This window comes from Mesorhizobium tianshanense, from assembly GCF_007830515.1.
GTDB classification, from domain to species: domain Bacteria; phylum Pseudomonadota; class Alphaproteobacteria; order Rhizobiales; family Rhizobiaceae; genus Mesorhizobium; species Mesorhizobium tianshanense.
The window spans coordinates 1-100707 of the sequence record NZ_VLKT01000029.1; the positions used below are offsets into that span (position 1 = coordinate 1).

General features: G+C 62.8%; 101 protein-coding genes, 2 tRNA genes and 5 pseudogenes. 64 read left to right on the top strand and 44 right to left on the bottom strand.

Annotation, left to right across the window (positions count from 1 at the left end):
- Window positions 1–253, bottom strand: a 253-nt coding sequence (locus IQ26_RS21970; protein ID WP_420846395.1) for a transposase family protein, incomplete at its 3' end; no start/stop codon positions are given.
- Between the two features lie 129 nt (window positions 254–382).
- Entirely contained in the window at window positions 383–2302 is a 1920-nt protein-coding gene (locus tag IQ26_RS21975; RefSeq protein ID WP_145720445.1) for an LTA synthase family protein, read from the bottom strand.
- 271 nt (window positions 2303–2573) lie between these two features.
- Between IQ26_RS21975 and fabD the strand changes: the two genes are divergently transcribed.
- The 7 genes from fabD to gmk all read left to right on the top strand — a co-directional run bounded on the left by fabD (window position 2574) and on the right by gmk (window position 9123).
- The gene (gene fabD / locus IQ26_RS21980) at window positions 2574–3527 is read left to right on the top strand and encodes an ACP S-malonyltransferase (protein ID WP_145720446.1); all 954 of its coding nucleotides are present in this window, start codon (window positions 2574–2576) and stop codon (window positions 3525–3527) included.
- Window positions 3528–3584: 57 nt separating this feature from the next.
- Window positions 3585–4322, top strand: a complete 738-nt coding sequence (gene fabG / locus IQ26_RS21985) for a 3-oxoacyl-[acyl-carrier-protein] reductase (RefSeq protein ID WP_145720447.1) — start codon at window positions 3585–3587, stop codon at window positions 4320–4322.
- A gap of 190 nt (window positions 4323–4512) precedes the next feature.
- Complete coding sequence (locus tag IQ26_RS21990) at window positions 4513–4749, top strand: acyl carrier protein (RefSeq protein ID WP_006203723.1); 237 nt, start codon at window positions 4513–4515, stop codon at window positions 4747–4749.
- Between the two features lie 34 nt (window positions 4750–4783).
- On the top strand, window positions 4784–6046 hold the full coding sequence (gene fabF / locus IQ26_RS21995) for a beta-ketoacyl-ACP synthase II (RefSeq protein ID WP_145720448.1): 1263 nt from the start codon (window positions 4784–4786) through the stop codon (window positions 6044–6046).
- Between the two features lie 102 nt (window positions 6047–6148).
- The gene (gene mltG, locus IQ26_RS22000) at window positions 6149–7378 is read left to right on the top strand and encodes an endolytic transglycosylase MltG (protein ID WP_145720449.1); all 1230 of its coding nucleotides are present in this window, start codon (window positions 6149–6151) and stop codon (window positions 7376–7378) included.
- A gap of 174 nt (window positions 7379–7552) precedes the next feature.
- On the top strand, window positions 7553–8443 hold the full coding sequence (locus tag IQ26_RS22005) for a YicC/YloC family endoribonuclease (protein WP_145720450.1): 891 nt from the start codon (window positions 7553–7555) through the stop codon (window positions 8441–8443).
- Between the two features lie 5 nt (window positions 8444–8448).
- A complete protein-coding gene (gene gmk, locus IQ26_RS22010; protein WP_162458038.1) occupies window positions 8449–9123 on the top strand; it encodes a guanylate kinase in 675 nt (224 codons plus the stop codon).
- 50 nt (window positions 9124–9173) lie between these two features.
- Here the strand turns inward: gmk and rsmA are convergent, their stop codons facing one another.
- From rsmA to IQ26_RS22045, 7 genes are all read right to left on the bottom strand, one after another.
- The gene (rsmA, locus tag IQ26_RS22015) at window positions 9174–10013 is read right to left on the bottom strand and encodes a 16S rRNA (adenine(1518)-N(6)/adenine(1519)-N(6))-dimethyltransferase RsmA (protein ID WP_145720451.1); all 840 of its coding nucleotides are present in this window, start codon (window positions 10011–10013) and stop codon (window positions 9174–9176) included.
- Window positions 10014–10032: 19 nt separating this feature from the next.
- On the bottom strand, window positions 10033–11067 hold the full coding sequence (gene pdxA, locus IQ26_RS22020) for a 4-hydroxythreonine-4-phosphate dehydrogenase PdxA (protein WP_162458042.1): 1035 nt from the start codon (window positions 11065–11067) through the stop codon (window positions 10033–10035).
- Window positions 11064–11999, bottom strand: a complete 936-nt coding sequence (locus tag IQ26_RS22025; RefSeq protein ID WP_162458039.1) for a peptidylprolyl isomerase — start codon at window positions 11997–11999, stop codon at window positions 11064–11066. Before IQ26_RS22025 ends, pdxA begins: the two co-directional genes overlap by 4 nt.
- A gap of 253 nt (window positions 12000–12252) precedes the next feature.
- Complete coding sequence (locus tag IQ26_RS22030) at window positions 12253–14679, bottom strand: LPS-assembly protein LptD (RefSeq protein WP_162458040.1); 2427 nt, start codon at window positions 14677–14679, stop codon at window positions 12253–12255.
- Window positions 14679–15761 carry an LPS export ABC transporter permease LptG gene (gene lptG, locus IQ26_RS22035; protein ID WP_145720454.1) on the bottom strand — a complete coding sequence of 361 codons (1083 nt, stop codon included), beginning with the start codon at window positions 15759–15761 and terminating at the stop codon, window positions 14679–14681. Before lptG ends, IQ26_RS22030 begins: the two co-directional genes overlap by 1 nt.
- Before the next feature lie 16 nt (window positions 15762–15777).
- Window positions 15778–16980 carry an LPS export ABC transporter permease LptF gene (gene lptF / locus IQ26_RS22040; protein ID WP_145720455.1) on the bottom strand — a complete coding sequence of 401 codons (1203 nt, stop codon included), beginning with the start codon at window positions 16978–16980 and terminating at the stop codon, window positions 15778–15780.
- Window positions 16967–17299: a hypothetical protein gene (locus IQ26_RS22045; RefSeq protein ID WP_145720456.1), complete on the bottom strand. Its 333-nt coding sequence runs from the start codon at window positions 17297–17299 to the stop codon at window positions 16967–16969. Before IQ26_RS22045 ends, lptF begins: the two co-directional genes overlap by 14 nt.
- An 84-nt stretch (window positions 17300–17383) precedes the next feature.
- On the opposite strand from IQ26_RS22045, the pseudogene IQ26_RS41535 reads away from it, so the two are divergent.
- From IQ26_RS41535 to IQ26_RS22065, 5 genes and pseudogenes are all read left to right on the top strand, one after another.
- Window positions 17384–17434 (top strand): annotated as a pseudogene (locus IQ26_RS41535) (hypothetical protein); the annotation flags it as partial.
- A 40-nt stretch (window positions 17435–17474) separates the two neighbouring features.
- The gene (locus tag IQ26_RS41540; RefSeq protein ID WP_407660260.1) at window positions 17475–17654 is read left to right on the top strand and encodes a hypothetical protein; all 180 of its coding nucleotides are present in this window, start codon (window positions 17475–17477) and stop codon (window positions 17652–17654) included.
- 171 nt (window positions 17655–17825) lie between these two features.
- Complete coding sequence (locus IQ26_RS22055) at window positions 17826–18203, top strand: VOC family protein (protein ID WP_407660259.1); 378 nt, start codon at window positions 17826–17828, stop codon at window positions 18201–18203.
- 177 nt (window positions 18204–18380) lie between these two features.
- Window positions 18381–19892 carry a leucyl aminopeptidase gene (locus IQ26_RS22060; RefSeq protein ID WP_145720457.1) on the top strand — a complete coding sequence of 504 codons (1512 nt, stop codon included), beginning with the start codon at window positions 18381–18383 and terminating at the stop codon, window positions 19890–19892.
- Window positions 19893–19911: 19 nt separating this feature from the next.
- Window positions 19912–20361, top strand: a complete 450-nt coding sequence (locus IQ26_RS22065) for a DNA polymerase III subunit chi (RefSeq protein WP_145720458.1) — start codon at window positions 19912–19914, stop codon at window positions 20359–20361.
- Window positions 20362–20473: 112 nt separating this feature from the next.
- Here the strand turns inward: IQ26_RS22065 and IQ26_RS22070 are convergent, their stop codons facing one another.
- Complete coding sequence (locus IQ26_RS22070) at window positions 20474–20779, bottom strand: hypothetical protein (protein ID WP_145720459.1); 306 nt, start codon at window positions 20777–20779, stop codon at window positions 20474–20476.
- A 255-nt stretch (window positions 20780–21034) separates the two neighbouring features.
- The gene (locus IQ26_RS22075) at window positions 21035–21289 is read right to left on the bottom strand and encodes an MAPEG family protein (RefSeq protein ID WP_208760196.1); all 255 of its coding nucleotides are present in this window, start codon (window positions 21287–21289) and stop codon (window positions 21035–21037) included.
- Between the two features lie 363 nt (window positions 21290–21652).
- Here IQ26_RS22075 and IQ26_RS22080 point away from each other — a divergent pair, with 363 nt between their 5' ends.
- The 10 genes and pseudogenes from IQ26_RS22080 (at window position 21653) to IQ26_RS22125 (ending at window position 32157) form a co-directional block, all read left to right on the top strand.
- Window positions 21653–22393: a FadR/GntR family transcriptional regulator gene (locus IQ26_RS22080; RefSeq protein WP_145720460.1), complete on the top strand. Its 741-nt coding sequence runs from the start codon at window positions 21653–21655 to the stop codon at window positions 22391–22393.
- Window positions 22390–23565, top strand: coding sequence for a PLP-dependent transferase (locus tag IQ26_RS22085; protein ID WP_145720461.1), 1176 nt, complete (start codon window positions 22390–22392; stop codon window positions 23563–23565). The genes IQ26_RS22080 and IQ26_RS22085 overlap by 4 nt, the downstream gene beginning before the upstream one ends.
- A gap of 27 nt (window positions 23566–23592) precedes the next feature.
- On the top strand, window positions 23593–24852 hold the full coding sequence (locus IQ26_RS22090) for an ABC transporter substrate-binding protein (RefSeq protein WP_145720462.1): 1260 nt from the start codon (window positions 23593–23595) through the stop codon (window positions 24850–24852).
- A gap of 163 nt (window positions 24853–25015) precedes the next feature.
- Window positions 25016–25876 (top strand): annotated as a pseudogene (locus IQ26_RS22095) (carbohydrate ABC transporter permease); the annotation flags it as partial.
- 19 nt (window positions 25877–25895) lie between these two features.
- Window positions 25896–26729, top strand: a complete 834-nt coding sequence (locus IQ26_RS22100) for a carbohydrate ABC transporter permease (protein WP_145720464.1) — start codon at window positions 25896–25898, stop codon at window positions 26727–26729.
- Between the two features lie 10 nt (window positions 26730–26739).
- The gene (locus tag IQ26_RS22105; RefSeq protein ID WP_145720465.1) at window positions 26740–27840 is read left to right on the top strand and encodes an ABC transporter ATP-binding protein; all 1101 of its coding nucleotides are present in this window, start codon (window positions 26740–26742) and stop codon (window positions 27838–27840) included.
- A gap of 237 nt (window positions 27841–28077) precedes the next feature.
- On the top strand, window positions 28078–28698 hold the full coding sequence (locus tag IQ26_RS22110) for a hypothetical protein (RefSeq protein WP_145720466.1): 621 nt from the start codon (window positions 28078–28080) through the stop codon (window positions 28696–28698).
- 3 nt (window positions 28699–28701) lie between these two features.
- The gene (locus IQ26_RS22115; RefSeq protein WP_145720467.1) at window positions 28702–29547 is read left to right on the top strand and encodes a 23S rRNA (adenine(2030)-N(6))-methyltransferase RlmJ; all 846 of its coding nucleotides are present in this window, start codon (window positions 28702–28704) and stop codon (window positions 29545–29547) included.
- A 130-nt stretch (window positions 29548–29677) separates the two neighbouring features.
- Window positions 29678–30130 (top strand): hypothetical protein, encoded by a 453-nt coding sequence (locus IQ26_RS22120; RefSeq protein ID WP_145720468.1) that lies wholly within the window; start codon window positions 29678–29680, stop codon window positions 30128–30130.
- 251 nt (window positions 30131–30381) lie between these two features.
- Entirely contained in the window at window positions 30382–32157 is a 1776-nt protein-coding gene (locus tag IQ26_RS22125) for an adenylate/guanylate cyclase domain-containing protein (RefSeq protein ID WP_145720469.1), read from the top strand.
- A gap of 217 nt (window positions 32158–32374) precedes the next feature.
- Here IQ26_RS22125 and IQ26_RS22130 read toward each other — a convergent pair whose 3' ends face one another.
- Entirely contained in the window at window positions 32375–33004 is a 630-nt protein-coding gene (locus IQ26_RS22130; protein WP_322791139.1) for a TetR/AcrR family transcriptional regulator, read from the bottom strand.
- Window positions 33005–33087: 83 nt separating this feature from the next.
- Between IQ26_RS22130 and IQ26_RS22135 the strand changes: the two genes are divergently transcribed.
- The 3 genes from IQ26_RS22135 (at window position 33088) to IQ26_RS22145 (ending at window position 35798) form a co-directional block, all read left to right on the top strand.
- Window positions 33088–33621 carry a DinB family protein gene (locus IQ26_RS22135; protein ID WP_145720470.1) on the top strand — a complete coding sequence of 178 codons (534 nt, stop codon included), beginning with the start codon at window positions 33088–33090 and terminating at the stop codon, window positions 33619–33621.
- 569 nt (window positions 33622–34190) lie between these two features.
- A complete protein-coding gene (locus IQ26_RS22140; protein WP_145720471.1) occupies window positions 34191–34760 on the top strand; it encodes a histone in 570 nt (189 codons plus the stop codon).
- A gap of 441 nt (window positions 34761–35201) precedes the next feature.
- Complete coding sequence (locus tag IQ26_RS22145) at window positions 35202–35798, top strand: glutathione S-transferase family protein (protein ID WP_145720472.1); 597 nt, start codon at window positions 35202–35204, stop codon at window positions 35796–35798.
- 87 nt (window positions 35799–35885) lie between these two features.
- On the opposite strand, the gene IQ26_RS22150 is transcribed toward IQ26_RS22145, so the two are convergent.
- Entirely contained in the window at window positions 35886–36542 is a 657-nt protein-coding gene (locus IQ26_RS22150) for an outer membrane protein (protein WP_145720473.1), read from the bottom strand.
- A 410-nt stretch (window positions 36543–36952) separates the two neighbouring features.
- Here IQ26_RS22150 and IQ26_RS22155 point away from each other — a divergent pair, with 410 nt between their 5' ends.
- From IQ26_RS22155 to IQ26_RS22175, 5 genes are all read left to right on the top strand, one after another.
- Window positions 36953–37729, top strand: a complete 777-nt coding sequence (locus tag IQ26_RS22155; RefSeq protein ID WP_145720474.1) for an SDR family oxidoreductase — start codon at window positions 36953–36955, stop codon at window positions 37727–37729.
- Entirely contained in the window at window positions 37726–39816 is a 2091-nt protein-coding gene (uvrC, locus tag IQ26_RS22160; protein ID WP_145720475.1) for an excinuclease ABC subunit UvrC, read from the top strand. The genes IQ26_RS22155 and uvrC overlap by 4 nt, the downstream gene beginning before the upstream one ends.
- A 99-nt stretch (window positions 39817–39915) precedes the next feature.
- On the top strand, window positions 39916–40512 hold the full coding sequence (pgsA, locus tag IQ26_RS22165) for a CDP-diacylglycerol--glycerol-3-phosphate 3-phosphatidyltransferase (protein WP_145720476.1): 597 nt from the start codon (window positions 39916–39918) through the stop codon (window positions 40510–40512).
- Between the two features lies 1 nt (window position 40513).
- The gene (moaD, locus tag IQ26_RS22170) at window positions 40514–40771 is read left to right on the top strand and encodes a molybdopterin converting factor subunit 1 (RefSeq protein WP_065008951.1); all 258 of its coding nucleotides are present in this window, start codon (window positions 40514–40516) and stop codon (window positions 40769–40771) included.
- Window position 40772: 1 nt separating this feature from the next.
- A complete protein-coding gene (locus IQ26_RS22175; protein ID WP_145720477.1) occupies window positions 40773–41261 on the top strand; it encodes a molybdenum cofactor biosynthesis protein MoaE in 489 nt (162 codons plus the stop codon).
- A gap of 80 nt (window positions 41262–41341) precedes the next feature.
- On the opposite strand, the gene IQ26_RS22180 is transcribed toward IQ26_RS22175, so the two are convergent.
- From IQ26_RS22180 to IQ26_RS22195, 4 genes are read right to left on the bottom strand one after another with little or no spacing between them, the layout of a single operon-like run.
- The gene (locus IQ26_RS22180) at window positions 41342–41839 is read right to left on the bottom strand and encodes a DoxX family protein (protein ID WP_145720478.1); all 498 of its coding nucleotides are present in this window, start codon (window positions 41837–41839) and stop codon (window positions 41342–41344) included.
- Window positions 41840–41841: 2 nt separating this feature from the next.
- Complete coding sequence (locus IQ26_RS22185; RefSeq protein WP_145720479.1) at window positions 41842–42642, bottom strand: HvfC/BufC N-terminal domain-containing protein; 801 nt, start codon at window positions 42640–42642, stop codon at window positions 41842–41844.
- Window positions 42629–43558 (bottom strand): MNIO family bufferin maturase, encoded by a 930-nt coding sequence (bufB, locus tag IQ26_RS22190; RefSeq protein ID WP_145720480.1) that lies wholly within the window; start codon window positions 43556–43558, stop codon window positions 42629–42631. Before bufB ends, IQ26_RS22185 begins: the two co-directional genes overlap by 14 nt.
- A gap of 44 nt (window positions 43559–43602) precedes the next feature.
- Complete coding sequence (locus IQ26_RS22195; RefSeq protein ID WP_162458041.1) at window positions 43603–43926, bottom strand: BufA1 family periplasmic bufferin-type metallophore; 324 nt, start codon at window positions 43924–43926, stop codon at window positions 43603–43605.
- Window positions 43927–44300: 374 nt separating this feature from the next.
- On the opposite strand from IQ26_RS22195, the gene IQ26_RS22200 reads away from it, so the two are divergent.
- On the top strand, window positions 44301–45068 hold the full coding sequence (locus tag IQ26_RS22200) for a YbaY family lipoprotein (RefSeq protein WP_145720481.1): 768 nt from the start codon (window positions 44301–44303) through the stop codon (window positions 45066–45068).
- A gap of 143 nt (window positions 45069–45211) precedes the next feature.
- On the opposite strand, the gene ndk is transcribed toward IQ26_RS22200, so the two are convergent.
- From ndk to IQ26_RS22215, 3 genes are all read right to left on the bottom strand, one after another.
- On the bottom strand, window positions 45212–45634 hold the full coding sequence (gene ndk / locus IQ26_RS22205; RefSeq protein ID WP_095496596.1) for a nucleoside-diphosphate kinase: 423 nt from the start codon (window positions 45632–45634) through the stop codon (window positions 45212–45214).
- Window positions 45635–45723: 89 nt separating this feature from the next.
- A complete protein-coding gene (bluB, locus tag IQ26_RS22210; RefSeq protein ID WP_145720482.1) occupies window positions 45724–46359 on the bottom strand; it encodes a 5,6-dimethylbenzimidazole synthase in 636 nt (211 codons plus the stop codon).
- A gap of 93 nt (window positions 46360–46452) precedes the next feature.
- Window positions 46453–47145: a glutathione S-transferase family protein gene (locus tag IQ26_RS22215; RefSeq protein ID WP_145720483.1), complete on the bottom strand. Its 693-nt coding sequence runs from the start codon at window positions 47143–47145 to the stop codon at window positions 46453–46455.
- A 189-nt stretch (window positions 47146–47334) separates the two neighbouring features.
- Here IQ26_RS22215 and IQ26_RS22220 point away from each other — a divergent pair, with 189 nt between their 5' ends.
- Window positions 47335–47847, top strand: a complete 513-nt coding sequence (locus IQ26_RS22220) for a DinB family protein (protein ID WP_145720484.1) — start codon at window positions 47335–47337, stop codon at window positions 47845–47847.
- Between the two features lie 104 nt (window positions 47848–47951).
- Here the strand turns inward: IQ26_RS22220 and IQ26_RS22225 are convergent, their stop codons facing one another.
- The 3 genes from IQ26_RS22225 to IQ26_RS39775 all read right to left on the bottom strand — a co-directional run bounded on the left by IQ26_RS22225 (window position 47952) and on the right by IQ26_RS39775 (window position 50764).
- Window positions 47952–48254, bottom strand: a complete 303-nt coding sequence (locus IQ26_RS22225) for a DUF982 domain-containing protein (RefSeq protein ID WP_145720485.1) — start codon at window positions 48252–48254, stop codon at window positions 47952–47954.
- A 156-nt stretch (window positions 48255–48410) separates the two neighbouring features.
- A complete protein-coding gene (locus IQ26_RS22230; protein WP_145720486.1) occupies window positions 48411–50492 on the bottom strand; it encodes an ATP-dependent helicase in 2082 nt (693 codons plus the stop codon).
- A 101-nt stretch (window positions 50493–50593) separates the two neighbouring features.
- Window positions 50594–50764: a hypothetical protein gene (locus tag IQ26_RS39775; RefSeq protein ID WP_167522704.1), complete on the bottom strand. Its 171-nt coding sequence runs from the start codon at window positions 50762–50764 to the stop codon at window positions 50594–50596.
- 647 nt (window positions 50765–51411) lie between these two features.
- Here IQ26_RS39775 and IQ26_RS22235 point away from each other — a divergent pair.
- The 5 genes from IQ26_RS22235 to IQ26_RS22255 all read left to right on the top strand — a co-directional run bounded on the left by IQ26_RS22235 (window position 51412) and on the right by IQ26_RS22255 (window position 59291).
- On the top strand, window positions 51412–53289 hold the full coding sequence (locus tag IQ26_RS22235; protein WP_145720487.1) for an ABC-F family ATP-binding cassette domain-containing protein: 1878 nt from the start codon (window positions 51412–51414) through the stop codon (window positions 53287–53289).
- Window positions 53290–53386: 97 nt separating this feature from the next.
- The gene (locus IQ26_RS22240; protein WP_145720488.1) at window positions 53387–55534 is read left to right on the top strand and encodes a molybdopterin-containing oxidoreductase family protein; all 2148 of its coding nucleotides are present in this window, start codon (window positions 53387–53389) and stop codon (window positions 55532–55534) included.
- Window positions 55534–56232, top strand: coding sequence for a DUF2270 domain-containing protein (locus IQ26_RS22245; protein ID WP_240547192.1), 699 nt, complete (start codon window positions 55534–55536; stop codon window positions 56230–56232). The genes IQ26_RS22240 and IQ26_RS22245 overlap by 1 nt, the downstream gene beginning before the upstream one ends.
- A gap of 156 nt (window positions 56233–56388) precedes the next feature.
- On the top strand, window positions 56389–58707 hold the full coding sequence (locus IQ26_RS22250; protein WP_407660258.1) for a cation:proton antiporter domain-containing protein: 2319 nt from the start codon (window positions 56389–56391) through the stop codon (window positions 58705–58707).
- Between the two features lie 311 nt (window positions 58708–59018).
- Entirely contained in the window at window positions 59019–59291 is a 273-nt protein-coding gene (locus IQ26_RS22255; protein ID WP_145720489.1) for a DUF680 domain-containing protein, read from the top strand.
- A gap of 73 nt (window positions 59292–59364) precedes the next feature.
- On the opposite strand, the gene IQ26_RS22260 is transcribed toward IQ26_RS22255, so the two are convergent.
- Genes IQ26_RS22260 through purM form a run of 3 tightly spaced genes read right to left on the bottom strand, consistent with a single transcriptional unit; the run spans window position 59365 to window position 61677 of the window.
- Window positions 59365–59889, bottom strand: a complete 525-nt coding sequence (locus IQ26_RS22260) for a SixA phosphatase family protein (RefSeq protein ID WP_145720490.1) — start codon at window positions 59887–59889, stop codon at window positions 59365–59367.
- 16 nt (window positions 59890–59905) lie between these two features.
- Entirely contained in the window at window positions 59906–60616 is a 711-nt protein-coding gene (purN, locus tag IQ26_RS22265) for a phosphoribosylglycinamide formyltransferase (protein ID WP_145720491.1), read from the bottom strand.
- Complete coding sequence (gene purM / locus IQ26_RS22270; RefSeq protein ID WP_145720492.1) at window positions 60613–61677, bottom strand: phosphoribosylformylglycinamidine cyclo-ligase; 1065 nt, start codon at window positions 61675–61677, stop codon at window positions 60613–60615. Before purM ends, purN begins: the two co-directional genes overlap by 4 nt.
- A gap of 640 nt (window positions 61678–62317) precedes the next feature.
- Here purM and IQ26_RS22275 point away from each other — a divergent pair.
- From IQ26_RS22275 to hdaA, 3 genes are read left to right on the top strand one after another with little or no spacing between them, the layout of a single operon-like run.
- On the top strand, window positions 62318–62875 hold the full coding sequence (locus tag IQ26_RS22275; RefSeq protein ID WP_145720493.1) for a CDP-alcohol phosphatidyltransferase family protein: 558 nt from the start codon (window positions 62318–62320) through the stop codon (window positions 62873–62875).
- Window positions 62847–64031: an AI-2E family transporter gene (locus IQ26_RS22280; protein ID WP_145720494.1), complete on the top strand. Its 1185-nt coding sequence runs from the start codon at window positions 62847–62849 to the stop codon at window positions 64029–64031. Before IQ26_RS22275 ends, IQ26_RS22280 begins: the two co-directional genes overlap by 29 nt.
- A 5-nt stretch (window positions 64032–64036) precedes the next feature.
- Window positions 64037–64741: a DnaA regulatory inactivator HdaA gene (gene hdaA, locus IQ26_RS22285; protein WP_145720495.1), complete on the top strand. Its 705-nt coding sequence runs from the start codon at window positions 64037–64039 to the stop codon at window positions 64739–64741.
- A gap of 308 nt (window positions 64742–65049) precedes the next feature.
- Here hdaA and IQ26_RS22290 read toward each other — a convergent pair whose 3' ends face one another.
- Entirely contained in the window at window positions 65050–66066 is a 1017-nt protein-coding gene (locus IQ26_RS22290; RefSeq protein ID WP_145720496.1) for a GlxA family transcriptional regulator, read from the bottom strand.
- A gap of 124 nt (window positions 66067–66190) precedes the next feature.
- On the opposite strand from IQ26_RS22290, the gene IQ26_RS22295 reads away from it, so the two are divergent.
- Window positions 66191–67018, top strand: a complete 828-nt coding sequence (locus IQ26_RS22295) for an alpha/beta fold hydrolase (RefSeq protein WP_145720497.1) — start codon at window positions 66191–66193, stop codon at window positions 67016–67018.
- A gap of 216 nt (window positions 67019–67234) precedes the next feature.
- On the opposite strand, the gene IQ26_RS22300 is transcribed toward IQ26_RS22295, so the two are convergent.
- The 3 genes from IQ26_RS22300 to IQ26_RS22310 form a co-directional block, all read right to left on the bottom strand.
- Window positions 67235–67311: transfer RNA gene (locus IQ26_RS22300), tRNA-Pro, on the bottom strand.
- A 127-nt stretch (window positions 67312–67438) separates the two neighbouring features.
- Window positions 67439–68626 (bottom strand): ZIP family metal transporter, encoded by a 1188-nt coding sequence (locus IQ26_RS22305; RefSeq protein WP_145720498.1) that lies wholly within the window; start codon window positions 68624–68626, stop codon window positions 67439–67441.
- Window positions 68623–69756, bottom strand: a complete 1134-nt coding sequence (locus tag IQ26_RS22310; RefSeq protein ID WP_145720499.1) for a multicopper oxidase domain-containing protein — start codon at window positions 69754–69756, stop codon at window positions 68623–68625. Before IQ26_RS22310 ends, IQ26_RS22305 begins: the two co-directional genes overlap by 4 nt.
- A 288-nt stretch (window positions 69757–70044) precedes the next feature.
- Here IQ26_RS22310 and IQ26_RS22315 point away from each other — a divergent pair, with 288 nt between their 5' ends.
- From IQ26_RS22315 to IQ26_RS22330, 4 genes and pseudogenes are all read left to right on the top strand, one after another.
- Window positions 70045–70395: a hypothetical protein gene (locus tag IQ26_RS22315; protein WP_145720500.1), complete on the top strand. Its 351-nt coding sequence runs from the start codon at window positions 70045–70047 to the stop codon at window positions 70393–70395.
- A gap of 151 nt (window positions 70396–70546) precedes the next feature.
- Entirely contained in the window at window positions 70547–70852 is a 306-nt protein-coding gene (locus IQ26_RS22320) for an ETC complex I subunit (RefSeq protein WP_145720501.1), read from the top strand.
- Between the two features lie 62 nt (window positions 70853–70914).
- Window positions 70915–70991, top strand: a tRNA-Arg gene (locus IQ26_RS22325).
- A gap of 223 nt (window positions 70992–71214) precedes the next feature.
- Window positions 71215–72450 (top strand): annotated as a pseudogene (locus tag IQ26_RS22330) (anion transporter).
- Between the two features lie 58 nt (window positions 72451–72508).
- On the opposite strand, the gene IQ26_RS22335 reads toward IQ26_RS22330, so the two are convergent.
- Entirely contained in the window at window positions 72509–72898 is a 390-nt protein-coding gene (locus tag IQ26_RS22335) for a YkvA family protein (protein ID WP_145720502.1), read from the bottom strand.
- A gap of 188 nt (window positions 72899–73086) precedes the next feature.
- Window positions 73087–74256: a cystathionine beta-lyase gene (locus IQ26_RS22340; protein WP_145720503.1), complete on the bottom strand. Its 1170-nt coding sequence runs from the start codon at window positions 74254–74256 to the stop codon at window positions 73087–73089.
- A 329-nt stretch (window positions 74257–74585) separates the two neighbouring features.
- On the opposite strand from IQ26_RS22340, the gene IQ26_RS22345 reads away from it, so the two are divergent.
- The 7 genes from IQ26_RS22345 (at window position 74586) to IQ26_RS22375 (ending at window position 81593) form a co-directional block, all read left to right on the top strand.
- Window positions 74586–75221 carry a DUF1326 domain-containing protein gene (locus IQ26_RS22345; RefSeq protein WP_145720504.1) on the top strand — a complete coding sequence of 212 codons (636 nt, stop codon included), beginning with the start codon at window positions 74586–74588 and terminating at the stop codon, window positions 75219–75221.
- A gap of 4 nt (window positions 75222–75225) precedes the next feature.
- Window positions 75226–76056 carry a DUF2182 domain-containing protein gene (locus tag IQ26_RS22350; protein WP_145720505.1) on the top strand — a complete coding sequence of 277 codons (831 nt, stop codon included), beginning with the start codon at window positions 75226–75228 and terminating at the stop codon, window positions 76054–76056.
- Window positions 76057–76546: 490 nt separating this feature from the next.
- Entirely contained in the window at window positions 76547–77575 is a 1029-nt protein-coding gene (locus tag IQ26_RS22355; RefSeq protein ID WP_145720506.1) for an amino acid ABC transporter substrate-binding protein, read from the top strand.
- Window positions 77576–77638: 63 nt separating this feature from the next.
- Window positions 77639–78826: an amino acid ABC transporter permease gene (locus IQ26_RS22360; protein WP_145720507.1), complete on the top strand. Its 1188-nt coding sequence runs from the start codon at window positions 77639–77641 to the stop codon at window positions 78824–78826.
- Window positions 78827–78829: 3 nt separating this feature from the next.
- On the top strand, window positions 78830–79987 hold the full coding sequence (locus IQ26_RS22365; protein WP_145720508.1) for an amino acid ABC transporter permease: 1158 nt from the start codon (window positions 78830–78832) through the stop codon (window positions 79985–79987).
- Window positions 79988–80061: 74 nt separating this feature from the next.
- On the top strand, window positions 80062–80811 hold the full coding sequence (locus tag IQ26_RS22370) for an amino acid ABC transporter ATP-binding protein (RefSeq protein ID WP_174654397.1): 750 nt from the start codon (window positions 80062–80064) through the stop codon (window positions 80809–80811).
- A gap of 113 nt (window positions 80812–80924) precedes the next feature.
- Window positions 80925–81593, top strand: coding sequence for a TIGR02117 family protein (locus IQ26_RS22375; protein ID WP_145720510.1), 669 nt, complete (start codon window positions 80925–80927; stop codon window positions 81591–81593).
- Here IQ26_RS22375 and IQ26_RS22380 read toward each other — a convergent pair.
- Both IQ26_RS22380 and IQ26_RS22385 read right to left on the bottom strand, forming a co-directional pair.
- The gene (locus tag IQ26_RS22380) at window positions 81584–82870 is read right to left on the bottom strand and encodes an FAD-dependent monooxygenase (protein WP_145720511.1); all 1287 of its coding nucleotides are present in this window, start codon (window positions 82868–82870) and stop codon (window positions 81584–81586) included. The genes IQ26_RS22375 and IQ26_RS22380 overlap by 10 nt on opposite strands.
- 9 nt (window positions 82871–82879) lie before the next feature.
- A complete protein-coding gene (locus IQ26_RS22385) occupies window positions 82880–83125 on the bottom strand; it encodes a zinc-finger domain-containing protein (protein WP_145720512.1) in 246 nt (81 codons plus the stop codon).
- Window positions 83126–83465: 340 nt separating this feature from the next.
- Between IQ26_RS22385 and IQ26_RS22390 the strand changes: the two genes are divergently transcribed.
- Together IQ26_RS22390 and ppx are read left to right on the top strand one after the other, a co-directional pair.
- Window positions 83466–85667, top strand: coding sequence for an RNA degradosome polyphosphate kinase (locus IQ26_RS22390; RefSeq protein WP_145720538.1), 2202 nt, complete (start codon window positions 83466–83468; stop codon window positions 85665–85667).
- A complete protein-coding gene (ppx, locus tag IQ26_RS22395; RefSeq protein ID WP_145720513.1) occupies window positions 85667–87199 on the top strand; it encodes an exopolyphosphatase in 1533 nt (510 codons plus the stop codon). The genes IQ26_RS22390 and ppx overlap by 1 nt, the downstream gene beginning before the upstream one ends.
- A 42-nt stretch (window positions 87200–87241) precedes the next feature.
- Here ppx and IQ26_RS22400 read toward each other — a convergent pair whose 3' ends face one another.
- The 5 genes and pseudogenes from IQ26_RS22400 to IQ26_RS22420 all read right to left on the bottom strand — a co-directional run.
- Window positions 87242–87664, bottom strand: a complete 423-nt coding sequence (locus IQ26_RS22400) for a DoxX family protein (RefSeq protein WP_145720514.1) — start codon at window positions 87662–87664, stop codon at window positions 87242–87244.
- Window positions 87665–87845: 181 nt separating this feature from the next.
- Complete coding sequence (locus tag IQ26_RS22405; protein WP_145720515.1) at window positions 87846–88268, bottom strand: DoxX family protein; 423 nt, start codon at window positions 88266–88268, stop codon at window positions 87846–87848.
- 124 nt (window positions 88269–88392) lie between these two features.
- Window positions 88393–89790 carry a class II fumarate hydratase gene (gene fumC / locus IQ26_RS22410; RefSeq protein ID WP_145720516.1) on the bottom strand — a complete coding sequence of 466 codons (1398 nt, stop codon included), beginning with the start codon at window positions 89788–89790 and terminating at the stop codon, window positions 88393–88395.
- A gap of 143 nt (window positions 89791–89933) precedes the next feature.
- Entirely contained in the window at window positions 89934–90920 is a 987-nt protein-coding gene (locus IQ26_RS22415; RefSeq protein ID WP_145720517.1) for a glycosyltransferase family 10 fucosyltransferase, read from the bottom strand.
- 34 nt (window positions 90921–90954) lie between these two features.
- Window positions 90955–91527, bottom strand: a pseudogene (locus IQ26_RS22420) (metallophosphoesterase); the annotation flags it as partial.
- Window positions 91528–91648: 121 nt separating this feature from the next.
- Here IQ26_RS22420 and IQ26_RS22425 point away from each other — a divergent pair.
- Window positions 91649–92236 (top strand): hypothetical protein, encoded by a 588-nt coding sequence (locus IQ26_RS22425; RefSeq protein ID WP_145720518.1) that lies wholly within the window; start codon window positions 91649–91651, stop codon window positions 92234–92236.
- A 34-nt stretch (window positions 92237–92270) separates the two neighbouring features.
- On the opposite strand, the gene IQ26_RS22430 is transcribed toward IQ26_RS22425, so the two are convergent.
- Complete coding sequence (locus tag IQ26_RS22430) at window positions 92271–92957, bottom strand: TetR/AcrR family transcriptional regulator (protein ID WP_145720519.1); 687 nt, start codon at window positions 92955–92957, stop codon at window positions 92271–92273.
- Between the two features lie 94 nt (window positions 92958–93051).
- On the opposite strand from IQ26_RS22430, the gene IQ26_RS22435 reads away from it, so the two are divergent.
- Window positions 93052–93822 (top strand): NIPSNAP family protein, encoded by a 771-nt coding sequence (locus tag IQ26_RS22435; RefSeq protein ID WP_145720520.1) that lies wholly within the window; start codon window positions 93052–93054, stop codon window positions 93820–93822.
- A 43-nt stretch (window positions 93823–93865) separates the two neighbouring features.
- Window positions 93866–94444 (top strand): annotated as a pseudogene (locus IQ26_RS22440) (metallophosphoesterase); the annotation flags it as partial.
- A gap of 39 nt (window positions 94445–94483) precedes the next feature.
- On the opposite strand, the gene IQ26_RS22445 reads toward IQ26_RS22440, so the two are convergent.
- A complete protein-coding gene (locus IQ26_RS22445; RefSeq protein WP_145720521.1) occupies window positions 94484–94897 on the bottom strand; it encodes a hypothetical protein in 414 nt (137 codons plus the stop codon).
- A 43-nt stretch (window positions 94898–94940) separates the two neighbouring features.
- On the opposite strand from IQ26_RS22445, the gene IQ26_RS22450 reads away from it, so the two are divergent.
- The 6 genes from IQ26_RS22450 (at window position 94941) to IQ26_RS22470 (ending at window position 97363) form a co-directional block, all read left to right on the top strand.
- Window positions 94941–95150 carry a cold-shock protein gene (locus IQ26_RS22450; protein WP_010915421.1) on the top strand — a complete coding sequence of 70 codons (210 nt, stop codon included), beginning with the start codon at window positions 94941–94943 and terminating at the stop codon, window positions 95148–95150.
- Window positions 95151–95481: 331 nt separating this feature from the next.
- Window positions 95482–95709, top strand: coding sequence for a hypothetical protein (locus IQ26_RS22455; RefSeq protein ID WP_145720522.1), 228 nt, complete (start codon window positions 95482–95484; stop codon window positions 95707–95709).
- Window positions 95709–96116 (top strand): hypothetical protein, encoded by a 408-nt coding sequence (locus IQ26_RS22460; RefSeq protein WP_145720523.1) that lies wholly within the window; start codon window positions 95709–95711, stop codon window positions 96114–96116. Before IQ26_RS22455 ends, IQ26_RS22460 begins: the two co-directional genes overlap by 1 nt.
- Window positions 96117–96284: a hypothetical protein gene (locus tag IQ26_RS39780; RefSeq protein ID WP_167522705.1), complete on the top strand. Its 168-nt coding sequence runs from the start codon at window positions 96117–96119 to the stop codon at window positions 96282–96284.
- A 4-nt stretch (window positions 96285–96288) separates the two neighbouring features.
- Window positions 96289–96672, top strand: coding sequence for a YkgJ family cysteine cluster protein (locus IQ26_RS22465; RefSeq protein WP_145720524.1), 384 nt, complete (start codon window positions 96289–96291; stop codon window positions 96670–96672).
- 79 nt (window positions 96673–96751) lie between these two features.
- Complete coding sequence (locus IQ26_RS22470) at window positions 96752–97363, top strand: LysE family translocator (protein WP_145720525.1); 612 nt, start codon at window positions 96752–96754, stop codon at window positions 97361–97363.
- A gap of 12 nt (window positions 97364–97375) precedes the next feature.
- On the opposite strand, the gene IQ26_RS22475 is transcribed toward IQ26_RS22470, so the two are convergent.
- Entirely contained in the window at window positions 97376–97738 is a 363-nt protein-coding gene (locus IQ26_RS22475) for a nuclear transport factor 2 family protein (RefSeq protein ID WP_145720526.1), read from the bottom strand.
- A gap of 48 nt (window positions 97739–97786) precedes the next feature.
- Entirely contained in the window at window positions 97787–98245 is a 459-nt protein-coding gene (locus IQ26_RS22480) for an OsmC family protein (RefSeq protein ID WP_145720527.1), read from the bottom strand.
- A 114-nt stretch (window positions 98246–98359) separates the two neighbouring features.
- On the opposite strand from IQ26_RS22480, the gene IQ26_RS22485 reads away from it, so the two are divergent.
- A complete protein-coding gene (locus tag IQ26_RS22485) occupies window positions 98360–98959 on the top strand; it encodes a TetR/AcrR family transcriptional regulator (protein ID WP_145720528.1) in 600 nt (199 codons plus the stop codon).
- 142 nt (window positions 98960–99101) lie between these two features.
- On the opposite strand, the gene groL is transcribed toward IQ26_RS22485, so the two are convergent.
- A complete protein-coding gene (gene groL, locus IQ26_RS22490; protein WP_145720529.1) occupies window positions 99102–100706 on the bottom strand; it encodes a chaperonin GroEL in 1605 nt (534 codons plus the stop codon).
- Window position 100707: the final 1 nt, after the last annotated feature.

Genomic DNA, 100707 nt, shown 5'->3' on the forward strand with positions numbered 1-100707 from the left:
GCCAGCGCCCGCCAGGCACGCGATGATGGTAGGGAAGGTAGCGGCGCAGGAAGTCGAGATGGGCCTTTCCCCAGTCGGCGATCAGATCGTAGTCGTCGCAATCGCAGATCGTGCCGCAGACGACCAGGAACAGCACTTCGCTCAGCGGATGGGCGACTCGCCACGGCTCGCGCGGGTCCTCTATGGCGGCAAAATGGTCCAGAAGCGCCTTCAGGCGCGGCTTCTCGAACCCCTCGAGGGCAGCAATGGTCATGGCGGGCGCTCCGAATCAATGAGCGCCCATGGAATCAGCCAATCGACAACAGCGAAAGCGCGTTAACCTGAGTTCGGAGCCCTGGGAAAACCCGCCGCTGCAAGGACGACATGTCGCGCCGCGGCAGGGTCAGCTTGTATGGGGGACGAGCTTGTTGACCGTTTCCGGGAAGAAATCGGGTGCTGCACGGCGCTTGCCGAACATCATGTCGTATTGCAGCAGACGGAAATCGCGGATGGCCGGATCGATCTTCTTCTGCCGCGCCCAGTCCGGTGTAGCCTCGCCCGCCGGCGTCAACAGCAGATTGCGGTCGACGACACGGTAATGCTCGCGCATCTGGCCGAGAAAGCCGGTGTAATAGGGGTGGCTGATCCCGGCCGTGGTCAGGATATGGTAGGGCAGGAAGGCCGGGCTCACCGCACCCATGTCCTCGGCCGGGCCGGTGCGGTTCGACCATACGATCAGCGGCGTCTGGTGATGCAGCAGCATCTGGTCGGGCGGCTCTTTGCGCGGCGCGACATTGTCCTTGAGAAAGCCGGTCTCGACATAGACCGGACCGAGCGGCGGCAGATGGTCGCCGAAGAAGGCGATGATCGTCGGCCGCTGGCGGTTCTTCGCCCATTCGACAAGGCGCCCGAGGCCCTTGTCGGCGTCAGACGCCCCCTCTGTGAAGCTCAGCAGCGAATCCTTCGCCCACTGGCTGGTCGGCGCTTGCACCTTATGGGTCGGATTGTAGTAGCGATACGGCTCATAGGGTCCGTGGTTCTGCAGGCTGACCGCGAAGAAGAAGAACGGATCGTCGGTGGCGTCGGCTTCGCGGATGATCTCGTCGGTCATCGCCGCATCCGAGGCCAGCGGTCCGCGCTTTTCGAGATATGGCATGTTTTCTTCCGACTTGAAGTCATCGAAGCCGAAATCCTTATAGACCGGCGTGCGGTTCCAGAACCAGTTCGTGCCCGGATGGATGGCGCGCGTCTCGTAGCCCTGGCTCTTCAGGAACGTCGCCATCGACGGCACCGGCGCGCGGACATATTGCTGGTAGGGGATGCTGCCGGCCGGCAGGAAGGCGTTGGAAAAGCCCGTCAGCGCCTCGAATTCGACATTGGCGGTCATGCCGCCGAATTCGGGCGAGAACATGTAGCCCGAACGCAGCGCCCGCACGTTGGGAATCGGGTCGGGCGTGATGGTGACGCCGGGCAGTTCGGTCGGATCCCAGAAGGATTCGCTCATAACGACGATGATGTCGGGCTTCTCGGCCGGTACCGAGGCTGTCACGTCAGGCCTGTCGATTGCCGCGATGGACTTGTCGGAATAGCCGGCAGGCGCCGAGACGTGGGCCATCGGCACGTTGAGCGCAAAGGCGAGCGCGAAGCCGTTGGAGGCGTAGTTTTCCTTCTGGTCCCACATGATCGGGATGATCTGCAACCGGTCGCGGGTCCATGAGAAGGTCGCGTAATCCATGATCGAGACGAAGAAGGCGAGCAACGGCACGGTCAACGTCAGCCGGGCAAGGCGGCCCTTGTGGCTGAGCGCCGGCACCCGGCGGCGCCACTGGCGCCAGCCATAGACGAGCAGCGACAGTCCGCCGACGACGCCGACCGCTATGGCGAGGGCAGTTCCCGGGCGATCGCGCACCAGAAGCGGCATCAGCGCCACGATCTGGCGTGAATACAAGAAATCGGTCGGATAGAGCGGATCACCTAGATAGAGCGATTTCTGATGGCCGATAAAGGCCAAAGCCAGCGTCAGCGGCGCAACGATCACCAGGCTCTGGTGGCTGCGGCCGAGCACGGCATCGAGGCCGATCAGGATCAGCGCGAAGATGATGATGGTGGTCCAGCCCGGCTTGAACGGCTGCAGGAAGAAGCTGACGGTGCCGGCAAAGCTGCCGCGCACGATCAGTTCGATCGCAAACACCAGAATGGCGGCGGCGAGCAGGCTGACGAGGCCGTAGCGGATAACAGGCCATTTCCGGCCCGGCAGATAGCCGGTGGCCGGATCGCCTTCCAGAAACTGTGGCGCGGCTCTGCCTGCGCCTTTCCTAGTCATTGCCACCTTACAATTCCCCGACCCATAAACAAAACGTCACTGAACTGTCATCAATCTGTCACGAAAAGCTAGCGTCTGTGGCTGAAATAAGAAGAGCCAGCAAACGAATCGTGAGCGATTTTCATCAGGAGTGATCGCTAAAAAGCCTTTTGGAACAGGCGCTCGGCCGGTGATGCCAGGCCGGAGCGGGCTGGAGTCGGTCAATGGCGGACTTGACTTGCCCGCCCGCCTTGCGTCACAGGCAGGAAAAATCAGCCGCTTGGGAGCACACATGGCCGTCGCATTCACCTTTCCGGGACAGGGCAGCCAGGCTGTCGGCATGGGCAAGGACCTTGCCGACGCCTTTCCGGAATCGCGGAAGATCTTCGAAGAGGTCGATGACGCGCTCGGCGAAAACCTGTCGAAGCTGATCTGGGAAGGGCCGGAAGAGGCGCTGACACTGACCGCCAACGCCCAGCCGGCGCTGATGGCCGTATCGCTTGCCGCGATCCGGGCGCTGGAATCGCGCGGCTTCTCGCTGAAGGACAAGATTGCCTATGTCGCCGGCCATTCGCTCGGCGAATATTCGGGACTTGCCGCCGCCGGTTTCGTTTCGGTCGCCGATGCTGCCCGGCTCTTACGTATCCGTGGCAATGCCATGCAGGCGGCAGTGCCGGCCGGCGAGGGCGCCATGGCGGCGATTATCGGGTTGGAGCAGGCCGATGTCGAAGCTGCCTGCGCTGAAGCTGCTAAAGGTTCGGCCAAAGGCTCGGTTTGCCAGATCGCCAACGACAATGGCGGTAGCCAGTTGGTGATCTCCGGCGCCAGGGCGGCGGTCGAGTTGGCGGCGAAGCTGTGCACGGAAAAGGGCGCCAAGCGGGCGCTGATGCTGCAGGTTTCGGCGCCTTTCCATTCGGCGCTGATGGCACCGGCGGCCGAGATCATGCGCGAGGCGCTGGCCGGGGTGACGAAGAACGCGCCGCTCGTGCCCGTGGTCTCCAACGTGTCGGTTACCCCGTCCAGTGATCCGGACGCAATCGCCCGCCGCTTGGTCGAACAGGTTACTGGCCGCGTGCGCTGGCGCGAAACGGTGGAATGGTTCGGCGCGAACGGCATTGCGACGCTTTACGAGGTGGGCGCCGGCAAGGTGCTGTCGGGACTGGCGAGGCGCATCAACCGCGACATCGCCACCAGCGCCGTCGACACGCCGGCCGATGTCGAGGCGGCGCTGGCGGCGCTCGCATAACAACCACGATTTGACCTCACCCGTGTGAAGGGTGTTCTCTGAGATCAGGAGACAAGAATGTTCGAATTGACCGGTCGCAAGGCGCTCGTCACAGGCGCATCAGGAGGCATCGGCGAGGCGATCGCCCGGGTGCTGCATGCGCAGGGCGCCATCGTCGGCCTGCACGGCACCCGCTTCGAAAAGCTGGAAACGCTAGCCGCCGAACTCGGCGACCGGGTCAAGCTGTTCCCGGCCAACCTTGCCAATCGCGACGAGGTCAAGGCGCTCGGCCAGAAGGCCGAGGCCGATCTCGACGGCGTCGACATTCTCGTCAACAATGCCGGCATCACCAAGGACGGGCTGTTCGTGCGCATGGCGGACGCCGACTGGGATACGGTGCTCGAGGTCAATCTGACCGCCGTGTTCCGGCTGACCCGCGAACTCACCCATCCGATGATGCGGCGCCGGCATGGCCGCATCATCAACATCACCTCTGTGGTTGGCGTCACCGGCAATCCCGGCCAGACCAACTACTGCGCCTCCAAGGCCGGCATGATCGGCTTTTCCAAGTCGCTGGCGCAGGAGATCGCCACCCGCAACATCACCGTCAACTGCGTCGCCCCAGGCTTCATCGAATCGGCGATGACCGACAAGCTCAACGACAAGCAGAAAGAGGCGATCATGGCGGCGATCCCGACACGGCGCATGGGCACCACCGCCGAAGTCGCTTCCGCCGTCGCCTACCTCGCTTCCAACGAAGCTGCCTATGTCACCGGCCAGACCATCCACGTGAATGGCGGCATGGCGATGATTTGACAGTTGCGGGAAAACGCCCCTTTTCGCCTTGGACCCAAGCGGATTTTCGTGTAATGCGGCCCGCAACCCGGCGGTTTCGGGCAAAAACCGGTCCGGTGCCGTTGCGTTTCCGGCAGGACCATCTTTCAGCTTGATTAGCGGCATTCTGCCCGCTAACGAAGACAGACAACCAAAAGACGAGGATGCCCAAATGAGTGACACCGCAGAGCGCGTCAAGAAGATCGTTATCGAGCACCTTGGCGTCGATGCCGACAAGGTGACGGAGCAGGCGAGCTTCATCGATGATCTGGGCGCGGACAGCCTCGACACGGTCGAACTCGTCATGGCGTTCGAAGAAGAGTTCGGCGTCGAGATTCCCGACGATGCGGCCGAAACCATCCTGACTGTTGGCGATGCAGTGAAGTACATCGACAAGGCTTCAGCCTGACGCTATTTGCAGTCATCACCGGGGAGGACCTGCGATGAGGCGTGTCGTCGTCACGGGCCTTGGGCTGCTTTCGCCGTTTGGCATGGGCTTCGAGCATAGCTGGAAGGAGCTTCTGACCGGCCGCAGCGCAGCCAAGCGCATCACCGAGTTCGAGGTGGAGGATCTTGCGTGCAAGGTCGCCCACGTCATTCCGCGCGGCAGCGGCGAGAACGCTACCTTCAATCCCGAGACCGTTCTCGAGCCGAAGGAATTGCGCAAGATTGGCGACTTCATCCTTTACGGGATCGCGGCCGCCGACGAAGCCCTGAAGGATTCGGGATGGGCGCCGAAGACGCATGAGGAGCAGTGCGTCACCGGCGTGCTGATCGGCTCGGGCATCGGCGGCATCGAAGGCATCGCCGAGAACGCGATGATCTTGAAGGAGCGCGGTCCGCGCCGCATCAGCCCGTTCTTCATCCCGGGCCAGATCATCAATCTCGTCTCCGGCCAGGTCTCGATCCGGCATGGGCTGAAAGGCCCCAACCACGCCGTCGTCACCGCTTGCTCCACCGGCGCGCACGCCATCGGCGATGCCGCCCGGCTGATCATGTGGGGCGATGCCGACGTGATGGTCGCGGGTGGCACCGAGGCCCCGGTGACGCGGCTGTCGATCGCCGGTTTCGCTGCCTGCCGGGCGCTGTCCACCGACCGTAACGACGCTCCGGAAACGGCCTCGCGTCCCTATGACCGCGACCGGGACGGCTTCGTCATGGGCGAGGGCGCCGGCGTCGTCATTCTGGAGGAGCTGGAACACGCCAAGGCGCGCGGCGCCAAGATTTATGCCGAGGTCACCGGTTACGGCCTGACCGGCGATGCCTACCACATCACCGCGCCGGCCGAGGATGGCGACGGCGCCTTCCGCTGCATGGCAGCGGCGCTGAATCGGGCCAAGCTGACGCCCGCAGACGTCGACTACATCAATGCGCACGGCACATCGACCATGGCCGACACGATCGAGCTCGGCGCTGTCGAGCGGCTGGTCGGCAACGCTGCGTCGAAAATATCGATGTCGTCGACCAAATCGTCGATAGGCCACCTTCTGGGCGCGGCGGGCGCTGCCGAGGCGATCTTTTCGATTCTCGCCATTCGCGACAACATCGCGCCGGCCACCATCAATCTCGACAACCCGGAGCGCGAAACGGCGATCGACCTGGTGCCGCACAAGCCGCGCGCCCGCCAGGTCGACGTGGCGCTGTCCAATTCCTTCGGCTTCGGCGGCACCAACGCCTCGCTGGTCTTCCAGCGCTACAATGGCTGACCGGTCCGCCGACCGGCACGGCTCGCGCGTGTCGTCAATTTTGCCATATTCGCCCCTACTCTGCCCAAGGGGATTCGTTGCGAGATCAAACGGTAGGGCGCCATGAACACAAATTCGGCGGACAAGGGGGAATTCGGGCAACGGTCCGCACCGCCGGGTCCGATCGTGCCGAAGACGGCCAGCGAAGCACTGCGGCCTGAAGCCGGCACGCCGCCGCCCAAACGCTCGCGCGCCTCGCGCAGCCAGTTCGTCGTGTTCATGAACTTCGTCATCTCCTTGGTGATGCTGATGGTTCTGGCGGCCGGCTTTGCATTGTATTTCGGCAAGCAGGAATTCAACGAGCCCGGCCCGTCGGCCAATGCCGACACCTTCCTGGTCAAGCCGAACACTGGCGTCCAGGAAATTGCGGAGCAGCTCGAGCGGCGCGGACTGATCAGCGACGCACGCATCTTCCGCCTTGGCGTGCGTGCCTTTGGCAATGATTCCGCACTGAAGGCAGGCGAATACGAGATCAAGCCGCAGGCCTCCATGCACGACATCATGGAGTTGCTGAAGAGCGGTAAGTCGGTGATGTATTCGCTGACCGTCCCCGAGGGACTGACCGTCGAGCAGGCGCTGCAGCGCATCGCCGATCAGGCAGCGCTCGACGGCGATATGCCGGCGACCATTCCACCCGAGGGCAGCCTTGCTACCGACACGCTGCGTTTCACCCGCGGCGCGACACGCCAGCAGATGGTCGACAAGCTTTTGGCGGATCAGAAGAAGCTGGTCGAGGATGTCTGGCAGCGGCGCGCCCCCGACCTGCCGCTGGCCAGTGTCGAGGACTTCGTCATTCTGGCTTCGATCGTCGAGAAGGAGACAGGCAAGGGCGATGAACGCTCGCGGGTCGCCGCCGTCTTCCTCAACCGGCTGGCCAAGGGCATGCGGCTGCAGTCCGATCCGACCATCATCTACGGCCTATTCGGCGGCAAGGGCAAACCCGCCGACCGCCCGATCTACCAGTCGGACATCCAGAAGCAGACGCCCTATAACACTTATCTGATCAACGGCCTGCCGCCGACGCCGATCGCCAATCCCGGCCGTGCGGCACTGGAAGCCGTCGCCAACCCATCGAAGACCGATGACCTTTATTTCGTCGCCGACGGCACCGGCGGTCACGTCTTTGCAGCGACGCTCGCCGAGCACAACGAGAACGTCGCCCGCTACCGGGCGATGCAGAAGAAGCTGGCCGATGAGGCCGCCAAGGCCGGTGCTGCCAAGGCCGAAGCCGCCAAGGTTGAAGGCCAGACCGATGCGCCGGTGGACGGCGGCGATGCGGGGGCGGCGCAGTAGCGTCGGAGGGTTCCGAGATCGTCCCTCCGATCCGTTTGACGGCAGCGACGTGCTGTTTTTTGATCAGGAGCGCCTTGCGTCCGATTTGGCGAAGAGCGCTCCGGCATTTGAAGCCACGCATGACCTGCCCGGAACCGCTTCCGGGATCATGCGCCAGGGGGACGCAAGGGCATCATGAATTTGCAGAGCATGACCGGTTTTGCGCGGGCCGTCGCCGAACATGAAGGCACGTCGATCGCCTGGGAGGTCAAGTCGGTCAACGGCAAGAGCGTCGAGGTCAGGCTGCGGCTGCCGCAGGGCCTCGAGCGACTGGAGCCGTCTGTCAGGCAGACGGTGCAGAAGCGTTTTGCGCGTGGCAATTTCCAGGCCACGCTGACCGTCGGCCGCGCCGCCGGCCAGCAGGCGCAGCCCGTGGTCAACGAGGCCTTCCTGAGGGATCTGGCGGGGCTGGCCAGGCGGCTGAAGGAGCAGTTCGGCGTAGCGCCTGCGACAGCTGACGGGCTGCTTTCGCTGCGCGGCGTGCTCGATATCCCCGAAACCACTGAGACCGAAGAGGCGCGGGCGGCGCTCGACGGCGCTATCCTAGCGGCGCTCGAAGTGGCTCTGGGCGGGTTGGAACAGGCACGCCAGGGCGAGGGCGCCGCCCTACGTTCGCTGCTGTCTGGCCATATCGATGCCATCGAGGCGCTGACGCTGCGCGCCGAGGCCGATCCGTCGCGCGAGCCTGCGGTGATCCGCGAACGGATTGCCGAGCAGGTCCGGCTGCTGATGGATGCCTCCGCCAATCTCGACGCCAGCCGGCTGCATATGGAAGCAGCGTTCCTGGCCACCAAGGCCGACATCCGCGAGGAGATCGACAGGCTGAAGACGCATGTCGCGTCCGGCCGGGTGCTGCTGGCAGGCGGCGGCGCCATCGGCCGCAAGCTCGATTTTCTGGCGCAGGAATTCAACCGCGAATCGAATACGCTGTGTTCGAAGTCGAACGCCGCTACGGTCACCGCCATAGGGCTGGAGCTGAAGGCGGTCGTCGACCAGTTCCGCGAACAGGTCCAGAATCTGGAGTAACCCTGATGGTCGCCAAGGAGCCGATGGTTGCCAAGGATCTGGGTTCCCGGATTCGCCGCCGAGGCCTGATGCTCGTGCTGTCGTCGCCGTCCGGCGCCGGCAAGTCGACGATCGCGCGCAATCTTCTGGAAAGCGATTCCAGTCTCGAACTGTCGGTCTCCGTCACGACGCGGCCACGCCGCGGCAGCGAGATTGAGGGCGTCCATTATCATTTCCGCACCATGCGCGAGTTCGAACGACTGCGCGATTCCGACGAACTGCTCGAATGGGCCGAAGTGCATGGCAATTGCTACGCGACGCCACGCGAGCCGGCCGAACTGGCGCTGGCACAGGGCCGCGACATGCTGTTCGACATCGACTGGCAGGGCGCCCAGCAGCTCAAGGAGAAGATGCGCGCCGACATAGTCTCGATCTTCATCCTGCCGCCTTCGATGAAGGAATTGAAGGCGCGGCTGAAGCGCCGCGCTGAGGACCAGGAATCGGTGATCGAGACGCGTCTGAAAAACGCCCGCAACGAGATCGAGCACTGGAAGGAATACGATTTCGTCATCATCAACGACGATCTCGACCGCGCCTTCGCCGAAGTGCGCGGCATCGTCACCGCCGAGCGGCTCAGGCGCGACCGCCGACCCGGCCTGTTCGATTTCGTCTCAGGCCTGCTTGACGAGAAGACGGATTAGAGGCGCGACGCCTCTCCTTCTCCCACAAGAAGGGGAAAGGGTCCGCACCTTCACACCGCGTTGGCCAGCCGCACGAATTCATCGACGTCAAGCGTTTCGGCGCGGCGGGTCGGATCGATGCCGGCGCGGGTGAGCAGGGCTTCGCCGCCGAGGCTCTTGACGCTCTGCCGCAGCATCTTGCGGCGCTGGCCGAAGGCTGCTTCGGTGACGCGGCTGAGCTTCTTGACCTCGGCGGGCAGGGGACTTGCCCGCGGCACCAGATGCACAACCGAGGAGGTCACCTTGGGCGGCGGCGTGAACGCTTGTGGCGGCACGTCGAAGGCGATTCTTGCCTCCGTCCGCCAGCCGGCCAGCACGCCCAGCCGGCCATAGGCATCGCTGCCGGGACGGGCAACGATGCGCTCGGCCACCTCGCGCTGGAACATCAGCGTCATCGATGCGTAGAAGGGCGGCCACTCGGCAACGGTCAGCCAGCGTATCAAAAGTTCGGTGCCGATATTGTAGGGCAGGTTGGCGACGATCTTCACGGATCCACCGCCCTGATGCGCCTTTTTGGCAAGCGCTGCGAAATCCGTCTTCAGCGCATCGCCGGCAATGATCTCCAGCCGGCCCGGATAGTGGTCCGACACTTCCGCGAGTGCCGCCAGGCAGCGCTCGTCGCGCTCGATGGCGATGACCCGACCTGCGCCGTGGGAAAGCAACGCCCGGGTCAGACCGCCGGGACCCGGACCGACCTCGATCACTGTGGCGCCCGTCAGGTCGCCGGCGGCGCGTGCGATCTTGCCGGTCAGGTTGAGGTCGAGCAGGAAATTCTGGCCAAGCGCCTTTTTCGCTTGCAGCCCGTGGCGTTCGATCACCGTGCGCAACGGTGGCAGCCCGTCGATGCTCATGCGACCGCCCTCAAGGCGCTCATGCGGCGGTAGCCTTCGCCCCGGTGTCGGCAAGCCTGCGGGCGAGCCTTAGCGCCGCGATCAGGCTGTCGGCCCGGGCTATGCCCTTGCCGGCGATATCAAAGGCGGTGCCGTGATCCGGTGAGGTGCGGATGAACGGCAGGCCGAGCGTGACGTTGACCGCCTCGTCCAAGGCAAGCGCCTTGGCCGGGATCAGCGCCTGATCGTGATACATGCACAGCGCCACATCGTAGCCGGCTCGGGCGCGGGCATGGAACAGTGTGTCGGCCGGCAGCGGACCGAAGGCGTCGATGCCCTCCGCCCTCAGCCTGTCGACCGCCGGGTGGATGATGTGCTCGTCCTCCGTACCCATCGCGCCGCCTTCGCCGGCATGCGGATTGAGGCCGGCAATGGCAAGCCGCGGCTTGACGATGCCGAAGCGGTGTTCGAGGTCGGCGGCGGTGATGCGGGCGGTCGCGACGATCAAGTCCGTCGTCAGCGCCTTCGGCACCTCGCACAGCGCAATGTGGATGGTGACCGGAACGGTGCGCAGCTCGGGACCGGCAAGCATCATCACCGGCATCGCTTCGGCGCCGGTGTGGAGCGTCGCCAGATGCGCCAGATACTCGGTGTGGCCGGGGAAACGGAAGCCGGCATCGTAGAGCGGCTTCTTGGCGATCGGGCACGTGACGACCGCCGCGGCGCGGCCGCCAAGGCAATCGTCAACAGCGCGGTCGATGGCCTCGATGATGCCGGCGGCGTTGGCCGGGTCCGGCCGGCCGGGGCCGTCGACGAAGCGGGCGACAAGCGGCACGACGGGCAGGGCGCGTGCAAAGACGCGCGCCGCTTCGGCTGGCATTGTCTCCATGATTGGCACATCGGCGATAAGCCGGCGCGCCCGCGCGGCAATCAGCGCCGGATCGGCGATAAGATAGAAGGGCGGCACACCGGCGCTGTCACGCGCCTGCCAGGCGGCAATGGCGATTTCAGGCCCGACGCCGGAGGGATCGCCGACGCTCAGCGCCAGCGGGAGCTCTGCCTCTGGCGACTTCAGCGCTCGACGATGCGGGCTTTCTTCCGCAACTCCTCGACATACTTCTTGGAGAGCTCGTCGGCGTCCTTGCCGGTCGAGCCTTCGCTCTGGAACACCATCTGGGCGGCCTTGTCGTCGGACACTTCGCGCGACGAGCAGATGCCGATGAACTCGACGCCGCGGTCTGTCTGGCGTGTGGGGGTGGCGCCGCCGACCTTGGTGGCCTTGATCTGGTCGGCCCATTCCGGCGGCAATTGCGGCGCCAGCACCCGGCCGAGATCGCGAACGGTGACGTCGATCAGGCCCTTGGCAAATTGACGCGAGGTGTTGCAGCCGTTGAAGCGGGCGCGCATGGCATCGGCCTCGCGCTTGCGCTTGGCCAGCGTTGCGCTGCGCTCGGCGGCCGGAACGACGAAGATGACCTGCTGCAGCATGTACTCCATAGCGGTCGGCTTGGCGCCGCCCTTGTCGAGCATGCGCCTGACAGCGTCCTGCTCGCTCATGGCGCCGCCGCCGCTCTCGGAGCGATGGCGCGCGGTCAGCGCCTGGTTCCAGGCCATCTGGGCGCGGATGAACTCCTTGAAATGCTCCTTGCCGACGCCGGACTGCGCCATGACACCATCGAGTTGTTTGAGCTGCATCTTGTTGGTCGTGGCAAAGCGTTGGTAAGCGGCGTCGACCTGGGCGTCGCCGATGCGGATGCCGAGACGCTTGGCTTCGGCGAGGCGCAGCGTCTGCTCGATCATTTCGTTTGCAGCGTCGCCTTTCCTGCGCTGCAGGCGCAGGAAAGCCGCACGATGTTGGATGTCACCGGTGGTGATCGGTACGTTGTTGACGACGTATTTGATCTGGCTGGCGAAAGCCGGCGGCGTCGTCATGGTGATCGAGGCCGAGGTCGCCGCCACCAGCAGCGCGAACCCTGCCGAAAAGAGGTATTTCCTCATCGAAAGCATCCCAATTTTATCCCGGTTTCGGCCCAATTCTATCTCACTTTGAGGGAACTGAAACCCGTGCCTGCCTTATGCGGCGAAACGATGTCGCTAAGCGGCCTGCGTCCACTTGGGCGCGCAAGGTACGCTCCAACACTTTGAATATACGCATCGTGTTTTCTTAAAATCTAATTCCGATCTCAGGGCAATGCGTTGGCCGGCCGCCCGTTCCGGCCGTCTGTTTCCGGCCAGTCGTCTGCTACCGGCCGGTCGTCTGCTACTGGATAGCGCCGAAGGAGCTTTGTGACGAGCCGAAATCGCCGAGCGTGCGAAACGACAGGTTGAAGCCGACATTCTGCGACACTTCCCTGGTGTTCAGGTCGCGGGTTTCCGAGAACGTCATCAAGTAAGTGAAGCATGAATCACTATAGGCAAAACCGATCCCGTCCTTGACCAGGAGACTTTGCTCCAGATCGTAGGTGCCGGTGCCGAAAACACGCCAGTTCTCGGCAAGTTGCGTCGAGGCGCCGAGCGTGACCTCGTGGCGATCGGTTGTGAAGCCATAGAGCGGCTGCGCCTGGATGAAGGCGTATTTGGCGCTGAACGAGATCGGCAGGCCGGAATAGGCTGCCTTCACCTCGGCGCGGCGGACCTCGAAGCTCTGTTCGTCGAAACGCCCACTGACCGAACCGGAAAGCCCGCTGGGGCTGTTGAAGCCGACAAGGCCAACATAGTCGGAGGTCTCGGTCTCAAGACCGGAATAGGCGCCGACATTGACCAGGTCCGGTGAATCGAACGAGTTGTGGCCGCCCAGTTGATAGGATTGGCCGAACAGGGCGTTGGTGCTCCAGCCATTGTCGTAGGCGCCGGAATAGCGCACCCCGACATTGGCGCGCGAGCCACCCTCCATGCGATCGTAACCGGAGAACTTGTCGCGCTCGAACAATGTCGTGGCGTCGAAGACGAAGCTCTGAGCGTCCTCGTTGGGGACAGCGAGGCCACCGACATATTGCTCGTTCGGACGCACAAAGACCTGCGCCATCGGCTCGAAGACATGGCTGGAATTGGTCGACGAAAACAGCACCGGCCAGCGCATCTCCAGTCCGGCGGTCGCCATGTAGCGGGCGAGCGAGGTGCGCATGTCAGCGCTGGTATTTATATCCGGGTTCATCGCCATCTCGTTGATGGCGGTGAGCGAGGGCGAAGAGGCATTGACATAGCCGGCGTCGCCGCGCAGCGCCAGCAACGGCGTCAGCAGCAGCCCGCCATCGGTGGTGAAGGTGCGCTTCCATTCGGCTTCAGCGGTGAGGCGGCCCGATTGGCCCTCGATGCCGCGCACGCGCTGGACGTCCGAGGTGGGATCGTCAGGGATAGTGTAGACTACATCCAGTCTGTCGCGGCTGATGGCCTGTGCATTGACATTGAAGGACAATTGCCCGCCGGCCACCGCCATGTCGGGGATGTAGGCGTAGTCGAGCGAAGGCAGCACCCAGGGCTGCTTGCCGGCACGTGCGGTCGGATCGTCAGGGAGCGTCTTTTCCTGGACCTCGAAGCGCATGGCGCGCACATCGAAATAGTTGCGGCCGTTGAGGCCGGTCAGATAGATCTCCGAGCGATGCACGCTATCATTGAAGTCTTCGATGGCGTAGGTGCGCGAGAAGTTCTTGTCGGTCTGCAACAGGACATTCCAGCCGAAGTCCCAGCGCGGATTGATAGCGAACTGCCCTTTGGTGCCCATCATGCCGCGGAACTTGTTCGGGTCGCCGGCCGCACCTGAATCGACGGTAGGGCCGTAGCTGTCGACGAACTCGTCGGGGTCCTGTTGCTGGATACCGGCGATCTTCAGGCTGTACTGGCCGTTGTTGAAGCGCTGGCGCCATTCCGCCTCGCCTAGGAAGCCTTGCTTGGTGTAGCCGCTGCCGGTGACGGTGAGGTCATAGGTCGGCGAAAGCGCGAAATAATAGGGCACCTTGATGCCAGCGCCGAGATCGCTCTTATAGGCAACGCTGGGGTTCAGGAAGCCGCTCTTGCGCTTGACGGTAGGGTCGGCAATCTCGAAGGCCGGCAGATAGGCGAGCGGAAAGCCGAAGAATTCGAAATTCGCATTCTCGAAGCGGACCGTCTTCTTCTCGCCGTTCCAGATGATCTTCCTGGCCTTGATGCGCCAGGTCGGTGCCTTGTCCGGTTTGTCCGCGCATGGCTCGCACGCCGTGTAGACGCCATTGTGGAACGTGGTCAGCACGCCGCCCATGCGCTCCGCGCTTTCGGCGGCGAAATACGCCTTGTCGACGGTTTCGACACGCAGCGCGTTGACGAAGCCGTCGGCGAAATCGTCGGTGATGTCGACATGCTGCGAATAAATCTTGGTGCCGTCGCTGTTGATGACCTCGACATTGCCGCTGGCGACGAGGCGCTGGGTGTTGCGGTTGTATTCCACCCGCTGAGCGACGAGGCGGTTGCCGCCATAATCGATCTGGACCCCGCCGACGGCCGTTACCGTCTGTTTGTCGTTGTCATAGACCAGCGTATCTGCCGCCAGCAGCATTTGCGAGCCGGCGGGAACGTCCGGCGCCATATCGCTGACATCCTGGGCGGAAGCCGGAACAGTCGGGATGACGCAAGCGAGCAGGCATGCCAAGGCGCTCGCCCCATAGAGGCGTGCCAAACCGGCCTGCCTATGGCTACGCAAAACAGCCCCCCTCACTAGCCGTCTTCCTTGTACAGCAAGAAAGTCACCCCGAAGAACATAGCCACGACAACCGGAACCCATGCAGCGACGACTGTGGGTACGAATCCCGCCACGCCGAATGCCTTGACCAGCACCGTCACGACATAAAGCAGAAACCCGGCCAGGACGCCACCCAGAATCATCGTCGCGGATTGTCCCATCCTTGCAAATCGCATCGACACCGTTGCGGCGATCAGCGTCATGGCGACGAGAAGGAACGGCAGCGCCACCAGCGAATCAAACTGCATGGCAAAGGCATTTGCCTTGAGGCCGAAGGAGCGGGCAACCTCGATCTTGCTGGGCAGATCATAGAAGGGGATGGTCTCCGGGCGCGCCAGCCGCTCTTGCACGAATTCGGGCTTGAGATTGGTCGGCACCCGGTCGCTTGCCATCGATTGGATCTTGCCGTCCCGGAAAACCTTGACGTCCTGCAGCTCCCAGTAGCCAACCCGCAAGAAGGCGTGCACCGCATCCTTGCGTTCGACGATGTCGCCTTGCGGGCTGAGAACGAAGAAGACGGCGTTGGCCATCTCCAGGCCCTGGTTGAGAATGGCGCGCGCGCCGATGATGGTATCGCCGGAACTGGTTTTCTGCCGGATCCAGGGCGCGGCATCGGTTGAGGCGGCGTTCGACTTGCCGGAGCGGAGCTGGGTCTCGATTCTTTCGGACCAGGAAAACGCATGCGCGGCGATCGGATTGATGACGCCGACCGACAGCACGCCGAACAGCAGCGCCCCTATGCAGCACGGCAGCAGGAACTGCCATGCGGACACGCCGGCGGAGCGTGCGATGACCAGTTCATATCTGCGGTTGAGCGAGACCAGCGTCGCCATCGCCGAGAACAGCCCGACGAACGGCACTGTCTGCAGCATGATCATCGGCATCCTCAGCCCTGAAATGGCGAACGCCGTGCCGTAGGTGAAGCCTGGCACGCCGGTCGTGCGGCTGGAAAGCTCGGTGAAGTCGATCAGGAACACAAGCGCCAGAAGACCGACGAAGAACCAGATGGTGATCGTCACGTAACGGAAGAAGAAGTATCGACCCAGAGTCCAGCCCATTAGCGTGTCCAGCCCATCAGCCGGCCCCTTGGCCAGAAGCGCCACGCCTGGCGAAGCGGAGCTTGATGGCGCTCCAGCCCCCACCGAAGCGGCCGGCGAAATTCGTCATCCAGTCGGCCCAGGCGACCGGCAGTTCCATAGTCCGGTTGGAAACGATGAACCATGTCGCGACCGCGGACGCCACGATCGGAACGCCGTAGACCATATAGGCGTATTGCGGAATCTTGTCGGCTTTGCCGGCGGCAAAGAAACCAAGCCAGCGTACGAAAAGCGCAAGCGCGATGGCCGTTATAAGCGGGTGAATGCGCGCCTCGCGATGGGAGCGCGCGTCTCCCGCGACCGCAAGCGCGATCAGCGCGAACACGAGTGAATAGGACCATTCGGAAAAACGCTGGTTGAGCTCGGCCAGATACCTGTTCGGCGCCCTCTGGAACATCTTGTCGTTGGGACTGGGATTGAGCAGGTACTGGGTCGTCCGGTCCTTCGGCAAAAGCAATACGTCCGATGAGGCCGACATGAAGGCGGACAGATCGAAGGCATAGGAGGTGAACCGGATGACCGAAAGGTCGCCTGTCAGCGTTTCGCGATGGATGACGCCGTCGTTCATCATCAGCACCTTCTCGTCGCCGCTTTCGATGATGGCCCCGGTCTTGGCGTAGTAGATGAGGTTGACGCCTTCTTCACGCGAATCGGCGACGAAGATGCCGCCGAGGCGGTTGTCCGGAAGCCGCTCGCCGATCTGCAGGAAGAGGCCGTCGTCGATCTTGCGGAAGGTGCCTTCCTGGATGATCAGCGACAACAGATCGGCGCGCGACGACGCCACCAGTTGGCGGTTTTTCTGGCGTGCATAGGGGTCAATGCCGTTATCGACGGCGAATGAAAGAACGCTGGCCGCCAGCGCCAGGAGCATGATCGGCCTGACGATGGTCCAGCGCGAGGCGCCCGCGGCGTTCAAGACGGCAAGCTCGGAATCGGAATTCATCGTGCTCAGCGTCTGAGCGACCGCGACCACCAGGGCGAAAGGCACGACGATCGGGACGATCGACGGAATGATCAGGGCAGCGACCTCGAAGAAGGTCAGCGCCGACTGGCCGCTATCGGTGACGAGGTCGATGCGGGCGAGCACCTGCGTCGTCCATACGATCGCCAGCGTCCAGATGAGCGCTGCCAGGAAGACCGCCAATGCGCGACGCATGATGTAGCGTTCAACGACCTTCATGAAGGCTTTTCTCGATTTTGCCGAACGGCATCATGCCTCCAGACAAGGTAGTCATCCGGCGACGCCTGTACAACCGGCCCCGTTTGACGGTCGATCCGTCCCGTCCCGCATCATTATTCCGGTGGGCCGGAGTGTCGGCGGCAATGGATAAGAAAGGGCGAACATCAATGGTTAACAACAGGTTGCGGCAGGAAAGCGGGGCCGTGCCGCGACGAATCGCCATCGATTCCATACGCCATATGGGATCGGATTCCGGCAAAGTCTTGCCAAAAGCCGGAAAACGACCAAATGTCGCGCCGATCACGGTTATGGCCGCCATGGCTGCGACAGTTACAGGCATGGAAGCAGAAGCAACGGAATTGCGCAGTCAAACCGGCCAGGATCGATTTTTCACGGTGCTATCGTGATCGGCGCCGGCGCGGCGGGTCTGGCCGCCGCCCATGCGCTGATAAAGGCCGGCGTACCAACGCCTGTCCTGGAAAAGGAAAGCCGGCTTGCCGAGCCCTGGTACCGGCGGCACGAACGGCGTTCCCCATTTCAACGGCGGCGAGGCCGACCCGAAATTGCCCGGCCTGTGGTTTACCGGCATGCGGCCAAGCATTCGCGGTTGTTTCGCCAATGCTCGAATTCAGGCCAAGGCGATCACGCAGCAGATCGTCAGGCAGGGACGATGATTTGCAGCGCATGGGATGCCGACGTGAGCGCCCGGTTCGTGCGCGAGACCTGGTTCATGCTTGGGGCGTTGCCGACAGTGGATGCCCTTTGATAGAACGCACGTCGAAGGCCACCTCAAGCTGAAGGGCATCTCAAACTGAAAGGCCCTTCAAAACTGAAAGGTACGGGTGATGATGCCGGCCAGCATTCGCTACATTGTCGATGATGTCGCCGCCTCCGTCGACTTCTACACGGGACATCTGGGCTTCTCGATTGAACAGGATGCACGGCCGGCGTTTGCGTCCGTCACGCGTGGTCCACTACGCCTTCTCTTGAGCGGCCCCGGCAGTTCCGGTGCCCGGGCGATGCCGGATGGTCGCCGGCCGGTTCCGGGAGGATGGAACCGCTTGCTGTTGCTGGTGCAGGACCTGAATGAAGAGGTTGCGCGCCTGAAGGGTGCCGGGCTTGTCTTTCGCAACGATATCATAACCGGTGTCGGCGGTTCTCAAATCCTGCTCGAGGATCCATCAGGGAATGTGATCGAGTTGTTTCAACCTGCCGCCCATTGACCCGAGAAAGACAGGCGGTTCCATCGGGTGATCCGCGATGGGCGAGAACCGGCCAAAAGGCCAATTATATCGAGGCTTGAAAAATAGAGTGGTGCTTCCGGTTGGAAACGGCCAAATATCGTTTTTCGTCAAGGCACTCTCCCAAAAACCCAACGCCGTTCCCGAAAGCAGGACATGATGACTTCGAGACCTTCGATCGCCTTCGCCAAATTCGCAGCGCCCAAAAAGGGCGGTGTCTTCGTGCTGGCGGCCGACGATGGCGGCCTCGGCGACGCGGCAAAGGCTTGCGATCCGGCAAAGACCCTGGAGCGGGCGTTTCCGGTGGCCGACTTTTCGGGCAAGTTCGCCAGCCTGGTCGAAGTGCTGGCGCCGGAGGGCACATCGCTCGACCGGCTGGTGGCGGTCGGTGTCGGCAAGGTCTCGGGGCTCGACGACCATGCCTGGCTCAAGCTTGGCGGCACCATTGCTACATCCTTGCGCAAGTCGGCAGAGGTGGCCGTCCTGGTCGATCTGCCGGGTGCTGCCATCGGCGGCGAGCAAGCGGCACAGCTTGCCGCGGGCATCCTTCTGCGCAGCTATGTCTTCGACAAATACAAGACGAAAAAGGACAATAGCGACGGCCAGCGCGATGGCAAGAAGGTCGAGCCCAAGAAGCCGGCCAAGGTGACCATCCACACCACCGATCCGGCGTCGGCGAAAAAGGCCTTCGCCGACGAAGTGGCGGTGATCGACGGGGTGTTCCTGGCGCGCGATCTGGTCAACGAACCGGCCAATGTACTGGGGCCGGTGGAATTCGCCGCCCGCGCCAGCGAACTGGAAGCGCTCGGCGTCACAGTCGAGATCCTGGTCGAGAAGGAGATGAAGAAGCTCGGCATGGGCTCGCTGCTCGGCGTCGCGCAAGGCTCGCCGCGTGGCGCCCGCATCGCCGTCATGCGCTGGAACGGCGGCAAGGCCAAGGACAGCCCGGTTGCCTTCGTCGGCAAGGGCGTCACGTTCGACACCGGCGGCAATTCGATAAAGACGGCCTCCGGCATGGAGGACATGAAGGGCGACATGGGCGGCGCGGCCGCCGTGACCGGGCTGATGCACGCGCTGGCCGCTCGCAAGGCCAAGGCGAACGTCGTCGGCGTCATCGGGCTGGTGGAAAACTCCGTCGACGGCCATGCGCAGCGCCCCGGCGACATCGTCACCTCGATGTCGGGCCAGACCATCGAGGTGCTCAACACCGACGCCGAAGGCCGCCTCGTTCTGGCCGATGCGCTGTGGTACTGCAACGATCGCTTCCAGCCGAAATTCATGGTCAATCTGGCGACGCTGACCGGCGCCATCATGGTCGCGCTCGGTCAGCACTATGCCGGCCTGTTCTCCAACAATGACGAATTGGCGGAAAGGCTGACGAGTGCCGGGCAGGCGACGCAGGAACGGCTGTGGCGGATGCCGCTCGGCACCGAATACGACAAGCTGATCGATTCGAAAAATGCCGACATGAAGAACATCGGCGGCCGCTACGGCGGCGCCATCATCGCGGCGCAGTTCCTGCAGCGCTTCGTCAAGGATACGCCCTGGGCACATCTCGACATCGCCGGCACCGCGCTGGGCGCGCCGTCCAGCGAGATCAACCAGTCATGGGGCTCCGGCTTCGGCGTCAGGCTGCTCGACCGGCTGGTGCGCGACAACTACGAGGGGTGAGGCCTTTCAAGGCGCGATCATGGCCGACGTCCTGTTCTACCACCTGACCGAATCGACGCTGGAGGATGCGCTGCCCGGCCTGCTCGAGCGCAGCGTCGATCGCGGTTGGCGCGCCGTGGTGCAGACCGGCACCGAGGAACGGCGCGATTCGCTGGACCAGCATCTGTGGACCTTCAGGGACGATTCGTTCCTGGCGCATGCGACGGACCGCGAATCCTATCCGGCCGAGCAACCGATCCTTTTGACCACCGGCCAGGACAATCCGAACGAGGCGCAGATCCGCTTCCTGGTCGACGGCGCGGGGCCGCCAGAGCTTGGCAGTTATGAGCGGGCCGTGTTCCTGTTCGACGGCCACGATACGGCCCAGGTCGAGGCGGCGCGCACGCACTGGAAGACGATGAAGGAAGCCGGCCACGCGGTCACCTACTGGCAGCAGACAGCAGATCGGCGCTGGGAACGCAAGGCGTAAAGCTGCAGCCTTGGCTATCGTCAAGCTGGGATCAACTCGCTGAGCAGTTGGGTCGCGATGCCGAACAGAGCATCGCAGCGCAGCGGCAATACCCGATTCGGGCGTCTGCCAACTACTGCGCGCCGGGCGTCCATTCGGGCAGCGGCGCCAGGCTGCGGTTGAACTGCTTCCACCACATGGACTCATCTATCTCGCAGCAGGCGCGAAGCATGGCGTGCGCCTTCTCGAAAGCCTGGGTAGCGAGATCGTCGAACGTCATCTGCGGGTCGTACGGTATGGACACTACCAGTTCCTGACCGGTCTGTGTGCCGCCTTCGTCGACCTGAAGATAAAGCCAAACGACGAAATGCGCGCCGTGGCCGCTCGCGTCCGCGTTGCCGATCTTGATGCGGTCGATGCCTGCTGCGGTGACTTTCATGCGGAGGGCCTCTTCATTTGGGATTCACAGTGAATCTCACAAGTCCGCAGCAATCAGAAGGGTTCCGGAACCGTTGTCCCTATGGTGAAGTATTGATAAAGAACTGGTTAGGCACCCTCGACCCTTCTTATGAACCTCGCATGGGTTGATGAACCATCCAGAAACCAGGGCTAGGTCGCAGAGAGGTCTCCTTCGCGCCACCTTCAGACCATGCGTCGCCGAGCCCTCGCTGCCCAAAGGTTGCTCGCACGGTCCTCAGGTCATCAGCTTCCACGACCAATAGACGCCTATCGCCACCTGGATGATGAAAGCGGTGAACCGGAGACTTACCGCTGGAGGATTGGTCGAAACGAGATGGATAATCGACTGCACGATTCGCGCGCCAAGGAACCAGGACGCCAACGGGTCCGTAATCCCCGTTCTTGATGTCATGATCGCAATCGCCAACAACCCGCCGAAAATCGGCAGACCTTCGATGCAGTTGGCATGAGCGCGGGCAATGCGCTGCATGAAGGGCGATAGTCCGGAATGTCTGGCGTGAAGCCATTGGCCGCGACCTTTCCTGTAACAACGAGATAAGATCGGGCGGTTTCCACTACTACCAGCAAAAAGAGCGTCCACGAGACAAAGCCTGTCAATGCATAGACCGTGTAAGACACGTTTACCTCCCAGGTTATTTCTGCCCTTTTGTTTTGTTTGTAGCCGATCGTCTCAGAACAGACGAGGCTGAGCGAATTTCCGCTTGGGTCAGGGCTTTGCCTTGGAAGTCCTCCGACGAAGGAACTCAACTAAGGCACTACCCAGCCACTTGACGAAGGCGCGATCGCGCGCAAAACTGCTAAGATGTCAGACCAATTTTCGATATAGGTACCCATGCGAACGCGCGGCGAACTGCCCGGGGCACCTGCCACGCGTGTGGCAATCGCCACGCTCCCGCCGCTGGATCGCGGCAAACAGGTCATGGAAGCGCTGGCCGACTATGTCGAACGCGCCGCACTGAAAAGCGGTGACCGGCTTCCGACCGAACGCGAATTGATGGCCGCGCTTTCCGTCGGGCGCTCGACGATACGGGAGGCGATGGGCCGTTTCGAAGCGCTCGGCGTCACCGAGACCCGCAAAGGCAGCGGCACCTATCTGCTCAAGCCGATCTCCGCCGGTACGATCCATTTGCCGCTGTCGCTCGATACGGCAGAGCTGCGCGACGGTCTCTTGCACACACTCGAGGTGCGCCGCGGCATCGAGGCCGAGGCAAGCATGGTCGCGGCGCGGCGGCGCACGGTCGACGATCTGCGGACGATCGAGGAAAAACTCATCGAGATGGAGCGCGTCCATCTCGCCACCGGCACGTCGGGCCCGGAAGACCTGGCCTTTCACCTGGCCATCTACGACGCCACGCACAACCCGCTTTTCCGGCAGCTCCTGGGGCAGATGCGCGAAGCGTTCGAGCGCTTCTGGGACCATCCTTTCGACCGCCAGGATTTCGCGCGGCGATCGTTCCCGCATCACCGCGAGCTGTTCGATGCCATCGTCGCCAGGGACGCGGAACTGGCGCGCGGAAGAACGCTGAAGATCCTCGAGATCGTGGAAGAGGATATCGAGGAAATGTCGAAATGAACGGCCCCGATTTTTTCGACCAGGCATCGCTGATCGCCGCGCATGACGAGAGCAACGCCTTCGATGCCGTCGTGCCGCCGATCGTGCAGACCTCGCTCTTTACCTTCCCGAGCTACGACGAGATGCTCGAGACATATCGCGGCGAAAAAGTGCGGCCGACCTACACGCGTGGGCTGAACCCGACCGTGCGCATGTTCGAGGAAATGCTGGCAAAGCTGGAGGGCGCCGAGGACGCCATCGGTTTCGCGAGCGGTATGTCCGCCATCTCGTCGGCGGTGCTGAGCTTCGTCGAGCCGGGCGACCGCATCGTCGCGGTCAGGCACATCTACCCGGACGCGTTCCGGCTGTTCGGGACGCTGCTTGCGCGCATGCGCATCGAGGTGACCTATGTCGACGGGCGTGACGAAGCGGCCGTCGCAGGCGCCCTGCCTGGCGCCAAGCTGTTCTATATGGAAAGCCCGACCAGCTGGGTCATGGAAACCCATGACATCGGTGCGCTCGCTGCGCTGGCGAAATCCCGTGGCATCCCGACCATCATCGACAACAGCTGGGCCAGCCCGGTCTTCCAGCGGCCGCTGTCGCTCGGCGTCGACGTCGTGGTCCATTCCGCGTCCAAGTATCTGGGTGGCCACAGCGATGTCGTGGCCGGCGTGGTTGCGGGCTCGAAGGACTTGATCGGCCGCATCCGCGGCGAAGCCTATCCATATCTCGGCGGCAAGCTGTCGCCATTCGATGCCTGGCTCTTGATCCGCGGCTTGCGCACGCTGCCGATCCGCATGCGCGCCCATCAGGCCTCCGGCCTCGAAATCGCACGGCGCCTGCAGGACCATCCGATCGTCGAGAAGGTCTGCCATCCGGGGCTGGCCAACCGGCTTCCCGCGGGGCTCACCGGCACGTCGGGCCTGTTCTCATTCGTCTTCCGCGACGGCATCGACATCCGGACGTTTGCCGACCGCCTCAAGCTGTTCAAGCTTGGCGTGTCCTGGGGCGGCCATGAAAGCCTCATCGTGCCGGGCGAGGTCGTGCTGCAGCAGAAGGCCCAACCCAATTCCGCGTTGGCGTTCGGCGTCCATCCGCGGTCCGTGCGTCTCCATGTCGGCCTTGAGGGAACCGAGGCGCTGTGGAGAGACCTGGAGGCGGCGATCACAGCCGCTTCCGAAGAAAAGACCTGAAGCAACCAGACAAGAAGGGAACGGAAAATGAAGAAGCTTCTTATCGCCGCATTCGCCACCGTACTGATGTCGGGTGCTGCACTCGCCGACACGACGCTGAAGCTCGTGGAGGTGATCACCAGCCCCGAGCGCACCGAAACGCTGAAGTCGATCGTCTCCAAATTCGAGGCCGCCAACCCGGGCACGAAGGTCGAAGTCATCTCGCTGCCCTGGGGCGAGGCGTTCCAGAAATTCGCGACCATGGTGTCCGCCGGCGAAATCCCCGACGTCATGGAGATGCCGGACACGTGGCTGTCGCTCTATGCCAACAACGGCCTCCTCGAAAGCCTCGAACCCTATCTTGCCAAATGGGAGCACACTTCGGGCCTCACCGATCGCGCGCTCGAGCTTGGCCGCGACGTGAACAACACCGCCTACATGCTGCCCTATGGCTTCTATCTCCGGGCGATGTTCTACAACAAGAAGCTGTTCCAGGAGGCTGGTGTCGCCGAGCCGCCAAAGACGATGGACGAGTTCGTGGCGGCGTCGGAGAAAGTCTCCAAGCTACCGGGCAAATATGGCTACTGCCTGCGCGGCGGGCCGGGCGGCCTCAACGGCTGGATGATGTTCGGCGCAACGATGGCCGGGTCCAACAAATTCTTCAACGACGACGGCACCTCGACTATGAACAGCGAAGGCTGGGTCAAGGGACTGACCTGGGTCGTCGATCTCTACAAGAAGGGATTGGCGCCGAAGGACAGCGTCAACTGGGGTTTCAACGAAATCGTCGCCGGTTTCTACACCGGCACCTGCGCAATGCTCGATCAGGATCCGGACGCGCTGATCGCGATCGCCGAGCGGATGAAGCCGGAAGATTACGGCGTCATGACCATGCCGAAGGGGCCGGACGGCAAGACGTTCCCGACTATCGGCTACGCCGGTTGGTCCATGATGGCGGCCAGCCAGAACAAGGACCTCTCCTGGAAGCTGATCGAAACGCTCGAAGGACCCGAGGGCAATGTCGAGTGGAACAAGCGCACCGGAGCGCTGCCGGTCCACAAGTCGGCCGAAAAGGATCCCTTCTACGCAAGCGAGCAGTTCAAGGGCTGGTTCGCCGAACTTGAGGACAAGGATGCGGTGCCGACGGTCATGCCGACCTATCTCGAGGAGTTCGCCTTCTTCAAGGATTCGATGGTCATCAAGACCAGTCAACAGGCGCTGCTCGGCGATATCACGCCTGAGGAAATGGCCAACCAGTGGGCCGACTATCTGACCAAGGCGCAGCAGAAGTTCCTGGCCAAGAAGTAAAACGGCCGACCGCGAGCATCGGAGCCGCCCATGGCGGGTGGCTCCGACAGGTCTCGTCTAGGGCCAATTGGAACGAAAGCGTTAGCTGATGGTTTTTGACGCCACCGCCGGCTTACCGGAATCGCGCCGCCGGTCGCTGATCGACCGGATCACGCGCCATGCCGAGCCATATCTTTACACGGCCCCGGCGCTGATCCTAATCGTCACCATCATGCTGGCGCCACTGGTGCTTGGCCTGTCTTACGCTTTCCGCGACGTGCAGTTGCTTAATCCTTTTTCTGGCGGGTATGTCGGGCTCGATCATTTTCGCACCCTTTATGACGACGACAATTTCTATCGGGCGCTGCGCAACACGCTGTGGTGGACCGGTGCGTCCGTCTTCCTGCAATTCGTGTTCGGCCTGATCCTGGCGCTGTTGCTCGACCGGCCGTTTGCCGGCCGCGCCATCGCGCAGGCGCTGGTGTTCCTGCCCTGGGCGGTGCCGACCTTTCTCACCGGGCTCAACTGGGCGTGGTTGCTCAATCCCGTCATCGGGCCGCTGCCGCATTGGCTTTATGCGCTCGGCCTCATGAGCGAGCCGGCCAACATCCTTTCCAATCCGCAGCTTGCGATGTGGGGACCGATCATCGCCAACGTCTGGTGGGGCATTCCCTTCTTTGCCATCACGCTGCTGGCCGCGCTCCAGGCAATTCCGCGCGACCTCTACGAGGCGGCGGCGATCGACGGCGCCGGCGCGGTCAAGCGGTTCACGTCGATCACGTTGCCGTTCCTTGCGCCGACCATTGCGATCACAGTGCTTCTGCGCACCGTCTGGATCTCGAACTTCGCCGACCTGATCATCGTGATGACCAATGGCGGGCCCGCCGACCGTACGCAGATCGTCGCGAGCTATATCTTCACGCAGGCTTTCAGGGCGCTTGATTTCGGCTACGCCTCGGCCATTGCGCTGGTGCTGCTCGTCCTGCTGCTCGCCTATTCGATGCTGATCGTCATGCTGCGGCAAGTCCTGATGGATCGCGCCTGATGGATCGGGAGATGACCGGATGAACAGATATTCGATCCTCGGCACAGCGCTGCACCGCCTGGCGATCCTCTGCTATATGGGCTTTGCTCTGTTCCCACTATTCTGGCTGTTGAAAGTATCGGTCACGCCGAACGACCTGCTTTATTCGGAGGGGGTGCGGATGTGGCCGTCGCGGATGAGCTTCGAGCATTTCCGCTTCGTGCTGGCCCACAGCGCATTCCCGGTCTTCTTCAGGAACAGCATGATCGTTGCCGGCGCGACGGCCGCGATCGTGACGCTCCTCGCATCCCTCTCGGGCTATGCGCTGTCGCGCTTCACCTTCCGCGGCAAATACTGGTTGGTCGCACTGATGCTGCTCACGCAGATGTTTCCGTTGGTGATGCTGGTCGCGCCGATCTTCAAGATGCTCTCGCCGCTCGGTCTAACCAACAGCCTGACCGGGCTGGTGGTCGTCTACACGGCCTTCAACATCCCCTTCGCGACATTCCTGATGCAGTCGTTCTTCGACGGCATTCCCAAGGAGCTGGAGGAGGCGGCCAAGATCGATGGCGCCACGCAGTTCATGGCGTTTCGCCAGATCATCCTGCCGCTGACGCTGCCGGGCATTGCCGCGACGCTTGGTTTTGTGTTCACCGCCGCGTGGAGCGAACTGCTGTTCGCGCTGATGCTGATTTCGGGCAACAGCGCCGCAACGTTTCCGGTCGGTCTGCTCACTTTCGTGTCGAAGTTTTCGGTCGATTTCGGACAGATGATGGCCGCCGGCGTGCTGGCGCTGATCCCGGCCTGCCTCTTCTTCCTGTTCATCCAGCGCTATCTGGTCCAGGGCCTGACGGCCGGCGCGGTCAAGGGCTGAGGGAGGTTTCATGGCATCGATCGACATCCGCAACGTTCGCAAGAATTTCGGAATCGTCTCCGTGCTTCACGGCGTCGACCTGGCGATAGAGAACGGCGAGTTCGTGGTGCTGGTCGGGCCGTCGGGCTGCGGCAAGAGCACGCTGCTGCGTATGATCGCCGGGCTTGAGGAGGTCACCGAAGGCGAGATCCGGATCGACGGCACGCGCGTCAATGAGCGTGCACCCAAGGACCGCGACATCGCTATGGTGTTCCAGTCCTACGCGCTCTACCCGCACATGAACGTCGCCGAGAACATGAGCTATGGCCTGCGGATCCGGAAGGCCGCCAGCGAGAAGATCGCGGCCGCTGTCGGCAATGCGGCCAGGAAGCTTGAGCTGCAGCCGCTGCTCGCGCGGCGGCCGAAGGCACTGTCGGGCGGCCAGCGCCAGCGCGTGGCGATGGGCCGCGCGATCGTGCGACAGCCCAAGGCATTCCTGTTCGACGAGCCGCTGTCCAATCTCGACGCGCGCTTGCGCGAGCAGATGCGGGCAGAGATTAAGAAGCTGCACCGTGATCTCGGCGCGACATCGATCTATGTCACCCACGACCAGATCGAGGCGATGACGCTGGCCGACCGGATCGTCGCCATGCATGAGGGCGTGGTGCAGCAGGTCGGCAGCCCGCTGGAGCTTTACGACCGCCCGGCCAACCTGTTCGTCGCCGGCTTCATCGGATCGCCGGCCATGAATTTTCTGTTGGCACGCTACGAGGTCAGCGCAGGTACGGCCGGCGCACGACTGCCTGACGGAACGCTGATCGCGCTTTCGTCAGGTTATCAACTGGAGGAAGGCGCGGCGGTGACACTCGGCATCCGGCCGGAGCATGTCGAGATGTCGCCGGCCTCGGAGGGCAGCCTGAGGGCGGCGGTCGACCTGATCGAGCCGACCGGCTTTGGTATCATCCTGCATCTCGGCCTGCACGGCCTGCCATTCAACGTCTTCACGCTCGACCGGGCCGCGCTGACGGCCGGCCCGACGGTGACGGTGACTTTCCCGCCGCAGCATCTGCATTTGTTCGATGAGACCGGAAAGCGCGCATTGACGTCGAGCCTTCAGCAGGGGAAGAACTGATCCTCATTTTCGGTCACTCGGGTCGGTTCCCACCTTTGGGTCCGATGCTATTGTCTATCTTGGCGCCGCCGAATTCGATAGGACATTCGCTCCCGGCTCGACACGCTCTTTAGACGAGGTGGACGCGCCCGCGACGGCACTAGACCATGATCCCGAACCGAAGGTCAGCGAAGCAAAAAGTGGGAACCGATGGACAAGATCATGGTCAAACAAGAAGAAGGCTAGGTAGTTGAGCGCATGCGCTTTCTGTTTCTTCTGATCCTGCTCGCCGGCATCGGCATCGGCGTCGTCTATCCCTGGGCGATGACCAATTTCTCCGGCCATGAGATCGGCACCTGGCGGGTCTACGAGCAGGGCCGGTTCAAGCCGGTGACGGTGCCGCTGGCCGGCCGCGACGCGCCGGTGCGGGTGCTGGTCGACCTCACCACCAGGGCCGAACGCATCGTCGTGTCGCAACAGCGCACCGTGCTGACGCTGACCGCAGCCACCGGCGCCAGGACGGTGCTCGCCTCGACGCTGCAGTTCATCCATTCCGAGAACCCGCGCCAGGTCAGCCCGCAACTGCCCGACAAGATCTTCCGCGACGAGGCAGGCCTGATCCCGACCGTCAGCCCCGGTCCCTACATCTTCACCGTCGGCCCCGGCGACGCCGAAGGCATTGAGATGCGGGCGGTGGACCTTGTCCTGCGCTCCGGCGTTGGCGAGATCGACAGCCGTGCGCAGCCGGTTGGCTTCTCGCTGATGGCGGTTGGCCTCATCGGGCTGGTTTTGGCTTTGCGTTTCGGCGGCCGGCGGCCGCAGAATCCGAATCCGAATTCGCAGCCGCCACCGCCGCGCTGGGGCAGGGGCTCGAACTAAGTCGTGAACTACCGTCACGCCTATCACGCCGGAAACTTTGCCGATGTCGTCAAGCATGTCGTGCTGAGCCGGCTCGTCGAATATCTGAAACAGAAGGACAAGGCGTTTCGCGTCATCGACACCCATGCCGGCATTGGCCGCTACGACCTGTCGTCGACTGAAGCGCAAAAGACCGGCGAATGGCGAGGTGGCATCGGCCGGCTGGTCGATGCCGCGCTCGACCCGCCGGTGGCAGCACTTGTGGCGCCCTATCTGGAAGCCGTTCGTTCGCTCAATCCCGAAGGCGGCGTGAAAAAATATCCGGGCTCGCCGCTGATCGCGCGTCATCTCATGCGCAAGCAGGATCGGCTGTCGGCAATCGAGTTGCATCGCCAGGATGCCGCGAAGCTGAGGACGCTGTTCCAAGGCGATTTCCAGATTCGGGTGATCGAGCTCGACGGCTGGCTGGCGCTCGGCGCACATCTGCCGCCGAAGGAAAAGCGCGGTCTCGTGCTGGTCGATCCGCCATTCGAGGAGCAGGGCGAGTTCGACCGCCTCGTCGACGGGCTGCGCAAGGCGCACAAGCGCTGGCCGGGCGGCATCTATGCGCTGTGGTATCCGGTCAAGGACCGCAAGGCGGTCGCCGCCTTCAGGAAGGCGCTGGTGCAGTCAGGCGTCCCGAAGCTGCTCGACATCGGCTTCGAGATCAGGCCGCCATCGGCCGAACCCAGCCTCGACGGCAGCGGCATGGTGGTGGTCAACCCGCCGTTCACGCTGGAAGGTGAGTTGCGGACGCTGCTGCCGGCCCTGCACAAATTGCTTGTTGTTGAGAAACCGTCGCACTGGACGCTGGAGTGGCTGGCGGCATAGGGCGGCGGAGGTGTCCACGCGCCTGCCTTGGTTGAAGCAATTTCAAACTAAGAAACCATCGTCTCTACAACCGCTTGACCGCGCGCAAGCGAATCCGCACAGTGCGCGCAATCGACCATAAGAGGCTGCCATGACTCGCTTCGCCCAATCCGCCCTTGCCGCACTGATCGCCCTTTGCACGCCGCTCGGCACGTCCCTCGCTGTCACCCAGGCAGCAAAGGCGGCCGACCTTGCCGTTTATTCCGACGAAGACAGCGGCGTTTGCGGCGAGGCCTGGGTGCTGAACAAGATCACCAGCCGCTTCTCCTACCAGGTGCACCATGTGCCGAATCTGCCCGATGTCGAGATCACCGATTTCCAGCGCATCCATCAGCACCGCTATTTCCCGGCCAACGACACCTGGCCGATCGGTCGCCGTTATTGCGGCGCCACCGTCAGCCTGTCCGACGGCAACGCCCGCACCATCTGGTATCTGATCGAGGAGGGGCAGGGCTTTGCCTCGATCGGCGACAATGTCGAATTCTGCGTCTCGGGCTTCGACCGTTGGATGGTCTACAACGGCCGCTGTCGCGTCCTGCGCTAGAGCATTTTGCAGCCAAGTGGAATCACTTGGCGTCGCAGAAACGCGGCTAAAACAAATAGATAGAGCGGGATGCCCAGTTCAATTTGAACGCATCCCGCTCTAGAGACGAGTTACGAGCAGGCCGGTCCCCGGCTGGGTAGCTGGTGAGGTTCGCGCTCCATGTCGCCCCCTCTGTCCTGCTGCCATGTCGCAACCTCGCGATCCTACGCTCTCAGCTAGATAGGGCTTCCGAATTCAAGTACATATGTTTCATGGTCGAACAACCGTCGAACCGTCGGCTCGCAGCCATCATGGTGGCCGACGTGGTTGGCTATTCGCGAATGATGGGCACCGACGAGGCGGGCACGCTCACGGCGCTGAAACGCCATCGCGAACATCTATTCGACCCGGCGGTCGCAGCCCATCATGGCCGTGTGGTGAAGCTCGTCGGTGACGGTGCCCTGGTCGAATTTGGAAGCGTGGTCGATGCCGTCAATTGCGCACTCGTGATCCAGCGCGCTATCAATGCGCGAACGCAGCCGAACGAAGAGCGCATCTCCCTAAGGATCGGCATCAATCTCGGCGACGTCATTATCGACGGTGACGACATCTATGGTGATGGTGTCAACGTAGCGGCAAGGCTCGAGGCGCTGGCCGAACCAGGCGGCATTTGCCTTTCCTCGATTGTCAATGAGAGCATTGGAAGCCGGGTCGATGTCACCTTCAGCAATGGCGGCGAGGTGACTGTCAAGAACATCGACCGGCCGATCAGGGTATGGAAATGGCACCCCGGCGGCGGGGACGCAACCGCTACCGAAACGCCGCTGACGCAGATCGATAAATCGGCTGCGTCGCATCCCGAACAGGCATCGATCGCTGTGTTGCCATTCGACAACATGTCCGGCGACCCCGAACAGGAATATTTCTCCGACGGTATCAGCGAAGACATCATCACAGACCTTTCGAAGGTTGGGGGACTCTTGGTCATAGCCCGCAACTCCAGCTTCACCTACAAGGGCAAGAGCGTGGATATTCGGACGGTCGGACGAGAACTGGGTGTCGCTGCGGTGCTTGAGGGATCGATCCGACGCGCCGGAAACAGGGTGCGGGTCAATGCACAGCTCATTGACACTGCCAAAGGCGCGCATTTGTGGGCTGATCGCTATGACCGGGAACTCACCGATATATTCGCCGTGCAGGACGAGGTAACATGCCAGATCGTTGAAGCACTGAAAGTAACCCTGACGCCGGCGGAATCGGCTCGTATTACGAAAGCCCCTACGCGAAGCGTCGAGGCTCATGATCTTTTCCTACGCGGGCGCGAGACGCTACTCGCTGCTCGAAAAACCAAGGAGACGTTCGAGCAGGCGGTCGCCTGTTTCACCGAGGCGATCGAGATCGATCCGGACTATGCCGAGCCCTATGTGGGCCTCGCCCACGCCTACAATCACGATTTCCAGAACCACTGGAGTGGGCGCACCGATAGCCAGGAGCGCTCGGGGTACTACAGCAGGCTGGCACTCGAGAAGGATCCGAATCTCCCTTATGCGCATTACATGGCCGCTCTCGTAAGGTTCTGGGAGCGCGACCTTGGTGGTACGACCAGAGAGATAGATATTGCTCTGGCACTCAACCCCAATTTCGCACTGGCTATAGCAATGCGCGGCGTCGGAAAAATCTATGGTGGCGCGCCGCTCGATGCCGTCCCAGACCTCGAACGTGCACTGCGACTTGATCCGCTGATGGACAACCAATATTGGCACTTCACGGGGTCGGCCTACCTCATTGCAGGGCAATATGAGAAAGCCGCCGAAGCCTTCCGAGCGCGCATCCGATTGTCACCTGATACGGATTTGTCCCGTGGACTACTGATTTCGGCGTTCGGCCACTTGGGCGAGATCGACGAGGCGCGGCGCGTATGGGCAGAGCTGAAGGAAATTAACCCCAAATATTCGTTTTCCGAACATATCGGGCGACTTCCGTTCAACAATCCCGCTGATGCTGACAAGATCCGGGAAGGTTACGCCAAAACGGGTCTGGTGGAATAACCTGCATTTTCAATTGTGAAAACCGCACGCACCAGCCGGCGTCCGCAATTGGCACAAAGTTCCGATTGGCCGGATGTCGCAAACGGAATTGGATGATCAAGGGGGCAAGGTCCACTTTTTGGCATGCAGCGCATTTGGAATTTTCACAAAACATGTTCAAAGCGCGCCGATTGAAGCCGTTCGACCGGGTCAGAATTAATGGGTCCTGAGCCTAGCTTCACACCGTTTTGACGCCGGACAGGTAGGCGCAGATCAGTCCGCCCAGTTGCTTCTGCAGCTCTGGTGCATCCAGCATGCCCCTTCGCGCCGCATTGTGGATCACGCCCTCGACCGCCGATGATAGCACGCGCGCCACGATCTCTGTGTCGGCGCTCTTTCTCGGCTTGCGATAAGCGACGACGGCGGTCGCATAATGATTGAGGTATTGCGACTGGAACGCGGCATGGGCGGCCCGCGAGCCGCGATCGCCCGGCGCCTCGTCGAGCAGCACTTGGTGCAGCATCGGGTGGATGCTGTGCGCCGCGATCATGCCGCGCACCAGCTCGCGCGCGAATTGCTTGAGCGGCTTTTCCTCCGCTGCCGCTTCGCTGATGACCAACAGCACATGATCGAAGTGGCGGCGCCGGATCGCCTCGACCAATGCGAGCTTGTCGGGGAAATATTGATAGAGCGAGCCGATGCTGACGCCGGCCACCTCGGCCACCTTGTTGGTGGTGAACCCGGCCCACCCAAGCTCGCTCAGAATATGAGCACCGGCTTCGATGATTGCTTCGACTGTCGCGATCGAGCGCGCCTGGCGTGGCTGCTTGCGCATGCGCGGACGCGATTTTGCAATGCGAGTAGACACGTTTGTTCGTCTCCACGAAAATATAAACAACGAGAATATATACAACATACTCACATTTTTTCGAACCGGAAGGAAACAGATCCATGAGTGCCTTGGCCTTGCTTCACAGCCTCTTTGCCTATCAGGCCTGGGCCAATGACGAACTGCTGGAGAAAATCGGGAGCCTGGACTCGCGCCTGCACGAAAGCGAACGGCATGCCGTCATGCGACTGCTCAGCCATTGCCATGTGGTGGCGCGGATATTTTCGGCGCATCTCGTCGGCGAGAGCCATGGCTATAGCGCCGACAACACCGAGGAAACACCAGCGCTCGGCGATTTGTGTGCGGCTGTCGCGGCGAGCGATCGCTGGTATTTGGACTATCTCGAAATCCTCTCGCCGCCGCACCTTTCCGAACCCATCGCCTTCACCTTCACCGATGGCGACAAGGGCCGCATGACACGACAGGAAATGCTGACGCACGTAGTTCTTCATGGCGGCTATCATCGCGGCGAAGTCGGGCGCATCCTGGCGCAGCTTTCGCTCATGCCGCCATGGGACACGTTCGCTGTCCACCTCCATCAGGCCGAGCCTTCGCGCAGGCTGCAGGTCGAGTCGCCAGCGCAAAGTCCGCTATAAATCGTTGAATTAAATTGCTTTTCTTTCCGATCACGAAGGTCAGCGGAACAAAAACTGATATCAATTTTCGGCCTTGCCTGACCGCCTGAGGATGCCAAATTTTCGCGACGTCAGCTCGGCCGTCGAGAACGACATACTGATCTTTGCAAAATACGAGCTAAAAGCTCGCTTTCGTTCCAAGATGATGCAGCGGTGCGCGCGTCGTGTTGCTTTTGTCCGAGCCTGTAGTTCGCCGCGTTGGTCAAGACGAAGCGAGCTGCGTTGCAGCTCTTCACGGTCTTCGCGATCAGCAGTCGATGTCTGTGGTGGAGGCTGCCCAAAAAAGATCCTGCGCTTCCCGACAAGATCGACCAAGATAGAGCGCGGAGAGTTTCCGTAGCAGAATTTCACCGCGGAGGTCGAAGATTCCGGCGCACTTCAGCGGCGATCTGCATGATCGTGCGCTCGACGTAACCAAAATTTAAGCTGCGAAAATCATTGTAATGCTTCGCTGGCTAGACACGCGCGAGTCAGATATGCATGACACGCCGGGTCACTAATGGCCGTCGGCACAACGCAAGGGGCATCGCATGGCTAAGCAGTCATCCAAAGCGCCGGCATCCAAGGCACCGGCAAAGAAAACACCAGTAAAAGCAGCGGCGGCGAAAGTCGCAACCGCTGTGAAGAAAGCAGCACCTGCTGCCAACCCGAAGACCGCCGCGACCAAGGCAAAAGCAGCGCCGGCCAAGAAGCCGGCCGCGAAAGCGGCGAAACCGGCAGTGAAGAAAGCCGCACCTGCCAAGAAGCCGGCCGCGAAAGCGGCGGCAAAACCGGCAGTGAAGAAAGCAGCGCCGGCCAAGAAGCCGGCCGCAAAAGCGGCGGCAAAACCGGCAGCGAAGAAAGCAGCGCCGGCCAAGAAGCCGGCCGCGAAAGCGGCGAAACCGGCAGTGAAGAAAGCCGCACCTGCCAAGAAGCCGGCCGCGAAAGCGGCGGCAAAACCGGCAGCGAAGAAAGCAGCACCTGCCAAGAAGCCGGCTGCAAAGGCCGCGGCGAAGCCGGCAGCGAAGGCGGCGGCAGCGAAGTCTTCTACAGCAGTGAAGAAAGCAGCGCCGGCGGCCAAGCCGAAGGCAGCGCCCGCAAAGGCGAAGGCCAAGAAGTAATCGCGTCTCGTCGCTCGCGGAGGACAGTGCCGAAAACGGTCGAGGCAGGGTGCCTCGCTCGCAGGGGCGGTGCTCGGGCAAGAACAGAGGCGGAGGGGAAGACAGCTTTTCGCAGCTCCCAGGACTTCGCCGTTACGGCGAAGTCCGGTGGGATATTTCTTTGCACCTGGAAGGAAACCGTCGGTGCAAGGCCGGAGTTGATCAGGTTCGGATCTGTCTGACCTGTTCGGATTCTCTTGCGGCTGCCTTTCCGCTCATTTGCCTCAAAATCGCGGCGGAGACGGTCGTTCTCCGTGGCGCCTGGTTTTTCCGCTTGTGGCTGTTGATCATGCTGGCATGCCCAGTCAACAGTGCCGCGCGTCAAAGATCAGAGTGCTGCAACGTCCTTTGTACGTCCAAGTGGACGCGTGGCGCTATAGTCGGCAAATCAGGAACCCGATCATGCTCAGACTGCTCTACGCTTCAACGTCCCCCTACAGTTCCAAGGTGCGCATGGCTGCGCTTTATGCTGGCATCGCCGTCGATCTTGTGCCGGTAAGAACCGAAGACAAGCCGGCCGAGCTGATCGCGTCCAATCCACTCGGCAAGATCCCGGTTCTGGTGCTCGATGACGGTCGCTCGATTCACGACAGCCGCGCCATTACCCAGCACCTCAACCGCATGTCGAAGAATGCGCTGTTTCCGCGCAATCCCGACAAGCGCCTCGAGGCCGAAGTGCTTGAGGCGCTGGCCGACGGCATCTGCGACTGCGCGCTGTCGATGGTCTATGAGCGGCGCACACGCCCCGAAGACATGGTCTACCAGCCGTGGCTCGACCGCCAGTGGGCGAAGATCACCGGTGCGCTCGATCTGCTCAACGCCAATCCGCCAAAACTGCCGAAGAAGATCACCGCCGGCCAGATAGCGCTGCGCGCCTGCCTTGGCTATCTCTCACTGCGCTTTGCCGGAAAATGGGAAAAGGGCCGCAACCGCCTGGTCCGCTGGGCAGCGCGCTTCGACGAGAAGTTTCCAGAGCTGAAATCTTGCGTTCCGGCGTGAGCTGGTTGACGCACCCAGCCCCGAGAAGGGGGTCGCAAAAAAAGCCGGGCGCGAGGCCCGGCTTTTTCGTGTCGTGGCTTGGACGATTTAGAACTTCATACCGACGCCGAAGGTGACGCGGTTGTCGGTGGACTTGACCTTGCCAATATCGCCGAAGTCCTTGTCGCCGAAGTCGGTGTAGCGGTATTCGACACGGCCGAACACATTGTCGGTGATCTTGATGTCGGTGCCGACGCCGGCCGTCCAGCCGAGCATGGTGTTGTCGTCGTTGACACCAGTGTTGTGGTTTTCAATCTTCTGGTTCTTCAGCGCGCCGCCGGCGGTGCCGTAGAGCAGGATCTCCGGGGTGACGGCGTAGCCGAGGCGGGCGCGCAGCGAGCCTTCGACGCCGCCCTTGGCCTCGATGCCAGCATCTTCGCCTTCGATGCCGCTATAGCCGATGTCGGCTTCAGCACCGTAGACGAAGTTCTCCTGCTGCCACTGGTAGCCGCCGAAGAGGCCACCGACGAATCCGTCGGTGCTGACGTCTACGCCGACATCCTCGGCATCGGCATGGCCGCTGAAGCCGTAGCCGACGCTCACACCGGCATAGGGACCGGCCCAGGACGCGACCGGAAGTTCGGCGATCGGGGCAGGTGCCGGCGGCTCTTCCTGGATCACGTCAGCAGCATAGGCGGTTCCGCCGAGGGCGAAGAGCCCGAACGCCACCGCCAGCGGTCGCGCAAATTTAAGATTGGCTTGCATTGTTCTTTACTCCTTAAGCCACAGGCACAGGCTTGCTTTTTACGAGCACCCTCAACCCGCCGGGGGGATAAACGGGTCTGGCGCTCAACGGTTCCAAATGTCGTGTCAAAATGCGGCTGAAGCGAACCTGAACTTGGGTCATTCCCTGGCGCGAATGAGGCCGAACCTTGACGTTGCATCTGCGCAACAGATGGTGTCAGGAGGCTTTTCCATGCTGCGCTGAACACCGCTTGGAGCAAGGGGTCCAGCGCCCTATATTGCGGTCTGGCGGGCCGAGTCCCGGCCAGAGCCGAAAGACCCGATCCGGCCGCTTTGCCACAATGCTGCCCAACGTGCGAACGGCATTTAACGCTTGGCCGGCCATATTTTGCCGGCGGGCCGAAAATCGAGGCCCATTGAGGATTGACAGGATGAGCAAGGCCGCTGGAACGGCGCTGGTGACAGGCGGGGGAAAGCGGATCGGCAAGGCGATCGTCGAGGATCTTGCCGCGAACGGTTTTGCCGTCGCCATCCATTGCAACCGATCGCGGGCCGAGGCGGAAGCGTTGGCCGCGCGGATCAACGGCGGCCATTTTGGCAAGGATGGCCGCGCCGCTGTGATCGCCGCCGACCTGACCGACATGGCTGCAGTCGGCGACCTGGTCGGCCGCGCTCAGGCCGCGCTCGGACCAGTTACGCTGCTGGTCAACAACGCCTCGCTGTTCGTGGACGATACGGTTCAGGACTTCGACTGGCTTGCATGGGACCGTCACTTCGCCGTCCATGTGAAGGCGCCGGCACTTTTGGCGCAAGGATTCGCCTGTGCGCTGCCGGAAGGCCGGGAAGGGCTGATCGTCAATATGATCGACCAGCGCGTCTGGCGCCCGACGCCCCGCTATTTCTCCTATGCGCTGTCGAAATCGACATTGTGGACGCAGACGCAGATGATGGCGCAGGCGTTGGGACCTCGCATTCGCGTCAACGCCATCGGTCCAGGGCCGACGCTGAAGAGCGCGCGCCAGGACGACAGCGATTTTGCCGCGCAGGTCGACGGCCTGATCCTGAAGCGCGGCCCGGAATTGCCTGAATTCGGCGCCACCATCCGCTATCTCTGGGGTGCGCGTTCGGTCACCGGCCAGATGATCGCGCTCGACGGCGGCCAGCACCTTGCATGGCAGACGCCGGATGTGACAGGCATGGTGGAATGAGTTCCATGGACCAGAAACACAAACGAAGCGGCGCCGCCGACGACCTGCCCCCCGATATCGACCTCGAGGACGAGGCGGCGGAGGAGTTCGTCGAACCTTCAGGTCCCGATTCCGGTGGCCAGGACGTCGCCTTCACCGCCATCGACTGGGCGCCGCATGCCGGCGATGCCGACGGCATGGTCGGCGCCGAAGTCATCCAGACGCTGGTCAAGCGGCTGCCCAACGCGCCTGGCGTCTACCGCATGATGAATGCCGCCGGCGACGTGCTCTATGTCGGCAAGGCGCGCAGCCTGAAGAAGCGCGTGACCAACTACGCGCAAGGCCGTTTCCACACCAGCCGCATCGGCCGCATGGTGCGCGAGACGGCGACGATGGAATTCGTCGTCACCCGCACCGAGATCGAAGCGCTGCTGCTGGAAGCCAACCTTATCAAGCGCTTGCGGCCGCGATTCAATGTGCTGATGCGGGACGACAAGTCGTTCCCCTATATCCTGCTGACCGGCGACCATGTCTCGCCCGGCATCTACAAGCATCGCGGCGCGCGCTCGCGCAAGGGCGACTATTTCGGCCCCTTCGCCTCGGCCGGCGCCGTCGGCCGCACCATCAATTCGCTGCAGCGCGCATTCCTGCTAAGGAGCTGCACCAACTCCTTCTACGAGAACCGCACCCGGCCTTGCCTGCTGTTCCAGATCAAGCGCTGCGCCGGCCCGTGCACGGGCGAAATCTCGCATGGCGACTATGCCGAGCTGGTCGCCGAGGCGAAGGATTTCCTCTCCGGCCGCAGTCAGAAGGTGAAGACGGAAATCTCCGCCGCCATGCAACTGGCGTCGGAAAACCTCGATTTCGAGCGGGCCGCGATCTATCGCGACCGGCTGGCGGCGCTGTCGCATGTGCAGAGCCACCAGGGCATCAACCCGCAGACGGTCGACGAGGCCGATGTCTTCGCCATCCATCAGGAAGGCGGCCAGGTCTGCATCCAGGTGTTCTTCTTCCGCACCGGCCAGAACTGGGGCAACCGCGCCTATTTCCCCAAAGCCGACCCGGCGCTGGAGGGATCGGAAGTGCTGGGCTCGTTCCTGGCGCAGTTCTATGACGACAAGCCGACGCCGCGCGCCATCCTGTTGTCGCATGGCGTCGAGGATCAGGAATTGCTGGCGGAGGCTCTCTCCACCCGCGCGGGCCGCAAGGTGTCGATCTCGGTGCCGCAGCGCGGCGAGAAGAAGGACCTGACCGACAACGCACTTCAGAATGCCCGCGAGGCGCTCGGCCGCCGGCTGGCCGAGACCTCGACGCAAGGGCGGCTGCTCGCCGGCTTCGCCGAGACCTTCGGCCTGAACAAGCCCCCGGTGCGCATCGAGGTCTACGACAACTCCCACATCATGGGCACCAACGCCGTCGGCGCCATGGTCGTCGCCGGGCCGGAAGGTTTCGTGAAGAACCAGTACCGGAAATTCAACATCCGCTCGACCGAGATCACGCCGGGAGACGATTTCGGCATGATGCGCGAGGTGATGGAGCGGCGTTTTTCGCGGCTGCTGAAGGAACACGGCGGCGTGCCGCAAAGTGGAGAGCTGGCGGACGACACGACCCTGGCCGAACAGGGCGACGATATCGAGGACACCGGCAGCTTCCCGGCCTGGCCAGACGTCATCCTCATCGACGGCGGCCAGGGCCAGATGACGGCGGTGCGAAAAATACTCGCCGATCTCGGCATCGAGGATCGTGTGGTGGCGATCGGCATCGCCAAGGGCCAGGACCGCGACGCCGGCCGCGAACGCTTCTTCGTGAGGGGCAGGGACTCGTTTTCGCTTCCCGTTCGCGATCCGGTGCTCTACTTCGTCCAGCGGCTGCGCGACGAGGTCCACCGCTTCGCCATCGGATCGCACCGCGCCCGCCGCAAGAAGGAGATGGTCAAGAGTCCGCTCGACGAGATCAGCGGCATCGGCCCCGGCCGCAAGCGCGCGCTGCTCATGCATTTCGGTACCGCCAAGGCGGTCAGCCGCGCCGCGATCGAGGATTTGGTCAAGGTCGACGGCATTTCCGAGCAGGTCGCCAAACTCGTCTACAACCATTTTCACGAGAGCTGATGGATTCGGCTATTTTCGGTTGGTCCATCGACTATCGCCTGTTGACCCCCCACATTCGCTTCTGATTTGAGTACGCAGGCAGAGAGAGTTTCCAAAAATATGGCCCAGCGCGCGTTCAACCTGCCCAACATGCTCACCTACGCCCGTATTCTCGCGGTGCCGCTGGTTGTGCTGTGTTTTTTTCTCGAAGGACATCTGAAGTCGAGTGACTTCGCCCGCTGGTCGGCGCTGGTCATTTTCCTGCTCGCCTCGATCACCGATTATTTCGACGGCTATCTGGCGCGCGCCTGGCAGCAGACCTCCAACATCGGCAAGATGCTCGACCCGATCGCCGACAAGCTGCTGGTCGCCACGTGCCTGCTGCTGCTTGCCGCCGACACCGACCGCCACGCCGGCATCGCCGGCTGGTCGCTGTGGGCGGCGATCATCATCCTGTGCCGCGAAATCCTGGTTTCGGGCCTGCGCGAATATCTGGCGGCGCTGAAAGTCTCGGTGCCGGTGACGCAACTGGCAAAGTGGAAGACCACCATCCAGATGGTCGCCATCGCCTTCCTGCTCGCAGGCCCTGCCGGCGACAAGATATTCCCGTTGACCACGCAGACGGGGCTGGTGCTGTTGTGGATCGCCGCCTTGGTCACGCTCTACACCGGCTACGACTATTTCCGCGCCGGCCTCAAGCACATCATGGACGAGTAGGATGTCGACGAGGCTCATTTATTTCGCCTGGGTGCGCGAGCGGATCGGCAAGCCGCAAGAGGATGTCGAGCTGCCCGCCGGCATCGAGACCGTGGCCGACCTGCTGCGCTGGCTGAAATCGCGTGGCGAGGAATACGAGCACGCGCTGCAATATCCCGATGTGATCCGCGTCGCCATCAACCAGGAACATGTAGAGCACCGTGAGAAGATCGCCGGTGCGCGCGAGATCGCGCTGTTCCCGCCGATGACGGGTGGCTGAAATGCCGGCCGCGGTGGTGCCGACGGTGCGCATCCAGGCGGAGGATTTCGATGTCGCCGCCGAGATCGCCAGGATGACGCAAGGCCGCGCCGACATCGGCGCCGTGGTGACGTTCTCTGGTCTCTGCCGCGACGAGGCGGGCAGGCTCGCGGCACTCGAACTCGAACACTATCCTGGCATGGCCGAGGCCGAGATCGGCCGCATCGCCGCCGAGGCGGTTCGCCGCTGGCCGCTGCAGGGGCTCGCCGCCATCCATCGCCACGGCAGGATCGCACCCGGCGAGAACATCGTGCTGGTGGTCGCGGCCTCCGCGCACCGGCAGGCGGCGTTCGAGGCGGCGAACTTCCTGATGGATTATCTGAAATCGCGCGCGCCGTTCTGGAAGAAGGAACACCATACCGACGGCTCCGAGGGTGGCTGGGTCGAGGCCAAGGAGGCCGACGACGAGGCCGCAAGCCGCTGGAAGCAGGCCGCGCCGAAACGAAATTGATGCTTGGTATCACCGCCAGAGGTTTGCCGAATGGCAACTTTCACCTGATGGCAATACGGACGCGGAAGAGGTGGATTGGCTCAGCCCTTGTCAGTGCCGATCCAGTGATCGAGCGCAATCCGGCCGGGTCCCCACGCCATGATGCCAAGCGCCATCGCCGCCCAGGTGATGTGCAGCGGCCAGCCGTCCGGCACGGTGAGCTGTATGACCAACGTCATCAGGAGCATCCCGAATGCCGCCAGTCGTGTCGCCAGGCCGAGAACGAGGAGAATTGGCAGCAGGATTTCCGCCGACCCTGAGGCGAACGCCACCAGCCCAGGTGCGGGAAAGTCGTAAGGGCCGCCGGGCAGATGCAGCTTGAACTCCGAGCTGAAAAGCAGCACGGCGACGTCATTCAACTGCAGAAAACCGTCCCATTTGTTGATGCCAGACCGCCAGAACGGGACGGCGAGCGCGCAGCGCAGGACAAGCTGCGTCAGCGATGGTGTGGCAATCGTGCGCAGCGCGGCATTCACCCTTTCGGCAAGGGTGGCGACACCTCGCGGCTCGGTGCTCGCGTTCCGCCCATGGTTCGTCATGCTCACTCTCCCTGGTGTGCCGCTGTGAAGGCGCCTGCTTGCAGCAGGCCGGCAATGTTGGCGGAAAGGTCGAATTCGGCACGCTCGGCAAATGCTGCCGTGGCCGCCGCGCCGAGCAGCTCGCCCGCCATGAGGCGATCCAGAAAAGCCGCGCCGCCGGGCGGCAGATGACGAACAACGACTTCGAGGCCGGGCCGCGTGACCAGCGCATCTTCAGGGCCGCCCGCCTCGATCCGCCCGACAGGGCCGTCGCTCCGGTTGGCCGCAAAGATCGTCGCGACCGGATAGAGCGAGCGTATGGCGCGCGTTGCCGGATGCGGCACGAACACAGTATCTGCCAGTCGTTCGGGCGGGATCGACGCCAGTGCTCCGGAAGCCAATGGTTCCGCGTCGGCGGCATGATAGGCATCGAGCCAGGCACGCTCCATGCGCGCCACGTCGGCCAGCCACGGCATCGACTTCGCGTATTCGTAGCGCTCGATGAAATCGGCAAAGTCGCGGCCATATTCGAACAGAAGCGGCGAGGTCGGTGGTGTTTCGCGAACATGAAAGCGCGCCATCGCGCGAAAGAAGTCCGGGCCGGTGATGCGCAGCGTCGCCGGAAAGCTGGCGGCCAGCGCATCGATCAGGCTGACCGTGACGTTGTTGCGGTAGACGGCATATCGCTTGACCGCAGCCTTCCCGTTCGGCCCAGAGACGGCGTCGGGCGGGGCACGGTCAGGATCGAGCAAACCGGCGGTGAATGCCGCGGCATAGTCAAACCGGCGGCCGGGATCGCCCGACTGGAGCTCATCCCGCGGCATGGGCTTTTCCGGAGATGTAATAGCTGCCGGCATGGTGGTCGAGGATCGCCTGGGCGGCGGCGGCCTCCGCCTTGAGCACCGGCCAGTCGGGAATGTCGCTGTCCCATTCGATCAGCGTCGGGAGCGGCCCGCATCGGCCGATGACGATATCGAAGAGCTTCCAGACCGCGTCGGCGACCGGGCCGTCATGGCTGTCGATCAGCAGCAGATCGCCCTCGTCATCCTCCTGCTCGGCGTGCCCGGCCAGATGGATTTCGCCGACATGATCGAGCGGGAAATCCGCGAGGTAGGAAAGGGCTGAATAGCGGTGATTGGTGGCCGAAATGAAGACGTTGTTGACGTCGAGCAGCAAGCCGCAACCGGTACGCCGCACCAGCTCGCGGATGAAATCTGTCTCGCTCATCGTCGATTCCGGGAAAAGGACGTAGGTCGAGGGGTTCTCGAGCAGGATCGGGCGGCCGATCGTCCCCTGCACTTCGTCGATGTGATCCGCCACGCGCGAAACCGTTGCCTGCGTATAGGGCAGAGGAAGCAGGTCGTTGTAATAGGTGGTGTCGTGGGTCGACCAGGCGAGATGCTCGGAGACGAGCGCCGGCTCATAACGGTCGACGAGCGCCTTGAAACGACCGAGATGCGCTTTGTCGAGCGGCCGCGATCCGCCGATCGACATGCAAACCCCGTGCAGTGAAACGGGATAGTCGCGGCGGATCTTGGTCAGCGCATCGTGCGGCGGGCCACCGGCGCCCATGTAGTTTTCGGCGTGGACCTCGAAGAAACCGTCCTTTGGGTCGTCGCCGAGGATCGCGTGTAGATGTTCATGCTTGAAACTGGTGCCGGCAAGGCCGGCGACCGGGTGCGCCGGAAAGCGCGAGGTTTTCGACATGCGGGATGCTGGGTGAATGGCCAGTCCGTTCATCTTCGTCTCCGCTTTCCGGCTGTGCCTGTCTTACGGTGCTTGTCTTACGATGGGATATCGCGCGTCAGCGCCGAGGAGGATCCCTTGCGGCCTTCCGGCAGTTCCATCGTCGTGCAGGTGCCACCGTCGACAAACTTCCAGGCGTTGCCCTGGTAATCGACAGTCGATGTGCCTTGGCAGGTCGTGCCAGGTCCTGCCGCGCAGTCGTTCTGCCCCTTCATGGCGACGCCGAAGCACTTCTCCTTGCCGGCATCCATTGCCGCCTTGGCCTCTGCCTCGGTCAGCGGCGCGGCCGTCGCAAAAGAAGCAAGAGCCGTGGCAACGGCGCCGGCCAGAAAGGCCGCGCTCACGGTTGATCTCGTTGACATGATTTCATCTCCGATTGGGTTGTTGAGCGCGCCATTCCTCAAGCGCGCATTGGTCAGTTCGGCCCGGAGGTTCCCTGTGTTACATCTGTTTGGGAACACGACTTCGTGATCGACTGATGCTTGGCTTCAGCAGAATTTTGCCGGTCACGCCAAGGAGGCCAACAAGGCCGCAAGCCGCTGGAAGGCACCGCCGTGCGAATAGTGCGTGTGTCACGGAACCACCGCAATCCTGCGAGACCTTCTGGCCAGTTTGGTGCGCCAGAGCATGATCTCGAAAAGTGGAATCCGGTTTTCGGAAAAAGATCATGCTTAAACAAAGAGATAGAGCCCCATCCCGATTCGTCGGGATGGAACACGCTCTAGGGAGCAGGATCATGCTGGACAGGATCGCCGAGTTCTTAATCTTCGGTGTCGTGCCGCTTGTCGTTGGTATGCTGGTGGTGCCTGAGTTGTCCGTCGCTGCCGAGAAGACCCTGAAGGGCGAGGTGATGTATCGCGAGCGCATCGCACTGCCGCCCAACGCCGTGCTTTCCGTGCAGCTTGCCGATGTCTCGCTGGCCGACGCGCCGGCCGCTGTCGTCGGCGAGCGCAAGGTGGCGCCGGCCGGCCAGGTGCCGATCAAGTTCGAGATCAGCTTCGATCCCCAGGTGATCCGGCCTGATATGACCTATGCGCTGCAGGCGCGCATCACCGTCGACGACAGGCTGTTGTTCATCTCCAACACGCGCCACCAGGTCGATCCGCTGAGCGACGCGCCGCAGACCATCATGCTGAAGATGGTGACGTCGAGCGAGAAGCCGGCAGCGGCCCCGGTGTTCGGGCAGAGCTGGCTGATCGAGTATATCGACGGCATTGGTGTGATCGCCGAGCCGCAGGCGACGTTCAGGATCAACGAGGCCGGCAAGGCCGGCGGCAGCGGCCCTTGCAACGTCTACTTCGCCACCGCCAAAGTCGATGGTTCGACGATCGCCATCTCTGACATCGGTTCGACCTTCAAGGCCTGCGCGCCCGAGATCATGGCCGAGGAAAAGGCGCTGTTCGAGGCGCTGGCCAAGGCGGCGACTTACCATGTCGACGCCGGCAAGCTTGTTATCGCCGACAAGGACGACCGCGTCATCCTGCGCTTCAACGCCGCGAGCTGATCGCTCAAAACCGGTTTCGGCTTTTTGAGGATCAAGCGCGGTTTGGGTTATCGCGCCGGCGCCCGCTGCCGGATCGCCGCAACGAAAAAGGCCAGCATTGCGCCGGCCTTTTACATATGGCGTGGGTGATCTGGACTATAAGCTCAGCCGACGATCTCGGTATCTGAGAACCAGTATTTGATTTCCTGCGCGGCCGTCTCCGGCGCATCGGAGCCGTGCACCGAATTCTCGCCGATCGACAGCGCATGCACCTTGCGGATGGTGCCTTCGGCGGCATTGGCCGGGTTGGTGGCGCCCATCACGTCGCGGTTTTTGGCAATGGCGTTCTCGCCTTCCAGCACCTGCACGACGGTCGGGCCCGACGACATGGACTCGACCAACTCGCCGAAGAACGGACGTTCCTTGTGCACGGCATAGAAGCCTTCGGCCTCGCGGCGGCTCATCCACACCCGGCGCGAGGCGATGACGCGCAGGCCGGCCTCTTCAAGCATCTGGGTGATGGCGCCGGTGAGATTGCGCCGTGTCGCGTCCGGCTTGATCATGGAAAAGGTGCGTTCGAGCGCCATGGGGTCGTCCTTGTGATGAAAGTGGAATTGAAGGTGGCGGGCTCTATACAAGCCGCATGGCTCATTGCCAAGGGGAGGCTGTGACCCGGTCAGCGCGTAATCACAGTCGACGGGCGCCGAAACTCCCAACCCTCCCGTTCCAGTTCCGGCACGCTGTGGTCCTCGCTCGGGTAGCCGACGCAGAAATAGCCGACCAGCGTCCACTCGGGCGGCGCTTCCAGGATCGTCGCCATCTCGACCGGATCCAGGATCGAGACCCAGCCCACGCCTATTCCTTCGGCGCGTGCCGCCAGCCAAAAGGTGTGGATCGCCATCACCGCTGAATATTCGATGGTCGCGGGCATCGTCAGGCGGCCGAGCCCGTGCCCCTGTTCTGTCGCGCGGTCGGCGAAAACCGCGAATTGACAAGGCGCTTCGTTCAGGCCGGCGAGCTTCAGGCGCGCATAGAGCGCGGCGCGTTCGCCGCCGAACGATGCGAGCGCTTCCGCATTGCAGCGCTCGAAGCAGGCCCTGATAGCGGCGCGGCACTGCGCACTCTCGACCATGACAAAACGCCAAGGCTGGCTGAGGCCGACCGAGGGTGCAATGCTGGCGAGGTTTATGAACCGCTCCAGCGCGCCTTCCGGAAGTGGTGTCGGCTTGAACCGCCTGACGTCCCGGCGCCACCGGAAGAGGTTGACCAACTCGGCGCGAAAATCGTCCGGGAATTCCGGGCCTGACGTCATGGTGTCGTGCTGCCTTTGCTAGGGGAGTAGGGGAGTACGGCAGTAAGGCAGTAAGGCAGTAGGGAAGGCGCGCATACCTACTGCCTTACTGCCCTATGCTGCCGCTGCCACCTTGCGGCCGAGGCCGTCATGCAGGTCAAGACAGCGCTCGAACCATTGCGCCACCAGATCGCTGTCGTCGAGCAACCGGTAGGGCGAGGCGATCCGCGCCCATTGCAGCGCTCCGAAGACGATGTAGTCGGCAAATAGCGGTGATTGGCCGCCGATGAACGGCTGATAGGTGAGCATCGAGCGCAACGGTTCCAGCGAGGCGCGGAAGGCGTCAAGGCCGGCGTCGCGTGCCGCCACCACCTCTTCAAGTTTCTTGCCGAAACGCTGCTCGCGGTTCTGGCGGAAATAGGCGGCGTTCGCTTCGTCCTGCATGGCATGGAGGTCCATGATTGCCGCGGTGGTGACATAGGGATGGATGGTCAGTTGCGACCAACGTTCGATGAAGCGCGCCATCGCCTTGCCGCCGTCGCCGGAAAACAATGTCGGCCGCTCGGGATAGGCTTCGTCGAGATAGAGCGCGATGGCGAAGGAATCGGCGACCACCTTCTCGCCGTCGCGGATCACCGGAACGAGTTTCGAAACGCCGCCTTCAACAGTGGGCACTTCGAGAAAACGCGTCGGCACGGTCGAGATGTCGAGCCCCTTGTGGGCGAGCGCCATCGCCGCCTTCCAGCAATGCGGGCTGAACGGGCGGGCGGCATCGCGTCCGACGAGGTCATAGAGCAGAATGGTCATTGGCGGCGGCGTCCTTGCGGTCTACTAGAGCGACGTGCATCCGCTTGGACGCACAAAATACGCTCTAGCACTTTTGAAACTTCGCATCGTGTTTTTCCGAACCGAAGGTCAGTGTAGCAAAAATCGGTACCGATTTTCGGGCCGATGCGGTAGGCACCCGAAACGGGTTTCGCGGGCCGGGAGAAGAAGATGAAACAGCACTTCATGATGTTTGCGGGCTACAATCAATGGGCCAATAGCCGCATTTACGATGCCGCCGCCGATCTCGGCGAGGACGAGTTCGGCCGCAATGTCGGCGCTTTCTTCGGTTCGATGATGGGCACGCTCAACCATATCTTGACCGCCGATCGCATCTGGATGAGGCGCTTTACCGGCGAGGGCGATGCACCGGCGAGGCTCGACATGATCCTGCACAGCGCCTTGCCGGGCTTGCGACTGGCACGCGAGGCCGAAGACAAAAGGATCATCGACTGGATCGGGAGCTTGAGCGAGAAGGCCTTGTCCGGCCGCTTCTCCTACATGACCGTTTCCGACATGCGCACCGTCTCGCAGCGGCTGGCGCCGGCGCTCGATCATTTCTTCAACCACCAGACCCATCACCGCGGCCAGGCGCACGCGATCCTGACCATTCTTGGCCGGCCTTCGGTGCCGCTCGACCTGACGCAGTTCCAGCGCAGCGAAGAGGGGCGCCCCTTCGCCTGATTTATCCGCGTCTATCGTGATCGAATTGAAAGCAGGTTCGGAAAACCCGCCGAAGATGAACCGCATCTTTGACGGTCATGGGCGCAAAGGGGCCTGGTCAGGCCTCAGGCGGCGTATCCGCCACGGCCCCGGGCGACAGGCTTGACCGATACCGCCGGCTGGGCCGAAGGCCAGAGAATGCCTGCCGTCATCGCGAAAGTGATCAAGGCATCGCGCGCCGCTTCGGGCGAGATCTCGCCGGCACGTGCCGCCTCGCAGGCCTTCACGGCCGCGCCATAGCTCAGGCGACGCCGCGATGGCGGGAACTCGGTCAGGAACTCATGCATGTCGAAGAGCGAAGCGATCATGCGCTTATGGCCGGCGCCGACGGTTACGGCGACTGGGGTGAAGAACGTCGTGTCGTGCATTCTGGCCTCTCGAATTGGGCGGAGATGACGGCGGACGCCGCTCTCCGATCTGAATCGGACGCCCAGAAACGCGGATTGCGGCATCAGGTTCCATGGCGCCGGGATTTGATTGTCGCCACCAAGTTCCATGGCATGAGCGCCGTGCCGAAAAGGCGGCTATTTCCACATGTCGCGCATGCGGGCGCCGAGGTCGACGCGCACCTGCGGCTGGCGGCGCGGATCGTCCTTGGCCTGGACACTGGCCCACGCGGTTTGCTCGAAGGCGCCGAGGATCGAAGCCGGGATGAAGCGGCTGCGCGAGGCATAGACATGGCGGTCGCCGCGTGCCGCCTGGCCGTGGACGAAAAAGCGCTGCGGCATGACCAGGTGCAGGCCGTCCTTGGCCCGCGTCATCGCCACGTAGAGCAGGCGGCGCTCTTCGTCGATATCCTCTTTCGAGCCGACGCCGAGGTCGATCGGGATGCAGCCGTCGACGGTGTTGAGCACGAAGACGTTCTTCCATTCCTGGCCCTTGGCCGAATGGATGGTCGACAGGATCAGATAGTCCTCGTCGCGATGCGGCGGCCCGGCCTCGTCGCTGGTCGCATCCGGCGGATCGAGCGTCAGCTCGGTGAGGAAACGCTCGCGCGAGGCATAGCCCGAGGCGATCTGTTCGAGTTGCAGAATATCGGCCCGGCGCGTCGTCGCGTCCTCATGAATGCGCTCGAGATGCGGCTCGTACCACAGCCTGACCTGTTCGAGATCAACAGGCCATTTTCCCGATCCGGCGCGAAGCTGCGAGAACAGCGCGACAAAATCCGGCCAGTCGTCGGCGGCGCGTTGCGGCGGCCGGTAGCGCACCAGTCCCATCGTTTCGTCGAGCGACGTCGACATGGTGTCGACGATCTGCGCAGCCGCCGAGGGGCCGATGCCGGGCAAAAGCTGCAGCACGCGAAAACCGGAGACGCGGTCGCGCGGGTTTTCGGCGAAACGCAGCACCGCCAGCACATCCTTGATATGGGTGGCGTCGAGGAACTTAAGCCCGCCGAACTTGACGAACGGGATGTTGCGGCGCGTCAGCTCGATCTCCAGCGGCCCGCTGTGATGCGAGGCGCGGAATAGCACGGCCTGCGCCTTCAGCGCCGTGCCGGCCTCGCGCTCGGTCAGGATCGCCTGGCAGACATAGTTCGCCTGCTCGGCCTCGTCGCGGACGCTGACCAGCTTCGGCCTTTCGGCCGATTTGCGCTCCGACCAGAGGTTCTTGGTAAAGCGCTCGGAGGCCTCGCCGATCACCGCATTGGCGGCGGCCAGGATGGTCTCGGTCGAGCGATAGTTCCGCTCCAGCATGACGATCTCGGCCGGCCGCGCGAACTGTTTGGGGAAGTCGAGGATGTTGCGCACTTCCGCCGCGCGAAACGAATAGATCGACTGCGCATCGTCGCCAACCACCGTCAGCCCGGATCCGTCCGGCTTGAGTGCCGTGAGGATCGAGGCCTGCAGCCGGTTGGTGTCCTGGTATTCGTCGACCAGCACATGGTCGAATCGCCCACCCAGATGCGCTGATATCTCAGGCTCGCCGGCCATCTGCGCCCAGTAAAGCAGCAGATCGTCGTAATCGAGCACGTTCTGCGCCTGCTTGGCCTCGACATATCGGGCGAACAGCGCCTTGAGCTGTTCTGCCCACCCCGCGCACCAGGGAAACACCGAACCCAGAACCTCGCCGAGAGGCGCCTGCGCGTTGACGGCACGCGAATAGATCGCCAGGCAAGTGCCCTTGGTCGGAAAACGGCCTTCGGTTTTCGAGAAGCCGAGTTCGTGCCTGATAAGGTTCATCAGATCGGCCGAATCCTCGCGGTCATGGATGGTAAAGGCCGGATCGAGGCCGATCTCCAAAGCGTAGTCGCGCAGCAGCCTGGCGCCGATGCCGTGGAACGTGCCGGCCCAGCTCAACGCGTCGGTGATGACGGAAGCGTCGCGCCCCAGCACCTCACCGGCGATGCGCTCGACCCGCTTGGCCATTTCCGATGCGGCGCGCCGCGAAAACGTCATCAAAAGGATGCGCCTGGGATCAGCGCCCCTGACGATCAGATGCGCGACGCGATGCGCCAGCGTGCTGGTCTTGCCGGAGCCGGCGCCGGCGATCACCAGCAGCGGTCCGGCGACCTTGCCGTCGCCATGCTCGACGGCAACGCGCTGCTCGGCGTTCAGCTTCGCGAGATAGGCAGGCCGGAAGGTCGAATCAAGGGCAGCAAGGTTCATTGCCCATCAAGCATCGTTTCTGCTTTGTTCGCAACGGTTTCGGCGGGAGAGGGCGATTGATATATCCAACCTGTTAGCGCGCACCAGCCGATGAACTCGACCTAGCGCTGCGGCTCTGCGCCCATCGCCGCCGACTGCCGCCGCAGCGACTTACGATCGTCGGGTGGCGGCAACGGCACTGGATCGAAGTCATCGGGTACCTCGTCGATGATTTCCCTGGTTATGCGGTAGGCCACGTAGACGGCGGCCCCGGCTATGAGCAGACGGATCATGATTTTCTCCAATTGGTATGGAGGAACCGGAGAGGCAGCGTTTTGTTCCCCCGCTCCCCAAAGGCCCCGAGCGAGGCCTGAGCGTGCAACCAAATCGGCACCGCCTCGTTTGCCCGATGACAGGAGGTTGCGATGAACAAGCTCTCAATCTTGCTGGCTTTAGCCGCAGCCTTGGCTGTGGCGGCTTGTGACAACAATATCCCGCCGACGAAGGCCCCTGGCACGGCCGATCAATACCCGCAGGTCGACCCTGCGCCGAACTTGACGTCAGGCGGTGATCAATCCGGCACGCCGCCGGCACAGTAAAGGAAAATGGCCGGCGCCGCTTGGGAGGAGAGCGATGACGCCGGCCAGGCGGGTATCAGGTCCGCCGCACACCTAGACATAGCTGAGTCTTCCCCCTGCGTCATGGTGCGATCGCGGAAGACAACCGACCTGCACGAGCAATCAACTGACAAATGCGCAGTTTTCGCATGCGGGAAGTCGATGCTCGCCAGTCGCCGTCGCAGCAGGTTCCGGCCCATCCCGTAGTTGGTCCTCTGATCCGGCGAGGCCGGCGATCCGCCGCCGGCTATTTTCATGCCTTATCAGGCCAACCGGCGCTCAAGGTCTTGCGAAGCGCTGATGTCCCGTGCAAAAGCGCGACCATGCTGATCATCAACGACCTTTCGCTCCGCATGGCCGGACGCCTGCTTCTCGACCATGCCTCGCTGACCTTGCCGGCCGGCAGCAAGGCCGGGCTTGTCGGCCGCAACGGCACCGGCAAGACCACCTTGTTCAAGGCGATCACCGGCGATCTCGCCTCAGAGACTGGCTCGATCAGCCTGCCGAAGAACACGCGCATCGGCCAGGTGGCGCAGGAAGCGCCCGGCACCGAGGAGCCGCTGATCGAGATCGTGCTCAAGGCCGACGTTGAGAGGAGTGCACTGCTCGAAGAGGAAAAGACCGCGACCGATCCGCACCGCATAGCCGACATCCACATGCGGCTGGCCGACATCGACGCCCATTCGGCGGAATCGCGAGCCGCCACCATTCTTGCCGGCCTCGGCTTCGACGATGAGGCGCAGCGGCGGCCGGCCTCGTCCTTCTCCGGCGGCTGGCGCATGCGGGTGGCGCTGGCGGCAGTCCTGTTTGCCGAGCCCGATCTTCTGCTGCTCGACGAGCCGACCAACTATCTCGACCTCGAAGGCACGCTGTGGCTGGAAAACTACGTGTCGAAATATCCGCACACGGTGCTTCTGATCTCGCACGATCGCGACCTGCTCAACCGCGCCGTCAACTCGATCGTCCATCTCGACCAGAAGAAGCTGACCTTCTGGCGCGGCGGCTACGACCAGTTCGAGCGGCAATACACCGAGCAGCGCGAACTGCAGGAGAAGGGCCGCGTCAAGCAGGAAGCCGCTCGCAAGCACATGGAATCCTTCGTCGAGCGCTTCCGCGCCAAAGCTTCCAAGGCGAGGCAGGCGCAGTCGCGCATCAAGGCGCTGGAGAAGATGAAGCCGATCGCCGCTATCGTGAATGACACGGTGCGGCCGTTCTCCTTTCCCGAGCCGGTGAAGACCGTGGCCTCGCCGATCATTGCGCTCAACAACGTCAATGTCGGCTATACCGAGGGCGAGCCGATCCTGAAGAAGATGACGCTGCGCATCGATGCCGACGACCGCATCGCGTTGCTCGGCGCCAACGGCAACGGCAAGTCGACCTTCGCCAAATTGCTGTCCGGCCGGCTGAAGCAGGAAACCGGCACCATGACGGTGGCGCCCGGCCTGAAAGTGGCGATCTTTGCCCAGCATCAGCTCGACGATCTCAGGCCGAACGAAAACGCCTATGAGCATGTCCGCCGGCTGATGCCGGAGGCGCCGGAATCGAAGGTGCGCGGCCGCGTCGCCCAGTTCGGTCTCACCACCGAAAAGATGAACACCGCCGCCAAGGACCTATCGGGCGGCGAGAAGGCGCGCCTTCTGATGGGCCTGTCGGCGTTCGAGGGGCCGAACCTGTTCATCCTCGACGAGCCGACCAACCATCTCGATATCGACAGCCGTGAATCGCTGATCCATGCGCTGAATGAGTTTCCCGGCGCGGTCATCCTGATCTCGCACGACCGCCATCTGCTCGAAGCGACGGCCGACCGGCTGTGGCTGGTCAAGGACGGCGCGGTCAACCCGTATGACGGCGACCTCGAGGACTACAAGACGCTGGTCACCGGCGTGTCCGGCGACCGCCGCGGCAAGCGCGAGGCGGAGAAGGCTTCGAAGGCCGACCGCCGCCGCGATGCGGCAGCGCGCCGCGCCGCCTTGGAGCCGCTGGCCAAGGAAATCCGCGCCACCGAAGCGCTGATGGACCGCATCCGCAAGCGCATCGATGGCATCGAGGACGAACTCGCCAATCCGGCGGTCTATGAAAAGGACCCGTCCACGGCGACACGGCTGGCCAAGGAGCGCTCGCAGCTTGCCCAGACTTTGGCCGCCCATGAGGAAAAATGGCTGTCAATGTCGGCGGAATACGAGGAAGGCACGGCGGAGTAGTGGCGGCGCCCTCTGTCTTCTCCCACAACAACAAAGGGAGAAGGGAGAGCGCCATCTGGCCCTACACGACGCCGCCATAAGCGGCTAGTTTACCCTCATGAACCAGCACGCCAAGCTCAGAATCGGCCATTCGGCCTGTCCGCATGATTGCCCGTCGACCTGCGCGCTCGAGGTCGAACTGCTCGATGACAAGCGCATCGGCCGCGTCCATGGCGCCAAGGCCAACACGTATACATCAGGCGTCATCTGCGCCAAGGTCGCCCGTTACGCCGACCGCGTCCATCATCCCGACCGCTTGCTGAAGCCATTGATCCGCGCCGGCGCCAAGGGCGAGGGCGCCTGGAAGGAAGCGAGCTGGGAGTCGGCACTCGACCTCATCGCCGAAAAGTTCATCGCGGCGGAGGAAAAGTACGGCTCGGAGACGGTCTGGCCTTATTACTATGCCGGCACGATGGGGCTGGTGCAGCGCGACGGCATCGAGCGGCTGCGCCACGCGAAAAAGTACTCCGGCTTCTTCAGTTCGATCTGCACCAACCTGGCCTGGACCGGCTGGATGATGGGCGCCGGCGCGTTGCGCGGTCCCGACCCGCGCGAGATGGCCAAGTCCGACTGCGTGGTGATCTGGGGCACCAATGCCGTGGTCACCCAGGTCAACGTCATGACCCACGCCATCAAGGCGCGCAAGGAACGCGGCGCGAAAATAGTCGTCATCGATGTCTACGAGAACGCGACGATGAAGCAGGCCGATCTTGGCCTGGTGCTGAAGCCCGGCACTGATGGCGCGCTGGCCTGCGCGGTGATGCATGTGCTGTTCCGTGACGGCATGGCCGACCGCGCCTATTTGGAAAAATACACCGACGACCCGCACGGGCTGGAAGCGCATCTTCAGACGAGGACGCCGCAATGGGCGGCTGATATCACCGGGCTTTTGGTCGACGAGATCGAGACCTTCGCCCACCTCGTCGGCACGACAAAGAAGACTTACCTTCGCCTCGGCTACGGTTTCTCGCGCCAGCGCAACGGCTCGGTCAACATGCATGCCGCGGCCTCGATCGCCGCGGTCACCGGCTGCTGGCAATATGAGGGCGGCGGCGCCTTCCATTCCAATTCGGGCATCTTCAAGCTCAACCAGGAACTGCTGGAAGGCACGCGGATGCGCGACCCTGCGATCCGCCATCTCGACCATTCCCGCATCGGCCCGGTGCTGACCGGGGCTGAGGACGCGCTCTATGGCGGCCCTCCGGTGACGGCGCTGCTGATCCAGAACACCAACCCGGTCAATGTCGCGCCGGAACAGCGGCTGGTGAAACAGGGTTTTTTGCGCGACGACCTGTTTTCCTGCGTGCACGAGCAATTCATGACCGACACCGCGAAGCTCGCCGATGTCGTACTGCCGGCGACGATGTTCCTCGAGCATGACGACATCTACAAGGGCGGCGGCAACCAGCACATCACGCTGGGTCCGAAGCTGATCGATCCGCCGGAAGGGCCGCGCAGCAACCATTTCGTCATCGAGGAACTGGGCAAGCGGCTCGGCGTTGGCGACAGGCCGGGCTTCGGCTTGACCGGGCAGCAGCATATCGATGTCATTTTGGGCAAACGCGGCCTAGGCAGTTTTTCGAGCCTCAAGGAAGAAAAGTGGGTCGATTTGCAGCCGGATTTCGAGGCAGCGCATTTTATCGAGGGTTTCGGCCACGCGGACGGAAAATTCCACTTCCGCGCCGACTGGACCGGGCAGGCGGCGCCCAACCGGCCGCCGAAAAGCATGGGCCTGTTCGGGCCGGTGGCAAGCCTGCCGGAATTTCCCGATCACGTCGACCTGATCGAGGTGGCGGACGAGGCGCACCCGTTCCGGCTGACCACCTCGCCGGCGCGCAATTTCCTCAACTCGACTTTTTCGGAGACGCCGGTGTCGAGGGCCAAGGAGGGCCGGCCGGAACTGCTTTTGCATCCGGACGATGCGGCAGCTTATGGACTGGCCGACGGCGATCGCGTCGAGATCGGCAATGCGCGCGGTGAAGTCGTGCTGCACGCAAGACTGTTCGATGGAATCAAGCGCGGCGTCGTGGTGGCCGAAGGCATCTGGCCGAACAGCGCCCACGAGCGCGGCGAGGGCATCAACGTCCTGACCGGCGCCGACGCCCCGGCGCCGTATGGCGGCGCCGCGTTCCACGACAATAAGGTCTGGCTGCGGCCGGCGAATGCCCACCCAGCCGTTTTTGCGTGGCGGGTGGAGGCTCGATAGTGGCAGATGTATCGGCAGTGCCGGACCCCATTGGAAGAACGCTTTCGTCCGGCGAACTGGTAACCACGATGTCGCACTTTCATCGCGCCGAGATTCTGCGCATGGCGGGGTGGCGCGACCGCCTGGACCGGACGAGCAATTGGGCGATAACGGTCGTCGCGGCGATGTTGTCCGTCTCGCTTTCGACGGCCAGCGCGCATCACGGCGTGCTGCTGTTTGCCATGATGCTTGTCCTGTTGCTGCTGTGGATAGAGGCGCGGCGATATCGCTTCTTCGACTTTTACCGGGCCCGCGTGCGCCAGTTCGAACGGCACTACTTCGCGCAGATATTCTCTCCGCAACCGGACTTCGCGTCCGATTGGCTGTTGGTCGTCGGCGAAGGCCTTCGCGCTCCAAAATTCCTCATTTCGCATCGAGTGGCGTTGGCGCGCCGTCTGCGTCGAAACTACATCCACATGCTGCTGATCCTGCTGCTGGCCTGGATCCTCAAACTGTCGACTCCCAGTCTTCTAACCGAAGGTGTCCGTATCGGCTTCGTCGGTTCGGTGCGTGAGGCTGTCACCGGTGCTGCCCTGGGGCCTATTCCCGGCCTGGTCATCGTCGTGCTGGTCGCCGCCTTCTATGCGGGCCTGCTCGTCACGGCCTTCCTGGCTGCTGGCGACGACGGCGAACTCTCCTTTGGTGAGGTGCACGTCTAGAGCATCGGGCCCAAAAGTGGGTGCCGGTTTTGGGAAAATTCGATGCTCAAACAAAAACAGAGCGGCGGTACGATTCGACTGGAAAGTCCGTCGCTCGAGAGTGGCAACGCAACTTCCTGTCGCGCGTTGTCGGCAGGCGCATTGGCGAGGAGTCTCATGGCTTGGCAGACGCCGACACGTTCCATCGTCCTTGCGATGCTGTCTTGTGCGCTCGTCGCTGTCGCGGCAAGCGCGAGCTGGGCGGTGGAGGCGCAGACTGCTGGAACCGTGGCGTCGGGGATGGGCGGCTCGGCCGAAGGCATCTTCGTCGCCGAAATCGTTCTCCTGCTGCTTGTCGGGCGTGGCCTGGGTGAAGTGCTGCAGCGCTATGGCCAGCCGGCAATCATGGGCCAGTTGATCGGCGGCATCCTGCTCGGTCCCTCGCTGTTCGGCTGGCTGTGGCCATCGGCGCAGCATCTAATCTTTCCGAGCGATCCTGAGCAGAAGGGCATGATCGACGCCGTCTCGCAGCTCGGCATCCTCATGCTGCTTTTGTTGACCGGCATGGAGATGGATTTACGGCTGGTGCGCCGGGTTGGCGCGGCCTGTTTTTCCATTTCGGTCACCGGCATCGTCCTGCCCTTCGTCTGCGGCTTCGCATTGGCGCAGGTCCTGCCCGACGCCTTGCTGCCCGACGCGACGCAACGCACCGTCGCCGGGCTGTTCCTGGGCACCGCGCTGTCGATTTCGTCGGTCAAGATCGTCGCCATGGTGGTGCGCGAAATGAACTTCATGCGCCGCAACCTCGGCCAGGTGATCATTTCCTCGGCGATCATCGAGGACACGATCGGCTGGCTGATCATCGCCATAACGTTCGGCATCGCCACCAATGGCAGGCTGGAGCTCGTGCCGCTGATGACCACCGTTGCCGAAGTGGCGCTGTTCATGGTGTTCTCCTTCACCGTCGGCCGTCGCCTGGTGTTCACCTTGATCCGCTGGACCAACGATGCCTTCCGCAGCGAGTTTGCGGTGATCACCATGATCCTCATCATCATGGGGGTGATGGCGCTGATCACCAATCTGATTGGCGTCCACACCGTTCTGGGGGCTTTTGTCGCCGGCATCCTGGTCGGTGAATCACCCATCCTCTCGAGCCACATAGAAGGCCAGCTTCGCGGCGTCATCACCGCACTGTTCATGCCGATCTTCTTCGGCATGGCCGGGCTTTCGGCCGACCTTACCGTGCTTGCCGACCCGACGCTTGCCATGCTGACAGCGGCTCTCGTCGTCATCGCCAGCGTCGGCAAATTTGGCGGCGCGTTCGTGGGTGGCAAGCTTGCCGGCATGTCATTCAAGGAAGCAACTGCCGTCGGCAGCGCAATGAACGCGCGCGGTTCGACCGAGGTGATCGTCGCCAGTATCGGCTTGTCGATGAACATCGTGTCGCACAATCTCTTCACCATGATCGTCACCATGGCCGTCATCACCACGCTGGCCATGCCGCCAATGCTCCGCTGGGCGCTTGGCCGGCTCCCAATCAGCCCCGACGAGCAGCAGCGTGTCGAGCGCGAGGCGCTGGACGAATACGGCTTCGTTTCCAAGCTGGAGCGCCTGCTAGTGCTGGTCGACGACAGCAGGATCGGCAAGTTCACCGCCTATCTCGCCGGACTGGTCGGCGGGGGCAGCGGCATGCCTACCACCTTGCTTCACCTAAAAGACGGCCGGATTGACAGGCCGGCCGATACCAGGGGACCGGAGCGCACTCTGAAGAAGGGTGCGGAAAGAAGCGCCCGGGTGGTGAAACGGACCGAACACACGCTTGTCGACAAAGTGCATCTGACAGCCCGCACCGAATCGGAAGCCACCGGTGAGACCATCGCCGAAGAGGCCCGCAAGGGATACGGTATGCTGCTGGTCGGCCTTGACGATGTGCTGACCGCCAAAGGCGCTTTCACGCCGACCCTCAACGACATAGCCGGGGGATTCGAAGGCCCGCTTTGCCTAGTCCTGAATGGCGGCAACGCAGACGACAGGATGCCGACGCTAAAAGCCGGCGCCAGTATTCTCGTTCCCGTCAACGGCACCGAGGTGGCGCGCCGCGCCGCCGACTTTGCGCTGGCGCTGGCCCGTCCAAACCGGGCGCGGGTCAAGGTTCTCTACGTCTCGCAAGGCGCAGCCAGGGGTCACAAGCCGACATCGGTTTCGCATCGCCGGGAAGAAGCCGTCCTGAAAGATATTGCCGACCTGGCCAGCCGCTACGGCGTGCCTGTTGACACCGCGATCCACACCCACGGCATACCCGACCAGGTGATCATCAGCGAGGTGGCCAAAGGTGCGGCGATCGTCGTGATGGGCGTCACCCGTCGTTCGGGCAAGGATCTGTTCTTCGGCGACACCGCCAGCGCTGTTCTGGCGACTTGCAACCGCCCGGTCGTGCTTCTGGCCAGCGGGCGCATCAAGCGCGGCAACGCCGGCAACGAGCCGGCAGCCGTATGAAATCGAACCGATCGGTTCGTTTCTGTTGACGCATCGTGCAGGACGGGGTGAACGCCGGCTCGGCCAATGCGCAAGCCCTGCAACGAGAATATTCGCATAACAATTTGAAAACAATGGAAAAAAATAAGGCAAAGGAAACTTTTTAGCGGATTTCAAGCACCCGATTCAGGGTGCGCGCGGAACATCTTCGTGATTGGAAATCGCAGCACCGCCAACCCACTTCGAGGCGGTCCGAACGACGCGAAATCCTCCCAAGGCACGCCACTTGACGGACAGAACACTGAAAATATGAAGACACTGGAGTACCTGAAATGACCAAGATTGCTCTTACCGCCGTCGCCATCCTCATTGCCACGGGCAGTGCCTTTGCCGGCAGCGACCACTATGGTTCGGACGGCGTCAACCAGCCGGCAGCGCCTGTTGCCGCTGGCCAAGCCAACAACGTCGACAACACGTTCACGGGTTCGATCCGCAAGCTGTTCCCGACAGAGCACAACGCCGTCAACACCGATGCGACGACGACCCAGTCCGGCACGGCCCAGTCCGTCGTGCCTCAATCTGGCCGGGGCAACTGGGGCCGCTAAGTCCTCAAACTCCGGAGCACAAAGAGCGGCAGGCTTGGCCCGCCGTTCTTGCCTTTGTATATCAAGTCACAACCTAGCTCAGATCCTTCGGCCGAACGCAGTGCGTCAGCCGCGCATCGCCGAGGGCGAGTCGTGCCCAATTGCCGTCGAAAACGAAGCGGGCAAGGGCCGCTGTCGGGAATTTCTCTTCAAGCCTTTCGAGTGCCGCGGCATCCGATCCGGCGCCGGCAAGCCGGCGTGCGAATTCCTCCAGGCCGGGATTATGGCCGAGCACCAAAAGGCTGCTTGTTGCCGCATTTGCCTGCCGTACCTTGGCGAGAATGTCTGCCGCACTGGCCTCGTAGAGCGCCTGGACAAATTTGGCCGGCGTTTGCGCCGGCAATTCCGCCGAGACCAGCCGCCACGTGTCGCGGCTGCGCAGCGTCGGCGACACCAGTGCCAGATCAGGCAGCCAACCTTGCCTGACCAGTTCGCGCCCGACCAGCGGGGCGGCCTTCAGCCCGCGCCCGGAAAGCGGCCGGTCGAAGTCGATAAGGTCAGGATCGTCCCAGCTCGACTTGGCATGACGCAGAAGAAGGAGTTGCTTCGTTGTCGCCATGCCAGCCTCCTCCTGCTCAGGGCGTGATGCGCGCCAGATGCTCGAGGTCGGTCTCCTCGCGCAGCGGATCGGGCGCCATGACCACGGAGGTGCTGTTGTCGGCGTCATCTGCGAAGCGGGCAAGCACGGTGCGGCCGCCTTCCATTCGCGCCTTGCCTTCGGCGACCAACCCGAGCGCCAGCGGATAAAGCCGGTGCTCGGCCTTCAGCACGCGGGCGGCGAGCGTATCCTCGTTGTCGCCGACCATCACCGGCACGGCGGCTTGGGCGATGATCGGGCCGTCATCCATGTCCAGCGTGACGAAATGCACCGTGCAGCCATGAATGCGTGTGCCGGCGCGCAGCGCGCGAGCATGGGTATCGAGCCCCTTGAAGGCAGGCAGCAGGGCAGGGTGGATGTTGATCATCCGTCCCAGCCACTTCTCGACGAAGCGCGCGCCGAGAATGCGCATGTAGCCGGCCAGCGCCACGATCTCGGCGCTGAACGAGACAAGTGCCGCGTCGATCGCCCCGTCATGCGCTTCCTTGCTGGTATAGTCGGCCCGTGAAATCACCTTGGTGGCGATGCCGCGCGCCGCGGCGATACCGAGGCCGGCGGCATTGGCCCGGTCGGAAATGACGCCGACGATCTCGGCCGGATAGTCCGGATTGCTGGCCGCGGCGATCAGCGCCGTCATGTTGGAGCCGCGTCCCGAGATCAGCACCACGGTGCGTTTGCGCGCGCTCATAGGTCGATCGAGCCCCGATAGATGACGCCGCCGTCGCGGCGCGGCACGATGCGGCCGATCGGCGTCACCGTCTCGCCGGCCTCCTGCAGCACGGCCGCGACCTGCGCGGCCTGGCCGGAGGCGACGGCGAGGATCATGCCGACGCCGCAGTTGAAGGTGCGCATCATCTCTTCCGGCGCCACGCCGCCGGTCTTCGCCAGCCATGAGAACACCGCCGGCACCTCGATGGCGTCGAGGTCGAGCTCGGCGGAAAAATCCTTGGGCAGGACGCGCGGGATGTTCTCGGGAAAGCCGCCGCCGGTGATGTGGGCCAGCGCCTTGATGCCATGCGTGCCGCGGATCGCCTTGAGGATCGACTTGACGTAGATGCGGGTCGGCTCGAGCAGCGCCTCGGCCAACGTGGCTTCATCATTGAAGGGCGCCGGATCGGTCCACGAAAGGCCGCTGGTGGCCACGATGCGGCGGACCAGCGAAAAGCCGTTCGAATGCAGGCCCGACGAGGCCAGCCCCAACAGCACGTCGCCCTCGACGATGTCGTCGGTCGGCAGCAGCTGGCCGCGTTCGGCAGCGCCCACGGCAAAGCCGGCAAGATCATAGTCCTTGCCGTGATACATGCCGGGCATTTCCGCCGTCTCGCCGCCGATCAGCGCGCATCCGGCCTGCCGGCAGCCTTCGGCGATGCCGCCGACGATCGAGGCACCCTGGTCGGGGTCCAGCTTGCCAGTGGCGAAATAGTCGAGGAAGAACAATGGCTCGGCGCCTTGCACGACGATGTCGTTGACGCACATGGCGACGAGGTCGATACCGATCGTGTCGTGCTTGCCCGCATCGATGGCGATCTTCAGCTTGGTGCCGACGCCGTCATTGGCGGCGACCAGCACCGGGTCGGTGAAGCCGGCGGCCTTGAGGTCGAACAGGCCGCCGAAGCCGCCGATCTCGCCATCGGCGCCCGGCCGGCGCGTCGCGCGCACCAGCGGCTTGATCTTCTCGACCATGAGATTGCCGGCATCGATGTCGACACCCGCCTCGGCATAGGTGAGCCCGTTCTTGCGCTTGCCCATCGCTGTTTTCCACTCGTTTGCGGGCTCTTCGCATGAACGGTTTTGCCTCGCAAGGCAAGCGGGTGTTGGTGGTGTTTCAGTCGGAAACTGGCCGAACGGGGCTCGATACACTCCAACAGTAGAAACAAATGCCCGCGAGAGCTGCAGCGATGACACCGACGGTCGCTACAGATCTAGGCTGGCCGTCGAACGGCAAGGTTCCATACGAGAGACTAGCGGCGATCAAGTCGCTGCCGCGGTCCACAGACCCGGATTTGCTGAGACTGACCGCGCGAAAACGAAAACAATAGCAGCGGCCGTCAGCCAGAGAGGCCATGAGACCAGAAGGCCCGCGACTAGGGCAAGAACGAAACTGAAAAAAAGATCGTGCGCTGCCGCGTCGCGGTGCGGGGCTCCGAAAGATGCGAAGCCATGAGACTTCCCGTCACCCCGGCCAAATAGCAAAGCGTTACACGCAAAGCGATTGTGATTCTCTGTGCCATCGTCGTCAGATAGTGCGTTTTGCGTTTTGGAGTGCTGCGGGGATCTGCACCATTTTCGCTCCGGGCACGTCGACGGCTCTGCCTTTCACCGTTGGCCCTTGCCGTCGCCACCCATCTCCATCATCTATCAGCAAAACAAAAGCGACGGGACATGCATTTTGACCATCCCCAACATCATCACGATCATGCGTTTCGTGCTGGTGCCGGCCGTGGTGCTGGCCATGTTGCAGGCGCGCTGGGACTGGGCCTTTGCCGGCTTCGTCATCGCCGGCATTTCCGACGGCGTCGACGGCTTCATCGCCCGCCATTTCAACCAGTTTTCGCGGCTTGGCGCCTACCTCGACCCGATGGCCGACAAATTGCTGCTGGTCTCGGTGTTCGTAGTGCTGGGCTTCATCGGCGAGCTGCCTCTGTGGCTGGTCGTCACCATGGTGTCGCGTGATGCGCTGATCGTCTGCGCCGTGCTTTTGTCCACCGTCATGGCCCACCCGGTCGAGATGAAGCCGCTGTTCGTGTCCAAGGCCAACACCGCCATCCAGATCGTGCTGGCGGCGGTGGTGCTGGGCGAACTGGCCCTCGCCATCGATCTCGACCCGCTCAGGCCGGTGCTCATATTGCTGTCCGGGGTCTTGACCGTGGCTTCAGCCGCGGCCTATCTCGTGGCTTGGCTGAGGCATATGAGCGGCTATGGCGAAGGCTCCACACCGGGCAACTGACCAGGATATCGACGCGGCAGCCGAGGCTGCGGCATCGGCGGTGTTTCGCCGCCAGATCCGCTTCTGGCTGATCAGCGCCATCATCCTCGCGATCTTCCTCTATGTCTTCAGCGGCATCCTGCTGCCGTTCGTCGCCGGCATGGTGCTCGCCTACTTCCTCGACCCGGTCGCCGACCGGCTGGAGCGGCTCGGCCTGTCGCGGCTGATGGCGACGGTGGTCATCCTCATCGCCTTCATCGTCGTTCTGGTGCTGGCCTTCGTCATCCTCATTCCGGTGCTGGCCACGCAGATGGCCGATTTCGCCAGCAAGCTGCCGGAATACCTGACCAGGCTGCAGACCCTGATCACCAGCTTCGATCCGAGATGGCTGGAAGAGAAATTCGGTGTCGACGCCAATGGCCTGCGCGAAGGGTTGAACTCGCTGCTGACATCCGGCTTCGGTCTCCTGACCACGGTGTTCACCTCGGTCTGGAGCTCCGGCGTGGCGCTGGTGTCGGTGGTCAGCCTGTTTGTCGTCACGCCCGTCGTCGCCTTCTACATGCTGCTCGACTGGGATCGCATGGTGACGATCGTCGACAGCTGGGTGCCGCGCGACTATGTCCAGACCGTCAGGGCGATCGCCAAGGACATCAACACCGCCACCGCCGGCTTCGTGCGCGGCCAGGGCACGCTGTGCCTGGTTCTGGGCGCTATGTATGCCACCGGCCTGACGCTGACCGGGCTGAATTTCGGCATCCTCATCGGCCTGTTCGCCGGGCTGATCTCCTTCATTCCCTATGTCGGCTCGCTGACCGGGCTGGTGCTGGCCGTCGGCGTCGCCTTCGTTCAGTTCTGGCCGGACTGGACCATGGTCGCGGCGGTGGCCGGCGTGTTCTTCGTGGGCCAGTTCATCGAAGGCAACATTCTGCAACCGAGGTTGGTGGGAAAAAGCGTCGGCCTGCATCCGGTGTGGCTGATGTTTTCGCTGTTTGCCTTTGGCGCGCTGTTTGGCTTCGTCGGCTTGCTGATCGCCGTGCCGGCCTCTGCAGCGGTCGCCGTTCTGGTGCGCTTTGCCATTGCCCGCTATCTGGAATCGCCACTCTACAAGGGCCACGCCAATGAGCCGGTGCCGCCGCTGCCCGCGCGCCGCCGCGGGGGTGCGCAGTCGCGCAGCTGAGCTGTATGACGGACCAGAAAAGCGACCCGCCGCGCCAACTGCCGCTCGATCTCGGCCACGGCACCGGCTATTCGCGCGACGAACTCGTCGTCTCCGGCACCAACAGCCAGGCGGTGGCGCTGGTCGATCGCTGGCCGGACTGGCCGTCGCCGGTGGTCGTGCTCGCCGGCCCGGCAGGCTCGGGGAAGACGCATCTGGCCTCGATCTGGCGCTCGCGCGCCGGCGCTGTGGGGGTCGACGCCGGGCGCATCGGCGACTGCATGGCGAGTCTCGGCGCTCGACCGGCCCTGATCGACGATGTCGATGCCGGTCCTGTCGACGAAGAGGGGCTGTTCCATCTGATCAATGCGGTGCGCGGGGCTGGCTCGACCTTGCTGCTGACCGCGCGGCGCTTTCCGTCCGCCTGGGGCGTCAGGCTCCCGGATCTCGTTTCGCGACTGAAGGCGGCGGCGACGGTCGAGATCCACGAGCCCGACGATCTGCTTCTGGCCGGCGTCATCGCAAAATTGTTCGCCGACCGCCAGGTCGAGGTCGAGCCGCATGTCGTGCAATATCTGGTGCGCCGCATCGAACGCTCGCTGGCAACCGCGATGCGGGTGGTGGAGCGGCTCGACCGCACGGCACTGGAGCGCAAGACGCCGATCACCCGGGTGCTGGCCGCCGAAACCGTCAGCGCCATGGATGAGGGGCAGGGCGAGCTCGAGATCTGATACGACAGCCTCGGCCGGTGTCCCGTTTCGGGAAATAATCCTGGCATCCGTCTTGCAGCGTCAGTCTTGCCGGCTAACCCCGGTCCTGATTGCGTATCAATCAGGTAGTAGGCTCGCCGGGAGACGGGGCGGTTGGGGTTCTCTTCCCGGCGAGCTTACCTTCACGCCACATCCTCGACGCTATCCGACTTTTCCTGGAAATGAGATCGGTCCACGAGCAAGCACGGGCAGGGTATCCTGTCGGTCGATCCGCACCAGATCGGGATTCCTGAGGACACTGCCGAAATCGAAGCCTTCGCCGCCACGGCTCAGCTCCCGCCGCCGGGCAGGGCCGCTCGTTCCAAGCCAAAGCGCCTGCGGTAATCGCCCGGCACCAGGCCGGTTATCCTGGCGAACACCTTGCGGAAGGAGCCGGGATCGTCATAGCCGACATCCCAGGCGATCTGGTCTATCGATCGGGTCGTCGCTTCCAGCATCTCACGCGCCTTGCCGACGCGCAGGTGCTGGCAATATTCGGTCGGTTTGAGGCCGGTGGCGTTGCGAAAGCGGCGCAGGAAGGTCCGCTCCTCCAGGCCGGCATGCTCCGCCATCGTGGCAAGCGTCACATCGCGCGCGCCTCTCGCCTGGAGCCAGTGCTGCACCTTGAGGATGGCCTCGTCGCGATGGTTCAGCCTGGGAGCAAAGGGGCTGTAGAAGCGTTGCTCGCGCCCCGGCGGATCCACCAGCATGAAACGGGCCGTGTCCATCATGACGGTCGGTCCAAGCACCCTGTCGACGAGCTTCAGGCCAAGGTCGGTCCAGGCCATATAGCCGCCGGCGGTGATGATGTCGCCATCGTCGATGACCAGCTTGCCGGCATCGAGCAGGATGTCGGGAAAGCGTATCGCCAGCGCGTCGCGATAGGCCCAATGCGTGGTCGCCACACGGCCGGACAGCAGGCCGGATTCGGCAAGCACGAAGGCGCCGGCACAGACCGAGCCGAGCGTCGCGCCTGTCGCATGGCAAGCCCTGAGCCAGCCGGCATAGGGCGCGGCCGCCTCGCGAGCGATCGGGTCCCCCAGGGTCGGAGGCAAGATAACCATGGCCGGTTCATTGCCGGCGCTGGGTTCGCTGTCCCCGGACTCGCTGTCAAAGGTGCGGATGACGGTTCGGCTCGCGTCCTCCAATTGCCAATGGCTGACGCGAAGCCTCAGCGCATCCGGCGACCGTTCGGCAGCCAGCCGGTTGGCCAGCTGGAAGAGATCGGTGAGGCCGAGGACGGCGGCTTCCTGAACCCCGGGATAGACGACGAGCCCAATTTCGACCGGATTACGCACCGCAGCCATCTGTCAGTTTTGCCTTGCTCAATGTCTGTTTTGCCAATCCTCACCATGCCCCCGTTGCGATAGCTTGTCCACAGAAGGAACGAACCTTCCCCGAAGACCTCTCAACCTTTGAAGGAGTAAGACGATGAGCGCGTTCACCACCAAGGACGGCACCGAGATTTTCTACAAGGATTGGGGCACGGGCCAGCCAATCGTGTTCCATCACGGCTGGCCGCTCAGCGCCGATGACTGGGACAACCAGATGCTGTTCTTCCTCGAGAATGGCTATCGCGTGATCGCGCATGACCGGCGCGGGCACGGCCGCTCGACACAGACGGCGACCGGCAACGAGATGGACACCTATGCCGCCGATGTCGCCGCTCTGGTCGCTCACCTCGACCTCAAGAACGCGGTCCATATCGGCCACTCGACCGGTGGCGGCGAGGTTGCGCGTTACGTCGCCCGCCACGGTGGCGAGGGACGCGTCGCCAAGGCGGTGCTGATCGGCGCGGTGCCGCCGATCATGGTCAAGACCGACAGCAACCCCGGCGGCCTGCCGATCGAGGTCTTCGACGGCTTCCGTGCCGCTTTGGTCGCCAACCGCGCCCAGTTCTACAGGGATGTGCCGGCCGGCCCGTTCTACGGCTTCAATCGCGAGGGCGCCAAGGTCTCGCAAGGAGCTGTCGACAATTGGTGGCGCCAGGGCATGATGGGTGGAGCCAAGGCTCATTACGACTGCATCAAGGCTTTTTCCGAGACCGATTTCACCGACGACCTCAGGAAGATCGACGTGCCCGTCCTCATCATGCACGGCGATGACGACCAGATTGTGCCGATCGCCGACTCCGCCCTGCTTGCGGCCAAGCTCGTGAAGCACGGCACGCTCAAGGTCTACGAGGGCCTTCCGCATGGCATGTGCACCACCCACCCGGAGATCATCAATCCGGATCTCCTGGCGTTCATTCGAGGCTGACGCGTCGGAGCTTTAAGCATGTCGCCTAAAGGTGCGTAGCGGTTGGGATAACGACATGCAAGCGCGTCGCATGAAACTCTTCAAACGCGACGCGCTTTAGGCGGGCACGCGCGGAAATCCGGGCTGCCCGTCGGTCGCTTGAGCGCCTCGCCGGCCGCAGATGTGCTTCCGGCGCAGGTGAGCCGGCAGCACGGACGATGATTTCCGGTGAATGGATGGTCGGAGTGGAGAGATTCGAACTCCCGACCCTCTGGTCCCAAACCAGATGCGCTACCAGGCTGCGCTACACTCCGAGTCCTTGCGGGCTATAGGGTTCCGGGCTTTGGAAGGCAACCCCTTAAACGACGAAACCAGCACAAACCCGGCTCGGCCGAGAGCGGAACGCCGCACCCGGTCAGCCGATCCCTAGTTCCCGTCCGGTCAGACCTTTATGAAAGCGGCCGTCGCATACATGAAGGCGATGCCGGCCGCCAGGCCACCCATGACCGGCGGTGTGAAGAAGGCATCGACGCCTTTCTGGTTGCGGCGCATCAGATAGGCGCCGACCTCGACGATGACCTGCAGGATCGCGCCTGCGCCGATGGCAAGCGCCAGCGCCGACCATTGCGGCGCATAGGCCAAGCTGCCGAGCCACATGCCGAGGACGGCAGGCCCGCCGGCGAGCAGGGCCAGCCCGGCGAACGTCCACAGCGGCGGCCGCTCCTTCAGGATCGGGGCGGCAATGCCGATGCCTTCGGTGACGTTGTGCAGGGCGAAGCCGAGCACCAGGAAGGTTCCGAGGCTTGCCGAGCCGGCCGCGAAGGCAGCGCCGATGGCAAGGCCTTCGCCGAGATTGTGAAGGCCGATGCCGAGCGCGATGTATCCGGCCAACGCCAGGCCTGTCGGCGTGCCGCGCCGCCGTCCGATCGCCATCAGGACAAAGAAGCTGGCCAGGCCCGCCAGCACCACCATGACCGGCCCTTGGAATACGGCGGCTGCGGTTCCGACCAGCTCGAAGGATTCTTCGACCGTGTCGACCAGCAGAAAGGCGAGCAGTCCGATGGTCAGCGCCAGCAGGAAATTCATGCCGCTTTGCCCGACACCGCGCAGCGCCGGATAAAACATGAGGCCGATGGCGACAGGCAGCACGCCGACGATGATGCCGACCAATCCCTGCAGCTTGAGCTGTCCCGCGGTGGCGGTCGGCGTCGGCACCGCAACTTCGATCAGGTGTTCGAAGGTGACGCCTGAGTTGGTTACCAGGTTGACCGTGTGCGTTTCGCCCAGAACCCACGGGAAAGGCAGGTTGATCCATGCCGTGGAGGCGCGCGCGATGTCGCCTGGCGGGTCCTGGGTGAATTGCCAGTAGGCGCCGTCGACCTGGACCTGGGCGATCTTCATCGGCTCGGAACCGCCGGCCCTGACAAGCAGATGAAGGCCCGACGTATCGATAACGATACGCTCGAAAGTCAGTTTCTCGACGGCGGGCGCGCCATTCGACAATCCTTGCAGCGGGTTGACGGCGATGATCCACGCCACCGCAATGGCGAGCGCGGCAAGAGGCAGGCCGATCCACAGCCAATGGGTGCGTGACCTTGCCGGCGAATCGATGGTGAAGATCTTGTTCATGCCAGCGCCTCGACGACGTCGAACATCCCCATCCAGCCGAGCTCGGTGAACTCGCTTTGGTGCGCGTGGAACATGTAGAGGCCCGGTTCGTGCTCGGCAAAGGTGAATTCCAGGATGCCGCGCTGGGCCTGGCACTGGATGATCAGGTCGACCGTTTTTAACGTCGGCGTCAGCGTCGTGCCCTGATCGAAATAGTCGAAGAAATTTCCGTGCAGATGAAACGAGTTGATGAGATCGAATTCCAGCACATTGACCAGGTAGATGCGCACCGGCTTGCCGCGCACGATGCGGATCGGCGTCTTCGCATAGGCATGGGCGATGGTGTTGGCGGCGTAGAATTCGTTCTCCTCGTCGAAATTGGTGTCGAACCCGTTCATGACCATCACCAGTTCCTGCCAGCCGGCATTCTCGGGCGTGTCGAGAAGCCGCGACCGGGCGATCTCCGCATGGTCGGGATGGCGACCCGGGTCAGGGTCGATGACAAAGGCACCGTACATGCCCTTGTGGATGTGCCTCTTCAGCGGCAAGGCGTGGCAGTGATAGAGATGGCAGCCAAAGGGCTTGGCCTCGAATTCGTAGACAAACTCGGCACCCGGATCGACCAGCCCGGCGCCGGGAATTCCATCCATGCGGGCGGCATGGATGCCGTGGAAATGCATCGAGTGCGGATGCGAGCCATTGTTCCTGAAGACGACGCGAATGCGCTCGCCTTCCTTGGCGCGCAGCGCCGGGCCGGGCACGCGGCCGTTATACGTCCAGGCGGGGAAGGTGACGCCCGGCGCGATTTCGATCGTCTTGTCCACGGCCGTCATCTCGAACGTCCTGAGCGTGCGCCCATCGGGCAGAACCGAGACCGTTCCTCGCTCCCAGTCCGTCAGCATCAGCATCGGATCAAAGCCGTTGGCGGCGTTGTCCACCTGGCCGACCGTGACCATCGCGCCATGCGCATTCAAATGCTGAGGCGCAGGATCGGTGGCGACGGCGGCCGCCATGTCATGACCGGTATGCGGGGCGGACTGACCGAGCGCGCTGCGGGCAGCGATCGCCGTGCCGCCCACGGCAGCAAGACTTCCCGTGAGGATGGAACGGCGGCTTATCCGATCGCGTAACCATACACCGACATCGACCATTCCGGATTCTCCCTTGAATTCACTTGCTTGGCCGAGAATAGCGTCAGCTGTTAAATATAGCAATGGCTTAATTACGGTCGCGGCATGCCTGCGGTAGTTGTCTTTGCGTCACGGTCTTGACGATCCATCGACCGAGATCATTTGAGTTTAGGAATTTTCAGCCCCTGGATGTCCGCGTGCGTGTGGCTCGTCTTGCTTGTCTCAATGGATCATGGCTGGTCGCATCCAATGGATTCTTGATTTCATCCCGTCAATTCGGTCCCATGTCATCGCAACTGGAGAAAATCCGTGATCTCACCAAGCATATTCTCTGTATCCGCTTCGGCCATTATTTTGGCCGGTTGCACCACTATGAGTTCTGGGACCTGGAATAATCTGCACGAGAAGATGCGCGATAGCCCGCAAACAAGACATAGGCTTATCGCCGACTGCATAGCGCGCCAGCGCGGGTTGAACTCGCACCAGAAAGTGGCGCACGCAAAGCTCGTCAATCGAAATGTCGCCAACTATGCCCCCACCTACTGCCGCCGCTTTCTCGGTGGCATCGCTTCGGGCCGAATTACCTATGACGACTATCTGAAGCTGGACTCACCAAATGCAGACCATAGCAAAGTGCTCAAGCTGATGGCGGGGCGTTGAGTTTCTGCCAGGCACTACCGTCACGCTATCATCGTCGGTGGCCCGCCTTGCCAAAAGCTGCGGCGAGCATCGGCCTTGCCGCCAGCGGCATTGCGAAGTAATGACGGGGGTAAAGCGGCGGGTGCCGCTCGCACGTAGCAACGAGGTGTCCATGTCCGCGCGCATTTTCAGCCCAGCCAAAACCGCGATGCAGTCCGGCAAGGCCAAGACCGGCTACTGGGTGCTGGAATTCGATCCCGAGATGCGCAAGAAGATCGATCCGCTGATGGGCTACACCACCTCGGGTGACATGCGCAGCCAGATCAGGCTCACCTTCGACACCAGGGAAGAGGCGGTGGCCTATGCCGAGAAGGAGGGGCTGGCCTTCCGTGTCGAGGAGCCGAAGGAAACCAAGCGCCGCCAGATTTCCTATGCGGAGAATTTCCGCTATGACCGCAGGACGCCCTGGACACATTGACTGGCAAATGCCGGGAGCTGATTCCGGCGCATGGTTTCAGCCGGCCCTGGGGTCGGCGCAGCGGTCCCGTAGCTCAGCTGGATAGAGCACCGGCCTTCTAAGCCGATGGTCACAGGTTCGAATCCTGTCGGGATCGCCAGTAATTCAAGGGTCCGTTCCGGACACATGGGTTACGGTTTATACCGGAGACATGGCGCGTGAATCCGTGCCTTTTTTCAGGTATCCGCACACCTTGGCAGACAGGATGCGCCGAGGTCGCGGACACCTCTTGTGCCTGCGTTCATTCCATGTCCGCAGTAAGGGGGCGTTGGCGGATTCGCTAATGTCGGGGTAGGGCCGATCTGAACGGGACTTTTCCACGAATGACATTGATGGGTGCGGCGGCGTTGCTGATCCTGATCCTGACCTATGCCGGCGTCGCTGTCGGCAGGATCCCCGGCCTGCGCCTCGACCGGGCAGGCATCGCGCTGCTCGGCGGCGCGGCGATGATCGCCATCGGCGCGCTCAGCCTGGAGGATGCCTAGCGCGCCATCAATTTCGACACCATCACGCTGTTGCTCGGCATGATGATCGTGGTCGCGCATCTGAAAGTCTCGGGCGCTTTCCGTGCGCTCGGTGCCGTCGCCATTGAGCACGCGCACGCGCCGTTCATGCTGCTGGTCACGGTGACGCTGCTGACAGGCGTTTTGTCGGCCTTCCTGGTCAACGACGCGATCTGCCTGGTCATGGCGCCGATCGTCGTCCATGTTACCCGCGTCATCAACCGCAACCCGGTTCCCTACCTGATCGCCACGGCCACCGCGTCGAACTGCGGCAGTGTCGCCACCGTCACCGGCAACCCGCAGAACATGGTCATCGGCGCGCTGTCGGGGATTTCCTATCCGGCCTTCTCGGCAGCTCTGGCGCCGGTCGCGCTGCTCGGCCTCATCGCCGTCATCGTCATCGTGCGAATCGTCTATCGGGCCGAATTCGAGCGCAAGACCGAGCTCAGCCCCGAAGTCTATCGCGGCCGCATGCTGCCGGGCCAGGTGCTGAAGGCGGTGGTCGTCTGCATCGGGCTGGCGATCGCCTTCTTCGCCGGCGTCCCGGTCGCCAAGGCAGCACTGGTCGGCGGCGCCATTCTTCTGGTGACCCGCGCCATCAAGCCGGCGCGCATCTACCGCGAGATCGACGGGCCGCTGCTGTTCATGTTCGCCGGCCTGTTCATCGTCGTCGCCGGCGCCGAGAAGACGCTGCTGACCCCCGACATCGTCGCCTCGGCAAAAGACCTGGGGCTGGACGATGTCTGGCGGCTGTCCGGCTTCACCGCGGTGCTGTCCAACATCATGAGCAACGTTCCGGCCGTGCTGGCGCTGCGGCCGTTCATACCCGGCCTGGAAAACCCCGAGCGTGCCTGGCTTGTGGTGGCGATGAGCTCGACGCTGGCCGGCAATTTCACGCTGCTCGGCTCGGTCGCCAATCTGATCATCGCCGAGCACGCGCGGGTCTCCGGCACACCCCTGTCGCTCGGCGCCTTCTTCAAGGTCGGGTTGCCGCTGACGCTGGTGACGCTGCTTGTCGGGACTGGGTGGCTGGCATGCTTCATGCCAGGTCAATAAAGTGGTTGATTCTCGCGGAACACTCGAGCAGTTCGATCGTCGAGAGAGCCTGATCGGACTATTTGGCGTGGGTGGGCCAGAACACCCAGATCAGCAAAGCTGCCAAAGCCAGCCAGAGCGCCACGATAAAGAACATTCCAGTCCTGCTTTTTGGGCGTTTTTCGAGCGCGGCAGCCCGCGCTCGAAACTCGTCCATCAGCGGCGGCGGAACAAGCCTTATGGCCAGGATCACGCCGAGTCGTACGATGATCAGGTCGTCGATATAGCCGAGCACCGGAATGAAATCCGGGATCAGGTCGATTGGGGAAAGCGCGTAGGCGGCCACCATCCCGGCCACGAATTTCGCAAACCAGGGCACCCGAGGATCGCGCGCGGCGAACCACAGGGCGACGACATCAAGCTTGACGCCGCGCGCTCGGCTCTTTGCCGTTTCCAGCCATGCTTTCATAGATTATTTTAGCACAGATTGTTCGCCGGTATCCAAGCGGCGGTTGCTGGAGGCCGAAAATAGGTCGATGCAGCACTGGCAGGGTTCGATCAGGGTGAAGCCGTCAGCAACTGAAACGACTTTCGAACTGCTTTTCGCAAGTCTTTTCAGAGCACTATGCCGGTTTTTCGAATCAGCTTGGCAAGCCGCTAGGAGCCGTCTGCCGCGGCGAGGCCGCGCGCTAGATCGGCCTTCAAATCCTCGACGTCCTCAAGCCCGATCTGCAGGCGGATGAGCGGGCCATCATAAGGGCCCTTGGCGACGACGCGGTCGCCGAGGAAGACCGGCACCGCAAGGCTCTCATAGCCGCCCCAGGAATAGCCGAGGCCGAATATCCTGAGCGCGTCGAGGAAGGCATGCTGCTGTTTCTGGCCGCCGCCCTTGAGCACAATCGAAAAAATGCCGCTCGAGCCGCAGAAGTCGCGCTTCCAGAGAGCGTGGTCGGGATGGCTGGGCAGCGCTGGATGCAGCACGCGCGCCACGCCGGGCTGGCCCTCCAGCCAGCCGGCGATGGCCAGCGCGCTGCGCTGATGATGGTCGAGGCGCACGCCCATGGTGCGCAGGCCGCGCAGCACCTGATAGACGTCATCCGGCCCGGCGCAGCAGCCCATCGTGTAGAAGGTCTCGCAAAGCTGCTTCCAGCAGGCCTTGTTGGCCGACACGGTGCCGAGCAGCACGTCGGAATGGCCGGCCGGGTATTTCGTCGCCGCGTGGATCGAGATGTCGACGCCGTGGTCGAGCGGACGGAAGTAGAGCGGCGTCGCCCAGGTGTTGTCCATCATGATGATCGCGCCTGCGGCATGTGCGGCCTTGGCGATGGCCGGTATGTCCTGCACCTCGAACGTGTTGGAGGCCGGCGATTCGGTGAACACGACCCTAGTGCTGGACTTGATCAGCGCTGCAATGCCGGCGCCGGCATGGGGGTCGTAATACTCGACCTCGACGCCCAGTCGTTTCAGCATCGTGTCGGCGAAATTGCGGGTCGGATGATAGACGGAATCGACGATCAGCACATGGTCGCCCGCCGACAGGAAGGCGAGCAGCGGCACCGTCACCGCCGCCAGGCCCGAGGGCACCACGATCGTACCGGCCGAGCCTTCCAGCGCGTCGATCGCGTGAGCCAGCGCGTCGGTGGTCGGCGTGCCGCGCGTTCCGTAGGTGTATTTCTGGCTGCGCGCAGCCATCGTCGCCGCATTGGGATAAAGCACGGTCGAGGCATGCACGACGGGCGGATTGACGAAACCGAAATAGTCGTGCGGATTGTTGCCCGAATGGGCAAGCAGCGTGTTGATGCCCATCTCGCTGTCGTTTTTTGCCATTGCTCTCTTCGCCCTATCGTAAACCGCTAGCCATAGTGCGGCGGCATTGACCGTGCAACCGCGCGCGCCCCGCCAGCCGGGGGACTTCGGATGGACCAAATCACTCCAAGTGGCCAGTCCAGCAGTCAGCGATCGAAGGTTGCACCGCTCACGCCGCTCGGGCGATGGGACTATGAAGGCGACCGCAAAACATATATACTTAAAGTCTAATATAAGTGTTGCCGGATTGCCTGATCGAAGGCTGCCGGATCCCTGTGGCACGCCGGCTGTTCCCCACGCAATTCGGCCTCTCGCCTGCAGAGGATGACGATACCAAGGGGAGGAATGCCATGCCTAACGTCAACTGGATGATAAAAGCGCGCGAATTCGTCAACTGTAACTGTGCCTATGGCTGCCCGTGCCAATTCAACGCACTGCCGACGCATGGATTCTGCCAGGCGGTGGCCGGCATGGAGATCGAGCGCGGCTATCACGGCGATACCAACCTTGACGGCTTGCGGTTTGCCGCGGTCTTTCGTTGGCCGGGCGCAATCCATGAAGGCAAGGGCGAGGCCGCGGTGGTCATCGACGAGCGGGCGACCGAGGCGCAGCGGGGTGCGCTGCTTCGCATCCTCAGCGGCCAGGACACAGAACCCGGCGCCACCATATTCCAGGTCTTCTCGACGACGCTGGAAAAGGTTTACGATCCGATCTTCGCCGCTATCGACTTCAAGGTCGACATTGACGCAAGAACGGCCCAATTGAGAGTGCCGGGCGTTACTGAGGGTCATGGCGAACCGATCAAGAATCCGGTCACCGGCGCCGAGCATCGGGCACGCATCAACCTTCCGCATGGCTTCGAATATACGCTCGCTGAAGCCGGGCGTGGTTGGACCAAGGCGACCGGCCCAATCAAATTCGAGGTCGCGGACACGCATAGCCACTTCGCCGATATCCACCTCTCGCAGAGCGGTGTCGTGCACTAGGCCCATGAGCGACACGGCCCTCGAGGCGGTGCTGCGGCGCGACCGCGCGGTCGTGACGGCGGCGCTTGTCGTCATTGCGGTGCTCTCCTGGGCTTACCTGCTGTGGCTCGCCGCCGACATGGCCATGCCCATGGCGCCAGGCGCCGACATGGCGGGCATGGACATGGCGAGCATGGACATGGGGGCCGCGATTGCGCCCGGGTTCCAGGCATGGACGCCGGCCGATTTCGCCTTCATCTTCGCGATGTGGGCCGTGATGATGGTCGGCATGATGACACCATCGGTTGCGCCGATGGTGCTTCTGTATGCCGGCGTCGGCCGCAAGGCGCAGGCGAGTGGCCGCCCCATCGCGTCGACAGCATGGTTTTTTACCGGCTATCTGCTCGTCTGGATCGCCTTCAGCATCGCGGCGACCTGTGCACAATGGCTGCTGACCAGCCTCAGCTTGCTGGGCCCGGCGATGGCGAGCAACAGCACGGTCGTGGGCGGCCTCGTTCTGATCGCCGCCGGCCTCTATCAATGGGCACCGATGAAGGGCGTCTGCCTGCGGCAATGCCAGGCGCCGATCGCGTTTCTGGCCAGTCATGGCGGCTTCCGGTCCGATCCGCTCGGCGCGCTTCGGTTCGGGACCATTCATGGCTCCTATTGCCTCGGCTGTTGCTGGGCGCTGATGGCTCTCCTTTTCGTCGGCGGTGTCATGAACGTCCTGTGGATCGCCGGCATCGCGATCCTTGTTCTTCTGGAGAAAACCGTGCCGACCGGGCAGCTGATCCCGCGCATCTCCGGCGCGCTGATGGCGATCGCCGGCGTCTGGCTCCTCGTTGGAGCGTTTTGAACGTAAAGCGCATGATCCCGAACCGAAGGTCAGCGAAGCAAAAGCCGACATCGATTTCGCTCGGGGTCACGCACAAAATCAAAGCGCCGCAGCGTCCTTTGCGCGCCCATTGGCGAGCGCCCGTCTGGACACGCAAAAGGCGCGGACCATGCCAATTCATTCCATGAGAAAGTCAGTAACGCTGCGTAAATCCGAGGGGCGGATTCTGCAGGCCCGGCCGCGTTCTGCGTTGGACCGGACTTTGCCGGCTTTGTTCGCACTGCTGACTAATTTCCAGGCGCGTTTGTCTGCAATTCAGGCATTTGCGGCAATTGGTTTTCAAACTCTTTCGGTTTCGGTCATTTTCCTTGACCTCACTGGAATAATCGCCTTCGATGCAGTTCGTGAATGGGAGGCAGGGGTTCCGGGAATGGGCCGGAACGGGAAGCTGCGTTCACACGGAAAAAAAAGTCAGGTTCGCCTGAAAAAAACAGAAAAGGGTCTGTGGGTTATGAAACACATTGCAATCGGCATTCTGGGCGCCGCCGCGTTTGGATTGATGGCTTCGGCCGCATCGGCGGCCACGCTCGACGACGTCAAGGCGAAGGGCTTCATCCAATGCGGCGTCTCGACCGGTCTGGCCGGCTTCTCGGCGCCGGACGACAAGGGTGACTGGCAAGGCATCGACGCGGATTTCTGCCGCGCTGTCGCGGCCGCCGTTTTCGGCGATGGCACCAAAGTCAAGTTCACGCCGCTCAGCGCCAAGGAGCGCTTCACCGCGCTGCAGTCGGGCGAGGTCGACATCCTGTCGCGCAACACCACCTGGACCATCAACCGCGATACGGCGCTTGGGCTGAACTTCGCCGGTGTCACCTACTATGACGGCCAGGGCTTCATGATCAACGCCAAGAAGCTGCCGGGCGTGAATTCCGCGCTGCAGCTTTCGGGCGCGGCGGTCTGCGTGCAGAGCGGCACCACGACCGAGCTCAACCTTGCCGACTATTTCAAGTCGAACAAGATGGAGTACAACCCGGTCGTCTTCGAAAAGCTGGATGAGGTCAACGCCGCCTATGATGCCGGCCGCTGCGACGTCTATACCACCGACCAGTCGGGTCTCTACGGCATCCGGCTGACGCTGGGCTCGCCCGCCGATCACGTCGTGCTGCCCGAGATCATCTCCAAGGAGCCGCTCGGACCGGTGGTCAGGCAAGGTGACGACCAGTGGTTCCACATCGTTCGCTGGACCTACTACGCCCTGCTGCAGACGGAGGAACTCGGCATCACCAAGGCCAATGTCGACGAGATGAAGGCCTCGGACAATCCCGAGATCAAGCGCGTGCTCGGCGAGGAGGCCGACACCAAGATCGGTACCGATCTCGGCGTCTCCAACGACTGGGTCGTCAACATTGTCAAGGCGGTCGGCAATTACGGCGAAATGTTCGAACGCAATGTCGGTTCGGGCAGCCCGCTGAAGATCGCGCGCGGCATCAACGCGCAGTGGACCAAGGGCGGCCTGCAATACGCCATGCCGATCCGCTGATCGAAATGTGATCCGGAAGGCAGCTTTCCTGCCTTCCGGTTTCTCTTTCCAGGGGATGTTCGAATGGCATCGCAGGAAATTCTTCGCGAGGAGCCAAGCCGCGGTTCCTTCATAAACGATCCGAAAGTCCGCGGCATATTCTTCCAGGCGGTGGTCGTCATCGTGCTGGTGGCGTCGGTCTGGTGGATCGTCCAAAACACCATCGACAATTTGACGCGCCTGAACATTGCGTCAGGCTTCGGCTTCCTCAGGGGCCGCGCCGGCTTCGACATCAGTGACAGCGCGATCGCCTATTCGTCGGATTCGACCTATAGCCGCGCCATTCTGGTCGGCTTCATCAACACGCTCATCGTCGCCGGCGCCGGCATCGTCACCGCCACCCTCATCGGCTTCATCCTCGGCATCGGCCGGCTTTCGCGCAACTGGCTGATCCGCAAGATCTGCATGGTCTACGTCGAGGTCTTCCGCAACATCCCGCCGCTGCTGGTCATCTTCTTCTGGTATTCCGGCGTGCTGGCCGTGCTGCCGGCGCCGCGTGACAGCTACAACCTGCCATTCGGTTCCTTCCTCAACCAGCGCGGCTTCTATTTTCCGCGCGCCGTCTGGGGCGACGGCTCCTGGTTGATCTTCGTCGCTTTGCTTCTCGGCATCGCCATGGCATGGTTCGTTGCCCGCAAGGCGCGTCAGCGGCAGATGGCGACCGGCCAGCAATTCCCGGTGTTCTGGACATCGGCGGCGCTGATCGTCGGCCTGCCGCTGCTTGCCTACGCGCTGAGCGGCTTCCCTTTGAGCTTCGACTTTCCGCAGCAATCGACGTTCAATCTGGTTGGCGGCTTCCAGGTCAAGCCGGAGTTCCTGTCGCTCTATCTGGCGCTGTCCTTCTACACCGCCGCCTTCATCGCCGAGATCGTGCGCGCCGGCATCATGGGCGTCAGCAAGGGCCAGACCGAGGCAGCAGGCGCGCTTGGGCTGCGGCCGGGATCGATCCTGCGGCTTGTCGTCGTCCCGCAAGCCATGCGCATCGTTATTCCGCCATTGACCAGCCAGTATCTCAACCTGACCAAGAATTCCTCGCTCGCCATCGCCATCGGCTACCCGGACCTGACGGCGACGACCGGCACGGTGCTGAACCAGACCGGCCAGGCGATCGAATGCGTGCTGATCATGATGGTCGTCTATCTCGTGCTCAGCCTGCTGACCTCCGCGGTCATGAACGTGGTCAACGCCAGAATGGCACTGGTGGAGAGGTAGGACATGCAGGAGCACGACCTTTCCTTCGTCCGCGTCGAAATGGCCGCTGCACAGCCGGCGCCGCCAAGCGAGCGTGGTCTGGGCGCCTGGATTCGCAGGAATCTGATTGCTTCGATCGGCGACACGATCCTGACCATTATCGGTATCGTGCTGGTCGCGATGATCCTGCCGCAAGTGATCAACTGGGCCTTCATCAACGCCCAGTGGACCGGAACGGACCGCACCTTCTGCGCCACGGTGGCGCAGGGCGGCATCCAGCCGGACGGCTGGACCGGTGCCTGCTGGGCCTTCGTCAACGCCAAGTTCGGCCAGTTCATGTTCGGCCGCTATCCCCTGGATGAGCGCTGGCGGCCGATCCTGATTGCCGTCCTGTTCGCGGCACTTCTGGTGCCGCTGCTCATCCCGAAGGTGCGGCGCAAGGGGCTGAACGCCATGCTGTTCTTCGGGGCGCTGCCAATCCTTGCCTTCATCCTGCTGGTTGGTGGCGTGTTCGGCCTGCCGCATGTCGAAACCTCGCTATGGGGCGGGCTGCTGGTGACGCTCAGCCTGTCCTTCGTCGGCATTGCCGTGTCGCTGCCGCTCGGCATCGTGCTGGCGCTCGGCCGGCGCTCGAAGATGCCGATCGTCAAGATGCTGTGCGTGGTCTTCATCGAGACGGTGCGCGGCATCCCGCTGATCACCGTCCTGTTCATGGCCAGCGTCATGCTGCCGCTGTTCCTGCCGGCCGGAGTTACCTTCGACAAGTTCCTCAGGGCGTTGATCGGCGTCTCGCTTTTTGCCGCCGCCTACATGGCCGAAGTGGTGCGCGGCGGTCTGCAGGCGATCCCCAGGGGCCAGTACGAAGGTGCGGATTCGCTCGGCCTCGGCTACTGGCAAAAGATGGGCCTGATCGTGCTGCCGCAGGCACTGAAGCTGGTCATTCCCGGCATCGTCAACACCTTCATCGGCATGTTCAAGGACACCAGCCTAGTCTACATCATCGGCATGTTCGACCTGCTCGGCGTCGTCAAGCTGAACTTTTCCGACGCCAACTGGGCGACGCCGCAGACGGCCAGGTCGGGGCTGGTGTTCGCTGCTTTTATCTTCTGGCTGTTCTGCTTCGGCATGTCGCGCTATTCGATGTTCACGGAACGGCGGCTCGACACCGGCCACAAACGCTAAGAACAAAAAAGGGACCTTCCATGACCACCGAAAATGCAGTCAGCGCGGAAGAGATCAAGGTCAACGCCGCCAAGATGCACATCTCCGACACCGATGTCGCCATCGACATCATCGCCATGCACAAATGGTACGGCGAATTCCATGTGCTGAAGGACATCAACCTGAAGGTGATGCGCGGCGAGCGCATCGTCATTTGCGGCCCTTCGGGCTCCGGCAAATCGACGATGATCCGCTGCATCAACCGGCTGGAAGAGCACCAGAAGGGCAAGATCATCGTCGACGGCAAGGAATTGACCAACGATCTGAAGAAGATCGACGAGGTGCGCCGCGAGGTCGGCATGGTGTTCCAGCACTTCAACCTGTTCCCGCATCTGACCATCCTGGAAAACTGCACGCTGGCGCCGATCTGGGTGCGCAAGACGCCGAAGAAGCAGGCCGAGGAAATCGCCATGCACTTCCTCACGCGCGTCAAGATCCCGGAACAGGCCAACAAATATCCCGGCCAGCTTTCCGGCGGTCAGCAGCAGCGTGTCGCCATCGCCCGCTCGCTGTGCATGAATCCGCGCATCATGCTGTTCGACGAGCCGACCTCGGCACTCGATCCGGAAATGATCAAGGAAGTGCTGGAGACGATGGTTGGGCTGGCCGAAGAGGGCATGACCATGCTCTGCGTCACCCACGAGATGGGCTTTGCCCGCAAGGTCGCCAACCGGGTGATCTTCATGGATCAGGGCCAGATCGTCGAGCAGAACACGCCGGCCGAGTTCTTCGACCATCCGCGCCACGAGCGCACGAAACTGTTCCTGTCGCAGATCCTGCACTGATCGTCATGCAAATCGAAGAGCCCGGCCGAAACCCGGCCGGGCTCTCTTGCGTCTGAGCTGTCGGCCGGCGATCGCGCCCCGATTCCAAGGTCGTCCCTCATGAAAAAGCCCTCATGAAAAAACTTGGGCGTTTTCTCGCCATTCTGGTGATGGCAATCGTGCTTGCCGGGGTTCTGGGCACATTCATTCCGCGGCCGCTCTTGCCGGCGGCCGCCGCCGATCCCGTCGCCACCAGGCACATCCTGGTGCTGAAAAATCCAATTCACACCGATATCGCCATTTCGGTCGATGACGATGTGCGCAAGCGCTTCCATTTCCTGATCGATGCCGGCATTCCGGCCGACATGGCTGAGATCCGCTACATCGTCTTCGGCTGGGGTGGCCGCGCCTTCTATCTGGAGACGCCGACCTGGTCGGAACTGAAAACCGTGCCGGTGATGAAGGCGCTAACACTTGACGCTTCGGTAATGCATGTCGACGTCGCCGGCGACATTGTCGAGCCGCATGCCGACGTCGCCGGCTTCGATATCGACGAGGAACGTTTTGCGGCGCTGCTCGACTTCATCTCGGCGAGTTTCCAACAAGGGCCGAACGGCCCGATCCTGATCGAGAATACCGCCTATTCCAGTTTCGACCGCTTCTATGAGGCGAACGGCCGTTTCAACGCGCTGGTCGGCTGCAACACCTGGACCGCGGCAGCTCTGCGTGTCGCCGGCCTGCGGACGGGCTGGTGGAATCCGCTGCCGGCCTCGCTCGACCTGTCGATGCGGCTTTACAATTGATGCCTGGCGCTATTGTCCGACGATTCCGGCACCCGCCAGCCATAGAGCCAGTCGAGATCGGCCGCGAGCTTTTCCGGCGAGCGTAGCTTCAGGAACAGGTTGCGGGCGACCGCCACCGGCCCGGAAGCGTGCCAGGCGAGGTGGTTGACGGCACCGCGGCGGGCGACTTGGGCAACGCGCCGACGCCGCATCTTTTCCCAGGCGGCAAGCGCGCCTGCGAGGTCGGCGGGCGAGGCGGCGACAAAGCCCGCAAGGGTCGCGGCGTCCTCGATCGCCATCGCCGCGCCCTGCGCCGCAAACGGCGTCATCGCATGCGCCGCATCGCCGATCAGCGCGATGCCGGCGGGCGTCGTCCACGGCTGCCTTTGGTCGACCGTATGGACCGGCCATGCGGCCCACGGGCCGGCATCCTCGGCAAGCCGGGCCAGTGCCGCCGCCGTGCCACGCATGGCGCTGGCGAGAATGTTGGGGTCGGCGTGGCCCGACCAGCCCTCGGCGATGATCTCGCCCCTGGTGAAGGCGACCAGGTTGAACGCCGTGCCACCGCTGACCGGATAGGCGACGAGGTGGAAGCCGGGATGCAGGAAGGCGGTCACGCAACCGGCGGCGCCGACCGCCGCAAAGGCCTCTCCCGCGGCACTGTCGGCGCCGATAGTGGCGCGCCAGGCAAGCTCGCCGGAAAACTGGCTCGAAACCTTGCCAGGGGCGGAAACCCCGTTCCTGCCCGACCCGTTCCTGCCGGAAGGATCGAGGCCGCGGATCGTCGACCAGACGCCGTCGGCCCCGATCAGCAGAAAGCCGCTTGCCTCGACGGTCTTGCCGGCAATCTCGGCCGTTGCCGTGATATGGCGCGCTCCTGCGGCGATGCTGCCGACGCGCGCGCCGGTGACGAGGCTGATGTCGGGCTGTTCCGTAAGGCGCGCCATCAGCGCGTCTTGCAGATCAGCCCGATGAGCGACGAGATAGGGCGCCTCCCAGCGCCTTTCGGCTGCTTCGCCAAGCGGTACCCGCGCCAGCTCGCGCAGCGCGGCAGCGTCTTTGAGCACGACCGCCTCCGGCTGCACCGCCGCCGGCAGCAGCCGGTCGAGCACACCGAGCTGGCGAAGGATGCGCGTTGCGTTGGGTGAGAGCTGGATGCCGGCGCCGGCCGCTTCGAGGCGCGGCGCCTGCTCGAACAGCCGCACCAGATAGCCGCGCTCGGAAAATGCCAGCGCCGCGGTCAGCCCGGCAATGCCGGCTCCGGCGATGATGACCTGCCGGGACCGCGTATCGTCCATGCGTGCGCGTCAGGCGGCCTGGCCGATATACAGGCACCCGGCAGGCTGCGTTTCCGTCGCCTTCAGCTTTGGCGAATAGCGATAAAGCGTGGAGCAGTAGGGGCAGACCTTTTCATTGTCGTCGCCCATGTCGAGAAATACGTGCGGATGGTCGAAAGGCGGGTTGGCGCCGGTGCACATGAATTCCTTGACGCCGATGTCGATCGCCGGATAGCCCGCATCGTTCTGGAAATGGGGAATGGAACCGCCTGCCATCGTCCTCTCCTCTAGCTCACGCATGATCTCGAAATCGACATTTTCGAGGTCATGCGCAAATTGGAATTCTGCGGCGTCCGTTGCGCATCCAGCAGGACGCGCGGCGCTGCAATCTCTATCTGCATCTGGATCATAACCCTTCTCTTTGCAAGATCGATGAAATGAAACTGTCGCAAAAGCCTGTCAGAGGATAAGTTAAGCCGGTTAAGGCATGGCCCCGGAAACCGAAATCGGGTTCTCGAACGGATTATGAGTAGCTTCAAAATGGGCCGCGCGTCCCTTGCGCGTCCGAAAGGGCGCGCGGCGCTCTGGCCGGTAGCGGTGGGAACGAGCAGGAATGATGAACCAACTAAAGCCAGTGCAGAGCGAATTCACCACTGTCGAGGTGGCGAGCCCAGAAGGCGGCAACCCGGACCGCTTCGTCAACCGCGAGTTTTCCTGGCTGCAATTCAACCGCCGCGTCCTCGAGGAGTCGCTGAACGCCAATCACCCGCTGCTCGAGCGTGTCCGCTTCCTGTCGATATCGGCAGCCAATCTCGACGAGTTCTTCATGGTCCGCGTCGCCGGTCTCGCCGGCCAGGTTCGCGAAGGCATCTCGCTGAAGAGCCCGGACGGCCGCACCCCCGAACAACAGCTGGAACAGTTGCTGCGCGAGGTCGAGCGTCTGCAGGAAGACCAGCAGAAAAGTCTTTCGGCGCTGATGCTGCTGCTAGACAAGGAAGGCATCGAGAGCGTCACCCGCGATGCGCTGACCAAGGACGAGAAGGCCTGGCTGGAGGATCATTTTCAGGAACAGGTGTTTCCAGTGCTCACGCCGCTGTCGATCGACCCGGCGCATCCGTTCCCGTTCATTCCCAATCTCGGCTTCTCGATGGCCCTGCAATTGCGCCATCGCAAGAATGGCGAGGAGATGAGTGCGCTGTTGCGTCTGCCGGTGGCGCTGAAGCGCTTTATCCGCTTGCCCGACCGCAAGCATCATGTCCGCTTCATCCCGCTAGAAGAGGCGGTCGGCCTCTATATCGGCAAGCTGTTCCCCGGCTACGAAGTCAAGGGCTCCGGCACGTTCCGCATCATCCGCGACAGTGACATCGAGGTCGAGGAGGAGTCCGAGGATCTCGTGCGCCTGTTCGAGACGGCGCTGAAGCGCCGCCGCCGCGGCTCGGTCATCCGCATCGAATTCGACAAACTGATGCCGGCCGAACTGCGCGAGTTCGTCGCCGGCGAGCTTGGCGTCTCGTCGAGCCGCATCAGCGTGCTCACCGGTCCGCTGGCGCTCAGCCAGATTTCCGAGATCGTCGCCGTCGCTCGCGACGATCTCAAATTCACGCCCTATAATCCGCGCTTTCCCGAGCGCATCCGCGAGCATGGCGGTGACTGTTTCGCCGCCATCCGTGAGAAGGACATCATCGTTCATCACCCTTACGAATCCTTCGACGTGGTGGTGCAATTCCTGCGCCAGGCAATGGCCGACCCGGAAGTGGTGGCGATCAAGCAGACGCTCTATCGCACCTCCAACGACAGCCCGATCGTACGCGCTTTGGTCGACGCGGCGGAGGCCGGCAAGTCGGTGACGGCGCTGGTCGAGCTCAAGGCGCGTTTCGACGAGGAGGCCAACATCCGCTGGGCGCGCGACCTTGAGCGCGCCGGCGTGCAGGTCGTGTTCGGCTTCCTCGAACTGAAGACCCACGCGAAAATGTCCCTGGTGGTGCGGCGCGAGGACGGCAAGCTGCGCAACTACGTGCATCTCGGCACCGGCAACTACCACCCGGTCACCGCGCGCATCTACACCGACCTGTCCTTCTTCACCACCGATCCGACGATCGCCCGCGATGTCGCCCAGCTGTTCAACTTCATCACCGGCTATGCCGAGCCGACCGAGGAGATGCGGCTGGCCATATCGCCCTTCACGCTACGCAAACGCATCCTCAAGCACATTTCGGACGAGATTGCGCACGCGCTCGAGGGACGGCCGGCGCGCATCTGGATGAAGATGAATTCGCTGGTCGACCCGATCATCATCGATGCGCTCTATGACGCCAGCCGCGCCGGCGTCGAGATCGATCTCGTCGTGCGCGGCATCTGCTGCCTGAGGCCCCAGGTGCCTGGCCTGTCGGAGAACATAAGGGTCAAGTCGATCGTCGGCCGCTTCCTCGAACACAGCCGCATCTATTGTTTCGGCAACGGCCATGGACTGCCGTCGGACGAGGCGGTCGTCTACATATCGTCGGCCGATTTGATGCCGCGCAATCTCGACCGCCGTGTCGAAACCATGGTGCCGATCACCAATCCAACTGTGCATGAACAGGTTCTCGGCCAGATCATGCTGGGCAACATCATGGACAACCAGCAAAGTTTCGACGTATTGGCTGACGGAACCTCCCGGCGCGCCGTGCTTGAGGAGGGCGAGGAACCGTTCAACGCGCAGGAATATTTCATGACCAATCCGAGCCTTTCCGGACGGGGCGATGCGCTGAAATCGCATGCGCCCAAGCGCATCGCGCAGTTCAAGCGCCGCAAGAAAAACGGCGCAGCGTCCGGCTGATGATTTCGACGTCCCAGGGCCGGCTTCAGGACCGCCGACCGCTGTCCATCATCGACATCGGATCGAACTCGATCCGCCTTGTCGTCTACGAGGGGTTGGCGCGCTCGCCAACCACGCTGTTCAATGAAAAGATGCTGGCTGGCCTCGGCCGCGGCATCGTTTCGACCGGAAAGCTCGACCCCGAGGCGGTGACGCGCTCGATGGAGGAGTTTCGCCGTTTCCGTGCGCTCTCCGACCAGGCCGGCGCCGAGCATATGTATGTGCTGGCGACCGCCGCCGCCCGCGAGGCGGTCAACGGCCCCGATTTCATCCACCGCGCCGAAGACGTGCTCAAGACCGAGGTCCAGGTGCTGAGCGGACGCCAGGAAGCGCATTATTCGGCGCTCGGCGTCATTTCCGGCTTCCATCCGGCCAACGGCATCGCCGGCGACCTCGGTGGCGGCAGCCTCGAACTGGTCGACGTCGACGGCGAGGCGATCGGCGACGGCATCACGCTGCCGCTGGGCGGCCTGCGTCTGCAGGACATGGCCAGGAACTCACTGCCCCAGGCGGCAAAGATAGCGCGCGACGAACTGGCGCGGGCAAAGCTCCTGAAGGGCGGGCGGGGCAGGCCGTTCTATGCGGTCGGCGGCACCTGGCGAAACCTTGCCCGGCTGCACATGGAAATGACCAGATATCCGCTGAGCGTCATGCACCATTACGAGATCGGCATCGACAGCGCTGCGAATTTCCTCAAGCAGGTGGCCAAGGGCGAGATCGAGAAGGTGAGGGGTATCGAAGGCGTCTCGAAGAACCGCCGCTCGCTGCTACCTTATGGCGCCATCGTGCTGCAGGAGATCATGGCGGCGATGCAGCCGTCCAAGATCATCGTCTCGGCGCTGGGCGTGCGCGAGGGCTTTCTCTATTCGCTGCTCGACGCGGCCGAGCAGAAGGCAGATCCGCTGATCTCGGCCTCGGAGGAACTCGCCCGGCTTCGCTCGCGCTCGGTCACCCACGCGCAGGAGCTTGTCGAATGGACGGGCAAGACCTTTGCCGCCTTCGGCATCGACGAGACCGATGATGAGACGCGCTATCGCCGGGCTGCCTGCCTGCTTGCCGACATCGGCTGGCGCGCGCATCCCGAATATCGCGGCAAGCAGTCGCTCAACATCATCGCCCATGCCTCCTTCATCGGCGTCGATCATCCCGGGCGCGCCTTCCTGGCGCTCGTCAATCTGTTTCGCCACGAGGGCCTGTTCAACGAAGCCGCTCCGGAAATCCGGGGACTGGCGACGCCCCGTTACCTCGAGCGCGCCCGCGCGCTGGCCGCGGTGATGCGCGTCGTCTACCTGCTGACGGCGGCGATGCCGGGCGTCATGCCGCGGCTGAAATGGGAGAATCGCGGCAATGGCGTGCTGGCACTGGTGCTGCCGGCGTCGCTGGCCGATCTTTACGGCGAGCGGCCTGCCGGGCGCCTGGTGCAACTGGCGAGGGTCACCAATCGCCGGCTGGTGCTGGAGGTCGAGGGCGGTCCCAGTGTGTCTGCCAAATAGGTGGTTTCCGCAAAATAGGTCGGGCCAAGTAGCGTGTGTCGGTCAAGTGACGTCGGCGCCGATCCCAAACGCCCGGCCGTCGATCGAATAGGCGCCAGCGCCCGCCATCGCCAGCGCCAGAAAACCGCCAGCGATGGCAATGTCCTTCATCAGCATCTGTGAATGCATGAAGGCCAGCGTCGGATCGCCGTCGCCCTGGCCATAATGGCCTATGAAGGCGGCTGCGATGCAGAAGGCGGCAAGCAGGAGTGCCACGGTCGTCGTCTTGAGGCCGACGAGGATGAGCAGTCCAGCGATCAGCTCGAACAGGCCCGTTGCCCAGGCTACGAGCGTCGGCAGCGGCAGGCCGAGGCCGCCAAAATAGCCAGCCGTGCCTGCAATGTCGGTAAGCGCGTGGAAGCCGGACGGAACGAATAGCGCGGCGAGCAGCAATCGGGAAAGCAGAAGCAACGCATTGCCAAGCATGGGTCACCCTCCGATGTCGGCCAGGCCGGTTGGCCTTGTTCCTCCCCGACGCCTCGATCTTAGCAGAAATTCGGGCCAGGCCACTCGGCCCGGCGAATCGAAAGTCTGGATAGATCGACAACGAAAAAAGGGCACGGAAAATTCCGCGCCCCTTTTTACTGCAAATAGTCCTGGGACTGCGTCAGCCGCGCTTGGAGTCGACCGAATAGGCGCCGGCGCCCGAGGACGCCAGCACGAGGAAGCCGCCGGCAATCGCCAGGTTCTTCATGAAGCTGATCATCTGCATCTGATCGGCCCAGCCGGTATGTGCGACCAGTCCAGTGGCTATGGTGAAGATCGCCAGCACCCAGGCGGTGATCCGGGTCTGGAAGCCGACGAGGATGGCGAGGCCGCCGAGCAGCTCGATCAGGCCGACGGCAATCGCCGTTACGGTCGGCATCGGCAGGCCGAGGCTGCCGAAATAGCCTGCAGTGCCGGCGATCGCGGTGAGCTTGCCAAAACCGGAAAGCACGAAGATGACTGAAAGCAGGACGCGGCCAAGCAGGATGGTGGCCGAGGTATTCGAAGCGGTGCCGGAACCGGCAACGGAAGTATTGGTGGACATGGTGACTCTCTCCGAGAAGGGGTTTTTGGTCTCAGCCCAGATAGAGCAAGCCGACTGTTCACCAAAGACGCGGATTTGGTTACAGATCGTTCACCGCAGTAACGTTTTTGCGATCGCTCAGTGGCTATCCCGGATGCGTCATGTCCTCCGGCCGCACCAGGCGGTCGTAATCGGCCTCGTTGACCAATCCGGTGGCGAGCGCTTCCTCGCGCAAGGTCGTGCCCTTCTTGTGAGCGGTCTTGGCGATCTTGGCGGCGTTGTCGTAGCCGATGGTCGGCGCCAGTGCCGTCACCAGCATCAGCGAACGGTTCAATGCCTCACGGATGTTGTCTTCCCGCGCTTCGATGCCGACGACGCAATTGTCGGTGAAGGAGATGCAGGCGTCGGCGAGCAGCTGCACCGACTGCAGGAAATTATAGGCCATCAGCGGATTGTAGACGTTGAGCTCGAAATGGCCCTGGCTGCCGGCAAAGGTCAGTGCGGCATTGTTGCCGAACACCTGAACGCAGACCTGGGTCATCGCCTCGCACTGCGTTGGGTTGACCTTGCCCGGCATGATCGACGAACCCGGCTCGTTTTCCGGCAGCGACAATTCGCCGAGGCCCGAGCGCGGGCCGGAGCCGAGGAAGCGAATATCGTTTGCGATCTTGAACAGGGCGGCAGCACTTGCGTTGATGGCGCCATGCGAGAACACCATGGAATCGTGTGCTGCCAGTGCCTCGAACTTGTTCGGCGCGGTGACGAAGCCGATGCCGGTGATCGCCGCGATGCGCGCCGCCACTTTCTCGGCAAAGCCCACCGGCGCGTTGAGGCCAGTGCCGACGGCGGTACCGCCCTGTGCCAGTTCCTGCAGGCCGGGCAGCGTCATCTCGATGCGCTTGATCGAGGAGGCGACCTGCGCGGCATAGCCTGAGAATTCCTGGCCGAGGGTGAGGGGCGTGGCGTCCTGCGTGTGGGTACGGCCGATCTTGATGATGTGGGCGAACGCCCTGGTCTTGGCCTCCAGCGCCGCGTGCAAATGCCTGAGCGCCGGCAACAGATCGTGGACGATGCGCTCGGCGCAGGCGATGTGCATGGCCGTCGGGTAGGTGTCGTTCGACGACTGGCTCATATTGACGTGGTCGTTGGGGTGCACCGGTTTCTTCGAGCCCATGACGCCGCCCAGGATCTCGATCGCCCGGTTGGAGATCACCTCGTTGGCGTTCATGTTGGACTGTGTGCCCGAGCCGGTCTGCCAGACGACCAACGGGAAATGATCGTTGAGCTTGCCGTCGATGACTTCCTGAGAGGCTTCGATGATCGCCTTGCCGATTGCCGGGTCGAGCCGTTTCAGCTCCATATTGGCCTCGGCCGCCGCCCGCTTGACGATGCCGAGCGCGCGAACGATCGACGCCGGCTGCTTTTCCCAGCCGATCTTGAAATTGCCCAGCGAGCGCTGCGCCTGCGCGCCCCAGTAACGGTCGGCGGCGACCTCGATGGGACCGAACGTGTCGGTTTCGGTTCTGCTCTCTGGCGCGCTCACTTGTCTCTCCGGTCTGTCGAATTCGGCACCGGCGTATCGCGTTGCACAACTGGCTTCAAGCGAAGATTGCGGACGGCAGGGATGCAAATCGGTTCAAAAGGGACGCCCTTCCGGCCTCGAACAGATGGAAGGAGAGCGGATTGTCAGCTCGGAACTTTTTTCTGCCAGCGACGGAACCGCGTGCGCAGGAAAGAGATGCGGCCGAAAGGCAGCGTCGGCTTTCCGGCTGGCGGATCCGCGCGGTCCTCCATACGTTGACGCACGAGGCTCGCCAATCGACAGAAAGTAGGTGTTTCAAGGTGTTGCAGGCGCTTGACGAGCCCGTCAGGCAGCGGCCTTGCCCGCCAGGCAAAATAAGCTTCGTAGGCTTGAGGCGTTTCGATCAGATGTTGGAGGTACGAGACCAGATCCTTGGCGTCGCGGAAGGCGTTCGCATCGATATAAGAATTCGTCGGGACAAATTCGCTCACATTCGGCGCGCCAAGATAGATCGGCACGGTACCGGCTCTGAATGCATCGAAGATCTTCTCGGTGACGTAATCGGTCTCGATCGAGTTTTCCAGCGCGAGGCAGAATCTGTGCCGCGCAATGGTTCCGACCTTTGTTTTCGAACCAAGATCGGGACCTAAAATCGATCGGTTGTTGAGATGCCGGCCATAGGAATCGATCTTGATATGGCGCGAAAGCTCGGCTGCGAAATCGACACGGCCGCTGTAGTTCAATCTGGCCGATTGAAAATGCGCCACCGGAGCGATTTCCGTCTTCAACGGGATTGGCCTGGCAAACGTTTCTTCCCACCAGCGGATGCGAGGAAGATAGGGCGCCCAAACATCCGACCGAGATTCATACGTCATCGTGATGTCGAAATGTTTCATGATTTCGGGGTCTGCGAGGCGCCTGTAGTTTTGACGGCTCTCCATCGACCAGGCGACCCAATACTGGCCCGGGTACTTGTAAGCATCGCCGATTTCCCGAAAATTCGGGATATGGAAGACGACCGCGGCGGCCTCGGAAATCCGGCTTTTGTCCAGCGTCCACCGTCCAGGCACTTCACAGCGTATCGATGCGATATCGACGGGCTTGCTGAAAAAAGTCGTGTAGAAAAGGATCAGCGGGTCGTTCGATGGCATGGAAGCTGGCACCACGATTGTAGGACAGGCTTCTTACGTCAGGCCGGCCGGAAAGCGAAATTTCGCGGCGGTACCAGTCGACGTGCGGCAGCGGGCCGTTCTGGTCGAGATCATGATTGCCTAGCCCGACATAGACCGGCACATGCACGCGATCGGGGCCGACGCCCTGCTGGTAACGCTGGCTGAACTGGAGAAGCTGCGTGCCTTCGCTGGGCTGGGTGACCTGGCCGCCGCCGTCGTCGGTCATGTCGCCGCCGACGACGAGGCCGAGCGGCATGCCGATGCGGCTGCCGGCCGAGCGCGGGCCGGTGGCGATACCGTTGATTTCGGCCGGCCACGCCTTGTCGCCAAGGCCGTTCAACGCGGCGACACTGCGCAACAAGGCGGCATCGGTCTTGCCTTCCTGCTGGCAATTCGGGCTCAGCCCGGTGGCCATCCGGCAGGCATGAACGTCGGCAATGAACAGGAAGGTGGCGTCGACGGGCGGAATGTGCTGCCCGGTCTGTCCGAGCGCCGGCCGCGCAAGGACGCCGGCGGCGGCAAATCCAGCCGCCTGCGCCAGAAAGCTGCGCCGTGAGAGTGATCCTGCCGAGCGACGATCCATCATGGCGTGAAAATCAGCACAGCCGGTGCCTCTTCGTCCAGTAGCCTCGAACGGTATGTCGACATGGTGCCGCAGGTCTGGCATTCCTTTCAGTGTCGGAACTCAACTTACGCGAGCAGATGCTATGAAGACGATATCCATCGGCATGACACTCACCATCCTGGCGAGCGCCGCTCATGGTGCCGAGTGCATCGACGCCAAGGCCGCCAAGGCTGGCTTCATTCTCGAAAAGCCTGGGATCCGCAGCGAATTTCGACCGGTAGCGGGCGGAATGATGTCAGTCGCCAACACATACCAGTCTGAATCGCCGCAGGCGCAATTCCTGTTCGGCGGCCTGATCGAGGTGCTTCGCGACAGCAAGACCGGTCAGCTTGCCATGATCCCGTTTTCCGATCTCAGAAAGCTGTTTCCGCTCAAGGCCGGGGCGAAAAGCAAGACCCTGTTCGTCCGCCTCGCGCCAGACAAACAACCGAAGGGCACCGAAACGCTCGAGATCAACGTCAAGGGCAAGGAGACGTTCAGCCTCGGCGACTGCAAGTACAACGTGCTCGCCGTCAAGCAGACGATCAAGAACGAGGCCGGCAAGACACTGGATGAATTCACCGCGCTCTACGCGCCCGACCTGCAGGCGGTTTTGGCCAGGCGCTATGACGAAGGCACCAACGCCGAAAGCGTGGTCGGCTACGAGGTGATCGAACCGCTGCCGAATTAGGATTCCGGCAGGACGGGGGGCTGGCGCTCCGGCATCAAGAGGTTCCGTACTGCCGCAGCACCCTGCGACGTCGCTTCGTTCCTGCTTCGCCCTTGGACGACGACGCTGAGGAAGCTCCCTGCTCCAGCGCGTTCAGGCAATCGCGCAGCACGCCAGCGTCCTGCATCGTCTTGGCGATCGACATGGCGCCGGAATAGGTGGCGACCGCGAGCGCCGCGAAGCGCTGCGGATCGGTTGCCTGCTCCCTGCCCTCGTGCTGGTCGGCCGTGACCTTGTCGGCGATCGCCTGGCGCCACGCCGAAAAGATGCCGGCAAGGGCAGCGCGGAAATCCGGATCGGCGAGCGACAGTTCATGCGCCAGGTTGTTGAGCGGGCAGCCGCGCACGAAACCCTGCTGCTCCAGTTCCGTTGCCACGGCCTCGAACACGCCGCGCACAGCCTCGCGCGCCGAGCCTGCCGCCCGCACCGGGGCGATCCATGTTTCTTCGACAGCCGCCGCCACCCGCTCTTCGATCACCGCCAGCGCCAGCGCCTTCTTGGTCGGGAAATGATGATGCAGCGCGCCCCCGGTGACGCCCGCCGCCGCCATCAAATCGCCGAGACTGGAAGCGTGGTAGCCGCGCGCCTGAAAGCAGGCTTCGGCGACATCGAGCACGCGTTTGCGCAGGCCTTCCGGGTCGTTGGTGCGTTTCCCGGGCGGCACCTTTGGGCGAGCGGTCATCTCTGCTGACATTTTCGCACGATAGCAGATTGACAAAACAGGACAACCGGTCTGTTTTAAAACAGGATGACTGTCCTGTTTTGGAGATTGCGCTATGAGCCTGCCCGTGAATGCCCCGCCGAAATCCGGCCTCGACGCCTCGCCGGTCGTCGAACTCAGGCAGTACGTGCTGAAACCCAGCCAGCGCGATACGCTGATCGGCATCTTCGACGGCCACCTGATCAAGGGTCAGGAAGAGGCAGGGATGACCATCATCGGCCAGTTTCGCGATATCGACCGGCCTGACATGTTCGTATGGCTGCGCGGCTTCGACGGGATGGAGGTGCGGAAAAATGCGCTGGCGGCTTTCTACGAGGGACCTGTGTGGGCTGCCTGGCGCGATGCCGCCAACGCCGCAATGATCTCCTCCGACGACGTGCTGTTGCTGAAACCGGCATGGTCGGGCGCGGGCTTCGACCTGACGGGCTCACAACGAGCGGACTTGCCGGGTGACAAAAAGCCGAACAGAGACAATCGCTTGTCGGGTATTGTTGTCATCCGGATTCATCATTTGCGGCCCGGCGCCGAGGCCGACTTCGCCAGCCGCTTCAAAACCGACGCCATTCCGGTGCTGGCGGCACTTGGCGCGCGGCCGCTTGCCGCCTTCGTCAGCGAGCATGCCGACAACAGCTTTCCTCGCCTGCCGGTGCGGACGAGTGAAAACGTCTTCATTACCGCTACGGGTTTCGACAGCACTGACGCCCATGCCAGCCTCGAGGCAGCGCTTGCCACCGCGCCGGCCTGGCAGGCATTGCAGTCGGGCCTGGCCAGGCCGACGGAAACGCTGCGCCTTTCGCCCACCTCACAATCGCTGCTGGGGCGATGACATGCCGCCGAGAGCCGCATGGACCCGCAGCGGCTTTGGGCAAATGCGCGACTATGTCGAGGTCAACCATCGTGCCGGCGTGTTCTTCAAGCCCCCGGTGCCGGCGACCAGTTACGATCTCGATACCGACTGCTACTCATGGGACTGGGGCGGCCTGCATCTCGTCCAGACGCACCGTTTTGCCGGCGACACCGGCCACGGCGCCGTTTCCAGCCTGCCGTGGCTGAAGCAGGATCTGGCGACCCATGCGGCGGACGGTCGCCCCGTCGTCCTGTTCCAGCATTATGGCTGGGATATCTTTTCGATCGAACGGGGGGATGCCGCCAAAAGAACCTTCGACGATGGCGGCACCGGTGCGCCGCATTGGTGGAGCGAAGCGGACCGGCAAGCACTGCTGGCGGCGCTGAAGGGCTACAATGTCATCGGCATCTTCCATGGCCACCAGCACGAGACGCCGATGATCTACAGCCGCGACGGTCTTGACCTGTTCAAGCCGAAGGCTGCCTTCATGGGTGGCTTCGCGCTGGCGCGGGTGACCAGCGACCGCGTGGACGTGGTGCTTGGCGAAGCCATCGGTGACCATGGCGAGGTCGCCTTCACCAACGCTTTCTCGAGAGCCTGAACATGTGACGGCAATAACTGAAGCAGACTAAAAGGTCGCCTAGGTCGCTTTCCTCATCGGAGTTGAAGCGGCCGGTCGCCATAAAAGAACGCCCCTCGCGCGTTTTATTGCACGGGAGGCGTCCTTTGTGTCAGCCTTTCCTAAGATCGCTCTCATGAACTGCCGACAATATCCAAAATGCACGGATGCCAAAATGGTTCCAGGCATGGTGCGATTTTTTTGCAGCCGGCGCTGGCCCGGCTTTGGCGCCGGATCCGCCATCGGAATCCCTGCTTCGGACAAGCTTGCGGCGACGGGTCCGCTGGCGGTGAAAGCAAAAAAATTGACACGGCGCCAAAAGAAGTCTAAAAGAAATTCGTCGATATTTGTTTGACCGACTTTTGTTATCCGCGTGCCCAGGCGCGCCTTTGACGAACTTCCCCCATCAAAATCGAGACAAACGTTGTTGTGCATTCGCATGACGGCGAACGAATATTTGCCACGGAAAGGGTTCGTTATGAGCACAGGCACAGTTAAATGGTTCAACGCCACCAAGGGTTTTGGTTTTATTCAGCCTGACGACGGCTCGGCCGACGTTTTTGTCCACATCTCGGCCGTGGAACGCGCCGGAATGCGCGACATCGTCGAGGGCCAGAAGCTCGGCTACGAGATGGTCCGCGACAACAAGTCGGGCAAGATGTCCGCCGATCAGTTGAAAGCGGCCTAAAACCGAATTCAGCCTCGCCGGTGACCACGGATGTACTGGCACCGGTGAACGGCGAGCGCATGACTCGGGAACATCCGTTTCCGGAAAGGCGCAGATGAGTTCGCGGCGTTCAACCGGACGCGCGGCACTCCAGCGGAAGGTCGGGCAACGCCTGGCCTTTTTGCATTTGGGACGCTTCAAAAAGTTCGAAAAGAGCACTGCGCGTTGGCCTGAACGTGTTAAGGATGCTCCAGCAACTTGAACCGACTGCCGTATTGCCTTGTGCGTGGTCCTGGTCGAAAGACCGGCCCCGCCATTTTGCGGCATCATGCTCCGAACCGGGAGAAAGACCTTGACCGCCACTTCAAAGAAATCCCGCGACCACGCCGAATCCATCTTCAGCAAGGCCCAGACCCAGTCCATGTCGCTCAACCGCATCATCTCCGAACAGGATGCCGCCAGCCAGGCCCGGGAAGCCAAGACCGCGCGGCTGCGCGAACTGCGCCTGGAGAAGGAAGCCGACGATATGGCTGCGGCCGCCGCGCTCGCTGCCTCGCCGAAGCGCGCGGGCAGACGCTGATGGCCACCAAGCGCGTCCCGCAACAGGCGATCGCCGCCGATTCGACCATCGCCGATGTCGTGGGAGTGCTCGACAAGCCGGTCGAATATGTCCGGCGCGTGCTCGAAAAGCTCGAGCGCTGCAAGCGCGCCCATGGCGACGCCCAGGTCAGGCTCGGCGTGCGCGGCCGCTCCGAATGCCCGAACTATCTGATCGAGTATGTCCGCGAAAATACCAAGACCCGTGAACGCGTCACCCATCAGGATGCCGCCTATAGCGGCAGCACGCATCGCGAGCTGGCGCCCCGGCACATCGAGGAGGCCAGGAACTGGTCGCCCGAGGAAATGAACATCACGGCGGTCTCGGCGCTGATCGGCCGCCTTCGCAACCCGAATGCGCCATCATCGCGTTTCTCCGACGAGGATTGAATGGCCATAAAATTTTCCGCCAAGGACCAGCCAGCAGCACCCGCTGCCACCGCAAAGCTGGCCAAGCCGGCGGCCGCGCCGAAAGCCGATGCATCCGCCGAAGCCGCGACCGATCTGTTCAAGTCGCCGGCGGAGGTGGCGCCGCGCAAGACCAGGAAGAAGAAATAGCGCCTTGCCGCGAGATGCCGATCTTGATCCTGTCGCGCCAGGGCTGCTTGCCTTGGCGGTCGCCGGGGATTTTTCGTCTCTGGAAGAGAGCGCCGCTCCTCTCTTCGACTGCCAGAGCTGCGGCGCCTGCTGTTCCTATTCGGCCGAATGGCCGCGCTTCTCGACAGAAGATGACGCGCAGCTCGACCGGATTCCGGCAAAATATGTGTCCGCCGACGAAGCTGGCATGCGCTGTGACGGGACGCGCTGCTCAGCGCTTGCCGGCGAGGTTGGCAAGTCCACCGCTTGTGGCATCTACGAGGTCCGCCCCGATGTCTGCCGCGCCTGCATGCCCGGCGGCGACGATTGCCTGATGGCGCGCAAGGCGCACGGACTGCCGACGCTGTAACAAGCGGCGTTCGGGCTGGCTTGTGCCCGCGCGTTTGGCTGGCTACCTTGCCGGCGGGCAGGGCAGTGGAGGAACCATCGTGAGCATCGAATTCCTGTTGACGTCGCTGATTGTCGTGGCTTCGCCTGGCACCGGCGTTCTCTATACGCTGAGCGCCGGGCTTTCGCGCGGCGCGCGCGCCAGCATCATCGCTGCTTTCGGCTGTACGCTCGGCATCATTCCGCATATGGCGGCCGCCATCACCGGCCTGGCGGCGCTGCTGCACACAAGTGCTGTCGCCTTCGAGACGCTGAAATATCTGGGCGTCGCCTACCTGCTCTACATGGCCTGGAACACGCTGAAGGAGGGTGGTGGCTTGAGCGTCGCGCAGGACATCGCGCCGCGCTCGGCCGGCAAAATAATCGCCTCGGGCGTCCTCATCAACATCCTCAACCCAAAACTGTCGATCTTCTTCTTCGCCTTCCTGCCGCAATTCGTCAGCACCACCGAACTGCATGCGCTGTCGAAGATGCTGGAGCTCAGCACCGTCTTCATGCTTTTGACCTTCGTCGTCTTCGTCGGCTACGGCATCTTCGCCGCCTCGATCCGCAGCCATGTCGTGTCGCGGCCGATGGTGCTGACGTGGATGCGCCGCACCTTCGCCGGCGCCTTCGTCATGCTCGGGGCAAAACTGGCGCTGACTGACCGGTAGCGCCAACTGGCGCTACCCCTTGACGTATCCCAGGCCCTCGACGATCTTTCCGTCCCGAACGCGCATGATGTTAACTCCTCGAACCCGGTCCGCCTCGCGCTCGCTCCAGCGAAGTTGCCAGCGGATGATCCCACGGTCGCCCATCGCGGAGATTTCCTCAGCTTTGAAGACAAGGTTGGCGGACGATGCCACTTCCTTCCAGAAATTGAGGCAAGCCTCACGCCCTTCGTAGCGCGCTCCATCCGGAGCCGGCGCCGTATTTTCGAGGACGCAGCCCTCGCCGATCAGATCATCGAGGTCTTCGGGGCGATGCATCTCAAATGCGCCGTTGAAGCGTTCCATGATTTCGCGGGTAACGTTGCTTTCAGTGGTCATTTTCTCTCCTCATCCTTGGACATTCACGAGCGTTCCTCCTTCGAGGCACTAATGTGTTGATTTATCTGCGGCAGCCGCGGCGATGTGCTCGGCCTTGAGCCTGATATCCGCCACACCGGCCAACGCGCGGGAGACGAGGCATGTTGCTTTCGCCGATTGGGCAAGGCGTTGGAATTCCTCGGGCGCGAGGCCCAGGATTTCGACTTCCGTTTCAAGGTCGATGCGGGTGATCGTCGGTCCGGCCGTGCTCGTGCCGAGATGCACCTTGGCGACGGTGTGGATGCGTGCGGGGACATGGCCGCCGCTGCCGAGTACGGCGCTCAGCGCCATCGAAAAGCACCCGGCATGCGCCGCCGCTATTAGCTCCTCCGGATTTGTGCCCGGACCGTTTTCGAAACGCGACGGGAAGGAATAGGCACCTTCGAAGACGCCGCTGCCGAGCCGCAGCCGGCCCGAACCTTCTTTCAACGACCCCTGCCATTGGGCCTCTGCTTCACGGATGGTCATTTTATCGTTCTCCTCGATGAAACATGCCAATATGTAGACTGATCTACATATTATGTAGACCGATTGTCATATCCATGGCAAGGCCTATAATGTTCATTCCTGACAGAGGTTGACATGGCGAACGACACCCGCATCCGCATGCTCGAAGCGACGGCGCTGCTACTGAGGGAGCGCGGCTATCACGGTACCTCGCTCAACGATATTTTGAGCGCCTCCGGCGCGCCAAGAGGATCGCTCTACTTTCATTTCCCGGGCGGCAAGGACCAATTGGTCATCGAGGTGACGCGCGACAGCGTCGAAAAGGTTACGCAATGGCTGGGTGAGGCACTCGCCGCCGAGCGAGACCCGGCGGTGGCCGTCCACCATATCTACCAGTCGGTCGCACGCACGCTGGAGGACAACCAGTTCACGCTTGGCTGTCCGGTTGCGCCCTTAGTGCTGGATTCGCCGGCCGACATGCCGGAGCTGGCCGAATTGTGCCGGTCGGCTTTCGCGCAATGGATAGGCCTGCTGCAGGCGGCCTTCGTCAGGGCAGGGGTGCCCGAGCGCCGCGCTCACGCTCTGGCGCTGCTTGTCGAATCATCGCTGGAAGGGCTGATGGTGATCGCGCGCGCCACCCGCGACCGTGCCCCGGTGCTGGCGGTAGCCGATGAAGTCGCCGCGCTGGTGGAAAGTGCGTTGCCTGCGCAAGAGGTCGCTGTCACGACGCATTGATCGATGGCAACAAAAGGGGCGACCTCTCGGCCGCCCTTTCCGTAGTGCTGTGCTTTACGGACTTCTTAGAAGTCCATGCCGCCACTCAAGCCCGTTTGCGGGCTTGAGCAACTTGGATTCATGGGCGTGCTTTACGGACTTCTTAGAAGTCCATGCCGCCCATGCCACCCATGCCGCCAGGCATACCGCCCGGCATGCCGCCGCCAGCCGACTCCTTCTTCGGAGCCTCGGCGATCATGGCTTCGGTGGTGACCAGCAGGCCGGCGACCGAGGCCGCGTCCTGGAGAGCCGTGCGCACGACCTTGACCGGATCGACGATACCCATGGCGATCATGTCGCCATATTCGCCGGTCTGGGCGTTGTAGCCGAAGGTCGCGCCCTTGTTCTCGAGGATCTTGCCGGCAACGATCGATGCTTCCGCACCGGCGTTGGCCGCGATCTGGCGGGCCGGAGCCTGCAGCGCGCGACGCACGATGGCGATGCCCGCGGTCTGGTCGGAGTTGGCGCCGACAGCCTTGATGCTCAGCGAAGCGCGCAGAAGGGCGACGCCGCCGCCGGGAACGATGCCTTCTTCGACGGCCGCGCGGGTCGCGTTGAGAGCGTCATCGACGCGGTCCTTCTTTTCCTTGACTTCGATCTCGGTCGCACCGCCGACGCGGATGACAGCAACGCCGCCCGCCAGCTTGGCGAGACGTTCCTGCAGCTTCTCCTTGTCGTAGTCCGAGGTGGTCTCCTCGATCTGCTGCTTGATCTGGGCGACGCGGCCCTGGATCTCGGCCTTCTTGCCGGCGCCGTCGACGATGGTGGTGTTCTCCTTGGAGATCGACACCTTCTTGGCGCGGCCGAGCATGTTGAGGCCAACATTCTCGAGCTTGATGCCGAGGTCTTCGGAAATGACCTGGCCACCGGTGAGGATGGCGATGTCTTCCAGCATCGCCTTGCGGCGATCACCGAAGCCCGGCGCCTTGACGGCGGCGATCTTCAGGCCGCCACGCAGCTTGTTGACGACCAGCGTGGCCAGAGCCTCGCCTTCGACGTCTTCCGAGATGATGACCAGCGGCTTCGAGGTCTGCACGACAGCCTCGAGGATCGGCAGCATGGCCTGCAGGTTGGAGAGCTTCTTCTCGTGGAGAAGGATGTAGGCGTCTTCCAGATCCGCGACCATCTTGTCGGCGTTGGTGACGAAGTAGGGCGAGAGATAGCCGCGATCGAACTGCATGCCTTCGACGACTTCGAGCTCGGTCTCGGCGGTCTTGGCTTCCTCGACCGTGATGACGCCCTCATTGCCGACCTTCTGCATCGCCTCGGCGATCATCGCGCCGACCGAAGCATCGCCATTGCCGGCGATGGTGCCGACCTGGGCAACCTCTTCCGAGGTCTTGATCTTCTTGGAGTTCTTGATCAGCGTCGCAACCACGTCGCCAACCGCGAGATCGATGCCGCGCTTCAGGTCCATCGGGTTCATGCCGGCGGCAACCGACTTGTGGCCTTCCTGAACGATCGACTGCGCCAGAACGGTCGCGGTCGTGGTGCCGTCGCCGGCGATGTCGTTGGTCTTCGAAGCAACTTCGCGGACCATCTGCGCGCCCATGTTCTCGAACTTGTCCTCAAGCTCGATTTCCTTGGCGACGGTGACGCCGTCCTTGGTGATGCGCGGGGCGCCGAACGACTTGTCGATGACTACGTTGCGGCCCTTGGGGCCGAGCGTGACCTTCACCGCGTCGGCGAGGATGTTGACGCCGCGCAGC

Coding starts and splice junctions, on each gene's coding strand:
- IQ26_RS21975 (WP_145720445.1), bottom strand. CDS start 2,302: ATGACTAGGAAAGGCGCAGGCAGAGCCGCGCCACAGTTTCTGGAAGGC.
- fabD (WP_145720446.1), top strand. CDS start 2,574: ATGGCCGTCGCATTCACCTTTCCGGGACAGGGCAGCCAGGCTGTCGGC.
- fabG (WP_145720447.1), top strand. CDS start 3,585: ATGTTCGAATTGACCGGTCGCAAGGCGCTCGTCACAGGCGCATCAGGA.
- IQ26_RS21990 (WP_006203723.1), top strand. CDS start 4,513: ATGAGTGACACCGCAGAGCGCGTCAAGAAGATCGTTATCGAGCACCTT.
- fabF (WP_145720448.1), top strand. CDS start 4,784: ATGAGGCGTGTCGTCGTCACGGGCCTTGGGCTGCTTTCGCCGTTTGGC.
- mltG (WP_145720449.1), top strand. CDS start 6,149: ATGAACACAAATTCGGCGGACAAGGGGGAATTCGGGCAACGGTCCGCA.
- IQ26_RS22005 (WP_145720450.1), top strand. CDS start 7,553: ATGAATTTGCAGAGCATGACCGGTTTTGCGCGGGCCGTCGCCGAACAT.
- gmk (WP_162458038.1), top strand. CDS start 8,449: ATGGTCGCCAAGGAGCCGATGGTTGCCAAGGATCTGGGTTCCCGGATT.
- rsmA (WP_145720451.1), bottom strand. CDS start 10,013: ATGAGCATCGACGGGCTGCCACCGTTGCGCACGGTGATCGAACGCCAC.
- IQ26_RS22025 (WP_162458039.1), bottom strand. CDS start 11,999: ATGCTTTCGATGAGGAAATACCTCTTTTCGGCAGGGTTCGCGCTGCTG.
- lptG (WP_145720454.1), bottom strand. CDS start 15,761: ATGGGCTGGACTCTGGGTCGATACTTCTTCTTCCGTTACGTGACGATC.
- lptF (WP_145720455.1), bottom strand. CDS start 16,980: ATGAAGGTCGTTGAACGCTACATCATGCGTCGCGCATTGGCGGTCTTC.
- IQ26_RS22045 (WP_145720456.1), bottom strand. CDS start 17,299: ATGGCGGCCATAACCGTGATCGGCGCGACATTTGGTCGTTTTCCGGCT.
- IQ26_RS22055 (WP_407660259.1), top strand. CDS start 17,826: ATGATGCCGGCCAGCATTCGCTACATTGTCGATGATGTCGCCGCCTCC.
- IQ26_RS22060 (WP_145720457.1), top strand. CDS start 18,381: ATGACTTCGAGACCTTCGATCGCCTTCGCCAAATTCGCAGCGCCCAAA.
- IQ26_RS22065 (WP_145720458.1), top strand. CDS start 19,912: ATGGCCGACGTCCTGTTCTACCACCTGACCGAATCGACGCTGGAGGAT.
- IQ26_RS22070 (WP_145720459.1), bottom strand. CDS start 20,779: ATGAAAGTCACCGCAGCAGGCATCGACCGCATCAAGATCGGCAACGCG.
- IQ26_RS22075 (WP_208760196.1), bottom strand. CDS start 21,289: ATGCAGCGCATTGCCCGCGCTCATGCCAACTGCATCGAAGGTCTGCCG.
- IQ26_RS22080 (WP_145720460.1), top strand. CDS start 21,653: ATGCGAACGCGCGGCGAACTGCCCGGGGCACCTGCCACGCGTGTGGCA.
- IQ26_RS22085 (WP_145720461.1), top strand. CDS start 22,390: ATGAACGGCCCCGATTTTTTCGACCAGGCATCGCTGATCGCCGCGCAT.
- IQ26_RS22090 (WP_145720462.1), top strand. CDS start 23,593: ATGAAGAAGCTTCTTATCGCCGCATTCGCCACCGTACTGATGTCGGGT.
- IQ26_RS22100 (WP_145720464.1), top strand. CDS start 25,896: ATGAACAGATATTCGATCCTCGGCACAGCGCTGCACCGCCTGGCGATC.
- IQ26_RS22105 (WP_145720465.1), top strand. CDS start 26,740: ATGGCATCGATCGACATCCGCAACGTTCGCAAGAATTTCGGAATCGTC.
- IQ26_RS22110 (WP_145720466.1), top strand. CDS start 28,078: ATGCGCTTTCTGTTTCTTCTGATCCTGCTCGCCGGCATCGGCATCGGC.
- IQ26_RS22120 (WP_145720468.1), top strand. CDS start 29,678: ATGACTCGCTTCGCCCAATCCGCCCTTGCCGCACTGATCGCCCTTTGC.
- IQ26_RS22125 (WP_145720469.1), top strand. CDS start 30,382: ATGGTCGAACAACCGTCGAACCGTCGGCTCGCAGCCATCATGGTGGCC.
- IQ26_RS22135 (WP_145720470.1), top strand. CDS start 33,088: ATGAGTGCCTTGGCCTTGCTTCACAGCCTCTTTGCCTATCAGGCCTGG.
- IQ26_RS22140 (WP_145720471.1), top strand. CDS start 34,191: ATGGCTAAGCAGTCATCCAAAGCGCCGGCATCCAAGGCACCGGCAAAG.
- IQ26_RS22145 (WP_145720472.1), top strand. CDS start 35,202: ATGCTCAGACTGCTCTACGCTTCAACGTCCCCCTACAGTTCCAAGGTG.
- IQ26_RS22150 (WP_145720473.1), bottom strand. CDS start 36,542: ATGCAAGCCAATCTTAAATTTGCGCGACCGCTGGCGGTGGCGTTCGGG.
- IQ26_RS22155 (WP_145720474.1), top strand. CDS start 36,953: ATGAGCAAGGCCGCTGGAACGGCGCTGGTGACAGGCGGGGGAAAGCGG.
- uvrC (WP_145720475.1), top strand. CDS start 37,726: ATGAGTTCCATGGACCAGAAACACAAACGAAGCGGCGCCGCCGACGAC.
- pgsA (WP_145720476.1), top strand. CDS start 39,916: ATGGCCCAGCGCGCGTTCAACCTGCCCAACATGCTCACCTACGCCCGT.
- moaD (WP_065008951.1), top strand. CDS start 40,514: ATGTCGACGAGGCTCATTTATTTCGCCTGGGTGCGCGAGCGGATCGGC.
- IQ26_RS22175 (WP_145720477.1), top strand. CDS start 40,773: ATGCCGGCCGCGGTGGTGCCGACGGTGCGCATCCAGGCGGAGGATTTC.
- IQ26_RS22180 (WP_145720478.1), bottom strand. CDS start 41,839: ATGACGAACCATGGGCGGAACGCGAGCACCGAGCCGCGAGGTGTCGCC.
- IQ26_RS22185 (WP_145720479.1), bottom strand. CDS start 42,642: ATGCCGCGGGATGAGCTCCAGTCGGGCGATCCCGGCCGCCGGTTTGAC.
- bufB (WP_145720480.1), bottom strand. CDS start 43,558: ATGAACGGACTGGCCATTCACCCAGCATCCCGCATGTCGAAAACCTCG.
- IQ26_RS22195 (WP_162458041.1), bottom strand. CDS start 43,926: ATGTCAACGAGATCAACCGTGAGCGCGGCCTTTCTGGCCGGCGCCGTT.
- IQ26_RS22200 (WP_145720481.1), top strand. CDS start 44,301: ATGCTGGACAGGATCGCCGAGTTCTTAATCTTCGGTGTCGTGCCGCTT.
- ndk (WP_095496596.1), bottom strand. CDS start 45,634: ATGGCGCTCGAACGCACCTTTTCCATGATCAAGCCGGACGCGACACGG.
- bluB (WP_145720482.1), bottom strand. CDS start 46,359: ATGACGTCAGGCCCGGAATTCCCGGACGATTTTCGCGCCGAGTTGGTC.
- IQ26_RS22215 (WP_145720483.1), bottom strand. CDS start 47,145: ATGACCATTCTGCTCTATGACCTCGTCGGACGCGATGCCGCCCGCCCG.
- IQ26_RS22220 (WP_145720484.1), top strand. CDS start 47,335: ATGAAACAGCACTTCATGATGTTTGCGGGCTACAATCAATGGGCCAAT.
- IQ26_RS22225 (WP_145720485.1), bottom strand. CDS start 48,254: ATGCACGACACGACGTTCTTCACCCCAGTCGCCGTAACCGTCGGCGCC.
- IQ26_RS22230 (WP_145720486.1), bottom strand. CDS start 50,492: ATGAACCTTGCTGCCCTTGATTCGACCTTCCGGCCTGCCTATCTCGCG.
- IQ26_RS39775 (WP_167522704.1), bottom strand. CDS start 50,764: ATGATCCGTCTGCTCATAGCCGGGGCCGCCGTCTACGTGGCCTACCGC.
- IQ26_RS22235 (WP_145720487.1), top strand. CDS start 51,412: ATGCTGATCATCAACGACCTTTCGCTCCGCATGGCCGGACGCCTGCTT.
- IQ26_RS22240 (WP_145720488.1), top strand. CDS start 53,387: ATGAACCAGCACGCCAAGCTCAGAATCGGCCATTCGGCCTGTCCGCAT.
- IQ26_RS22250 (WP_407660258.1), top strand. CDS start 56,389: ATGGCTTGGCAGACGCCGACACGTTCCATCGTCCTTGCGATGCTGTCT.
- IQ26_RS22255 (WP_145720489.1), top strand. CDS start 59,019: ATGACCAAGATTGCTCTTACCGCCGTCGCCATCCTCATTGCCACGGGC.
- IQ26_RS22260 (WP_145720490.1), bottom strand. CDS start 59,889: ATGGCGACAACGAAGCAACTCCTTCTTCTGCGTCATGCCAAGTCGAGC.
- purN (WP_145720491.1), bottom strand. CDS start 60,616: ATGAGCGCGCGCAAACGCACCGTGGTGCTGATCTCGGGACGCGGCTCC.
- purM (WP_145720492.1), bottom strand. CDS start 61,677: ATGGGCAAGCGCAAGAACGGGCTCACCTATGCCGAGGCGGGTGTCGAC.
- IQ26_RS22280 (WP_145720494.1), top strand. CDS start 62,847: ATGGCGAAGGCTCCACACCGGGCAACTGACCAGGATATCGACGCGGCA.
- hdaA (WP_145720495.1), top strand. CDS start 64,037: ATGACGGACCAGAAAAGCGACCCGCCGCGCCAACTGCCGCTCGATCTC.
- IQ26_RS22290 (WP_145720496.1), bottom strand. CDS start 66,066: ATGGCTGCGGTGCGTAATCCGGTCGAAATTGGGCTCGTCGTCTATCCC.
- IQ26_RS22295 (WP_145720497.1), top strand. CDS start 66,191: ATGAGCGCGTTCACCACCAAGGACGGCACCGAGATTTTCTACAAGGAT.
- IQ26_RS22305 (WP_145720498.1), bottom strand. CDS start 68,626: ATGAACAAGATCTTCACCATCGATTCGCCGGCAAGGTCACGCACCCAT.
- IQ26_RS22310 (WP_145720499.1), bottom strand. CDS start 69,756: ATGGTCGATGTCGGTGTATGGTTACGCGATCGGATAAGCCGCCGTTCC.
- IQ26_RS22320 (WP_145720501.1), top strand. CDS start 70,547: ATGTCCGCGCGCATTTTCAGCCCAGCCAAAACCGCGATGCAGTCCGGC.
- IQ26_RS22335 (WP_145720502.1), bottom strand. CDS start 72,898: ATGAAAGCATGGCTGGAAACGGCAAAGAGCCGAGCGCGCGGCGTCAAG.
- IQ26_RS22340 (WP_145720503.1), bottom strand. CDS start 74,256: ATGGCAAAAAACGACAGCGAGATGGGCATCAACACGCTGCTTGCCCAT.
- IQ26_RS22345 (WP_145720504.1), top strand. CDS start 74,586: ATGCCTAACGTCAACTGGATGATAAAAGCGCGCGAATTCGTCAACTGT.
- IQ26_RS22350 (WP_145720505.1), top strand. CDS start 75,226: ATGAGCGACACGGCCCTCGAGGCGGTGCTGCGGCGCGACCGCGCGGTC.
- IQ26_RS22355 (WP_145720506.1), top strand. CDS start 76,547: ATGAAACACATTGCAATCGGCATTCTGGGCGCCGCCGCGTTTGGATTG.
- IQ26_RS22360 (WP_145720507.1), top strand. CDS start 77,639: ATGGCATCGCAGGAAATTCTTCGCGAGGAGCCAAGCCGCGGTTCCTTC.
- IQ26_RS22365 (WP_145720508.1), top strand. CDS start 78,830: ATGCAGGAGCACGACCTTTCCTTCGTCCGCGTCGAAATGGCCGCTGCA.
- IQ26_RS22370 (WP_174654397.1), top strand. CDS start 80,062: ATGCACATCTCCGACACCGATGTCGCCATCGACATCATCGCCATGCAC.
- IQ26_RS22375 (WP_145720510.1), top strand. CDS start 80,925: ATGAAAAAACTTGGGCGTTTTCTCGCCATTCTGGTGATGGCAATCGTG.
- IQ26_RS22380 (WP_145720511.1), bottom strand. CDS start 82,870: ATGGACGATACGCGGTCCCGGCAGGTCATCATCGCCGGAGCCGGCATT.
- IQ26_RS22385 (WP_145720512.1), bottom strand. CDS start 83,125: ATGGCAGGCGGTTCCATTCCCCATTTCCAGAACGATGCGGGCTATCCG.
- IQ26_RS22390 (WP_145720538.1), top strand. CDS start 83,466: ATGAACCAACTAAAGCCAGTGCAGAGCGAATTCACCACTGTCGAGGTG.
- ppx (WP_145720513.1), top strand. CDS start 85,667: ATGATTTCGACGTCCCAGGGCCGGCTTCAGGACCGCCGACCGCTGTCC.
- IQ26_RS22400 (WP_145720514.1), bottom strand. CDS start 87,664: ATGCTTGGCAATGCGTTGCTTCTGCTTTCCCGATTGCTGCTCGCCGCG.
- IQ26_RS22405 (WP_145720515.1), bottom strand. CDS start 88,268: ATGTCCACCAATACTTCCGTTGCCGGTTCCGGCACCGCTTCGAATACC.
- IQ26_RS22415 (WP_145720517.1), bottom strand. CDS start 90,920: ATGCCATCGAACGACCCGCTGATCCTTTTCTACACGACTTTTTTCAGC.
- IQ26_RS22425 (WP_145720518.1), top strand. CDS start 91,649: ATGAAGACGATATCCATCGGCATGACACTCACCATCCTGGCGAGCGCC.
- IQ26_RS22430 (WP_145720519.1), bottom strand. CDS start 92,957: ATGACCGCTCGCCCAAAGGTGCCGCCCGGGAAACGCACCAACGACCCG.
- IQ26_RS22435 (WP_145720520.1), top strand. CDS start 93,052: ATGAGCCTGCCCGTGAATGCCCCGCCGAAATCCGGCCTCGACGCCTCG.
- IQ26_RS22445 (WP_145720521.1), bottom strand. CDS start 94,897: ATGCACAACAACGTTTGTCTCGATTTTGATGGGGGAAGTTCGTCAAAG.
- IQ26_RS22450 (WP_010915421.1), top strand. CDS start 94,941: ATGAGCACAGGCACAGTTAAATGGTTCAACGCCACCAAGGGTTTTGGT.
- IQ26_RS22460 (WP_145720523.1), top strand. CDS start 95,709: ATGGCCACCAAGCGCGTCCCGCAACAGGCGATCGCCGCCGATTCGACC.
- IQ26_RS39780 (WP_167522705.1), top strand. CDS start 96,117: ATGGCCATAAAATTTTCCGCCAAGGACCAGCCAGCAGCACCCGCTGCC.
- IQ26_RS22475 (WP_145720526.1), bottom strand. CDS start 97,738: ATGACCACTGAAAGCAACGTTACCCGCGAAATCATGGAACGCTTCAAC.
- IQ26_RS22480 (WP_145720527.1), bottom strand. CDS start 98,245: ATGACCATCCGTGAAGCAGAGGCCCAATGGCAGGGGTCGTTGAAAGAA.
- IQ26_RS22485 (WP_145720528.1), top strand. CDS start 98,360: ATGGCGAACGACACCCGCATCCGCATGCTCGAAGCGACGGCGCTGCTA.